At 60.1% G+C, this 113324-nt stretch carries 110 protein-coding genes and 2 pseudogenes (1 of these 112 cut by a window edge); 55 read left to right on the top strand and 57 right to left on the bottom strand.

Going from position 1 to position 113324, the window contains the following annotated elements; genetic code table 11:
• Nucleotides 1-53 precede the first annotated feature (53 nt).
• The gene (gene yihA, locus KDX39_RS11075; RefSeq protein ID WP_073170442.1) at nt 54-689 is read right to left on the bottom strand and encodes a ribosome biogenesis GTP-binding protein YihA/YsxC; all 636 of its coding nucleotides are present in this window, start codon (nt 687-689) and stop codon (nt 54-56) included.
• 351 nt (nt 690-1040) lie between these two features.
• Between yihA and KDX39_RS11080 the strand changes: the two genes are divergently transcribed.
• From KDX39_RS11080 to KDX39_RS11105, 7 genes and pseudogenes are all read left to right on the top strand, one after another.
• Nucleotides 1041-1661, top strand: a complete 621-nt coding sequence (locus KDX39_RS11080; protein ID WP_231660405.1) for a c-type cytochrome — start codon at nt 1041-1043, stop codon at nt 1659-1661.
• A 175-nt stretch (nt 1662-1836) separates the two neighbouring features.
• Nucleotides 1837-2481 carry a thiol:disulfide interchange protein DsbA/DsbL gene (locus KDX39_RS11085; protein ID WP_231660406.1) on the top strand — a complete coding sequence of 215 codons (645 nt, stop codon included), beginning with the start codon at nt 1837-1839 and terminating at the stop codon, nt 2479-2481.
• Between the two features lie 9 nt (nt 2482-2490).
• Entirely contained in the window at nt 2491-3366 is an 876-nt protein-coding gene (locus KDX39_RS11090; protein WP_099230937.1) for an endonuclease/exonuclease/phosphatase family protein, read from the top strand.
• Nucleotides 3363-3903 (top strand): annotated as a pseudogene (locus tag KDX39_RS26590) (hypothetical protein); the annotation flags it as partial. The gene KDX39_RS11090 and the pseudogene KDX39_RS26590, both read left to right, overlap by 4 nt.
• Nucleotides 3904-4109: 206 nt before the next feature.
• A pseudogene (locus tag KDX39_RS26595) lies at nt 4110-5435 on the top strand (GGDEF domain-containing protein); the annotation flags it as partial.
• A 94-nt stretch (nt 5436-5529) separates the two neighbouring features.
• On the top strand, nt 5530-6309 hold the full coding sequence (locus tag KDX39_RS11100; protein ID WP_231660408.1) for an N-acetylmuramoyl-L-alanine amidase: 780 nt from the start codon (nt 5530-5532) through the stop codon (nt 6307-6309).
• Between the two features lie 83 nt (nt 6310-6392).
• Nucleotides 6393-8009 (top strand): EAL domain-containing protein, encoded by a 1617-nt coding sequence (locus tag KDX39_RS11105; RefSeq protein ID WP_231660530.1) that lies wholly within the window; start codon nt 6393-6395, stop codon nt 8007-8009.
• 95 nt (nt 8010-8104) lie between these two features.
• Here KDX39_RS11105 and KDX39_RS11110 read toward each other — a convergent pair whose 3' ends face one another.
• Together KDX39_RS11110 and algB are read right to left on the bottom strand one after the other, a co-directional pair.
• The gene (locus tag KDX39_RS11110) at nt 8105-9892 is read right to left on the bottom strand and encodes a KinB sensor domain-containing domain (RefSeq protein ID WP_231660409.1); all 1788 of its coding nucleotides are present in this window, start codon (nt 9890-9892) and stop codon (nt 8105-8107) included.
• A 10-nt stretch (nt 9893-9902) separates the two neighbouring features.
• The gene (gene algB, locus KDX39_RS11115) at nt 9903-11249 is read right to left on the bottom strand and encodes a sigma-54-dependent response regulator transcription factor AlgB (protein WP_025996454.1); all 1347 of its coding nucleotides are present in this window, start codon (nt 11247-11249) and stop codon (nt 9903-9905) included.
• A gap of 197 nt (nt 11250-11446) precedes the next feature.
• Here algB and KDX39_RS11120 point away from each other — a divergent pair, with 197 nt between their 5' ends.
• From KDX39_RS11120 to KDX39_RS11145, 6 genes are all read left to right on the top strand, one after another.
• Nucleotides 11447-12292: a BON domain-containing protein gene (locus KDX39_RS11120; RefSeq protein ID WP_231660410.1), complete on the top strand. Its 846-nt coding sequence runs from the start codon at nt 11447-11449 to the stop codon at nt 12290-12292.
• Between the two features lie 231 nt (nt 12293-12523).
• Nucleotides 12524-12808, top strand: coding sequence for a hypothetical protein (locus tag KDX39_RS11125; RefSeq protein ID WP_231660411.1), 285 nt, complete (start codon nt 12524-12526; stop codon nt 12806-12808).
• 59 nt (nt 12809-12867) lie between these two features.
• A complete protein-coding gene (locus KDX39_RS11130; RefSeq protein WP_002555679.1) occupies nt 12868-13032 on the top strand; it encodes a DUF1328 domain-containing protein in 165 nt (54 codons plus the stop codon).
• Between the two features lie 2 nt (nt 13033-13034).
• On the top strand, nt 13035-13499 hold the full coding sequence (locus tag KDX39_RS11135; protein WP_231660412.1) for an inhibitor of vertebrate lysozyme family protein: 465 nt from the start codon (nt 13035-13037) through the stop codon (nt 13497-13499).
• Nucleotides 13500-14132: 633 nt separating this feature from the next.
• Nucleotides 14133-15464, top strand: a complete 1332-nt coding sequence (gene gltP, locus KDX39_RS11140; protein WP_231660413.1) for a glutamate/aspartate:proton symporter GltP — start codon at nt 14133-14135, stop codon at nt 15462-15464.
• Nucleotides 15465-15664: 200 nt separating this feature from the next.
• Nucleotides 15665-16906: a nucleoside recognition domain-containing protein gene (locus tag KDX39_RS11145; protein WP_231660414.1), complete on the top strand. Its 1242-nt coding sequence runs from the start codon at nt 15665-15667 to the stop codon at nt 16904-16906.
• Nucleotides 16907-16910: 4 nt separating this feature from the next.
• On the opposite strand, the gene KDX39_RS11150 is transcribed toward KDX39_RS11145, so the two are convergent.
• From KDX39_RS11150 to KDX39_RS11170, 5 genes are all read right to left on the bottom strand, one after another.
• Complete coding sequence (locus KDX39_RS11150; RefSeq protein WP_231660415.1) at nt 16911-18092, bottom strand: DUF5924 family protein; 1182 nt, start codon at nt 18090-18092, stop codon at nt 16911-16913.
• A gap of 99 nt (nt 18093-18191) precedes the next feature.
• On the bottom strand, nt 18192-19571 hold the full coding sequence (locus tag KDX39_RS11155; RefSeq protein WP_231660416.1) for a M16 family metallopeptidase: 1380 nt from the start codon (nt 19569-19571) through the stop codon (nt 18192-18194).
• Nucleotides 19572-19628: 57 nt separating this feature from the next.
• Nucleotides 19629-21281: a Na/Pi cotransporter family protein gene (locus KDX39_RS11160; RefSeq protein WP_058430465.1), complete on the bottom strand. Its 1653-nt coding sequence runs from the start codon at nt 21279-21281 to the stop codon at nt 19629-19631.
• A 215-nt stretch (nt 21282-21496) separates the two neighbouring features.
• Entirely contained in the window at nt 21497-22216 is a 720-nt protein-coding gene (locus KDX39_RS11165) for a TerC family protein (protein ID WP_231660417.1), read from the bottom strand.
• A 70-nt stretch (nt 22217-22286) separates the two neighbouring features.
• Nucleotides 22287-23594, bottom strand: coding sequence for a CitMHS family transporter (locus tag KDX39_RS11170; protein ID WP_099230908.1), 1308 nt, complete (start codon nt 23592-23594; stop codon nt 22287-22289).
• Nucleotides 23595-23916: 322 nt separating this feature from the next.
• Between KDX39_RS11170 and KDX39_RS11175 the strand changes: the two genes are divergently transcribed.
• Nucleotides 23917-24318 (top strand): GFA family protein, encoded by a 402-nt coding sequence (locus KDX39_RS11175; protein WP_231660418.1) that lies wholly within the window; start codon nt 23917-23919, stop codon nt 24316-24318.
• A 153-nt stretch (nt 24319-24471) separates the two neighbouring features.
• Here KDX39_RS11175 and KDX39_RS11180 read toward each other — a convergent pair whose 3' ends face one another.
• The 6 genes from KDX39_RS11180 to exbB all read right to left on the bottom strand — a co-directional run bounded on the left by KDX39_RS11180 (nt 24472) and on the right by exbB (nt 31178).
• Nucleotides 24472-25869 carry an aminoacyl-tRNA deacylase and HDOD domain-containing protein gene (locus KDX39_RS11180; protein ID WP_231660419.1) on the bottom strand — a complete coding sequence of 466 codons (1398 nt, stop codon included), beginning with the start codon at nt 25867-25869 and terminating at the stop codon, nt 24472-24474.
• A gap of 86 nt (nt 25870-25955) precedes the next feature.
• The gene (gene recG, locus KDX39_RS11185; protein WP_231660420.1) at nt 25956-28031 is read right to left on the bottom strand and encodes an ATP-dependent DNA helicase RecG; all 2076 of its coding nucleotides are present in this window, start codon (nt 28029-28031) and stop codon (nt 25956-25958) included.
• An 11-nt stretch (nt 28032-28042) separates the two neighbouring features.
• Nucleotides 28043-28966: a hydrogen peroxide-inducible genes activator gene (locus KDX39_RS11190; protein ID WP_004887197.1), complete on the bottom strand. Its 924-nt coding sequence runs from the start codon at nt 28964-28966 to the stop codon at nt 28043-28045.
• 92 nt (nt 28967-29058) lie between these two features.
• Nucleotides 29059-29811 carry an energy transducer TonB gene (locus KDX39_RS11195; protein WP_099230900.1) on the bottom strand — a complete coding sequence of 251 codons (753 nt, stop codon included), beginning with the start codon at nt 29809-29811 and terminating at the stop codon, nt 29059-29061.
• Nucleotides 29808-30233 carry a TonB system transport protein ExbD gene (exbD, locus tag KDX39_RS11200; RefSeq protein WP_231660421.1) on the bottom strand — a complete coding sequence of 142 codons (426 nt, stop codon included), beginning with the start codon at nt 30231-30233 and terminating at the stop codon, nt 29808-29810. Before exbD ends, KDX39_RS11195 begins: the two co-directional genes overlap by 4 nt.
• 3 nt (nt 30234-30236) lie before the next feature.
• Nucleotides 30237-31178 (bottom strand): tonB-system energizer ExbB, encoded by a 942-nt coding sequence (exbB, locus tag KDX39_RS11205; RefSeq protein ID WP_231660422.1) that lies wholly within the window; start codon nt 31176-31178, stop codon nt 30237-30239.
• Between the two features lie 207 nt (nt 31179-31385).
• Here exbB and KDX39_RS11210 point away from each other — a divergent pair, with 207 nt between their 5' ends.
• Nucleotides 31386-32234: an SDR family oxidoreductase gene (locus KDX39_RS11210; protein WP_231660423.1), complete on the top strand. Its 849-nt coding sequence runs from the start codon at nt 31386-31388 to the stop codon at nt 32232-32234.
• Nucleotides 32235-32260: 26 nt separating this feature from the next.
• On the opposite strand, the gene KDX39_RS11215 is transcribed toward KDX39_RS11210, so the two are convergent.
• From KDX39_RS11215 to KDX39_RS11250, 8 genes are all read right to left on the bottom strand, one after another.
• A complete protein-coding gene (locus KDX39_RS11215) occupies nt 32261-32680 on the bottom strand; it encodes a YeeE/YedE family protein (RefSeq protein ID WP_231660424.1) in 420 nt (139 codons plus the stop codon).
• A gap of 2 nt (nt 32681-32682) precedes the next feature.
• Nucleotides 32683-33117, bottom strand: a complete 435-nt coding sequence (locus KDX39_RS11220; RefSeq protein WP_231660425.1) for a YeeE/YedE family protein — start codon at nt 33115-33117, stop codon at nt 32683-32685.
• Between the two features lie 137 nt (nt 33118-33254).
• Nucleotides 33255-33992 (bottom strand): hypothetical protein, encoded by a 738-nt coding sequence (locus tag KDX39_RS11225; RefSeq protein WP_231660426.1) that lies wholly within the window; start codon nt 33990-33992, stop codon nt 33255-33257.
• A gap of 54 nt (nt 33993-34046) precedes the next feature.
• Nucleotides 34047-34427: a RidA family protein gene (locus KDX39_RS11230; RefSeq protein ID WP_231660427.1), complete on the bottom strand. Its 381-nt coding sequence runs from the start codon at nt 34425-34427 to the stop codon at nt 34047-34049.
• 25 nt (nt 34428-34452) lie between these two features.
• Nucleotides 34453-36558, bottom strand: a complete 2106-nt coding sequence (spoT, locus tag KDX39_RS11235) for a bifunctional GTP diphosphokinase/guanosine-3',5'-bis pyrophosphate 3'-pyrophosphohydrolase (RefSeq protein ID WP_231660428.1) — start codon at nt 36556-36558, stop codon at nt 34453-34455.
• 60 nt (nt 36559-36618) lie between these two features.
• On the bottom strand, nt 36619-36882 hold the full coding sequence (gene rpoZ / locus KDX39_RS11240; protein ID WP_004887180.1) for a DNA-directed RNA polymerase subunit omega: 264 nt from the start codon (nt 36880-36882) through the stop codon (nt 36619-36621).
• Between the two features lie 147 nt (nt 36883-37029).
• Entirely contained in the window at nt 37030-37650 is a 621-nt protein-coding gene (gene gmk, locus KDX39_RS11245; RefSeq protein WP_231660429.1) for a guanylate kinase, read from the bottom strand.
• A gap of 13 nt (nt 37651-37663) precedes the next feature.
• Nucleotides 37664-38527: a YicC/YloC family endoribonuclease gene (locus KDX39_RS11250; RefSeq protein ID WP_099230890.1), complete on the bottom strand. Its 864-nt coding sequence runs from the start codon at nt 38525-38527 to the stop codon at nt 37664-37666.
• Between the two features lie 306 nt (nt 38528-38833).
• Here KDX39_RS11250 and rph point away from each other — a divergent pair, with 306 nt between their 5' ends.
• Nucleotides 38834-39556: a ribonuclease PH gene (gene rph, locus KDX39_RS11255; RefSeq protein WP_058416131.1), complete on the top strand. Its 723-nt coding sequence runs from the start codon at nt 38834-38836 to the stop codon at nt 39554-39556.
• Between the two features lie 17 nt (nt 39557-39573).
• Nucleotides 39574-39942, top strand: coding sequence for a DUF4870 domain-containing protein (locus tag KDX39_RS11260; RefSeq protein WP_231660430.1), 369 nt, complete (start codon nt 39574-39576; stop codon nt 39940-39942).
• A 69-nt stretch (nt 39943-40011) separates the two neighbouring features.
• Here KDX39_RS11260 and KDX39_RS11265 read toward each other — a convergent pair whose 3' ends face one another.
• A complete protein-coding gene (locus tag KDX39_RS11265; RefSeq protein ID WP_002551505.1) occupies nt 40012-40791 on the bottom strand; it encodes an exodeoxyribonuclease III in 780 nt (259 codons plus the stop codon).
• 81 nt (nt 40792-40872) lie between these two features.
• On the opposite strand from KDX39_RS11265, the gene pyrE reads away from it, so the two are divergent.
• Together pyrE and KDX39_RS11275 are read left to right on the top strand one after the other, a co-directional pair.
• Complete coding sequence (gene pyrE, locus KDX39_RS11270) at nt 40873-41514, top strand: orotate phosphoribosyltransferase (protein ID WP_099230886.1); 642 nt, start codon at nt 40873-40875, stop codon at nt 41512-41514.
• Nucleotides 41515-41587: 73 nt separating this feature from the next.
• Nucleotides 41588-42169 carry a DUF4124 domain-containing protein gene (locus KDX39_RS11275; RefSeq protein WP_269439884.1) on the top strand — a complete coding sequence of 194 codons (582 nt, stop codon included), beginning with the start codon at nt 41588-41590 and terminating at the stop codon, nt 42167-42169.
• A gap of 69 nt (nt 42170-42238) precedes the next feature.
• On the opposite strand, the gene argB is transcribed toward KDX39_RS11275, so the two are convergent.
• From argB to coaBC, 4 genes are read right to left on the bottom strand one after another with little or no spacing between them, the layout of a single operon-like run.
• On the bottom strand, nt 42239-43144 hold the full coding sequence (gene argB, locus KDX39_RS11280; RefSeq protein ID WP_083185034.1) for an acetylglutamate kinase: 906 nt from the start codon (nt 43142-43144) through the stop codon (nt 42239-42241).
• 28 nt (nt 43145-43172) lie between these two features.
• The gene (locus tag KDX39_RS26420; RefSeq protein ID WP_331462076.1) at nt 43173-45758 is read right to left on the bottom strand and encodes a phosphomannomutase/phosphoglucomutase; all 2586 of its coding nucleotides are present in this window, start codon (nt 45756-45758) and stop codon (nt 43173-43175) included.
• 53 nt (nt 45759-45811) lie between these two features.
• A complete protein-coding gene (gene dut, locus KDX39_RS11290; RefSeq protein ID WP_231660432.1) occupies nt 45812-46267 on the bottom strand; it encodes a dUTP diphosphatase in 456 nt (151 codons plus the stop codon).
• A 6-nt stretch (nt 46268-46273) separates the two neighbouring features.
• Nucleotides 46274-47482 (bottom strand): bifunctional phosphopantothenoylcysteine decarboxylase/phosphopantothenate--cysteine ligase CoaBC, encoded by a 1209-nt coding sequence (gene coaBC, locus KDX39_RS11295; protein WP_231660433.1) that lies wholly within the window; start codon nt 47480-47482, stop codon nt 46274-46276.
• A 133-nt stretch (nt 47483-47615) separates the two neighbouring features.
• Here coaBC and radC point away from each other — a divergent pair, with 133 nt between their 5' ends.
• Nucleotides 47616-48290: a RadC family protein gene (radC, locus tag KDX39_RS11300; protein WP_099230880.1), complete on the top strand. Its 675-nt coding sequence runs from the start codon at nt 47616-47618 to the stop codon at nt 48288-48290.
• A gap of 240 nt (nt 48291-48530) precedes the next feature.
• Here the strand turns inward: radC and KDX39_RS11305 are convergent, their stop codons facing one another.
• Nucleotides 48531-50117, bottom strand: a complete 1587-nt coding sequence (locus KDX39_RS11305; protein WP_231660434.1) for an ABC transporter substrate-binding protein — start codon at nt 50115-50117, stop codon at nt 48531-48533.
• Nucleotides 50118-50480: 363 nt separating this feature from the next.
• Here KDX39_RS11305 and rpmB point away from each other — a divergent pair, with 363 nt between their 5' ends.
• Nucleotides 50481-50714 carry a 50S ribosomal protein L28 gene (gene rpmB / locus KDX39_RS11310; protein WP_002551514.1) on the top strand — a complete coding sequence of 78 codons (234 nt, stop codon included), beginning with the start codon at nt 50481-50483 and terminating at the stop codon, nt 50712-50714.
• 11 nt (nt 50715-50725) lie between these two features.
• The gene (gene rpmG / locus KDX39_RS11315; protein ID WP_004887154.1) at nt 50726-50881 is read left to right on the top strand and encodes a 50S ribosomal protein L33; all 156 of its coding nucleotides are present in this window, start codon (nt 50726-50728) and stop codon (nt 50879-50881) included.
• A gap of 146 nt (nt 50882-51027) precedes the next feature.
• Here the strand turns inward: rpmG and KDX39_RS11320 are convergent, their stop codons facing one another.
• Nucleotides 51028-51231: a hypothetical protein gene (locus KDX39_RS11320; protein WP_099230876.1), complete on the bottom strand. Its 204-nt coding sequence runs from the start codon at nt 51229-51231 to the stop codon at nt 51028-51030.
• A gap of 73 nt (nt 51232-51304) precedes the next feature.
• Nucleotides 51305-51676 (bottom strand): cupin domain-containing protein, encoded by a 372-nt coding sequence (locus KDX39_RS11325; RefSeq protein ID WP_231660532.1) that lies wholly within the window; start codon nt 51674-51676, stop codon nt 51305-51307.
• A gap of 238 nt (nt 51677-51914) precedes the next feature.
• Here KDX39_RS11325 and KDX39_RS11330 point away from each other — a divergent pair, with 238 nt between their 5' ends.
• Both KDX39_RS11330 and KDX39_RS11335 read left to right on the top strand, forming a co-directional pair.
• On the top strand, nt 51915-53408 hold the full coding sequence (locus tag KDX39_RS11330) for an aldehyde dehydrogenase (RefSeq protein WP_231660435.1): 1494 nt from the start codon (nt 51915-51917) through the stop codon (nt 53406-53408).
• 171 nt (nt 53409-53579) lie between these two features.
• Complete coding sequence (locus KDX39_RS11335; RefSeq protein WP_231660436.1) at nt 53580-54725, top strand: MFS transporter; 1146 nt, start codon at nt 53580-53582, stop codon at nt 54723-54725.
• Here the strand turns inward: KDX39_RS11335 and KDX39_RS11340 are convergent.
• Together KDX39_RS11340 and KDX39_RS11345 are read right to left on the bottom strand one after the other, a co-directional pair.
• A complete protein-coding gene (locus tag KDX39_RS11340; protein ID WP_231660437.1) occupies nt 54722-56302 on the bottom strand; it encodes a phospholipase D family protein in 1581 nt (526 codons plus the stop codon). The genes KDX39_RS11335 and KDX39_RS11340 overlap by 4 nt on opposite strands.
• 71 nt (nt 56303-56373) lie before the next feature.
• Nucleotides 56374-57795 carry an aminotransferase-like domain-containing protein gene (locus tag KDX39_RS11345; protein WP_231660438.1) on the bottom strand — a complete coding sequence of 474 codons (1422 nt, stop codon included), beginning with the start codon at nt 57793-57795 and terminating at the stop codon, nt 56374-56376.
• Nucleotides 57796-58228: 433 nt separating this feature from the next.
• Between KDX39_RS11345 and KDX39_RS11350 the strand changes: the two genes are divergently transcribed.
• Entirely contained in the window at nt 58229-58480 is a 252-nt protein-coding gene (locus KDX39_RS11350) for a DUF1127 domain-containing protein (protein WP_231660533.1), read from the top strand.
• Between the two features lie 6 nt (nt 58481-58486).
• Here the strand turns inward: KDX39_RS11350 and KDX39_RS11355 are convergent, their stop codons facing one another.
• Nucleotides 58487-59800: an NAD(P)/FAD-dependent oxidoreductase gene (locus tag KDX39_RS11355; RefSeq protein WP_231660439.1), complete on the bottom strand. Its 1314-nt coding sequence runs from the start codon at nt 59798-59800 to the stop codon at nt 58487-58489.
• 106 nt (nt 59801-59906) lie between these two features.
• Here KDX39_RS11355 and KDX39_RS11360 point away from each other — a divergent pair, with 106 nt between their 5' ends.
• Entirely contained in the window at nt 59907-60260 is a 354-nt protein-coding gene (locus tag KDX39_RS11360) for a YkgJ family cysteine cluster protein (RefSeq protein ID WP_231660534.1), read from the top strand.
• A 9-nt stretch (nt 60261-60269) separates the two neighbouring features.
• Here the strand turns inward: KDX39_RS11360 and dadR are convergent, their stop codons facing one another.
• Complete coding sequence (gene dadR, locus KDX39_RS11365) at nt 60270-60758, bottom strand: transcriptional regulator DadR (protein ID WP_004887134.1); 489 nt, start codon at nt 60756-60758, stop codon at nt 60270-60272.
• 157 nt (nt 60759-60915) lie between these two features.
• On the opposite strand from dadR, the gene dadA reads away from it, so the two are divergent.
• From dadA to KDX39_RS11395, 6 genes are all read left to right on the top strand, one after another.
• The gene (gene dadA, locus KDX39_RS11370) at nt 60916-62217 is read left to right on the top strand and encodes a D-amino acid dehydrogenase (protein ID WP_210041913.1); all 1302 of its coding nucleotides are present in this window, start codon (nt 60916-60918) and stop codon (nt 62215-62217) included.
• Complete coding sequence (locus KDX39_RS11375; protein WP_004887130.1) at nt 62189-62542, top strand: RidA family protein; 354 nt, start codon at nt 62189-62191, stop codon at nt 62540-62542. Before dadA ends, KDX39_RS11375 begins: the two co-directional genes overlap by 29 nt.
• Before the next feature lie 72 nt (nt 62543-62614).
• A complete protein-coding gene (alr, locus tag KDX39_RS11380) occupies nt 62615-63688 on the top strand; it encodes an alanine racemase (RefSeq protein ID WP_231660440.1) in 1074 nt (357 codons plus the stop codon).
• A 135-nt stretch (nt 63689-63823) separates the two neighbouring features.
• On the top strand, nt 63824-64372 hold the full coding sequence (locus tag KDX39_RS11385; RefSeq protein ID WP_099230856.1) for a cupin domain-containing protein: 549 nt from the start codon (nt 63824-63826) through the stop codon (nt 64370-64372).
• Between the two features lie 184 nt (nt 64373-64556).
• Complete coding sequence (locus KDX39_RS11390; RefSeq protein WP_231660441.1) at nt 64557-64979, top strand: c-type cytochrome; 423 nt, start codon at nt 64557-64559, stop codon at nt 64977-64979.
• A gap of 236 nt (nt 64980-65215) precedes the next feature.
• Nucleotides 65216-67141, top strand: coding sequence for an acetyl-CoA hydrolase/transferase C-terminal domain-containing protein (locus KDX39_RS11395; protein ID WP_231660442.1), 1926 nt, complete (start codon nt 65216-65218; stop codon nt 67139-67141).
• A gap of 57 nt (nt 67142-67198) precedes the next feature.
• Here KDX39_RS11395 and KDX39_RS11400 read toward each other — a convergent pair whose 3' ends face one another.
• The 3 genes from KDX39_RS11400 to KDX39_RS11410 are packed head-to-tail and all read right to left on the bottom strand — an operon-like array spanning nt 67199 to nt 70174.
• Nucleotides 67199-68017, bottom strand: a complete 819-nt coding sequence (locus tag KDX39_RS11400; RefSeq protein ID WP_231660443.1) for a sulfite exporter TauE/SafE family protein — start codon at nt 68015-68017, stop codon at nt 67199-67201.
• Nucleotides 68010-69263 carry an NAD(P)/FAD-dependent oxidoreductase gene (locus KDX39_RS11405; protein WP_231660444.1) on the bottom strand — a complete coding sequence of 418 codons (1254 nt, stop codon included), beginning with the start codon at nt 69261-69263 and terminating at the stop codon, nt 68010-68012. Before KDX39_RS11405 ends, KDX39_RS11400 begins: the two co-directional genes overlap by 8 nt.
• A 26-nt stretch (nt 69264-69289) precedes the next feature.
• Nucleotides 69290-70174: an MBL fold metallo-hydrolase gene (locus KDX39_RS11410; protein WP_099230846.1), complete on the bottom strand. Its 885-nt coding sequence runs from the start codon at nt 70172-70174 to the stop codon at nt 69290-69292.
• Between the two features lie 297 nt (nt 70175-70471).
• Between KDX39_RS11410 and KDX39_RS11415 the strand changes: the two genes are divergently transcribed.
• Entirely contained in the window at nt 70472-71791 is a 1320-nt protein-coding gene (locus tag KDX39_RS11415) for a sigma-54 interaction domain-containing protein (RefSeq protein WP_231660445.1), read from the top strand.
• Nucleotides 71792-71797: 6 nt separating this feature from the next.
• On the opposite strand, the gene KDX39_RS11420 is transcribed toward KDX39_RS11415, so the two are convergent.
• Together KDX39_RS11420 and rep are read right to left on the bottom strand one after the other, a co-directional pair.
• Complete coding sequence (locus tag KDX39_RS11420) at nt 71798-72367, bottom strand: xanthine phosphoribosyltransferase (RefSeq protein ID WP_004887429.1); 570 nt, start codon at nt 72365-72367, stop codon at nt 71798-71800.
• Nucleotides 72368-72419: 52 nt separating this feature from the next.
• Nucleotides 72420-74429 carry a DNA helicase Rep gene (gene rep, locus KDX39_RS11425; protein ID WP_004887427.1) on the bottom strand — a complete coding sequence of 670 codons (2010 nt, stop codon included), beginning with the start codon at nt 74427-74429 and terminating at the stop codon, nt 72420-72422.
• Between the two features lie 205 nt (nt 74430-74634).
• On the opposite strand from rep, the gene KDX39_RS11430 reads away from it, so the two are divergent.
• Nucleotides 74635-76308 (top strand): putative bifunctional diguanylate cyclase/phosphodiesterase, encoded by a 1674-nt coding sequence (locus KDX39_RS11430; RefSeq protein WP_231660446.1) that lies wholly within the window; start codon nt 74635-74637, stop codon nt 76306-76308.
• Between the two features lie 4 nt (nt 76309-76312).
• Here the strand turns inward: KDX39_RS11430 and KDX39_RS11435 are convergent, their stop codons facing one another.
• Nucleotides 76313-77695, bottom strand: coding sequence for a NorM family multidrug efflux MATE transporter (locus tag KDX39_RS11435; protein WP_231660447.1), 1383 nt, complete (start codon nt 77693-77695; stop codon nt 76313-76315).
• A 155-nt stretch (nt 77696-77850) separates the two neighbouring features.
• Between KDX39_RS11435 and KDX39_RS11440 the strand changes: the two genes are divergently transcribed.
• A complete protein-coding gene (locus KDX39_RS11440) occupies nt 77851-78771 on the top strand; it encodes a LysR substrate-binding domain-containing protein (RefSeq protein WP_231660448.1) in 921 nt (306 codons plus the stop codon).
• Between the two features lie 182 nt (nt 78772-78953).
• Nucleotides 78954-80930: a methyl-accepting chemotaxis protein gene (locus KDX39_RS11445; protein WP_231660449.1), complete on the top strand. Its 1977-nt coding sequence runs from the start codon at nt 78954-78956 to the stop codon at nt 80928-80930.
• Between the two features lie 187 nt (nt 80931-81117).
• Here the strand turns inward: KDX39_RS11445 and KDX39_RS11450 are convergent, their stop codons facing one another.
• The 4 genes from KDX39_RS11450 to KDX39_RS11465 all read right to left on the bottom strand — a co-directional run bounded on the left by KDX39_RS11450 (nt 81118) and on the right by KDX39_RS11465 (nt 85525).
• A complete protein-coding gene (locus tag KDX39_RS11450; RefSeq protein ID WP_210073719.1) occupies nt 81118-82611 on the bottom strand; it encodes a YifB family Mg chelatase-like AAA ATPase in 1494 nt (497 codons plus the stop codon).
• Between the two features lie 153 nt (nt 82612-82764).
• Nucleotides 82765-83283, bottom strand: coding sequence for a BRO-N domain-containing protein (locus KDX39_RS11455; protein ID WP_231660450.1), 519 nt, complete (start codon nt 83281-83283; stop codon nt 82765-82767).
• A gap of 321 nt (nt 83284-83604) precedes the next feature.
• A complete protein-coding gene (locus KDX39_RS11460; protein ID WP_231660535.1) occupies nt 83605-84228 on the bottom strand; it encodes a hypothetical protein in 624 nt (207 codons plus the stop codon).
• 313 nt (nt 84229-84541) lie between these two features.
• Nucleotides 84542-85525, bottom strand: coding sequence for an aldo/keto reductase (locus KDX39_RS11465; protein WP_099228924.1), 984 nt, complete (start codon nt 85523-85525; stop codon nt 84542-84544).
• A 363-nt stretch (nt 85526-85888) separates the two neighbouring features.
• On the opposite strand from KDX39_RS11465, the gene KDX39_RS11470 reads away from it, so the two are divergent.
• Nucleotides 85889-86830, top strand: coding sequence for an AraC family transcriptional regulator (locus KDX39_RS11470; RefSeq protein WP_257107837.1), 942 nt, complete (start codon nt 85889-85891; stop codon nt 86828-86830).
• 10 nt (nt 86831-86840) lie between these two features.
• Here the strand turns inward: KDX39_RS11470 and KDX39_RS11475 are convergent, their stop codons facing one another.
• The gene (locus KDX39_RS11475; RefSeq protein WP_231660451.1) at nt 86841-87107 is read right to left on the bottom strand and encodes an accessory factor UbiK family protein; all 267 of its coding nucleotides are present in this window, start codon (nt 87105-87107) and stop codon (nt 86841-86843) included.
• Between the two features lie 419 nt (nt 87108-87526).
• Between KDX39_RS11475 and glnK the strand changes: the two genes are divergently transcribed.
• The 4 genes from glnK to sutA all read left to right on the top strand — a co-directional run bounded on the left by glnK (nt 87527) and on the right by sutA (nt 90334).
• Complete coding sequence (gene glnK, locus KDX39_RS11480) at nt 87527-87865, top strand: P-II family nitrogen regulator (RefSeq protein WP_002555808.1); 339 nt, start codon at nt 87527-87529, stop codon at nt 87863-87865.
• A gap of 34 nt (nt 87866-87899) precedes the next feature.
• Nucleotides 87900-89237, top strand: a complete 1338-nt coding sequence (locus KDX39_RS11485) for an ammonium transporter (RefSeq protein ID WP_004887406.1) — start codon at nt 87900-87902, stop codon at nt 89235-89237.
• Between the two features lie 242 nt (nt 89238-89479).
• Nucleotides 89480-89905 (top strand): secondary thiamine-phosphate synthase enzyme YjbQ, encoded by a 426-nt coding sequence (locus KDX39_RS11490; RefSeq protein ID WP_025993253.1) that lies wholly within the window; start codon nt 89480-89482, stop codon nt 89903-89905.
• Between the two features lie 99 nt (nt 89906-90004).
• Entirely contained in the window at nt 90005-90334 is a 330-nt protein-coding gene (gene sutA, locus KDX39_RS11495) for a transcriptional regulator SutA (protein WP_004887402.1), read from the top strand.
• A gap of 78 nt (nt 90335-90412) precedes the next feature.
• Here sutA and KDX39_RS11500 read toward each other — a convergent pair whose 3' ends face one another.
• The 6 genes from KDX39_RS11500 to lptM are packed head-to-tail and all read right to left on the bottom strand — an operon-like array spanning nt 90413 to nt 94989.
• The gene (locus KDX39_RS11500; RefSeq protein WP_231660452.1) at nt 90413-91105 is read right to left on the bottom strand and encodes an HAD family hydrolase; all 693 of its coding nucleotides are present in this window, start codon (nt 91103-91105) and stop codon (nt 90413-90415) included.
• Complete coding sequence (gene xerC, locus KDX39_RS11505; protein ID WP_184322385.1) at nt 91098-91997, bottom strand: tyrosine recombinase XerC; 900 nt, start codon at nt 91995-91997, stop codon at nt 91098-91100. Before xerC ends, KDX39_RS11500 begins: the two co-directional genes overlap by 8 nt.
• Nucleotides 91998-91999: 2 nt before the next feature.
• On the bottom strand, nt 92000-92734 hold the full coding sequence (locus KDX39_RS11510; protein WP_099228885.1) for a DUF484 family protein: 735 nt from the start codon (nt 92732-92734) through the stop codon (nt 92000-92002).
• Nucleotides 92735-92747: 13 nt separating this feature from the next.
• Nucleotides 92748-93578: a diaminopimelate epimerase gene (gene dapF, locus KDX39_RS11515; protein ID WP_184322384.1), complete on the bottom strand. Its 831-nt coding sequence runs from the start codon at nt 93576-93578 to the stop codon at nt 92748-92750.
• 4 nt (nt 93579-93582) lie between these two features.
• Nucleotides 93583-94830 (bottom strand): diaminopimelate decarboxylase, encoded by a 1248-nt coding sequence (lysA, locus tag KDX39_RS11520; protein WP_210041932.1) that lies wholly within the window; start codon nt 94828-94830, stop codon nt 93583-93585.
• Nucleotides 94831-94839: 9 nt separating this feature from the next.
• Nucleotides 94840-94989, bottom strand: coding sequence for an LPS translocon maturation chaperone LptM (lptM, locus tag KDX39_RS11525; RefSeq protein ID WP_004887391.1), 150 nt, complete (start codon nt 94987-94989; stop codon nt 94840-94842).
• 238 nt (nt 94990-95227) lie between these two features.
• On the opposite strand from lptM, the gene cyaY reads away from it, so the two are divergent.
• The 3 genes from cyaY to rnk all read left to right on the top strand — a co-directional run bounded on the left by cyaY (nt 95228) and on the right by rnk (nt 96357).
• Entirely contained in the window at nt 95228-95560 is a 333-nt protein-coding gene (gene cyaY, locus KDX39_RS11530) for an iron donor protein CyaY (RefSeq protein ID WP_004887389.1), read from the top strand.
• Nucleotides 95560-95811 carry a DUF1289 domain-containing protein gene (locus KDX39_RS11535; RefSeq protein ID WP_442964536.1) on the top strand — a complete coding sequence of 84 codons (252 nt, stop codon included), beginning with the start codon at nt 95560-95562 and terminating at the stop codon, nt 95809-95811. Before cyaY ends, KDX39_RS11535 begins: the two co-directional genes overlap by 1 nt.
• A gap of 138 nt (nt 95812-95949) precedes the next feature.
• The gene (gene rnk, locus KDX39_RS11540) at nt 95950-96357 is read left to right on the top strand and encodes a nucleoside diphosphate kinase regulator (protein ID WP_231660454.1); all 408 of its coding nucleotides are present in this window, start codon (nt 95950-95952) and stop codon (nt 96355-96357) included.
• A gap of 133 nt (nt 96358-96490) precedes the next feature.
• On the opposite strand, the gene KDX39_RS11545 is transcribed toward rnk, so the two are convergent.
• The 3 genes from KDX39_RS11545 to KDX39_RS11555 form a co-directional block, all read right to left on the bottom strand.
• The gene (locus KDX39_RS11545; RefSeq protein ID WP_231660455.1) at nt 96491-99337 is read right to left on the bottom strand and encodes a class I adenylate cyclase; all 2847 of its coding nucleotides are present in this window, start codon (nt 99335-99337) and stop codon (nt 96491-96493) included.
• 186 nt (nt 99338-99523) lie between these two features.
• Nucleotides 99524-99772 carry a TIGR02647 family protein gene (locus tag KDX39_RS11550; protein ID WP_004887382.1) on the bottom strand — a complete coding sequence of 83 codons (249 nt, stop codon included), beginning with the start codon at nt 99770-99772 and terminating at the stop codon, nt 99524-99526.
• A gap of 217 nt (nt 99773-99989) precedes the next feature.
• Nucleotides 99990-100265: a hypothetical protein gene (locus KDX39_RS11555; protein WP_099228923.1), complete on the bottom strand. Its 276-nt coding sequence runs from the start codon at nt 100263-100265 to the stop codon at nt 99990-99992.
• 188 nt (nt 100266-100453) lie between these two features.
• Between KDX39_RS11555 and KDX39_RS11560 the strand changes: the two genes are divergently transcribed.
• Complete coding sequence (locus tag KDX39_RS11560) at nt 100454-101128, top strand: glutathione S-transferase family protein (RefSeq protein ID WP_210070516.1); 675 nt, start codon at nt 100454-100456, stop codon at nt 101126-101128.
• 218 nt (nt 101129-101346) lie between these two features.
• Here KDX39_RS11560 and argH read toward each other — a convergent pair whose 3' ends face one another.
• The gene (gene argH, locus KDX39_RS11565; protein WP_099228878.1) at nt 101347-102741 is read right to left on the bottom strand and encodes an argininosuccinate lyase; all 1395 of its coding nucleotides are present in this window, start codon (nt 102739-102741) and stop codon (nt 101347-101349) included.
• A gap of 134 nt (nt 102742-102875) precedes the next feature.
• Between argH and KDX39_RS11570 the strand changes: the two genes are divergently transcribed.
• The 8 genes from KDX39_RS11570 to rsd all read left to right on the top strand — a co-directional run bounded on the left by KDX39_RS11570 (nt 102876) and on the right by rsd (nt 110459).
• The gene (locus KDX39_RS11570; protein ID WP_231660456.1) at nt 102876-103958 is read left to right on the top strand and encodes a sensor histidine kinase; all 1083 of its coding nucleotides are present in this window, start codon (nt 102876-102878) and stop codon (nt 103956-103958) included.
• A complete protein-coding gene (locus tag KDX39_RS11575; RefSeq protein WP_231660457.1) occupies nt 103955-104701 on the top strand; it encodes a LytR/AlgR family response regulator transcription factor in 747 nt (248 codons plus the stop codon). The genes KDX39_RS11570 and KDX39_RS11575 overlap by 4 nt, the downstream gene beginning before the upstream one ends.
• 227 nt (nt 104702-104928) lie before the next feature.
• Nucleotides 104929-105870, top strand: a complete 942-nt coding sequence (hemC, locus tag KDX39_RS11580) for a hydroxymethylbilane synthase (RefSeq protein ID WP_231660458.1) — start codon at nt 104929-104931, stop codon at nt 105868-105870.
• Entirely contained in the window at nt 105867-106643 is a 777-nt protein-coding gene (locus KDX39_RS11585; RefSeq protein ID WP_231660459.1) for a uroporphyrinogen-III synthase, read from the top strand. Before hemC ends, KDX39_RS11585 begins: the two co-directional genes overlap by 4 nt.
• A 51-nt stretch (nt 106644-106694) precedes the next feature.
• On the top strand, nt 106695-107816 hold the full coding sequence (locus KDX39_RS11590; protein ID WP_231660460.1) for a uroporphyrinogen-III C-methyltransferase: 1122 nt from the start codon (nt 106695-106697) through the stop codon (nt 107814-107816).
• Nucleotides 107813-109057 carry a heme biosynthesis protein HemY gene (locus KDX39_RS11595; RefSeq protein ID WP_231660461.1) on the top strand — a complete coding sequence of 415 codons (1245 nt, stop codon included), beginning with the start codon at nt 107813-107815 and terminating at the stop codon, nt 109055-109057. The genes KDX39_RS11590 and KDX39_RS11595 overlap by 4 nt, the downstream gene beginning before the upstream one ends.
• Before the next feature lie 226 nt (nt 109058-109283).
• On the top strand, nt 109284-109811 hold the full coding sequence (locus KDX39_RS11600) for a disulfide bond formation protein B (RefSeq protein WP_231660462.1): 528 nt from the start codon (nt 109284-109286) through the stop codon (nt 109809-109811).
• A gap of 174 nt (nt 109812-109985) precedes the next feature.
• On the top strand, nt 109986-110459 hold the full coding sequence (rsd, locus tag KDX39_RS11605) for a sigma D regulator (RefSeq protein WP_099228922.1): 474 nt from the start codon (nt 109986-109988) through the stop codon (nt 110457-110459).
• Nucleotides 110460-110534: 75 nt separating this feature from the next.
• Here rsd and KDX39_RS11610 read toward each other — a convergent pair whose 3' ends face one another.
• Nucleotides 110535-111209, bottom strand: a complete 675-nt coding sequence (locus KDX39_RS11610) for an FKBP-type peptidyl-prolyl cis-trans isomerase (protein WP_099228870.1) — start codon at nt 111207-111209, stop codon at nt 110535-110537.
• A 216-nt stretch (nt 111210-111425) separates the two neighbouring features.
• Here KDX39_RS11610 and KDX39_RS11615 point away from each other — a divergent pair, with 216 nt between their 5' ends.
• Nucleotides 111426-112409, top strand: a complete 984-nt coding sequence (locus KDX39_RS11615) for an AlgP family protein (RefSeq protein ID WP_231660463.1) — start codon at nt 111426-111428, stop codon at nt 112407-112409.
• On the opposite strand, the gene KDX39_RS11620 is transcribed toward KDX39_RS11615, so the two are convergent.
• Nucleotides 112406-112876, bottom strand: coding sequence for a TIGR02444 family protein (locus KDX39_RS11620; RefSeq protein WP_231660464.1), 471 nt, complete (start codon nt 112874-112876; stop codon nt 112406-112408). The two genes, KDX39_RS11615 and KDX39_RS11620, sit on opposite strands and share 4 nt — an antisense overlap.
• Nucleotides 112877-112922: 46 nt before the next feature.
• Here KDX39_RS11620 and KDX39_RS11625 point away from each other — a divergent pair, with 46 nt between their 5' ends.
• A protein-coding gene (locus tag KDX39_RS11625; protein ID WP_099228921.1) for an ATP-binding cassette domain-containing protein crosses the window boundary here: on the top strand, nt 112923-113324 show its start. Its footprint extends 1509 nt past the window's final position; 402 of the gene's 1911 nt are visible here — the first part of the coding sequence; the start codon lies at nt 112923-112925; the stop codon falls past the right edge of the window.

Here is a 113324-nt window from a genome sequence, read left to right on the forward strand (position 1 = left end):
CCCCGGAACTTCCCCCTCCCCATTCGAAGTCCGGGGTTTTTTTTGCCCATCGTTTACTCGGCGGGTGCCTTGTCTTCCAGTTCCATCCAGTCGGCCAGCACGGTGTAGGCTTCTTCCAGGCCCATGCGCTTGGGGGCCGAGAACAGCTGAATGGTGACGGCTTCACCCCAGCCCTTGCGGATTTCCGACTGAACCTTGAGCAGCGTGTTCTTGGCTGCGCCGTAGGTTAGCTTGTCGGCCTTGGTCAGCAGAATGTGCATCGGCATCTTGCTCGCCACTGCCCAGTCCAGCATCAGCAGGTCGAAGTCGGTCATTGGATGACGGATGTCCATCATCAGAATCAGGCCCTTCAGGCTTTCGCGGCTGCCCAGATAGGCTTCCAGGTGGCGCTGCCAGTGCTGCTTGAGCGGGATGGGCACTTTGGCGTAGCCGTAACCCGGCAGGTCGACCAGACGGCGATCCTCGTCCAGGCCGAAGAAGTTCAGCAACTGGGTACGCCCCGGCGTCTTGGAGGTGCGCGCCAGACTGGCGTGGGTCAGGGTGTTCAGCGCGCTGGACTTGCCGGCGTTGGAACGACCGGCGAACGCGACTTCAAAACCCTCGTCGTCGGGGCACTGGTCGACCTTGGCGGCGCTGAGCATGAAGGTGGCCTGTTGGCACAGACCGAGGATGGGGTTCTTGAGTTGCATGTGATTTCCGGTGAGGCCCTGCCTGCAAGGCGTGCGGCAAGGGTGTCGTTTCCGTTTGGGTAGCGCGAGTATATAATGCCGCAAATTTTGTGTGTGCTTTCGTCTCCCGGTGGGAGCGGGCACAGTTAAGCGAAATCAATATGCGCATTAGAACGCAGTCCGCTTTCAACCTGAAAGGTTTTTGCTGAGTCATCGGGCTTAAGGGCAGTTGTTGCAGGGTCAAAGGCGATGCCGCTGCGCTGTGTGGAAGGTGAAAGGACAGCAGTGGCCAGGATTTGCCGACTATCCTTCTGGGTACGCAAGTCACGGGCTACCCGACTCTTCACCCCCCTTGGCTGACCGGATGACCTGATGAACACATTATTCGTAAGTCTGCTGCTGGCGCTGGGCATCTGCGCCTCTTTCCAGGCCCAGGCTGCCGACCCTGTCGGCGACGCTTCCGCCGGACAGGCAAAGATCGCTGTATGTGGCGCCTGCCACGGCCCCGATGGCAACAGCCTGGCGCCCAACTTCCCCAAACTGGCGGGCCAGGGAGAGCGCTATCTGCTCAAACAACTGCGCGAGATCAAGAGTGGCACGCGCGTGGTCGTGGAAATGACCGGCATGCTGAACAACCTCACCGAGCAAGACCTTGCGGATATCTCCGCTTATTACGCACGTCAGAAAGGCAGTGTCGGCGCTGCGTCCCCGGACCTGGTGGCGCAGGGCGAAGCGTTGTTCCGAGGCGGCAGGCTGGCTCAAGGCCTGCCCGCCTGCACCGGCTGTCATTCGCCGGATGGCACCGGCAATGCTCAGGCAGGTTTCCCTCATCTTGGCGGCCAACATGCCGATTACATCAGGAAGCAGCTGACGGCATTTCGTGAAGGTGACCGAACCAATGATGGCGACACCCTGGTCATGCGCACCATTGCTGCCAAACTGAGCACCAAGGACATCGAGGCGCTGGCGCACTATATTCAGGGCTTGCACTGAGCCGAGCAGGTTTCAGGCCCTCGTCTGCCGTGACAGGCTTCATGGCATCTGCAAAAAGGGCCACTACGGCTGCCCTTTTTTGTGGTCGCCAGCGTTACACTAACGAACTCAGGCTTTCACGACCGGTCGAAAACACCGTCGCTTGAAGGCGATTCAATCTGCCCAGGAGTAAAGCATGCGTAATCTGATCATCAGCGCCGCACTGGTTGCCGCCAGTCTTTTCGGTATGTCCGCTCAAGCTGCCGAGCCTGCCCAGGCAGGCAAGCAATACGTCGAGCTGAGCAGCGCTGTGCCTGTTGCAGTACCAGGCAAGATCGAAGTCGTGGAGCTGTTCTGGTATGGCTGCCCGCATTGCTACGCGTTCGAGCCGACCATCAATCCATGGGTTGAAAAACTGCCGTCCGACGTGAATTTTGTCCGTATTCCTGCCATGTTCGGCGGCGCTTGGGATGCTCACGGCCAACTGTTCATCACTCTGGACACGCTAGGGGTAGAGCACAAGGTTCACGCTGCAGTATTCGATGCAATCCAGAAAGGTGGCAAGCGCCTGACCGACAAGAACGACATGGCTGACTTCGTCGCCACTCAAGGTGTCGACAAAGAGAAATTCCTGAGCACGTTCGATTCCTTTGCTGTGAAAGGCAAGATCGCGCAGTACAAGGAACTGGCCAAGAAGTACGAAGTGACCGGCGTTCCAACGATGATCGTCAATGGCAAGTATCGCTTCGATCTGGGCACCTCCGGTGGTCCGGAAGCCACTCTGCAGGTGGCCGACCAGTTGATCGCCAAAGAGCGGGCGGCCAACCAGGCGGCGAAGTAAGCGCCGGTCATGGGCCGCTGGGGCGAGGGCACAAAACGAGTCGTTGGCCTGCATGATCCGCGGGTCAACGAACATCATCTGAGCAAAAGTGGTCTGCCGGAAGATGGCAGGCTGCGGTTGCTCAGTTTCAATATTCAGGTCGGTATCAGCACCGAACGCTATCGGCATTACCTGACCCGCAGCTGGCAGCATTTGCTGCCGCACGTAGGTCGGGCGGGCAACCTCAAGAAGATCGGTGAGCTGCTTCACGACTTCGACCTGGTTGCCTTGCAGGAAGTCGACGGCGGCAGCATGCGCTCCGGCTTCGTCAATCAGGTGGAGCACCTCGCCCAGCTGGGTGCTTTCCCCTACTGGTATCAGCAACTCAATCGCAACCTCGGCCGTTTCGCTCAACACAGCAATGGCGTGTTGAGCCGTCTGCGCCCGGCCAAGATCGAAGATCACCCGTTGCCCGGCCCGGCAGGGCGTGGGGCGATTCTGGTGCGTTTCGGCGAAGGCGATGATGCGCTGGTGGTGGTCATGATGCATCTGGCCCTCGGCACGCGTACCCGAACGCGACAGTTGGCCTATATCCGCGAACTGATTGGCGGCTATCGTCATCAGGTCCTGATGGGCGACATGAACACCCACGCCAATGATCTGCTGGAGCATTCGCCGTTGCGGGATCTGGGCTTGCTGGCCCCGCAGATCGAAGCAACCTTCCCCAGTTGGCGGCCGCAACGCTGCCTTGATCATATTTTGCTCAGCCCGACCCTGACACTCGAGCGCGTCCAGGTGCTGGCTCAACCTATTTCCGATCACCTGCCGGTTGCTGTCGAGATTCGCCTGCCTGCTTCACTGTGTGGGGACTCGCTGCCTGTGCCCTCTGGTGGAAGCCTTGCATGAGCGACGACGCGGAGCGTTGGAGAGAGAAGTACCTCAAGGGAATCGAACAACAGGACAAGCTTGAAAAGCGCTGGGATGCGCGACTCGACCTGTTGCGGCGAGGTCTGGTACGAAGCAGTCTTGCAGCTGAAGGCTCTGACCGGGCTGTCGACGAATGCATGAAGGAAATGCGCGAAATCGTGCGCAAGGACGACATGGATGCGGGCCTTGCGGCCTTGATTCCACGTCTTGAAAAAGCCGTGCTGGACTCCGAGCACCGGCGCGAGGTGCGTGTCGGTCAGATCAGCTCCGCCCTGGCCGCGCTGGTGACGCAACTGCAAGCTCTGCCGTTGCCGCGCGATGTGCGCAAGCCGCTCAAGCGTTTTGCCAAGAACCTGGAAGAACGCGCCTCCCAGGCTCGCGAATTGCCTTTACTGCTCAGTGAGCTGAGCAGCCTGCAAGGCAAGGCACTGACCCAACTGGAGAAGCCTGAGGAAGGCCATCGGCCCGGCCTGCTGGAGCGTCTGTTCGGCTCACGGGACGAGCATGGCGAGGCCAACCCCGATACCTCAACGCCCGCAGAAGTACCGTCTTCTTCAGATCATGAGCGCGACGCTCCCCACACAGAACAGTACGCGCACGAAGATCCAGAGCCCGGCATGCCTGTTGATCGTTCAGTCGAGCCTTCGGAAGCCGTCGTTGTCTTACCCGTTGCGTCGGCAGTTGCTGCCGTGCCTGAACCTGTTGCGGGTATTCCTTCCGAGCCGCCAGCGCCTGCGCTTGACGTTGAAGAGCCTGTAATCGGTCAGGTTGCCGAGCCGGTTCTTCCACCAATGGATCCATCATCCGCCCCGACGATCGTCGAGCCCGAGCCCATACTCGACAGTGATATCGAGGCCATGCTGACGCCGACGCCCAGCGTGCCTTTTCAGCAGATACCCGTGCCAGTCAGCGAGCATGTGATGCCGGAGGATGATGCTGACAGCGATGCCGATGATTCGACCGAAGACGATGGATACGCCCTGCCCTCGGCGCCCGAACCGAGTTACAGCTCGGTTGCCGCACACATCGAAGAAACCTTGCTGGGGCTGCTTGCCGACCTGACCCTGTCCGAGCACTACCGGCCGCAGGTCGAGGCCATGCAGTTGCGGCTCAGGCACGGGCTCAACTGGTACGAGCTATTGCCGATCCTGGATGATCTGGCCGTGCTGATGCTGGCGATCAACAACGGTGGCCAGCAGGAATTCGGTATCTACCTCAAGCAACTGAACGAGCGGCTCGAGTCCTTCCAGAGCCATCTGCAGGCGGCCAGCGAGGACCATGCGCAGGGCGAGTCTTCGGTTCGCGATCTCAACGAGCAATTGCGCGAACAGGTAGGCGGCTTGCAAAGCAGCGTTCAGGACGCCTCCGACCTGCCCAGCCTCAAGCTGGTGCTGGACAATCGTCTGGAAGGCCTGCTCAGCACCATGGACGACTACCAGCGCAAACGTGATGCGCGCGAGCAGGAAGTCGCATCCCGCCTGCAAAGTCTGGCCGCCCGCGTGGCAAGTATGGAGCAGGAGGCGCTGGCCTTTCGCACCAACCTTGAGGAACAGCGCCAGAAGGCTTTGATCGACCCGCTCACAGGGCTTGCCAACCGTGCGGCCTGGGCCGAGCGGCTCGAACAGGAAACGATCCTCTGGCAACAACACAAAGACAGTCTGCTGGTCGGGATTCTGGATCTGGACCACTTCAAGCGGATCAATGACGGCTACGGACATCTGGCGGGCGACAAGGTCTTGAAGATCGTCGCCGGTGTTCTGAAGAAACGTCTGCGCCCGGGTGATTTCCTGGCACGTTTCGGCGGCGAGGAGTTTGTGGTTCTGATGCCGGCCACGCCCGTCACCACAGGTCTGCAGTTGCTGGACGAGCTGCGGAAAACAGTCGAACTCTGCCCGTTTCATTTCAAGGGCGAGCGCGTGACCATCACGGTGTCCATGGGCGTGACAGCCTTTCGCTCGGGTGAGCGCAGTGAAGTTGCCCTCAAGCGTGCCGATCAGGCGCTGTACCGGGCCAAGGAAAATGGCCGGAACAAGGTCGAACAGGGCTGACACTTTGGTCCGGATGAACAGCTCACGCGACGCATGAGCTATTCGCGCGCCTTTTGTTATGATGTTGCATTAATCGCGGACGTAGTTTGAACCCATGAAGTTGTACCTAGCTGCTTTTCTCCTGCTTGGCCTGACCGCCTGCTCCAGCGGTCCAAGACTGGACACCAGTCACCCCTCGGCAAATTTTGACGGACGTATCCAGTACGTTGTCATGCATTACACCTCTGCTTCCCTTGAGCGGTCCCTGCAATTGCTGACCCATGGCGAGGTCAGCAGCCATTACCTGATTGGCGATGATTCGTCTGCAACCATCTACAAACTCGTCGATGAAAGCGCCCGCGCCTGGCATGCAGGCGAGAGCGAGTGGGATGGCCGCACCTGGCTGAACTCCAGTTCCATCGGGATCGAGATCGTCAATCCCGGCTACACCGAAACGCCGACAGGCCGTCTGTGGTATCCGTACACCGAAGCGCAGTACCAGTCGATCAAGGTGCTGCTCAAGGACATCGTCAAACGCAACAGGATCGAGCCGAAACACATCATCGGCCACAGTGACATCGCACCTTCGCGCAAGATGGATCCGGGTCCGCTGTTTCCCTGGAAGCGCCTGGCCGCAGACGGCCTTGGCGTCTGGCCCGACGAACGGCAGGTGGCACAGCGTCAGGCATTGATGCTGAACAACTTGCCAGCAATCGGCTGGTTTCAGCAGCAACTGGCACGCCTGGGTTACATGACCCCTCAGACCGGTGAGCTGGACACCGCTACACGACAGGTTCTGGCTGCTTTTCAGATGCATTACCGGCCCGAGCGTTTCGACGGCGAACCAGATGCGCAGAGCGCCGCCATCCTGCAGGTGCTCAACGACACGAAGTGAGTGCAACTGCGGCCCGTTTTTTCGACGGGCCAACTCTGCGCTTATTGCTATAACTGATGGGTACTCTCTCTGAGTATCCATCGATGCTGATTGCGTCAACGCGTCTTCGAACCACTCTTTCCCGACCCTGGCTGCTGGCATTGCTCGCAGCCTTGCTGAGCGCGACCATGTTGTTGACCGGTAGTCTGGCGCTGGTATTGCAGCAGGCGCGACAGACCGAGAGTCAGCAGATGAACGCTCAGGGTGAGCGCTTTCTGGTCAGGCTCGAACAGCTTTTCAGCCAGTTGCGGTCGGGGCTGGATCAGCTTGAGCATCAACCGTTGCGGCGTTGCAGTCCGGAGATGCTGGGACGTCTGCGAGAGGTCATTTCCAGCAACCGCTTCATCTATGAAGCCGCTTATGTCGGTGATGCCCGATCCTGCTCGAGCTGGCCACGAAGAAGACTGCTGGCCGAAACCAGAACACCCGACATTCGCGGCCCCATGTATGACTACTGGCTGAACACTTCGGGGCAGCCGGACGACAACCTGGCGGCGCTGGTGATGGGTCGTGGCGATTTTCGGGTGTTCACGTCCCGTGGTCATCTGACCGACGTGGTCGACCTCCCTCCGGGCCGCAGCCTGCTTGTGGTGCTGGATAACGCAACTCGCGCAATACCGGTACTCGGTCCCGCACAGATCTGGCCTGTTCCGGGTTGGGATACGGGTGGCAGCGAACCGTTGATCATCACTGAAACGCAATTGATCTACCGCATGGCGACCCAGAGTCCCGAGTACCAACTGGTCCTGATAACGCCGCGTAACGGTCTGCTCGGCGATATGACCGGCGCGTGGTGGCTGCTGGTTCCTGCCAGCCTGCTGGTGTCGTTGTGCGTAGGGGCGCTGACGTTTCAGATGCTTCGTCAGCGCAAATCGCTGGGCGCCGAGCTGACGGGTGCGTTGCGCCGCGCTGAGTTGAAGGTGCTTTATCAGCCGATTTTCAACCTGGGTACGCGACAGTGTGTCGGTGCCGAGGCGCTGGTGAGGTGGCATCGGCCGGACGGCACATTGACCAGCCCGGACCTGTTCATTCCGCTGGCAGAAAATACCGGTCAGATCCGCCAGATCACCGACTTCGTTCTGCAACAGACTCTGGAGCAATTGGGGCCTTTGTTGCGTGCCAATCCGCAGCTGTACATCTCGGTCAATCTGTCCGCCTGCGATGTCATGTCGGCCCGCATCGGTCGGTTCACCGCGCGGCTGCTGGCGCTGCACAAGGTGTCGGCACGGCAGATAGCGTTCGAGGTCACGGAGCGGGGTCTGATCGATGTCGTGGTGGCGCGCAATCATTTACAGACGTTGCGTGATCGCGGCCATCAGGTGCTGATCGATGACTTTGGCACCGGTTATTGCAGTCTGGCCTACTTGCAGACATTGCCAGTGGACTGCCTGAAGATCGACAAGGCGTTCATTGACGCGCTGGGCCACGATGCGGCCAGCAGCGGTGTTGCGCCGCATATCATCCGCATGGCCCATGCCCTGCAGCTCAAGGTGATCGCCGAGGGCATCGAGTTCGAATCCCAGGCTGCATTGCTCAAGAGTGAGGGCGTGATCTACGGGCAGGGCTGGCTGTTCGCCCGGCCACTGACCGCTGCCAGATTTGTCGAACGAGTGACCGGCGGCCGTCGCAGCGCGACACGGCGCAGGAATGATGTGGCGTGAGGCTTTCCCACCTGGCGTGATCGTATAGCGAACACCGGATTGCGGCAGGGCTGGTTCAGGACATCGCGGTGTCAGGCGGTGTGTGGATTTTGCCGTTAAAGCGGCAGCGCCATGTAAAACTGTGTGACCTGCCCCGGTCTGGAATAAACACCCATTCGTCCGCCATGCAGCTGGACGATTTCCTTGCACAATGCCAGCCCGAGCCCGGCTCCGCCTTTCTTGCGTCCGACCTGCACGAAGGGCTCGAAGATCCTTGCTTGCTGGCCGTAGGCAATGCCTTCGCCGTTGTCTTCCACGCTGATGACCGCACGCTCGCCATGACGTCTGGCCTGCAGGCGGATCAGGCCGTTTTCCGGCGTGTGACGCAGGGCGTTGTCGAGGAGGTTATCCAGTACCCGCTCCAGCTGGGCCTGATCGGCGTGCAAGCGCGGCAGCGTTTCGTGAATATCCAGCATCAGCATGATGCCCTGCTCTTGAGCCTGCTCTTCAAACCGTGCCTTGGCCTCTTCCAGCAGCGCTTCGATCGAGCAAGGCGCCAGCTTGAGTTTCTGCAGGCCGTTCTGGTAGCGCGAGAAGTTGAGCAGGTCGTTGATCAGTTGCATCAGGCGCTGCATTTCTTCGGTGACCGTATTGAGCAGATCCGCTTCACGGGATTCGGGCGCGAAATGCAGCCTTTCCTGCAGCAGACCAAACGCCATGTGCATGCCCGTGACCGGCGTACGCAGCTCGTGCGAAGCGCGCAGCACGAATTCACTGCGCACGCGCTCGAAGGCGCGCTGCTCGGTGACGTCGTGCAGGACCATCACCGCGCCAAGGATATGTCCTTTGGTGTGGCTTACCGGCGTCATGCTGTAGGTCAGCAGGCGCGATTCACTGTCGATCTCGATGGCGAGGTCTTCCGGGGCGCGCTCCAGACTGCCGCCACGCAGAATCAGGTGCAGCTGCCCGTCCAGCTCGGGATGGCCCAACGCTTCACCGAGGCCTTGTCCCAGTCGACTCTCGTCCCAGCCAAGCTGACGCTGAGCCACGGGGTTCAGGTGTTCGAGGCGGCCCTGCCGGTCGATCATCAGCAGGCCGTCATCGATGCTGTCCAGTACCGCCTGCAAGCGCTGTTGGCCGGCCAGCAGCTCATCGACATTGGTCGCCTGATGTTGGCGCAACGCCTCGGCCATGATGCCGAAGCGTCGGGTCAGCAGATTCATCTCAGCCGCGGAAGAGATGGGCAGCGTGACCTCATAGTTGCCCTGCCCGATGTTATCGGCGGCTTTGGCCAGTGCTTCGATGGGCGCGCCGAAACGCCGGGCGATGCCGTGTGCCGTCACGAAACCGATGCAGAGCACGGCCAGCCCGACCAGCCCCAGAAGGCCCGCTATCCAGAGCGCGCGTTCCCGTGAGTTGATCTCGGCATTGCTGATGCTTTCCAGCGCCTGCCGATGAATGGCCAGCAAGCCATTGCGCAATTTGTCGAAGCTGGCGCTGAGCTCGGGGTTGCCGCGTATGCCACGCGGGTCATCGCCAAGGCGTTTCCAGTCATCGATGAACCGCTGATAGTCGTCCCGGGTGCTTTCGAATGTGCCCAGGGTCGTCGACCGGTTGTCACTGGCCGCGCTTTGATTCAACAGATGCTTGAACGCTTCCTGGGCTCTCTCCAGCTCAGCGTCGTCATGCCGCGAGCCAGTCATCAATGCCAACTGGTCGCCCAGATTTTGCCGCAGTTTCAGCCCGGTATCGAGAATGGCGAAGTTGTGCTGGATCAGCGATTCCTGAGTTCTGGCCATCTGCATGACGCTGACCAGACCCAGCAACAAACCCAGCAGAGCCACGGTGATGAGGGCCGAAATACTCAGGAACAGTCGAGTGCGCAACTTCATGGCCAGTTTCATATGCGCTCAATCACAGGTTGTACTGTTTGCGTTTTCGATACAGCGTCGAGGCATCGATACCCAATGTCTTCGCTGCTTGATCAAGTGTGTCGCTGGTCGCCAGTACGGCGCCGATGTGGGCTTTTTCCAGCTCATCCAGGCTCAACGCCGCACCGACGCGAGGCGCGTTGTTGGCAGGCTGCTCGGCCATGCCCAGATGGCTGATTTCAACCCGTTCCTGGGGACAGATGATGCTGGCTCGTTCAATGACGTTGCGCAGTTCGCGGATGTTGCCTGGCCAGCGGTAATTGAGCAGTGCCGCCCGCGCCTCTTCGCTGAAACCGCGTGCCGGGCGCGCGTATTCCTTGACGAAGCGGGCCAGAAAACGGTCCGCCAGGGTCAAGATATCCTCGCTGCGCTCGCGCAAGGCGGGCAGATGCAGGGTGATGACGTTCAAGCGATAGAGCAGGTCTTCACGGAAACGGCCGCTGCGTACCATGTCTTCCAGGTTCAGGTTGGTGGCGGCGAGGATGCGCACGTCGGCACGACGAGTGACTGGATCGCCAACGCGTTCGTATTCCTTGTCCTGAATGAATCGCAGCAACTTGGGTTGCAACGTCAACGGAAAATCGCCGATCTCGTCAAGAAACAGAGTACCGCCATCCGCCTGGTTGACACGGCCGAGCGTGCTCTCACTGGCGCCGGTAAAGGCCCCGCGGCTGTGGCCGAACAATTCGCTCTCCATCAGCTCGGCAGTGAGCGACGGGCAGTTGATGGTCACGCAGGACTTCTTGGCTCGCTTGCTCCAGCCGTGAATCGCGCGTGCCAGTTCACCCTTACCGGTGCCTGATTCGCCCAGGATCAGAATGTTGGCGTCGGTCACGGCCACCTGACGGGCTGTTTCCAGAATCGCCATCATCGAAGGGCTGTGGGAATCCAGGCCGTCCTTGGGTTTGCGGATCTCCCCTTCCAGCGCTTCCAGTCGGGCCGACAACTGCCGGACCTCCAACTGTTTGGCGGTCGCCAGTCGCAACTGGTCAGGGCTGCAGGGTTTGACCAGGTAATCGGCTGCGCCGGCCTGAATGGCATCGACCGCCGTGTCCACCGCAGAATGGGCAGTCACAATGACCACGCGCATCCACGGAGCCTGAACCCGCATCTGTGCCAGCACGTCCAGGCCATTGTCTTCGCCCAGGCGCAAATCGAGAAAGCACAGGTCAAATACCTGGCGTTGCATCAACGTGTCCGCCTGTGCTGCGCTGTTGGCAGTGGCAACACTGTAGCCTTCGTCTTCCAGACAGTACCGGAAAGTGCGGAGGATGGCGGACTCATCGTCCACGAGCAGAATACGGCCCTGATTCTCAGTGGCTGCTTCCATTTTTCCTACGCTCCTTAGTGAATTGTCTTGGTTAGTCTCGGAATCATCGGGCAAGTTGCATGGTCAATTCTGATTGATTCTGCCGCATGCATGCTAGCGGTCTGTTCATTTAATGGCGAACAGACTGATTAATCCGTGTTTATGTCGCTAAAACCGTCTGTTCAAAGACCAAACGCCAACCTCAGAAGGAGAACGCCATGCACTCACTGAAAAAGATCGCGTTGATTACGGCGACCGCTGCGGTTCTGGGCAGCGGCCCATTGCTCGCGCATGCTCAAGGCGACCTGCCCACCCAGTTGGCTGAAGCGCGCCAGGAAGGTTCGATCTGGACCGCCTTTGCGTTGAACAAACACCTGAGCCCTTTCAAGATCGATGTGGATGTGGCGCAAGGCACGGCGACTCTCAAGGGCAAGGTCGAGAACGAAGTCGACCGCGAACTGGCCGAGCGTATTGCGCTGGACATCAAAGGTATCGACAAGGTTGATAACCAGCTGGAAATCGACGCAGCCGTTGCCAGTGAACCCGGCACCAAAGCCAACATGGCTCAGCGCTTCGAAGACGCCACACTGGTGGCAACCGTGAAGTCCAAGCTGCTGTGGAGCAGCGTGACCGAGGCTTTGAACATCGACGTGGACAGCAAGGATGGTGTGGTCACGCTCAAGGGGCGTGCGCAGAGCCCGGAAGCCAAGGAGCTTGCAGGCAGCCTCGCCAGCAATACGGATGGCGTGGTCAGCGTCAATAACCTCATCAGTCTGAGTGCGGCGGATTCCATCGCAGCCAAGACTCAGCCGCAGAACCTCAACCCTGTAGAGCAGCTGAGCGATGCCTGGGTCACCAGCAAGGTTAAATCCAGCCTCATCTACAGCCGCAACCTCGACGGCCTGAACATCAAGGTCGATACCAAGGACGGTTTGGTAACGCTCAACGGCGTGGTTGCCAACTTCGCGGAAAAGGAACTCGCGGTTGAGATTGCACGCAACATTCGAGGCGTGAAAGGCGTAAACGCCGATGCCTTGAAAGTCATGGCGCGTAGCGCAGGTTGATAATCAGCGACGCAGCAGTCGCTGCGCTTCGTGCAGAACGCACGATTGCGAAGGTGCAATCGTGCAGCTTGCTCGCAGACCCTCTTTCGGTAATCTTTTAAGTTGTTGATTTTACTGAATTTATTTTGATTCTGAAAACTGGCATGCAGTCTGCAATATCCCTTTCAACGAAGGTCGGCACAGCGGCCCACACGATTGATCGAATGCCCAAGGGGCGGAGGGAGTTTGCGGATGAACAGCCAGCGTATCGCACAGTTGCGTATATCCCCTCTGCACGTACAGCAAGGCCTGTTTCTGCTTCTTGCTCTGCTCGTCACCCTCATTGCCATTCAGCAGTTCCAGCGTTGGTCTCAGGCCAACGAAGCGACTGAAACCAGACAGCAAATCATTCACAGCAGTGTTGCTTACCGGAGCGTCAGTGCTCCGGCCGCTCAGGACGCTGCGCTGAGCCTGCGCCCTGTAGAGGGTGTGATCTCTTCGAATGACGTAGCGCCGCAGCAAAAATGGGTCTTCTGACCCGACCTGAAATGACTGCACTCATTACATTTAAACAGTTGTAAAAAAGGAGTATCACCATGTTGAGTTGGGCTATCACGTTTCTGATCATCGCCATTGTCGCCGCAGTACTTGGCTTCGGTGGTATCGCCGGCACCGCTACAGGCATCGCCAAGATCCTGTTCGTCGTCTTCCTGGTGATGTTCGTTGTTTCGTTCTTCTTCGGTCGTCGCGGTCGAGGCTAACGATGCATACGTCGCTCCGTACGCTGGCTGCCGCCCTGTTGATGGGCGGCAGTGCTGTGGTAATGGCCGCCAATGACGGTCAGGCGCGTGTAAACGAGTTGCTGTCTTCGGCACCCGAATACCGTCAGACCTGGGCGAAGGTCGTGAAGAAGGAAGAGAGGCTGCCCGACTGGGTGATCAATCTTTCTGGCACGTCCGAGCAGATGACGGCAGTCACCGAGAATGGTGATCCGTATCTGGTGGGTCCGCTCTGCGAGACCGCCGATACGTGCAAGAGCAAGCGCCTGATCGTGGCTTTCAGTCTCGATAAGGAAAATGCGTACGCAATGTTGGTTGAGGTGCCCGCCGGTCTGCCAGCGGACAAGTCGCCAACGCGTCATGCCACCTACCGGTATCTGGGCAAGCCTGACGAAGGCATGCAGCAGCTGCTCAACGAGCAATTGCGCAAGGATCCAAACTGGTATTGATCCAGAGGGGAAGAGCTTGATGGCTCTTCCTTATTGCGCGACCTGAGGAAGGTACGCGCATGACCAGGGGGCCGGGTTGTGTTGATTGAGATGATCGGCGCGACCTAGGGGTACAGGGAGTACCTCCGTTCAGGGCCGGGTCAGGCAGGCTGCCGCACAGTGGACGGTTCCATGCATCGATTTCGTCGGGCGGGAACTGCCTTACTCGTGCGGCGCTTTACGTATTTTCCGTTTAGTTCAATCTCAGACAACCGTATATCTGTTAAATCTGTAACAACATCGTTCCAGCCCCGCAAAACGCCCTTCCCGATGGTTCGACCCTCTTTACAACGTAGGCGACGTTTTAGCCACCTTTGCGCCAAATAGCGGCATCCGTAATGTCGTAAATCAACCCTTTTTGTCGTTTTCGTATGCCGATTGCGCATGAGGTAGTCGCTTACGGCATTAGACGTGGATCCATGTCGTGGGAATAGTTGCGACTTTTTTCGCCTGCTATAGAGCCGGGATGCTCGACTGCGGTGACCTTCTGTGGACAGTCCAAAGGTATCCGCCCCTTGAAAAGGCTGAGGAAAAAGCCCTTTTCAGCGTGTCGGTTTTGGAGTTGCCCAAGCCACTTTCAACAAGGGTAATAATATGAAGAAGGCAAAGCTGAGTCTGGCCTGGCAGATCCTGATCGGTCTGGCGCTGGGTATCGCTGTTGGCGCACTGCTCAATCACTTCAGCGCCGAGAAGGCCTGGTGGATCACCAATATCCTGCAGCCGGCGGGCGATATCTTCATTCGCCTGATCAAGATGATCGTCATCCCTATCGTCGTCGCCTCGCTCGTCGTGGGCATTGCAGGCGTAGGCGATGCCAAGAAGCTGGGACGCATCGGCCTCAAGACCATTATTTATTTCGAGGTGGTCACAACCATCGCGATTCTGGTGGGTCTGGTCCTGGCCAACGTCTTCCACCCCGGCACGGGCATCGACATGAGTACGCTGGGCACGGTCGATATCTCCAAATATCAGCAGACCACCGCCGAGGTTCAGCACGATCACGCGTTCATCGCGACGATCCTCAATCTGATTCCATCCAACATCTTTGCTGCCATGGCGCGTGGCGAAATGCTGCCGATCATTTTCTTCTCGGTGCTGTTCGGTCTGGGTCTTTCCAGCCTGCAGGCTGATGTGCGTGATCCACTGGTCAAGATGTTCCAGGGCGTGTCGGAAACCATGTTCAAGGTCACGCACATGATCATGAACTACGCGCCGATCGGCGTTTTCGCACTGATCGCCGTGACTGTCGCCAACTTCGGTTTTGCGTCGCTACTGCCGCTGGCCAAACTGGTGATTCTGGTTTACGTGGCCATCGCCTTCTTCGCCTTCGTGGTACTGGGTCTGATCGCCCGCGCTTTCGGCTTCTCGGTCATCAAACTGATGCGTATTTTCAAGGATGAACTGATCCTGGCCTATTCCACCGCCAGTTCCGAGACCGTATTGCCACGTGTCATCCAGAAGATGGAAGCCTACGGCGCGCCAAAAGCGATCTGCAGCTTCGTGGTACCGACCGGCTACTCCTTCAACCTCGACGGCTCGACGCTGTATCAGAGCATCGCGGCAATCTTCATTGCACAGCTTTACGGCATCGACCTTTCGGTCGGCGCGCAACTGATGTTGGTCCTGACCCTGATGGTGACGTCCAAGGGTATTGCCGGCGTGCCGGGCGTGTCCTTCGTGGTGCTGCTTGCCACGCTGGGCAGCGCAGGCATTCCGCTGGAAGGCCTGGCGTTCATTGCCGGTGTCGACCGCATCATGGACATGGCGCGCACCGCTCTTAACGTGATCGGCAACGCTTTGGCCGTGCTGGTCATCTCGCGCTGGGAAGGCATGTACGACGACGCCAAGGGGCAGGCCTACTGGAATTCCCTGCCGCACTGGCGCAGCAAGGAACCGGTCCCGCTGGGCAATCCTGCTGCCGAGTGATTGCTGAGTCGCACAACACAAAACCCCGGATTTCCGGGGTTTTGTGTTTCTACCGATGGTTGATGATCGTTCCCAGCGTTGCGTGGTAACGCCGCCCGGAAGGCCCCGCGTGTGACGCGTAGCGCCATGGATACAACCTCCGATTTCCCTCCAGTCCACCCCGCCGTTATTATCCCCGCATCTTGTGAGGGACTTATTCAATGCTCAATGGCCTGTGGCTTGGTTTTTTTGTCGTGGCGGCGATTTCCGCGATGGCGCAGTGGCTGGTTGGCGGCAACGCAGGCATCTTTGCGGCGATGGTCGAAAGCATCTTTGCCATGGCCAAGCTGTCGGTGGAGGTCATGGTGCTGTTGTTCGGCACCCTCACCCTCTGGCTGGGCTTTCTGCGCATTGCCGAGAAGGCCGGGATCGTTGACTGGCTGGCAAAAGTCCTCGGGCCGTTGTTTCTGCGGCTGATGCCGGAAGTGCCGCCCGGCCATCCTGCGCTGGGTCTGATTACCCTCAATTTCGCTGCCAATGCACTCGGGCTGGATAACGCCGCCACGCCCATCGGCCTCAAGGCCATGCGTTCCTTGCAGGAGCTCAACCCCAGCAAGGACACCGCCAGCAACGCGCAGATTCTGTTTCTGGTATTGAACGCCTCGTCCCTGACCCTGCTGCCGGTGACGATCTTCATGTACCGCGCCCAGCAAGGCGCTGCCGACCCTACGCTGGTGTTCCTGCCGATCCTGCTGGCCACCAGCGCCTCTACGATCGTTGGCCTGCTGTCGGTTGCCTTCATGCAGCGTCTGCGTCTGTGGGATCCGGTGGTACTGGCCTATCTGATTCCCGGTGCGCTGTTGCTCGGTGGCTTCATGGCCTTTCTGGCGACGCTGTCGGCCACTGCGCTGGCAGGTCTTTCATCGATTTTGGGTAATCTCACGCTGTTTGGCCTGATTATGATGTTTCTGATCATCGGCTCGTTGCGCAAGGTGCAGGTGTATGAGGCCTTTGTCGAAGGCGCGAAGGAAGGCTTCGACGTCGCCAAGAGCCTGCTTCCATATTTGGTGGCAATGCTTTGCGCCGTCGGTGTGTTGCGTGCCTCAGGTGCGCTGGACTTCGGTCTGGAAGGCATCAGGCACATGGTCGAGTGGCTGGGCTGGGACACCCGCTTCGTCGATGCGCTGCCGACCGCAATGGTCAAACCCTTCTCCGGCAGTGCCGCGCGGGCCTTGCTGATCGAGACGATGCAGACTCAGGGTGTGGACAGTTTCGCCGCGCTCGCCGCTGCGACGATTCAGGGCAGTACCGAAACCACGTTCTACGTGCTGGCGGTGTACTTTGGCGCTGTCGGTATTCAGCGCGCCCGTCATGCCGTGGGTTGTGCGCTGTTCGCCGAGTTCGCAGGTGTGGTGGCGGCCATCTTCGTCTGCTACTGGTTCTTCGGCGCCACCGCCACCTGAAGGGTTATTGAGCGGGCGCCTCTGGCGCCGCTTCAGCCGCTGGCGCCTCCTGTTCCGGCTGAGCGGGTTCGGACTTTTCAGGTGTCGATTCCGGTGCGGCCTCTTCGCCCGTATCGCCACCCGGCTTGAGTTTGATGATCCTGCCTGTCGGACGTTTGACGGCAGGCTCGTCGGCTTCGGTTACGTTGAAACGCAGCACACCGATCATCTGACCGTCTTCTGTGAGCACCCTTACCTGCCAGCGCCCGACCACGTCCTGCGGGAAGTTCTGCTTATGAGTCCAGGCGCGGTAGCCCTCCTTGCGTCCGCCATGGATGTCCAGGGCGATCCGGTCCATCTCTTTACCGTTATGTCGCCACACGTGATAAATGCGCTCCTCAAGACCCCGTGGCGCGTTGATCGCGGTGTACGCATACAGGCCGCCGCTGCGCAGTTGACTGGCACTGATCTGGCGGATGCTGTCACCCGGCGTGCGGTTTTTGTTATCGAAGTCAGGACTGACGGCCACTTCGGTCAGCCACAGGGTCGCAGGCGGTACCCAGGAGCGCAGCAGCCAGCCCGCGCCGCCTGCCACAACGATCATCGTGATAACCATCAACGCATTGCGCCAGTTGGTCAGCGGGAAGCTCGACGCCAGGCTTGGAAACGACAGCAGCATCGCGACGCCCAGCGCCAGTTTGTAACTCTCGGCGGTGGTCAGGTGCACAATGATGGGCAGTGCTGTGAGCAGCGCCGCGAACAGCGTCAGGGTGTGCAGGGCCATGAACAGCCAGCGGCGTGGCGCGAGCCATTTGTAGTACAGCGGATCGATGATCGAGATCAGCCCTGCGGCGCCAAGCAGGGCCGTGAACACGGCCTGACCGCTGTTCCATGTCGTGGTGATGAAAAAGAATGGCAGGACAAAGAACAGGCTTTCCTGGTGGATCATCTGCGTGCCGTAACGCAGCAATCCCTGGGGAATCTCCCGACCGATCGCCTTGTTGAGCATCCCGACCATGGTGTTCTCGACCATCAGCCACAGCCAGCTGATCAGCATGACCACTGCGATCCAGGTGGCCAGACCTTCCTGGCGATCCACCAAAATGAAACTGGCAATACCGGAGACAAAACCAAAAGCCGCAATAAGCCCCGGATAGCGTTGCATCAGGTTGAGCACGGGTGTCACAAAGCGGTTCAGGTCAGGCATCTGGGCGGTTCACTCGGTTCAAAGCGATCAAAAACCCGCGCAGCATAACAATGCAGCGCGGGTCCCTGTGGAAAGAGGTGCAGTGCACCGGTTCAGCTCTTATTTGCGCCGCGCCCGCCAGCGCCAGAGCGCCAGCAGGAGAACGATCAAGCCCAGCAATGCGGCAATCACCCAGTACAGGCCGTCGTAGCTGAGCAGCGGTTTTTCGATGCGCATATAGCCCGGCTGGGCCAACAATTGGCGCATGGCTCTATTGGCGGTTTCCAGGCTCACAGCTTTGATGCGTTTGGCAGGGTCGACAAAGCGTCCGTCCTCATAATCGTTGATCGCGCCCCAGTAATAATCAGCCAGCGCGCTATTACCCTGAACGGCCCAGGCCTGACGCGCGACGGCGGCGTCCTGCAGGCGCGCAAAGGTTTCAGCCTGCATGCCGTCCTTCTGCAGCCGCTCGACCAGCGCACGCATTTCCCGCTCGGCTTCATCGGCGTCTTCGCGTTCGACGTCAGCATTCAGACTGAGAAAACCAACGTCGCCGAACACTTCGCGCTCGGCCGAAGGGCCGTAGGACAGGCCGTGCTTGAGGCGCAGCTCGGTGTAGAGCGACCAGTCGAGGTAGGCCTTGACCAGATCCCAGGTCTCATCGTGCTGATCGTCGAGTTCGGGTTCGGTGTAGAACAGATGCAGCCTGGCGTTATCCCCAAGTCCGCCACGCTCCAGTTCGCGCCGCGGCTCGGCAGAACCGTTGCTCTCGGCCAGTGGCGGGTGATCGATAGGATCGGTCGGGGCCAGCTTGCCGTACGTCCGTTCAAGGTAGGCAGGCAGTAGCTTGTCGAGATCGCCGACGACGATCAGCGTCATGTTGTTGGGCGCGTACCAGTTGGAGAAAACGTCTTCGATGTGTTCCAGCCCGATATTGTCCACCTCGGGACGTTCAGCGCATTTGAGCCCCAGCTCTGTTGCCAGTTGGCTACTGGCTCCGCGGCTTGAACCTCGATGGTCAAGCAGGCGTTGCAAGTGGGAGAAATGCCCGCCGTCCTCACGCTCGACGATGCGTTTCACATTGTCCAGCCGATCCTGAGTCAGCTCGGTCTTGGTCATGATGTCCAGCAACAGGTCCAGCACCTTGCGCTGATTGCGTGCGGGCGCTTCGAGCACGAAGGTTGTGTCGGTGTTGCTGGTGAATGCATTCCACTCGCCTCCGAGCGCCTGCATGCGCTCTTCAAGACCACCTTCGCCAGTGTCGTCGATACCGCTGAACAGCAGATGTTCCAGCAGGTGCGGCAGTTCCTTGTCCTGGCACTGAAAGTCGTCGAAGCCGATGCCCACCACCAGACGGATAGCGACGTGGCCCTTTTCGTAGCCGGGTTTCAGAAGAACTTGCAGACCATTGGGCAGCAGATAGCCCTCGACCTTGAGGCGGTCAAGGGCGAACGAAGGGAGTGTGACGAGAAACAGACATGCGAACAGCAGGCAACGCATAAAGCAGCTTTCCTTGCGGGCCGGTATGTTTAACAGACTTCGACACTCCCCTTACGTTCATAACGATTGTTCCACCGCGGTCTCGCTGGCAAGCGCGCCGGTATCGGAGGTTTCCAGTACCGCGTAGGCGCTGCTGCAGAACAGTGAATTGAGGCGCTTCATGTCGGCGATCAGCTCCAGGTGCAGCGAGCTGGTCTCGATGCTTTGCACGACTTTACGCTGCAAACGACTGACATGAGCATGCGCCAGGCGCCGTTCCTGCGCCCGAAAACGCCGCTTTTCACGCAACAGTTGGCGAGCGCTTTCTTCGTCGCCGCTGAGAAATACCGACAGCCCCAGGCGCAGGTTCGACTGCAGCTGGATATGCAGGTCGGCCAACTCTTCCAACCCGACTTCCGAGAACGAGCGACGCTGCGAGGTCTTCTGTTGCTGGATCTTGCGCAGCATACGCTCGATCAGACCGGCGGCCAGTTCCAGGTTGATTGTCAGCTCGATGATCTCTGCCCAGCGACGATTATCGTGCTCGCCCAGCTCTTCGCGCGGCATTTGCGCCAGATAAAGTTTGATCGCGTTGTAGAGCGCTTCCACATCATCGTTGAGACGCCGCACTTCCTGCGTGACGGCAGTCTGTGTCCCGCGCAGCACGGCCAGCATCGAGCCAAGCATGCTTTCAATCAGATCACCCATGCGCAGGGTTTCACGTACGGCATTGGCCAGCGCAAGGCTGGGTGTTGCCAGTGCCGTAAGGTCCAGATGGCGCGGTTTGGCCAGGCCGCCGACTTCGTTCTGCTGTGGCAGCAACGCGGTGCACAGGCGTGCCATCGGGCCGACGGTGGGCAGCATGATCAGGCAGCGCGCGGTGTTGTAGATCAGGTGGAAGCCAATGACCAGTTCCTGAGGGCTGAAGCCCAGCGTGTCGATCCAGGCGACCAGAGGATCGAGCACCGGAATGATCAGCAGCAGGCCCAGCAGCTTGTACAGCAGACTGCCCAGCGCAACCTGTCGACCTGCCACGTTCTGCATGCTGGTGCTCAGGAACGCCAACAGGCCGCTGCCGATGTTGGCACCGATCACCAGCCCGATGGCCACGGGCAACCCGATGATTTCTGCGCCCGCCAGGGTGGCGGTCAGCAGTACGGCCGCAAGGCTTGAGTACGAGATCAGGGCAAACATCGCACCGACCAGCGCATCCAGGAGCAGGTCGCCCGTCAATGAAGCGAACAACACCTTCACGCCGGCCGCCTGAGTGATCGGTGCGGCCGCCTCGACAATCAATTGCAGCGCCAGCACGATCAGGCCCAGGCCGATACCGACGCGACCCAGTTGCCCCGCTCGGGTCTGCTTGCGCGATAGAAAGAACACCACGCCGAGGAAAATCAGCAGCGGCGACAGCCAGGATAGATCGAAGGTCAGCACCCGCGACATAAGCGCCGTACCCACATCGGCACCGAGCATGATGACCAGCGCGGGTGTCAGCGTCATCAGACCCTGGCCCACGAACGAGGTCACCAGCATTGCCGTGGCATTGCTGCTCTGCACCATGGCGGTCACGAGAATACCGGCGATGAAGGCCAGCGGACGTTTGGACATGTTCTGGCTGAGTACGCGCCGCAATTGCGCGCCATAAACACGAAGGATGCCAGTGCGCACGATGTGCGTGCCCCAGATCAGCAGGGCTACGGCGGATAGCAAATCGAGCAGGGTCAGCATACTGATAGCCCCTGAGGTTTGCCCATACAGGCATTGGATTGAAAGGTGCAGCGTGTAGCGAGCGGGGAAGTGTTTTGTAACGCTCTACTAAGCTTTAGTCGGCCTTGGGCCTTGGCGCCAGCATCGCACAGGCTTGGTTTCATTGAAATAAAAGTGTCATAAATCACATCCTTACTGGTCGTTCATCACGATCAGGCATCGCGTACCCAGCGGAATCACTTCTTTACCGCCCGTGCCATACGCATTCTGATGTTGATGGTCTCCACCACCAGCGAAAACGCCATCGCGAAGTACACATAGCCCTTGGGCACGTGCACGTCGAACGCGTCTGCGATCAGGACAGTGCCGACCAGGATCAGAAAGGACAGTGCGAGCATCTTCAACGACGGATGTCGGTTGATGAAGTCGCTGATGGCACCGGAGCACAGCATCATGATCAGTACTGCCGTTACGATGGCCGCAATCATGACCGGGATATCGGACACCATGCCTACGGCGGTGATGACCGAGTCCAGTGAGAAAACGATGTCGAGAATGGCGATCTGAATGATGGTGTAGAAGAACTGCCCGTTGCCGCCCTTTGGCTGTGCGCTCTCTTCTTCACCTTCCAGCCCGTGATAGATCTCCTGCGAGCTTTTCCAGAGCAGGAACAGCCCGCCGAAAAACAGAATCAGATCACGCCCGGAAAAGCCTTTGCCCATCACCGAAAACAGATCGCTGGTCAGGCGCATGACCCAGGTGATGGAGAGCAACAGCAGGATCCGCGTCACCATCGCCAGCGCCAGCCCGACGATCCGGGTGCGTGGCTGCATCGCCTCGGGCATGTGCCCGACGAGGATGGAAATCATGATGATGTTGTCGATGCCCAGAACGATTTCCAGGGCAGTGAGGGTAAAAAATGCAGCCCAGATCTCGGGGTTGGTCAGCCATTCCATAGAGGGTCTCAAACATGAAAAAGCCCGCCATCAACCCTCGGGTCGATGGCGGGCCGATGACAGCCTGAGGTTATAGACTGCTGTAGAGCGGGAAAATCCCCATGGCCAGTGCTGCAACCAAAATGCACATGCACACCAGAATCGCCCACTTCAGGGTGAAACGCTGGTGGTCGCCGAACTCGATACCGGCCAGTGCCACCAGCAGGTAAGTCGAAGGCACCAGCGGGCTGAGCAGGTGAACCGGCTGGCCGACGATGGAGGCACGAGCCATTTCCACCGGGCTGATGCCGTAGTGGGCGGCGGCTTCCGACAGCACTGGCAGTACGCCGTAGTAGAACGCATCGTTGGACATGAAGAAGGTGAACGGCATGCTCACCAGCGCAGTGATGACCGCCAGGTACGGGCCCAGTGCGTCCGGGATAACAGCCAGCAGGCTCTTGGACATGGCATCGACCATACCGGTGCCCGACAGGATACCGGTGAAGATACCGGCAGCGAAGATCAGGCCGACCACGGCCAGGACGCTACCGGCGTGAGCCGAAACGCGGTCCTTCTGATCCTGCAGGTTCGGGTAGTTGATGATCATGGCGATACTGAACGCAATCATGAACAGCACCGGCAGCGGCAGCAGACCCATGATCAGGGCGACCATCAATACCAGCGTCAGGCCGCCGTTGAACCAGATCAGTTTCGGGCGACGGGCATCCGGGAACTGCGACACACTGATTTCACTGTGATCGACTTCGTCGCCTTTCAGGTGCAGTTCACCCAGGCGGGCGCGCTCACGTTTGCCGTAGAAGTAGGCAATCGCCAGGATCGCCACCACGCCAGCCAGCATTGCAGGAATCATCGGGACGAAAATGTCCGACGCATCCACATGCAGGGCGCTGGCCGCACGAGCGGTCGGGCCGCCCCACGGGGTCATGTTCATCACGCCACCGGCCAGAATGATCAGGCCTGCCATGATCCGCGGGCTCATGCCGACGCGGCTGTACAGCGGCAGCATGGCGGCAACGCAGATCATGTAGGTGGTTGCACCGTCACCGTCCAGCGAGACCACCAGGGCCAGCACAGCGGTGCCGACCGAGATGCGCATCGGGTCGCCTTTCACCATTTTCAGGATCTTGCGCACGGCCGGGTCGAACAGGCCGGAGTCGATCATCAGCGCGAAGTACAAAATGGCGAACATCAGCATGACGCCGGTCGGCGCCAGTTTGGTAATACCGGCCAGCATCATCGGGCCGATCTGCGACGCGAAGCCGCCGAACAGGGCAAAGATGATCGGGACCAGAATCAGGGCGATCAGCGCGGTCAGACGCTTGCTCATGATCAGGTACATGAACGCAATGACCATGGCGAAGCCAAGGAAAGTCAGCATGGGAATACTCCAGACGTAATACGGCTACAGAACGATGGAAACGAACGAGTCAGCTCAGTCGGAGCGGTACGTGGAGAGGGGGCGCAAGAAGGGGACGGGTCGGAAAGTCAGCAAGCATTGCAATCACCATTATTGTTGTTAATTGGGCCAGGGAACGCGTGGAGCGACACCCAGGCTGGCCGGTCTTTTTGCCGGAAGTGAGGCGATGCTAATTGCGCAAGCTTTCACCGACCTTTCAATCAGCGCTTGCGGTCACATTATTAAGTGTTTGCGGTCACTTTATGGCGACACGCTTATCGATGCACAACAGGGAGATGCCCTCATGAGCCAGATTCACATCGGCGGCTGCCATTGCGGCAACCTGCGTTACCAGTTCGATGCGCCCCTGAAGGACATCGCCCATTGTCACTGCTCCATTTGCAGGAGAACGTCCGGCGGGACGGTCATGACCTGGATCACGGTACCGCTGACGTCCTTCCAGTGGCTGGCGGGCAGCCCGGCGACCTACGACTCGGGCCCGACCTGCATTCGCTACTTCTGCGGCAACTGCGGAGCTCACGCGGCCCTGTTCACCCGCAACAGCCCGCAGGAAATCGACGTGGTCATCGCCACGCTCGACCATCCGGAACTGGCGGCGCCAGCGCGGCACATCTTCATCGAAAACCGATTGCCGTGGCTGCATCTGGACGAGCATTTGCCGGGGCGGGAGGGGGAGTTAGATTAAGTTCGTGTACAGCTACTGACCGCGGCTCGCTGCCCGTTCCCACGCGCTGCGTGGTAACGCCGCCGAGGACGCTTCGCGTCCGCTCTCTAAGGTGACGCGGAGCGTGACGGGATGCATGCCCACGCGAAGCGATGGGCACGATCAGTGTGGCGCTTACTGGCTGAACTGAGACGCCAGTTCGCGCAGCAGCACTTCGGCTTCCAGCACCTTCTTGACGGACTCGTTGGCTTTTTCGCGGGTCAGGCCAAGACGCTCGAACAGCTCGTCCGGAATCTCCTGCTGCGGGCCTGCGCCGATGCCGTTGGCGCGCAGCAGCCGTACGGCCAGAAATACCAGGTTGGCGTAGGCGTGATGCTCGCCTGCGTAATGCGGATCATGCTGGAAGCGCAGCGCAGTGGCGAGTTCGTCCGGCATGTCCCAGTAGCGCATCAGCCAGGCACCGATCTGCTCACGGCTGATACCGAGCAGATGGTGCTCGATGTAGCTGTGGTGCAGGTGCGTGTTCACTTCCAACTGACGGCAGATCAGCGTGAAATGCGGCGGAAACACGTGGGCGAGCAGCAAGTAGCCGAAATTGTGCAGCAGGCCGGCCAGATAGGTCAGGCCGCCTTCAGGTCTTTTTGCGCGCGGGATAGCGCGGGTCAGGCCTTCGATGACGGCTGCAGTGTAGATCGACTGCTGCCAGTAAGGGGTGGTCTGCTGCGGTTGATCCTTGGGCAGGCTCAGGGTCTTGCCCAGCGCGAGGCCCAGTGCCAGGTTGATCACCAGGTCGAAACCCAGCACGCGCACTATGGCGTCTTCCACCGAGCGAATCCTGCCGGTCGAAGCGTAGTAAGGCGACGCAGCCCAGCTGACGACCTGCGCCGCCAGCGCAGGATCTGTTTCGACCACGCCGGTGATGTCGTCAATGGTCGCGTCGGGATCGACCCGCAGCTTGATGATCTTTTGCGCAGTGCCTGCCAGCGGCGGAATTTCCAGTGTCGCTTCCAGGCGTTGCTGGATGCGGCGCGCCGTGAAGTGAGTCATGGCTGTGGTGATTTCTTTCCGGTCATCGTCAGGACGATCAAGGTTGGGATGAATCGCGCTGACAGGCTGCCCGAAAACGGCGGCGCTGGCTTTGCTGAGCATACCTTTGAAGTCTTCGCTGGTGATTTCCAGTAACACCCCGGGTTCGCCCGAACCGACCAACAGTGAGGGCTCCTGCAGCAGGCGCTCATCGTAAAGGCAGGGTGAACTGGTGAGCGCGGGCAGGCCCGGCAGTACATGCAGGCTGTGTTTGGCCAGCATGCGCAACAGCCGCTCGTGTGGGACGGCGGTCAATTGTCGACCCGTCAGCTCGGTAATCCGGCTGAGGTCCAACAGCTGACTTTGCGGAAACAGGATGAGAAGAGCACCTACGGCGTCTTCAACCAGGACGGCTTGAACTTTTCGCGCCGGTTGCAGGTTTTTGTCATCGACGACTTCGTTGTAGCTGATCGCCAATTTTTCAAGCAACTGCCGGATAACCGACGGGGCGTGATGCGAATCATCGACGTGAGCAACTTCTGTCATGGTCTTTGTCCAAATTCCTACAGTGGCCGAAGTATAACCACCTTATTCAATTTGGGTCGCATGCGGTTTCCAAAGCGTAGCCTGCATCACACCTGGCCATACTGCTGGCCATGACGCAGCCAGCGCTCCAGTAACGGACTCACATGTTGGGGCCAACGCTCAAGCAGCGCTTGGGCTGCGTCGCGGACGGCGGGTAGCAGATCGGCGTCGCGCATCAGGTCGGCGACCTTGAATTGCAGCAGGCCCGTTTGTCGGGTTCCAAGCATTTCGCCTGGGCCGCGCAGCTCCAGATCCTTTTCGGCGATCACAAAACCGTCGTTGGTTTCGCGCATGATCGCCAGTCGCTGGCGACCGATTTGCGACAGCGGCGGATGGTAAAGCAGCACGCAGTGACTGACAGCGCTGCCCCGGCCGACTCGACCGCGTAGCTGGTGAAGCTGGGCAAGCCCCAGGCGCTCGGGGTTCTCGATGATCATCAGACTGGAATTGGGCACATCGACGCCCACCTCGATCACCGTGGTCGCCACCAGCAATTGCAAGGCACCCTGTTTGAACTCGGCCATGATCGCGGCTTTCTCGACAGGCTTCATGCGCCCGTGGATAAGCCCTACCCGCAACTCGCCCAGCGCGCTGCTCAATTCTTCGAACGACGTTTCGGCAGCTTTGCAGGTCAGTTCTTCCGACTCTTCGATCAGCGTGCACACCCAATAGGCCTGCCGTCCCTCCGCACAGGCGGACCGCACCCGCTCGATCACTTCCATCCGGCGACTGTCGGCGACCAGCACGGTGTTGACCGGTGTGCGGCCTGGTGGCAGCTCGTCGAGAATGGAAGTGTCCAGGTCTGCATAGGCACTCATGGCCAGTGTGCGGGGAATCGGTGTGGCCGTCATGATCAACTGGTGAGGACACATCAGGCCGCCCACGCCTTTCTTGCGCAGCGCCAGACGCTGCTGAACGCCGAAGCGGTGTTGCTCATCGATGATGACCAGCGCCAGATTCTTGAACTGCACTTCGTCCTGAAACAGCGCATGCGTGCCGACCACCATGGGTGTGCCGCTGGCGATCTGTTCAAGCGAGGTCACACGGGCTTTGCCCTTGAGCTTGCCCGCCAGCCACGCCACACCGATGCCCAGCGGTTCAAGCCAGCGCTGAAAGTTGATGTAGTGCTGCTCGGCGAGAATCTCGGTCGGCGCCATCAATGCCACCTGATAACCGGCTTCCAGCGCCTGCAAGGCCGCGAGCGCCGCGACGACGGTCTTGCCCGAGCCAACATCGCCCTGAATCAGGCGCAGCATGGGTTCGGGCTGACTGAGGTCGTAGGCCACTTCTTTACCGACCCGCTGCTGCGCGCCGGTGGGCGGAAAGCCGAGGTTGGCAAGAAACTGCTTTGGCAGTTTCTTTGCCAGCGGCAGGGCCGGGGCGCGTTGCGAGCGCAGGCTTTCGCGCAGCCTTTGTTGAGAGAGCTGGTGAGTCAGCAGTTCCTCAAACGCCAGACGATGCTGGGCCCAGTGATGCCCCAAAGCCAGTTCGTCGACATCGGCGTCGGCCGGCGGGTGATGCAGGTAGCGAATCGCATCGTCCAGCGGGGCCAGTTGATAATCACGGGCCAGCTCATCCGGCAGCCAGTCCGGCAGGCTTTTGGGGCCTAGCATCGCCAGGCTCTGCTGACAGAGCTGGCGCAGACGCTGTTGCGTCAGGCCTTCGGTCGAGGGATAGATCGGCGTAAGGGTCTGTTCGACAGGCGCAGGCTCGTCGCCCGTGATTGCACGGTATTCGGGATGATAGATTTCAAGGCCGGACGCGCCAGGGCGTGCTTCGCCGAAACAGCGCAGGTGGGTGCCGCGCTTCATGCCGTCTTTCTGGGCATTGCTGAAGTGATAGAAGCGAAGGCTGACGACACCCGTGCCGTCGCCCAGACGCACCAGCAGGCTGCGACGTTTGCCCATCACGACGTCGGCGCCGCTGACGACACCTTCGATCACCGCGTCCTGGCCTGGCCGCAGCGCGCCGATAGGCACGACGCGAGTCCGATCCTGATAACGCAACGGCAGATGAAACAGCACATCCTGCAGGTTTTCCAGACCGACCTTTGCCAGCTTTTCAGCCATGGCCTCGCCGACGCCCTTGAGCGCGGTGACCGAGACTTTGGAAAGCTCGCTCATGTTCTTCCTGCCTAGCTCGCTTCTGTCTTGGGACGTGCCACTGAACACAGGCGCACGGAGTCCGCGAGAATCTCGATAGCCTTGGGCCTCGGGAAGCTTGCACGCCAGGCGATGGCAACCGTGCGGAATGGTACGGGTGGCGTCAGCGGGCGTACTTCGATCACGCCGGGCGCGTAGTGGTGACTGTCGACTGCCGACAACGGCAGGATCGAAATCCCCAGTCCTGACGCGACCATGTGGCGGATGGTCTCCAGCGAACTGGATTCCACGGTGGTGTGCCTGGCACCCTCGCTGCCTTTGGTCAGTGTAGGGCACGCTTCCAGAACCTGATCACGGAAACAGTGGCCTTCACCCAGCAACAGCAGGCTCTTGTCATTCAGGGCCGAGGCGTCAATGGTCTCTTTCTGAGTCCATGGGTGGTCGGCGGGCATCAGGACAGAGAAAGGCTCGTCATACAGAGGCAGCGTCAGTACGTCGGCTTCGTTGAACGGCAGCGCGATGATGACCGCATCCAGCTCACCGTTGCGCAGCTTGTCGCGCAGCACGTGAGTGAAGTTTTCCTCGATGTACAACGGCATCTGCGGGGCAACGCGATGCAATTGCGGAATCAGGTGGGGAAACAGGTACGGACCGACGGTGTAGATGGCGCCGACTTTCAGCGGTGCGGTCAGCTGATTCTTGCCGGCCTGGGCCAGTTCGCGAATGCCTTGCGCCTGTTCAAGCACCTTTTGCGCCTGAGCGACGATGCCTTCGCCGACCGGCGTCAGGCGCACGGCACTCTTGCTGCGCTCGAAAATCAGCACACCGAGTTCGTCTTCGAGTTTTTTGACACCCACTGACAGCGTAGGCTGGCTGACATGACAGCGTTCTGCGGCATGACCGAAGTGCTGTTCCTGAGCGAGCGTAACGATGTAGCGCAATTCTGTAAGAGTCATAACGTGCGTCCATGAAGTTGCGGCCCCAGCATAGCGGGTGCAATCGATAGACGCACGTTATCAGAGGCACTCTTGAGTAACAAAAGTGCGATTCAGCGTTTATCCAGCGAATAAACGAACGGTGCGAGGATTTCAATGGTGCCGTTGTTGAGGATTTCCGCAGGCGGCTTCGGCAAAGGCTGCGCACGACGGATCATCTCCATGGTTGCCCGATCAAGCGCCGGACTGCCCGAGCTGCTGGCAATCTCGTAGGACGAGACATTGCCCTGCGCATCCACGACGAAGCGCAGACGAGCCACCCCCTGCATACCGCGACGACGAGCATCTTCAGGGTACTTCTTGTATTTCCCCAGGTGACGCAGCAGGTCGCCCTGCCAACTTGGCAACGCGTTGCTCGGCGGTGCAGCAGGTGCCGGCGGTGTCGGAGCGGCCGATTTCTCGGGTTTGGCCGTGGTCGGGGGCGTATCCACCGGTTTGTCTTCGGCAGGTTTTTCCTCGGGCTTTGGCGGCTCAGGCTTCTTTTGCGGCTTTGGCGGCTGCGGTTTGGGCTTGGGCTTTTCCACCTTCTTGGGCACGACGATTTCCGGCTTCGGCGCTTCCACGACCTCTGGCACCTGCACCTGTTCTTCCGGTGCGGGCGGCTGAGGCGGCTGAACGACCTGAGGCGGTGGCGGCGGTGCGGGTTCCGGCAAAGGCGCCAGCTCGACCATCATGGCTGCCGGAGGCAGTTCGATGGCTTGAGAGGCCGGCCAGCGAAGAGCGACGATGATCGCAATCGCGTGTACGGCCAGCACCAACAACAGACTACCGCTATAGCGCGTCAGTTTTTGGCGCGTAGTGATCATTTCTTACCAGCCGTCTCAAGGCCTACCAGACCGACTTTCAGGTAACCCGCACCCCGAAGCGAGTTCATGACGTCCATCAGATCGCCGTAATCCACGCCCTTGTCGGCCTGGAAGAAGATCGTGGTGTCTTTCTTGCCTTTGGTGCGCGCATCCAGCACCTGGCCGATCTGTTCGCGCGAGACTTTCTCTTCGCCCAGGTACAGGCTCTTGTCAGTCTTGACGCTGAGGAAGATCGGCTTCTCGGGCCTGGGTTGCGGCGTCGCGGTAGACGCAGGCAGATCGACCTTGATGTCTACCGTGGCCAGAGGGGCCGCGACCATGAAGATGATCAGCAGCACCAGCATGACGTCGATGAACGGTGTGACGTTGATTTCGTGGTTTTCGGCGAGATCGTCGTCGCCTTCCTTCAGATGCATGCCCAAGGTTCAGCCCACCTTGACCATGTGTGGTGATTGGCTGCGTTCGGCAGATGGCTGGTGATCCAGATCACGGCTGACCAGCAGCAATACCTGCGCCGAGGCATCGGCGACCTGGGCCTTGTAACCGGCGATGGAGCGAGCGAAAACGTTATAGATGACCACCGCAGGAATCGCGGCAACCAGACCCAGCGCGGTTGCCAGCAAGGCTTCGGCGATGCCTGGCGCGACGACGGCGAGGTTGGTGGTCTGGGTCTTGGCGATGCCGATGAAGCTGTTCATGATGCCCCATACCGTGCCGAACAGGCCTACGAATGGCGCGGTGGAGCCGATGGTTGCCAGCACGCCGGTGCCGGAGCTCATGTTGCGGCCGCAGGCCGCGACCAGACGCTCCAGACGGAAGCTGACGCGTTCCTTGATGCCTTCGCGTTCACGGCTGTTGGTCGACAGGCGCATTTCTTCCATCGCGTCATGGACCAGCAGATTGGCCAGCGTGCCTTCCTTCGCAGCGGTTTCACCGGCTTCGGACAGGGTGCGGGCCTTCTTCAGGTTGGCGATTTCGATGCGCAGGCGGCGCTTGGCACCCAGCAGCTCGAAGCCCTTGGCGATCCAGATGGTCCAGGTGATGATCGAGGCGATGGCCAGACCGATCATGACCGCTTTCACCACCACGTCGGCGTTCTGATACATACCCCATGGCGACAGGTCGTGAGACATGCCCAGGCTATTGTCTTCGGCGGCAGGCTCAAGCGTCTCCACAGGCGCTGCGGTGTCAGCCTGAATCGGTGCTGATGCTGCGTTGGTCGCGGCAGGCGGCGTCGCAGGTGCCGACTGGTCGGCGATTGCAACGGGTGCGAGCATCAGGCTCAGGACGAGAGCCGCGATACCGCGCCATGCGCGAGGCACGCTGAATAGCTTGGTTGGCGAAGCGATTGATTGGATACGTGTCATGCTGGCCTGACCTGGGAGAATAAAAAGTGATCGTTCCAGTCGCCGTGCGTTACGTTCGGCGTTCCAGGGGAACAAATGGGCTGCCATTATTGCAAATCGTTCTTGTTAACAAAAGTAATACTGTATCTTTTTTACATATTGGTCTGAATATTTGACGTTTTCTGATGACTTACACGGTGTCTGATCACCGTCATGTGGAGATATGCAATGTCCGCCCCATCCGTTTTGATCGCTGGTTGCGGCGATATCGGCTCTCGACTGGCCACGCGCCTGCTGGCTCGTGACTGGTCCGTCCATGGGCTGCGGCGCACAGTTTCCGGGCTGCCCGAGGGTGTCTTGCCGGTACAGGGCGATCTGTTCGCGACCGCGAGACCTTCTGACTGGCCGGCTGGCCGGATCGACTACGTGGTGTATTGCGCAACGCCATCGCAACGCGACGAGGCCGGTTATCGAGACGCCTATGTCAACGGGTTGCGCCATGTACTGGGCTGGCTCGAAGAACAGGGCCAGCGGCCCAAACGTCTGTTTTTCGTGTCCAGCAGCGGTGTTTACGGCCAGCAGGAGGGCGAATGGGTCGACGAGACGTCCGTCACTGAGCCTGTCGGTTTTACCGGCACGGTCATGCTTGACGCCGAGCAACTCGCCCTGAACAGCGGCCTTCCTGCCACGGCTGTGAGATTGACCGGTATCTACGGGCCGGGCCGTGCAGATCTGTCCAACCGTGTGCGCCAGGGCCACAGCGTCAGGATCGATCCGCCGGTCTACGCCAATCGCATTCACGCCGACGATGCCGCGGGTCTGCTGGCGCACTTGCTTGAGGCCGATGATCGTGGCGTCGCCCTGGAGAACTGCTATCTGGGCGTGGACGACGACCCGGCTGCATTGGCTGATGTGGTGTCGTGGATTCGTGAGTATCTGGGCGTGACCGAATGGTCCGACGATGTCAGCGTGCAGCGGGTCGGCAGCAAGCGGTGCAGCAATGCGCGGGCAAGGGCATTGGGCTGGGCGCCGATGTATCCGGACTACAAAGCGGGTTACGCAGCCTTGCTCGGCTAAGGGTCGATCAAGGTCCGGTCGGCCCCTCACATCGTTCGGCGTGATTCGAAAAGGGCGTGGATCAGCATACCGACCACCATCGCGAGCGTGAACGCGATGGGCTGCCAACTGCCACTCAGCAGCAACGCCAGTGCCGGGCCAGGGCAAAGACCCGCCAAGGCCCAGCCAGCGCCGAACAACAGGCTGCCCAGAACGAGTCGTCGGTCGATCACCTTGAGGGTCGGTATCTGCATCGGTGCACCAAGCAGTGATTTCTGGCGACGCTGTGCAACCTGGAACGCGACGCTGGCTGGCAAGAGCGCTCCGGCCATAACCAGGGCCAATGACGGATCCCAGTCGCCTGCAATGTCCAGGAATGCGAGCACCTTCGCAGGGTCGGTCATGCCACTAAAGTAGAGCCCCAGACCGAAGAGCAGTCCGGCGATAAGTGCAGTCAGTTTGCGCATGCTTACACCCCGGCCACGTGACGAATCAGATACACGCAGGCGAAGCTGCTGCCCATGAAGCAGCAGACGGCAACGATTGATCGTGGCGACAGCCGTGACAGTCCGCATACGCCATGTCCACTGGTACATCCGGCACCATAGCGAGTGCCGATTCCGACCATCAGCCCCGCAACCAGCAGGGTGAAGACCTCGGTAGTGAATGAGGCCTCAGGCAGCCTTGCGCCCATTGACCAGATCAGTGGCGAGGCCAGCAAGCCGGTGAGGAACAGCAGTTTTTCGCCACGTCCTTCGCCTGCGCCTGACAGAACGCTGCCGAGCAATCCACTGATGCCGGCAATTCTGCCGTTGAACAAAATGAACAGGCTGGCTGCAAGGCCGATCAGCACGCCTCCGGCCAGCGACGTCCAAGGGGTGAAGTGGCTTGAAAGGCTTATCATGTCTCACCTGACAGCAGGATCATCGGATGGCAGCCGAAGCAGGTTGCTCAGTTGCTGGTGGACGGGCGCTGAAACTATTGCACAAAAAAGCGCCCATGAAGGGCGCTCTTTGTTGATCGGGCTTTACTAAACCACGGTTACTGCTGCTCAAGCAACCAGCGGCGAGTACCCGGGCGCAGTTCGGGCATCTGGTCGGCACCCGCGTTGTTCACCGCCTGGAAGATCTCCAGCTGCTTGCCTTTGCGGGCGAAGATCCACGGGTTGCCTTGCTCGGCCTTCTCCAGCCACATGCTGTCGTATTCGCCGCTCATGGCTGCACAATCGCCAGCCAGGCAGAGCGCGAAGCGATCGTTTTCCGGGAGACCCTGCACGCTGCCGTCCGGCATGAACTGCACGGTGCTGCCCTTGCCGTCGCCTTCGACGATGGTCCATTTGCCGCCCATGTAGGCCGCATACAGTGCTTTTTCAAAGCTGCTGCCTGGCTGCGCGCCTTCGGGTACGGTGTTTTTCGGTTTTTCGAAGTGTTGCTCAGGACCGGATTCGCTGGCGGCCTGAACCAGTTCGTCACCCTTGACGCTCAGGTCTTCGAAGAAATTACCGTAGAAGTCGATATGCAGCTTGCCTTCGGCGGCGCTGACGATCTTGCCTTCACCCAGCTCGAAGCCGTTGGAGTACACCGCCTGATTGGTCTTGGAGTTGATCTGCCACTCAAGATTGGGGCCGTTGGCGAGCAGCGCCTGACGCAGGTTGCCCTGCTTGACTGCGGCATCGATGGCGGTCTGGTTGATCCAGGTGCCGTCCGGATTGCGGTCGGCGATGCTGGAGCAGCCGCCGAGAACAACGGCCAGCAGTGAAATGGCGAGCGCGGAACGCATAACAGATTCCTTCCTTCAGGGAGAGCGGAGCGCAGCAACGCTCCGCTGGGGGATTTATTCGATGACGAGAATCGCGTCCATCTCGACCTGCGCGCCACGCGGCAGTGCAGCAACACCGATGGCTGCACGCGCCGGATAAGGCTGCGCGAAGTAGGTGCCCATGATCTCGTTGACCTTGGCGAAATGGCCCAGGTCGGTCAGGAAGATGTTCAGCTTCACGATGTCCTTGAACGAGCCGCCAGAGGCTTCGGCAACGGACTTCAGGTTCTCGAAGACCTGGGTGATCTGGGCTTCGATGCCGTCGACCAGTTCCATGGTTTTCGGGTCCAGAGGGATCTGGCCGGACATGTAGACGGTATTGCCAGCCTTGATCGCCTGCGAGTAAGGGCCGATGGCCGCCGGGGCTTTTTCGCTGGTGATGACAGTCTTGGTCATGAAGAACTCCTGAAAATGGGATTGCCTACGAGCGCATCCGGGTGATGCGTGTGACCCCGGTCAGTGCGCGTAGTTTCTTGATCACGCGGGCCAGATGCACTCGGTCGTGCACACTGACCACGAGCTGGACCACACTGATGCGGCCGTCGCGCTCGTCCATGCTGATTTTTTCGATGTTGCCGTCAGCGGCGTTGACGCTGCTGGCCAGCAGGGCGATCAGGCCGCGCTGATGCTCCAGCTCGACGCGCAGCTCGACATTGAATTCGCCGGTCACATCCTTGGCCCACGAGAGCTGGATGCACTTTTCCGGGTTGTGGCGGATTTCGCTGATGTTGCGGCAGTTGTCCAGGTGCACGACCATGCCCTTGCCGGCAGACAGGTGGCCCACAATCGGATCGCCCGGGATCGGCGTGCAGCACTTGGCGTAGCTGAGCACCAGGCCTTCGGTGCCGCGAATCGCCAGCGGACCTTCCGGACTTGGCAACTGATCGCCTTCGCCCAACAGGCGGCGGGCGACAACGTAAGCCATGCGATTGCCAAGACCGATGTCTTCGAGCAGGTCTTCCAGCACTTCGACACGGTATTCGTTCAAGGCCAGTTGCACGCGCTCGGCAGGAATCCTGTCCAGGCTGCTTTCGAAGCCATTGAGGACCTTGTTCAACAGGCGCTCGCCCAGACTGATGGATTCGGAGCGGCGTTGCAGCTTGAGGGCGTGACGAATGTGGGTGCGCGCCTTGCCAGTGACAACGAAGTTCAGCCATGCCGGGTTGGGGCGTGCGCCGGGTGCGCTGACGATTTCGACGGTCGAACCGCTCTGCAATGGTTCCGAGAGCGGCGCCAGTCGACGATTGATCCGGCAGGCGATGCAACTGTTGCCGACATCGGTGTGAACCGCATAAGCGAAGTCCACCGCCGTGGAGCCTTTGGGCAGCTCCATGATCCGGCCCTTGGGCGTGAAGACGTAGACCTCGTCCGGGAACAGGTCGATCTTGACGCTCTCGATGAATTCCAGCGAGTTGCCGGCACGCTGCTGCATTTCCAGCACGCCCTTGACCCACTGGCGGGCGCGAGCATGCGTGCCCTTGGGTTGTTCGTCGTCGCTGGATTTGTAGAGCCAGTGTGCGGCGATTCCGTTGTTGGCCATCTCTTCCATTTCACGAGTGCGGATCTGGATTTCGATGGGCACGCCGTGCATCCCGAACAGGGTGGTGTGCAGCGACTGGTAGCCGTTGGCCTTGGGAATTGCGATGTAATCCTTGAAGCGGCCGGGCAACGGTTTGTACAGATTATGCACAGCACCCAGCACGCGATAGCAGGTGTCGACCTTGTCGACGATGATGCGGAACGCGTAGACGTCCATGATCTCGTTGAAGGCCCGACGCTTGCCCCGCATCTTCTTGTAGATGCCGTACAGGTGCTTCTGTCGTCCGCTGACATCGCCTTCGATGCCGTCGACGGCAAGGCAATGGCTCAGGGATTCTTCGATTTTGTTGACCAGTTCCTTGCGGTTGCCACGGGCACGCTTGACCGCCTGATTGATCCGCGAGGACCGCATCGGGTACATGGCCTTGAAACCCAGATCCTCGAATTCGATCCGCACGCTGTGCATGCCCAGGCGGTTGGCGATGGGGGCATAGATTTCGAGGGTTTCTTTCGCGATGCGACGGCGCTTTTCACCGGACAGGACTTCCAGGGTGCGCATGTTGTGCAGGCGGTCGGCGAGCTTGACCAGAATCACGCGAATATCGCGGGCCATGGCCATGGCCATTTTCTGAAAGTTCTCGGCCTGTGCCTCGGCCTTGGTCTCGAAGTTCATCTGGGTCAGTTTGCTGACCCCATCGACCAGTTCGGCCACGGTTTCGCCAAACTGTGCGCTGAGCGCTTCCTTGGCAATCCCGGTGTCTTCGATCACGTCATGCAGCATCGCCGCCATCAGGCTCTGATGGTCCATGTGCATGTCGGCAAGAATATTCGCCACCGCGAGAGGGTGCGTGACGTAGGCTTCGCCGCTTCGACGGCGCTGGCCATCGTGGGCTTGTTCGGCGTAGAAATACGCTCGGCGGACCAGATTGACCTGGTCCTTGCCGAGGTAGGCCGACAGTCTGTCGGCGAGGGCGTCTATGCTCGGCAAGGCGCTACCCCCTGCCGATGGCTTTTACCCTGCGCCGTAACACGTCGACCCGGCATAGGCTTAGACGGCCTCGTTGGACTCGTCCTCGAACGCTGCGAACAATGGTTCATCTTCAACGATTTCGGCTTCTGCAATAACGGCATAATCCATAAGGCCGGCCGCGATTTCACGCAGGGCCACAACGGTAGGCTTGTCGTTTTCCCACGCCAGCTTCGGCTCTTTGCCGCCGGTGGCGAGTTGACGCGAACGCTTGGTAGCGAGCATGACCAGCTCGAAGCGGTTATCGACGTGTTCTAGGCAGTCTTCAACGGTCACGCGGGCCATGGGTATTCCTCGTAGCAAATGCGTATGCGCGATGCCCGGATGGGCGAGCGGACTCGGTAGTTTACAAGCGGACTACCGCAAGCAGCAAGCGGCATGCCACAAACGGTCTGTATATGACCTGCAGTCTGCCGCGTAGAAACAGCCTGATCAAGCCAGCAATTGCTGAAAAAGCTCGCTGTATTGCTCTTGCTGATGCTGCTGGGTCAGGCGATTGGCGCGGAAAATGGACTTCAGGTCTTCCAGCGCGCCGGCGAAATCATCGTTGACCACGATGTATTCGTACTCGTTGTAATGGCTCATCTCGCTGACGGCCTCACGCATCCGGTTTTCGATGATCTCGTCGCTGTCCTGGCCACGGTTGGTCAGACGCTGGCGCAGTGCCTGCTGGCTTGGCGGCAGGATGAAGATCGAACGGGTGTGAGGCATCTTGGCGCGAACCTGCTGGGCGCCCTGCCAGTCGATTTCCAGAATCAGGTCATGACCTTCATCCAGCGTCTGTTGCAGATGGCTTTGCGAGGTGCCGTACAGGTTGCCGAAGACTTCGGCCTGCTCGAGGAAATCGCCATGGTCGACCATGCGGGTAAATTCTGCGCGGTCAACGAAGTGGTAGTTCACCCCGTCTGCTTCGCCCGGGCGCATGGCGCGGGTGGTGTGCGACACCGAAACGCGGATCTGCGGCTGAGCCTGGATCAGGGCATTGACCAGGCTGGTCTTGCCTGCGCCGGATGGCGCGGAAATGATGTACAGGGTGCCGGATTTGTGGGTCATGTCAGGTTCAGCCTTACTCAATATTCTGCACTTGTTCACGCATCTGCTCGATCAACACTTTCAGGTTGACGGCCGCTTGCGTGCTGCGTGGGTCGAAGGCTTTGGAGCCCAGTGTGTTGGCTTCGCGATTCAGTTCCTGCATCAGGAAGTCCAGGCGGCGACCCGCCTGGCCGCCGGTCTTGAGTACGCGGCGTACTTCGGTGACGTGAGTGCTCAGACGATCCAGTTCTTCGGCGACGTCGCTTTTCTGCGCCAGCAGGACCATTTCCTGTTCCAGGCGCTGCGGATCCAGCTCGGCCTTCATGTCCGCGAAGCGATCCAGAACTTTCTGACGCTGGGTAGCGAGCATCTGCGGCACGAGCGTGCGCAGGGTGACGACTTCTTCAGTGATGGAGGTCAGTCGTTCGTCGAGCAGTTTCGCCAGATCAGCGCCTTCGCGGCCGCGGCCGTTCTTCAATTCGGTGAGTGCTTCGTTGAACAGCGTCAGTGCTTCGTTGTTGAGCGCCTGCGGGTCGTTGGCGTCGGCCACCAGAACACCAGGCCAGGCCAGCACTTCGAGTGGATTGAGCGGGGCGGGCTGCTTGATCAGGCCGGCAACGGATTCCGCTGCGGCGATCAACTGGCTGGCGCGCTCGCGATCCACCTGCAGGGGCTTGCCTGCAGTTTCTTCGACAAAGCGTAATGTGCATTCGATCTTGCCACGCGACAGCCCCTGACGCAGCGCTTCGCGAATCCCGCCTTCCAGGTCCCGGAATGACTCGGGCAGGCGCAGATGCGGTTCAAGGTAGCGATGATTGACCGAGCGCAGTTCCCAGCTCAGTGTGCCCTGGGCACCGGCCCGTTCTACTCGGGCGAAGGCAGTCATGCTGTGCACCATGGGAATACCTCTTGATTCAGTCCGGGCGGTCGAGTCCGCACATGCGTTGAGCGGCTGCCGTGGATGTCGTGAAAGCGGACAGGCTGCAAAGGCGCAGGATTGTAGCGCAGTGCGGCGCAGGCTCCCAATCCGGCAGTGTGACAAACCGTGCAAGACTTTTTTTGCCTGCACGGATAATGGCTCAAAGCCCCGTTTCAGAGCCTTTCAGTCTTGGCGGTCGGTCGGCGGCGACTTTAAGAGATGCCCTGTCCGGACGATGGCCTCTATAATGCTCGGCAGTTTTCCGTCTCAGTACAGGTATCCCAGATGAAACGTCCAAGTGGTCGCGCCGCCGATCAGCTCCGCTCGATCCGCATCACCCGCAACTACACCAAACACGCCGAGGGTTCTGTGCTGGTCGAGTTCGGTGACACCAAGGTGATCTGCACCGTCAGCGTCGAGAATGGCGTGCCGCGCTTCCTGAAAGGTCAGGGCCAGGGCTGGTTGACGGCTGAATATGGCATGCTGCCACGTGCCACTGGCGAGCGTAACCAGCGTGAAGCCAGCCGCGGCAAGCAGGGCGGTCGTACCCTGGAAATCCAGCGCCTGATCGGTCGTTCGCTGCGTGCTGCGCTGGACATGTCCAAGCTGGGCGATGTCACTCTGTACGTCGATTGCGATGTCATTCAGGCGGACGGCGGCACACGTACCGCGTCCATCACCGGCGCGATGGTTGCGCTCGCCGACGCCTTGAAAATGATCAAGAAGCGTGGCGGTCTGAAAGGCGGCGATCCACTCAAGCAGATGATTGCTGCGGTGTCGGTCGGCATGTATCAGGGCGAGCCAGTGCTTGATCTGGACTATCTGGAAGACTCCGCTGCCGAGACCGACCTGAACGTGGTCATGACCAGCGCAGGTGGTTTCATCGAAGTGCAGGGCACTGCCGAAGGCGCGCCGTTCCAGCCTGAAGAGCTGAACGCAATGCTGGCGCTGGCGCAGAAGGGTATGACCGAATTGTTCGAATTGCAGCGCGCCGCACTGGCCGACTGATAGTCCTGGAGCATGCCATGAGTGACAGCCAGCATCCGTTGCAGAAACCGGCTCAAAGCGCCCGTCAGTGGGCGATGCTCTGTCACTTGTCTGCATTCCTGGGGGTTGTGTTTCCGTTCGGCAATCTGCTGGGACCATTGATTCTCTGGCAGATGAAGAAGGACAGTGATCCGTTTATCGATGCGCAGGGCAGGGAAGCGCTGAATTTTCAGATCACGGTTGCGATTGCAGCCACGGTCAGCATCCTTCTGATGCTCGTGGTCATCGGCTTTGCGTTGTTCATGCTGGTGGGGCTCGGCGCTCTGGTGCTGACGATCATTGCTGGCGTGAAGGCCAACGAAGGGGTGGATTACCGCTACCCGTTCACTTGGCGGCTGCTGAAGTAACCACAATCGCAAGCAGCACAAAAAGCCGACATCAAGTCGGCTTTTTCGTGTTCGGGTGTCGCGTGGCAATCAGATCGTCAGGGTCCAGTCGTAGTCCACGATCAGCGGCGCGTGTTGCGAGAAGCGCGGCTGGCGGGGCAGACGGGCGCTACGCACGAAGCGGCGCAGACCAGGCGTCAGGATCTGGTAGTCGAAACGCCAGCCCAGATTCAGCATCTCGGCCTGCTCGTTGTCCGGCCACCAGCTGTACTGATCGCCTTCACGACTGACTTCGCGCAGGGCATCGACATAGCCCATGGTGCCAACGATCTCGTCCATCCAGGCGCGTTCCGGCGCCAGGAAGCCAGGAGATTGCTGGCTGTCGCGCCAGTTCTTGATGTCGAGCTTCTGCTGCGCCACATAGAGCGAACCGCAGTAAATGTATTCGCGACGCTTGCGGCGCTGCTTGTCCATGTACTTGCCGAAGTCGTCCATGAGCTTGAATTTCTGATTCAGGTCTTCATCCCCGTTCATCCCGGAAGGGAAGAGCAGGGTTGCAATACTGACTTTGTCGAAATCGGCTTGCAGGTAACGCCCGTAGCGGTCGGCTGTCTCGAAGCCGAGGCCGCTGATCACCGCCTTCGGTTGCAACCGCGAATAAAGCGCCACGCCACCCTGAGCGGGGACTTCGGCTTCGCAGGCATAGAGGAAGTAACCATCCAGCTGAAAAGCTGGATCATCCAGTTCAAAGGTGGAGGCGCGGGTGTCCTGTAAGCAGATGACGTCGGCATTCTGAGCTTGCAGCCAGCTGAGCAACCCGCGCTCGACCGCAGCCTGAATGCCATTTACGTTCACACTGATGATCCGCATAAATGGCCCCAAAAATCACGTGCGTGTATGATACCCGAGCTCTACCCAATTAGCTAAATCCGTGCTTTCGAGGCTTTTTTTATGCAGGCGTATCAACGCGATTTCATTCGTTTTGCCATAGATCGCGGCGTGCTGCGCTTCGGTGAGTTCACGCTCAAGTCTGGACGCACCAGCCCCTACTTCTTCAATGCCGGCCTGTTCAACAGTGGATCGGCCCTTGCGCAGCTCGGACGCTTCTACGCGGCAGCGGTAGTCGAAAGCGGCATTTCCTTTGATGTCCTGTTCGGGCCGGCCTACAAGGGCATTCCGCTGGCGGCCGCTACGGCTGTCGCACTGGCCGAGCATCATGACCGTGATCTGCCCTGGTGTTTCAACCGCAAGGAGGCCAAGGCGCACGGCGAAGGCGGCAGTCTGGTCGGCGCACCACTGACCGGTGATGTGTTGATTATCGACGACGTGATCACGGCCGGCACTGCCATTCGTGAAGTGATGCAGATCATCAGTGCCCAGGAAGCCAGGGCTGCGGGTGTTCTGATCGCATTGAACCGTCAGGAGCGTGGCAATGGTGAGTTGTCGGCGATTCAGGAAGTCGAGCGCGACTTCGGCATTCCAGTCGTGAGCATCGTTTCGTTGAATCAGGTGCTGGAATTTCTGGCGGATGATCCTCAGCTCAAGCAACACCTGCCTGCTGTAGAGGCTTACCGCTCGCAGTACGGTATCTGATATGCCGTTCCGGCGGGCGCACAGGCAATGCCCGTCAGGCGCTTTGCAGAGGCTTGTACGCGAATCGGGCACATTGACGCTGTGGCTGTGGCTCACTGTGCTTGCGTCCGCCTTCGTGCAGGCTGCCGAGTCTCCCGAGGTGCGGCTATACCGGTACATCGACAGTCGCGGTGTCACGGTCATCGACCGCCTGGGTGTGCCGGCCGAATACGTCGCCAATGGCTATGAAGTACTCAATGCCCGGGGTCGTGTGGTGCAGGTGATCCCGCCAGCGCCCACTACCGAGCAGATTCGTCAGGCCGAAGTCGCCAGGGTTCAGGCCGAGGCCGATGCAAAACTCCTCAGCCTGTACGGCAGCGTCGAAGAAGTGGACCGGGTAAAAACCCGCAAGCTGGCCGAGCTGGATACGCTGATCGACGTCGCTCAGGGCAACGTTCAGGGGCTCGCCACGCAACAGCGCAGCCTTCAAGGGCAGGCTGCCGATCAGGAGCGGGCAGGGCGTCCGGTTCCGCAATCGATCATCGAGCAATTGGATGACCTGCGCAGCCAACAGCAAAAGCTGCAGGCCGACATTGCAGGCTATCAGGCCTCACGCGCCAAGGCCGAGGCGGACTTTGCAGCCGACAGGGTGCGTGTACAGCAACTGACCCGCTGAGGTGAATGGAAAAACAAAGGCCCCGTCAGTGTCTGCTGGCGGGGCCTTTTTGTCGCTGAGGCGATGTGATCAGTAGCGCTTGCGGTTACTGATCAGCGTGCCTACGCCTGTGTCTGTGAAGATTTCCAGCAGCACGGCGTTCGGAACGCGCCCGTCGATGATGTGTGAAGTGGTCACGCCACCTTGCACGGCTTCCAGCGCACATTTGATCTTTGGCAGCATGCCGCCGTAGATCGTGCCGTCGGCAATCAAGGTATTCACTTGCTCGGTGGTCAGGCCGGTCAGGACCTGGCCCTGTTTGTCCATCAGGCCGGCAATATTGGTCAGCAGCATCAGCTTCTCGGCCTTGAGGGCCTCGGCAACCTTGCCTGCGACCAGGTCGGCGTTGATGTTGTAGGACTCACCATCCGCGCCCACGCCGATAGGCGCGATGACCGGGATGAAATCACCTTTGACCAGCATGTTGAGCAGGTCGGTATTGATGCCGACCACTTCGCCCACATGGCCGATGTCGATGATTTCAGGCTTGGTCATTTCCGGCGTCTGGCGCGTGACGGTCAGCTTCTTCGCACGAATCAGCTCCGCGTCTTTACCGGTCAGGCCGATGGCGCTGCCGCCATGACGGTTGATCAGGTTGACGATGTCCTTGTTGACCTGGCCACCCAGCACCATTTCCACAACGTCCATGGTCTGGGCGTCGGTGACGCGCATGCCATCGATGAAGTGGCTTTCGATCGACAGGCGCTTAAGCAGATCACCGATCTGAGGCCCCCCGCCATGGACGACCACCGGGTTGATGCCCACTGCTTTCATCAACACGATGTCGCGAGCGAAGCCGGTTTTCAGCTCTTCGCTTTCCATGGCGTTGCCGCCGTACTTGATAACCAGCGTCTTGCCGACAAAGCGGCGAATGTAAGGCAGCGCTTCGGAAAGGACCTTGGCTACATTAGAGGCGGCATCACGTTCGAGGGTCATTCAGGGCTCCAGTCAAAAGGGAAAGCAATCAAAAAGGAAGATCGAGGTCCGGCGCAACTTTCTTGAGCTCGGCGTGGAACACATCCTTGATGCGCTGCAACTCGGCCTCTGTTTCGGCTTCGAAGCGCAGCACCAGAACAGGCGTCGTGTTGGACGCGCGAACCAGGCCCCAGCCTTTCGGATAGTCTACGCGGACTCCGTCGATACTGGTCAGTTTGGCGTCGCCCCACTGGGCGTCTTTTTCAAGGGCTTCGATGATGCTGAACTTCGTGACGTCCGTCACCTTGATGTTGATCTCGGGCGTCGAAATGTCGTTCGGGAAGGTCTCGAACAGGTCTTCGGCAGAGGTCGACTCCTGGCTGAGGATTTCCAGCAGGCGTGCGGCGCTGTAGATGCCGTCGTCGAAACCGAACCAGCGCTCCTTGAAGAAGATATGGCCGCTCATTTCACCAGCGAGCAGGGCACCGCTTTTCTTCATTTCCTTCTTGATCAGCGAGTGACCGGTTTTCCACATGACCGGACGGCCACCGTGTTCGCTGATCAGCGGCGTCAGGCGGCGTGTGCATTTGACGTCGAAAATGATGTCGGCACCCGGATTGCGCTTCAGCACATCCAGCGCGAACAGCATCAGCAGGCGATCCGGATAAACCACGTTGCCCTTGTTGGTCACGACGCCGACACGGTCGCCGTCGCCGTCAAAGGCCAGACCCAGATCGGCGCCGGTCTCGTTGACCTTGGCAATCAGGTCCTGAAGGTTTTCCAGCTTGCCCGGATCCGGGTGGTGATTCGGGAAGTTGCCGTCGACTTCGGCGAACAGGGAAATCACTTCACAGCCCAGCGCTTCGATCAGTTGCGGAGCGATGACGCCTGCTGCGCCATTACCGCAATCGACCACGACCTTGAGCTTGCGAGCCATGACGATGTCGTCCTTGATCTGCTTGAAGTAGCGATCGAGGATGTTGACCCTGGTGATACTGCCTTTCTGCGACGTCAGGTTGTTGGTCTTGATGCGCTCGTGCAGCGCCTGGATCTGTTCGTTGGCCAGCGTGTCGCCAGCGATCACGATCTTGAAGCCGTTGTAATCCTTCGGGTTGTGGCTGCCTGTCAGCATGACGCCGGTCTTGCCTGCCAGCACGTTGGCTGCGTAATACAGCGCAGGCGTCGGCACCAGGCCTACATCGCTGACGTGGCAGCCGCTGTCGTGCAGGCCCTGAATCAGTTGTTCAACCAGCTCGGGGCCGGAAAGGCGGCCATCGCGGCCAACGCTGACGTTGGGTTCGTTCTGCGCCAGGCTCTCGGAGCCAATGGCGCGGCCGATCCAGTAGGCGGTCTCAGCGCTGAGGGTGTCCCCGACCACGCCACGGATGTCATAGGCGCGGAAAATGGTATCAGGGAGTTTGGGTGCCACGGATGCTGGGCTGTTCATAGCGATGGGATGCTCCGATCTCAGGAAGTCCTGGTTTTCGTCGAGAAGGTCGATATCGAGAATATCGGTATCTTGAAACAGCGGGTCCGTCCAATCGGTGCCGGGAGCAGCGACGGGGGGCGACTCGCTGCCTGTCGTCATGTGTGCGCCGGTTTCCCTGTTCGTGACCAGAGCGTGTGATGCCTGGGGTTGGCCACGAAGCGAAACACGAGCCAGAGCCTGAGCCAGACCGCCAAGGGCCGGGAGGCTCAAACCGAACGGTTTGACGGCTTTTCCGCTCGAGAGTTCTTGAAGCAACTGATCCAACTGACGAGCGTCATCGCAAATGAGGCGCTGCAAAGCCCTCTCGTTTCTATACATCCCAAGTATTACGCCTGCTGCGGCAATGATTGCAGCCAGTAACAGAAACAGAATCGGGGACGAACCTTTTGAAGCGGGACCCGGTGTGAATTCAACCTTCCAGCCTGGATACCCAGTGTCGAAAGTCTGCGGTTTGCCGCCGTCTGCCTGACCTCGCTCAAGGAAAATCTGTGCCGGCCCGTTGCCAAACTGCTGGCTCAGCACGACCCGCCCGGCACCCTCTTCAATGGTCGGCAGCGCGTTGATCAGGCGTTGCGGATCGAAGGCCAGCAGCAAGGTTCCACTGACTGGCTGGCCAGGGGCGGAGCGCACAGGTGCTGCGCTGTAGATCAGCCAGCGCTCGCCGGTCTTGCGTGCCTCGGGAGCAACCGTTTCACCTCGCGCTGCCTTGTTCAGCATGTCGAGTGTGGCATAGGTCACAGGCAACGGGCCGCCAGGGTCTACGTCGGCGAGACCCTTGGGATTGAGGCGCGCGCCAGCCAGACCATCCCAGCGCGTCAGGTGATCCTGCGCCGCGATCAACGCAGCGGCGTCGTTGCCTTGCAGGGCCTGTACCAGAAGCGGACCAGAGGCAGCCGCCTGGGTGTCGGCGCTGATCTGCCGGAGGGCCAGGTTGACCGCCTGCGCCTGACTACTGCCCCAGGCCTGGGTGACACGGTCTTGCTCCTGCGGACTGTTCGAGACGCCCAGCCATGCGACGACCAGCGCGATAACCAGCCCCGCAGCAGCGGGAATCAGGCCTGGGGAAAGCGACTGCATGCTCGCGGCGGGCAGTGGGTAGGCGGCCGATACGGGTTGTTTTGACGGATTATTCTGAGTGTCTTTCAACGACCTCTCCCCACGCTTCATCCCTTGAGCCGGTGCGATGTTTCAGCGGGCGATCAGTGGCTGCCGGAGTGCCCGAAACCGCCTGCGCCACGCTGGCTTTCATCGAACTCTTCAACCAGTTCGAAGTGCGCCTGTACCACAGGCACCAGCACCAGTTGCGCAATACGCTCGCCAATCGAAATGGTGAATGCAGTCTGGCCACGGTTCCAGCAGGACACCATCAGTTCGCCCTGATAATCGGAGTCGATCAGACCCACCAGGTTGCCCAGCACAATGCCGTGTTTGTGGCCAAGGCCCGAGCGCGGCAGGATCATCGCGGCAAGGCCGGGATCGCCAATGTAGATCGACAGGCCGGTGGGGATCAGCAAGGTCTGGCCCGGTTCGAGGACGGTGTCCTTCTTGAGCATGGCGCGCAGGTCCAGGCCGGCGGAGCCGACAGTGGCGTAGGCCGGAAGCGGAAATTCGTTGCCAATGCGAGGGTCGAGGATCTTGGCTTGTAGAGCGTGCATTCGTAGTTAAACCTGATTCATGCGGTCGGCGATAAAAGTGATCAGCTGGCGGGCAATCTTGGCCTTGCTGGTCTGGGCGAAAAGCGTTGCGTGCAACGCTCGGTCGATCACGCTGCAGGCGTTCTCTTCACTGTTGAAGCCAATGCTGGGGTTGGCCACGTCATTGGCGACGATCAGGTCGAGGTTCTTGCCCTTGAGCTTGCGTGCAGCATAGTCGAGAAGATGCTCGGTCTCGGCGGCAAAACCGACACTGAACGGGCGATCCGGGCGGGTGGCGATAGTGGCCAGAATGTCCGGGTTGCGGACCATCTGCAGCAACAGGCCGTCACCGTTCGTGGGATCTTTCTTGAGTTTGTGAGGCGCGATGACTTCCGGGCGGTAATCCGCAACCGCAGCCGAGGCGATGAACAGGTCGCAAGGAATCGCCGCTTCGCAGGCTGCCAGCATGTCGCGGGCGCTCACTACGTCGATGCGCGAGACGCGATCCGGTGTCGGCAGGTTCACGGGGCCGGTGATCAGCGTGACGCGCGCGCCCGCTTCCACAGCCGCTTCGGCGAGGGCGAACCCCATTTTGCCGGAGCTGTGGTTGGTGATGTAGCGCACCGGATCGATGTTTTCCTGAGTCGGGCCTGCGGTGATCACCACATGCTTGCCGGTCAGGCTCAGGCGCTGAAAGCAATCGGCCGCGCACTGCGCCAGATCGTTGGGTTCAAGCATGCGCCCGAAGCCCACGTCGCCGCAGGCCTGGCTGCCTGAGGCCGGGCCGAATACACGGAAATCACGGTCTTCCAGCAAGCGGGTATTGGCCTGCACCGACGCATCGCGCCACATGGCCTGGTTCATCGCAGGGGCGATGGCCACGGTGGCATCCGTCGCAAGCACGATGGTGGTCAGCAGGTCGTTGGCGATGCCCTGTGCCAACCGTGCGATCAGGTCGGCTGTCGCCGGGGCGATGAGGATCAGGTCTGCCCATTTGGCCAGTTCGATATGCCCCATCGCCGCTTCAGCGGCAGGGTCCAGAAGGTCCAGGTGTACGGGGTGGCCGGAAAGGGCCTGCATGGTCAGGGGTGTTATGAACTCGGCCCCGCCCCGGGTCATGACGACCCGGACTTCCGCACCCTGGTCGCGCAACCGGCGAACCAGTTCGGCGCTCTTGTACGCGGCAATGCCGCCGCCGACGCCCAGAACGATGCGTTTTCGATACAGCCGCTGCATAGGCCTGCCTTTTTGGTCAAGTGTTGACGCGACGGCCAGGACACCTCCCCAGGCCAGATCGTCGCGTAAAAAAGATGGGCTAAGATAGCACAGCGACCGCACCGGAACAGGTGCTCAACCACAGGGAAGTGCTATGAGTATTCGCAGTTGGCCCACGGCCGAACGCCCACGGGAACGTTTGCTGGAACTGGGGGCAGGCAGCCTGTCAGACGCCGAGTTGCTGGCGATCTTTCTGCGCACGGGAGTGGCCGGAAAAAGCGCTGTAGACCTGGCCCGTCATTTGTTGAATCAGTTTGGCGGACTGAGACCGTTACTGGATGCAAGTCTGGACGAATTCACCGGGCAACTGGGGCTGGGACCTGCAAAGTTCGCTCAGTTACAGGCGGTCATGGAAATGGCGCGTCGGCACATGGCCGAATCGTTGCGTCGTGATTCGGTGCTGGAAAGTCCTCTTCAGGTTCGCAGTTACCTGAAGGCGTTGCTGCGCCATGAGCCGCATGAAGTGTTTGGCTGCCTGTTTCTGGATAACAAGCATCGGGTCATGACCTTCGAAGTGCTGTTTCGCGGCACGATCAACTCGGCGTACGTGCACCCGCGGCAGGTGGTGAAGCGCGCCATGGCCCACAACGCCGCCAGTCTGATCCTGTGCCACAACCACCCTTCGGGCATTACCGACCCCAGTCGGTCCGACATCGACCTGACAAGGCGTCTCAAGGAAGCCTTGTTGCTGGTGGATGTTCAGGTGCTCGACCACGTGATTGTGGGTGATGGCGAGCCGCTGTCGATGGTGGAGCGGGGGTTGATGTAGCGAACACGTTCGTTCCCGTGCCGTGCGGGTTTATGCCGGTCTTTGACGTTGCGCCAACGGGCAATTGTTCACACCGTTGTGGGAGGCGGCTTGCCGGCGATAGCTTGAGCGCAGTCCCGGATATGGCGCTGCAGAAACCGCAGCGCCGGCAAGCCGACTCCCGCCGGAAACGGCGTTCATGCCGCGTTGAGCGTGGCCCACGCAGAGCATGGGCACGATCAAACGATTAGCTTGAGAGCCTTACTTCACCTGCACCTTGTAGAAGTCCTGCCGGCCGAACGGGCTGACCTGATAGCCCGTCACGTCCTTGCGCACCAGTGCGGCGGCGGTCGGGTGGGCGAGGGGGATCCACAGGGCCTGTTGCTGGATCTGCGTCTGTGCCTGGTGGTAGAGCTTGCTGCGTGCGGCCTGATCGCTGATGGACTTGCCGTCGCTGATCAGTTTGTCCAGCGTCTTGTCGCAGTAGCGGGCGAAGTTGGTGCCCGACTGCACGGCCGCGCAGGAGAACTGAGGCGTCAGGAAGTTATCCGGGTCGCCATTGTCGCCCGCCCAGCCCATGAACAGCAGATCGTGCTCACCCGCCTTGGCGCGGCGAATCAGCTCGCCCCACTCGATGACCCTGATTTCTGCATCAATGCCGATCTGCTTCAGATCGGCCTGAAGCATTTGTGCGCCCAGGCTCGGGTTCGGGTTCAGCAGACTCCCGGACGGACGTGTCCAGAGTGTGGTCTTGAAGCCATCTTTCAAACCGGCCTTGGCCAACAGCGCCTTGGCTTTGGCGACGTCATGAGGATAACCGGGCAGGTCCCTGGCGAAGCTCCAGGTGTTGGGCGGATAAGGCCCAATGGCGGTTTCGGCGGTGCCCTCGAACACAGCCTTCAGGTAGCTGGCCTTGTCGAAGGCCAGGTTAACCGCCTGACGGACTTCCGGTTTGTCGAACGGTGGATGCTGACTGTTGATCGCCACAAACGCGGTCATGAACGCCTCGGTCTTTTCAACCTTCAACGAAGCGTCCTTGCTGGCGGCCTGAATATCGAGGGGCTTGGGCGAAAGGGCGATCTGGCATTCGTTCTGGCGGATCTTCTGCAGGCGCACGTTGGCGTCCGGGGTGATGGCGTACACCAGCGTGTCGATGCCGGACTTGCCTGCAAAGTAATCGTCGAACGCCTCATAACGTACCACGGCGTCTTTCTGGAAGCGTTTGAACACGAACGGTCCCGTGCCGATGGGCTGGCTGTTCAGTTTCTCTGGCGTGCCCGCCTTCAGCAGTTGCGCGGTGTATTCGGCCGAATAGATCGAGGCGAAGCCCATGCTCAGCGTGGCGAGGAAGGTCGAATCGGCACGGTTGAGGGTGAATTTCACCGTGTGGATGTCAGGCGCATCGAGGGTCTTGATCAGTGCAGGCAACTGCATGGACTGCGCGTGCGGGAAGCCGCTCTGGGCGACCTTGTGCCACGGGTTTTGCGGATCGAGCATACGTTGGAAGCTGAACAGAACATCGTCGGCCGTCAGTTCACGGGTGGGTTTGAAGTAATCAGTGGTGTGGAACTTCACACCCGGGCGCAGCTTGAAGGTGTAGGTCAGGCCGTCCTCGGAAACGGTCCAGCTCTCCGCCAGGCCAGGCACCAGCTTGCCGCTTTTGGCATCGAAATCCACAAGGCGGTTCATCAGCACGTCGGCCGAAGCATTGGTGGTGGTCAGCGAGTTGTACTGCACCACGTCGAAGCCCTCGGGGCTGGCTTCGGTGCAGACCGCAAGGCTCGCGGCCTGAGAGGCAATCGGGAGCAGCAGCGGGACAAGCAAAAAGGGAAGTGCAGCAAGGCGCATGGCGAAATTCCTGTTCAGAAAGGGCCCCATCTGCCGGCGCAGTCTGGTGAGGGACTAACCCTAGACCATGTGCTGGCGCAGAACAATCGCCACGGAGCGACGAGCGGTCTTTTGCCAGCGCGCCCCGCATCGCTTGATTCAAGCGCCGCGCAAGGCCTGCCCGATTGCTGTAGAGTGCATTGCCTGTTGTTGCGCGCAAGGCTTTCTGGTATAAAGCAGCGCTCTTTTCTAGGGGCCCGGTTCCTTCACTGTAGGTGTAGCCGGTAAGACCCTTAAAGAAACGCGGCGCCTGGCGCCAAATGACTGAGAGATTAAGCGGCCAACCCATGCCGGGTTGGGCATGTGGTTTTAGAGGGCTGAGGCATGTCGAGAGTCTGTCAAGTTACCGGTAAGGGTCCGGTAACCGGGAATAACATTTCCCACGCAAACAACAAAACCCGTCGTCGTTTCCTGCCAAACCTGCAGCATCACCGCTTCTGGGTTGAAGGCGAGAAGCGTTTTGTTCGTCTGCGCGTATCTGCTAAAGGCATGCGTATCATCGACAAGCGTGGCATTGAAGTTGTGCTCGCTGAACTGCGTCGCGACGGCAAAATTTAAGGGAGAGAATCATGCGTGAATTGATCCGTTTGGTGTCGAGCGCTGGTACAGGCCATTTCTACACCACCGACAAGAACAAACGTACTACCCCGGATAAAATCGAAATCAAAAAATTCGATCCGGTTGTACGCAAGCACGTGATGTACAAGGAAGGCAAAATCAAGTAATTGATTCTGTCCCCTGCAAGAAAGCCCGCTTATGGCGGGCTTTTTTGTGCCTGTCATTCGGTTGGTTCTGCTAGAGGCAGTCAGCCACTGCCCTGAAAACGCAAACGCCCGGTGAGTGGCACCGGGCGTTCGCGGGCAGGCATTTATCAGTAGTATTTGAAGTCCGAAATCAGGCCCGCCGTGTCGACGGTGATGTGGATTCGGTTGTTATCGCGCATTCGGTCGCTGCGATCCATCGGGCCGACGATTCGGGTTCGGCCGGTCAGTTCGCCAATATAGGCCTTGACGGTGGGGACGTAACGGCTGCCGATCAGGTAGTGAAGGGCCTGGGTGATTTCTTCGTTGGTCATTTTTCATAATCCCTTATGAATGATGTCCGGATTGGACGTGCCTAGGGTCGTCCAATCACCCACGCGTCTGGCGTTACTTGCTTATATCTTTGGCCTCGAACACCACGTAAATCTTGCGGCAGGCTTCCAGCACTTCCCACGTGCCCTTGAAGCCTGCCGGGATGACGAACCGGTCTCCGGCCCGCAGCGTTTTGGCGCGGCCCTGATCGTCGCGCAGCACCGACACGCCCTGCACGATCTCGCAGTACTCATGCTCTGTGTAATTGACCTGCCATTGCCCGATCTCTCCCTGCCAGGCGCCAGCATTCATTTGCCCGCAGGGGCTGTTGTAGTGGTTGTAGACGGTTTGTTGCGGATCGCCTTTGAACACCTTTTCCGGTGCTGGCCGGTAGTGCTCGGCGGCGGTGTTGGCTTCGCTGAAGTCGACAATGCTTTCGATGCTCATGATGGCGGGTTCCTCAGGCTGAAATGATGGAGATTTGAGCGGCGTGACGGGCAATAGTGCCCGTTTTAGAGCGTTGTGGCCGTTTAATAAAATCAACAAACAAGCGCGTTTAGCGTTACGGGTGTCAAATATATTGGTTTTACCAGGCGGCTGGTTTAGGGTGGCGGTCACCCCGAAATTGCGAAATGTGTCTTTAATCAATCATGACACACGCCTGTTCAACAAGGAGGACATCCGCATGATCGCTCTGACCCGCGCCGACTGGGAAAAGCGTGCCCAGAACCTGAAGATCGAAGGTCGTGCCTTCATTCAGGGTGAGTACACGCACGCTGCGTCCGGCGAGACCTTTGACTGCATCAGTCCGGTGGATGGTCGCGTGCTTGCCAGCATCGCCAGTTGCGATGCCGCCGATGCCGAACGTGCCATCGCCAGTGCTCGCAGCACCTTCAACTCCGGCGTCTGGTCGCGTCTGGCACCGTCCAGGCGCAAGGCGGCCATGATCCGTTTCGCCGGTCTGCTCAAGCAGAATGCCGACGAGCTGGCGCTGCTTGAGACGCTGGATATGGGCAAGCCGATCAGCGATTCGCTGGGCGTCGATATTCCGGGTGCCGCCAATGCGCTGAGCTGGAGTGGCGAGGCCATCGACAAACTGTATGACGAGGTCGCCGCGACGCCTCATGACCAACTGGGTCTCGTCACACGCGAGCCGGTCGGTGTAGTCGCTGCCATCGTGCCGTGGAACTTCCCGCTGATGATGGCTTGCTGGAAGCTCGGTCCGGCGCTGTCGACCGGCAACTCCGTGGTCCTCAAGCCTTCGGAAAAATCGCCACTGACGGCCATTCGTATTGCGCAACTGGCCATCGAAGCGGGCATTCCCGCAGGTGTGCTCAACGTGCTGCCGGGCTACGGCCATACCGTTGGCAAGGCGCTGGCGCTGCACATGGACGTGGACACCGTGGTGTTTACCGGTTCGACGAAGATCGCCAAGCAGTTGCTGGTCTACTCCGGCGAATCGAACATGAAGCGTGTCTGGCTGGAAGCGGGCGGCAAGAGCCCGAATATTGTGTTTGCCGATGCGCCTGATCTGGAAGCGGCTGCGCACGCCGCCGCCAGTGCGATTGCTTTCAATCAGGGCGAGGTGTGCACGGCAGGATCGCGTCTGCTGGTCGAACGCTCCGTCAAGGACCGCTTCCTGCCGCTGGTCATCGAAGCGCTCAAGGGCTGGAAGCCGGGCAACCCGCTGGACCCCGCCACCAATGTCGGTGCGCTGGTCGATACCCAGCAGATGGACACCGTGCTCTCCTACATCGAGGCCGGTCATGCCGATGGCGCAAAACTGGTCGCGGGCGGCAAGCGCATCATGGAAGAAACCGGCGGCACTTATGTGGAGCCGACGATCTTCGATGGCGTGAATAACGCCATGAGAATCGCTCAGGAAGAAATCTTCGGGCCTGTGCTGTCGGTGTTGACCTTCGACACTGCCGAAGAGGCCATCCAGATCGCCAACGACACGCAGTACGGGCTTGCCGCTGCTGTCTGGACTTCCAACATCTCCAAGGCGCACCTGACCGCCAAGGCCCTGCGTGCCGGTAGTGTCTGGATCAATCAGTATGACGGTGGCGACATGACCGCACCGTTCGGTGGCTTCAAGCAGTCGGGTAACGGCCGTGACAAGTCGCTGCATGCGTTCGACAAATACACCGAGCTGAAAGCCACCTGGATCAAGCTGTAAGGCGGTTGCTCTCCTGAGGCGCCCCCTGCGTTTCAGCGCGGGGCGCATGATCGTTCCCATTCCTGTGTGCTAACGCCGCTCAGGACGCTCCGCGTCCGCGCGCGAATATGACGCGGGGCGATGGGCACGATCAGCTTTTGGCTTTGAATCTTCACCCGCAGGAACACGGAAATGCGTTGGGGTACTTATTTTGCCGTTCTGGCCTCGATCCTGAGTGTCGGTCTGGCCATCGGCGTCAGCATGCCGCTGGTTTCGCTGAGGCTCGCAGACTGGGGTTACGGCACATTCGCCATTGGCGTGATGGCGGCGATGCCTGCGGTCGGTGTGTTGGTCGGAGCAGGCGTGGCCAGTGCGCTGGCATCGCGGTTCGGGACTGCCAACCTGATGCGGTTGTGTCTATGGAGCGGGGCGGTTTCGGTCGGGGCTCTGGCGTTGCTGCCCTATTATCCGGTCTGGCTGGTCCTGCGCCTGATGCTAGGCATGATCCTGACCATTGTTTTCGTGCTGGGTGAAAGCTGGATCAACCAGTTGGTGATCGAGCGCCTGCGCGGAAGACTGGTCGCGCTGTACGGCAGTACTTACGCGCTGAGCCAGCTGGCAGGACCGCTGTTGCTGGGCGTCATCGGCACCGAGGCCGACTACGGCTTCTGGATCGGCGTGCTGCTCATGACGTGTTCCCCACTGCTATTACTGGGGCGAACCGGTGCACCCTCGACTGAGTCAGCCAGCGTGACCTTTGCTGACCTGCTCGGTTTCTGCCGCGGCATGCCAGCTATCGCGGGCGCTGTTGCGCTGTTCGCAGCGTTCGAGGCGCTGATCCTGACGCTGCTGCCGATCTACTGCATCCGGCATGGCTTCACGCCTGAAATCGCATTGATGATGGTCAGTGCGGTAGTGGTCGGCGACGCGGTGCTGCAATTGCCGATTGGCCTGCTGGCTGACCGGATCTCGCGCCGCACGCTGTTCACTGGCTGCGCGAGCGCGCTGATGCTGTCCAGTCTGGCCATTCCGTTACTGGTCAATACGGTGGTGATCTGGCCGTTGTGGGTGCTGTTCGGTGCCAGCGCTGGAGGCCTGTTCACGCTGTCATTGATTCTGATCGGCGAACGCTATCGCGACGATGCGCTGGTACGGGCCAACGCGCATGTCGCTCAGCTCTGGGGGATCGGCTGTCTGCTCGGGCCTCTGGCCGCAGGCGCCGGCAGCCAGTGGATCAGCATCGATGCCTTGCCGCTGTTGATGGCGGCGGGAGCCTTTGGCCTGCTGGTCCTGACCACGAGGCGCGAAGCGTTTGGCGTAAACGCCGCACAGGCCTAGAGCATCCGCTCCAGGCCGATCGCCTTGCTCATCCAGGCATTGAAGCGTCGCCACCAGTCGCCCGGCTCAGTGTGCAGTGTGTGGATGACGCCGTTGTCCTCGGTCACCCAGACCACCTTGCCGTCTTCCAGCTTTGCCTGGTAAGTGAGTGAAGGCGCCATGCCCTGCAGTGTGAGCTCCCGCAGCTCTTCGGCCAGTTCAGGGCTGTCGACCAGTACACCGACTTCAGTGTTCCACAGCACCGAGCGCGGGTCGAAATTGAACGAGCCGACAAATACTTTGCGGCGATCAAAAATCATCGCCTTGCTGTGCAGACTGGATTCAGAGCTGACCAGCGAATGGCTTTTCCTGAACAGGTGTGGGCCGCTGCCGCGCATGGTTTCGACATCGCCCGGCTGGCGGCGCAGTTCGAACAGCTTGACGCCATGTTCCAGCAGCGCCTTGCGATAGGGCGCATACCCTCCGTGTACGGCGGGCACATCGGTGGCTTCCAGCGAGTTTGTCAGCAGGCTGACGTCCACGCCCGCATCGGCGCGGCCGGTGAGGTACAGCAGACCTTCCTGGCCCGGCACGAAGTAGGCCGAGATCAGCATCAGTTCCTTGCGAGTATTGAGCAGTTCGGGGGCCAGTTGTGTGGTCAGCAGCAGATGCGGGTCGGGCTCGCCCTGCGCCAGCACCTTGGTCGGCGCGTCCCACAGCGCCTGGTTCCAGGCCCAGACCAGTTCGTTGAGCCAGGTCTTCATGCGCGGTTCGGTCTTGTAGGCCATCAGACGCTCATACAACGCCTTGTGTTGTTGATGGGCCTGTTCCAGCGAGGTCGCAAGTCGCTTTCTGGCCGCCGCCAGGTCTTTGGTGTCTGGCAGGAAGTACATGAAGTCATCGATCGGCTTGCTCAGCGTGCTGTTCCAGTACTGATCGAAGCTGTGTCCGAGCTGTTCGGCGACCGGCCCGACGCTGAGCATGTCGATGTCAGTGAAATTCAGATTGGGCTCGGCGTCGAAATACTCGTCACCCAGGTTGCGCCCGCCGACGATGGCCACGCTGTTGTCCGCCAGCCACAGTTTGTTGTGCATGCGTCGATGCTGGCGCGACAGATTCATCAGTCTGCCGAGGCTGCGGGTGATGCCGGTCTCGCGCCCCAGGTTCTGCGGGTTGAACAGACGAATCTGAATGTTCGGATGGGCTGCGAGGGTGGCGATGGCCTGATCCAGTCCGTCACTGGTGGTGTCGTCCAGCAGGATGCGCACGCGCACGCCACGGTCGGCGGCCTTGAGCAGCTCATCGATCAGTGCCCGTGTGCTCAGGCCATCATGGACGATGTAGTACTGCAGATCGAGGCTGCTCTTGGCATTGCGGATCAGCTCGGCGCGGGCCTTGAAGGCGTCGCTGCTGTCAGGCAACAGGCGAAAGCCCGAGCGCCCTTCATGGGGTTGCGCCATCGCCTGGATCGACCGGCCAAAGGCTGAGTCTGAAGACGCAATGGCCTGGCTTGGTTCACCGAGCGGGGCTTGATGTGCGCAGCCGCTGACGCACAGCGCAACCAGCAGGGAAAAGGGCAAGGCCCATGAGTTCTTCAAATTGATATCCACAACCAGGCTTGGCTCGACTTGGCGATAAGACCGGCAAAAGCGGAAAAAATTTGCCAACGTCAGTCATTTTGCGCAATCAGCTGCGAGATGGTCTCGCCAACGATACGTACTGCGCTCTCGATTTTCGGTGTCGGCTTGGCAGCGTAGTTCATGCGCAGGCAATTGCGGTACTTGCCCGATGCGGAAAAGATACTGCCTACGGCGATCTGCACGTCCTTGCTCAACAGCGCGCGATTGAGGCGCACGGTGTCGAAATCCTCGGCCAGTTCCACCCACAGCATGAAGCTGCCCTGCGGACGGCTGGCTCGGGTGCCCTGCGGAAAATAGCGCATGACCCAATCAATCATCACGTCGCGGCTGCGCTGGTACTGCGTGCGCATGCGGCGCAGGTGGGGTTCGTAATGCCCGCCTTCGATGAAGTCGGCAATCGCCAGTTGCGGTTGCGGTGCGGTCGAGCCGGTGCCGATGTATTTCATGTGCAGCACCCGCTCAAGGTAGCGGCCCGGCGCTACCCAGCCGATGCGCAGGCCCGGCGCGAGGGTCTTGGAAAACGAACTGCACAGCAGCACGCGACCGTCTTCGTCGAAAGACTTGATGGTGCGTGGACGCGGATAGGTGAAGGCCAGATCGCCGTACACATCGTCTTCGATGATCGCCACGTCGAAGCGCTGCGCCAGCATCAGCAGGGCTCGCTTGCGCTCTTCCGGCATCACGTAGCCCAGTGGGTTGTTGCAACTGGGCGTCAACTGGATGGCCTTGATCGGCCATTGCTCCAGCGCCAGTTCCAGCGCCTCCAGGCTGATGCCGGTCAACGGGTCGGTGGGGATTTCCAGCGCCTTCATGCCCAGGCCCTTGAGGGTCTGCATGGCGCCGAAAAAGCTCGGTGAATCCACCGCCACGATATCGCCGGGCGAGCAGACGGCACGGATGCTCGCCGACAGTGCTTCGTGGCAGCCGGAAGTGATGATCAGGTCATTGGCGGTCAGGTTGCAGCCGGAGTCCAGCAGCAGGCGGGCGATCTGTTCGCGAAGTGTATGCACGCCATGGATGTTGTCGTAATACAGACCGGGCATGTCCTGATGACGGCTCAATTGGCCCAGCGCACGCATCAACGGTTTCAGGGTCGGGCTGGACACATCCGGCATCCCGCGCCCCAGCTGGGTGACTGCCTCCCGGGGCGATACCCGAATCAGGTCCAACACCTGATCCCACTGCGAGATATCCACAGGCCGCTGCACCGGACGCCCTACGACCGGAAGCGCCGGAGCCTGGCGGGAGGCCGAAACGAAGTAGCCCGATTTGGGCTTCGGGGTCGCCAGCCCGCTGTCTTCCAGCACCCGGTAGGCCTGTTGTACGGTGCTGAGACTGACGCCATGTTCAACGCTGAGGGCGCGAACCGAAGGCAGGCGGTCGCCGGGGCGGTAGAAGCCCTTTTCGATCCGCGAGCCGAGCATTTCGGCAAGGTTGACGTACAGCGTCATGGCGTACTCTCAAAGTGAATTTGGCAGTGAAGCAATACAGATGGCGCGAAAATACAGCATTCAGCGGCTGTTTTGAATCTTCTGTATGGAAAATATAAGTCGTTTTTGAATCTGTAATGGTTTGGCAATCCGCTTCATCATGGATTCACGCTCACCACTCAGCGTCTTGCACAGCCTTGCTGCAACCAACGCCTTGTGGGAGGCGGCTTGCCGGCGATGGAGTCAGTTCAGTCGCTGATTTATCGCTTCGCAAAACACATCGCGACAAGCCGCCTTCCACGGGGTATCGATGTAGTCAGGCTCTTTCGTTCTGGCCTCGTTTTGCGTGTCTTTTCGACGTATACATGACGTTGAGCGCGCAGCGTCGGAAACGATCTGTGTGGGGACTGGCGTGTGTTGAGCATGGACACCCACCCCGATGGAGGAACCGGAAATAAACGGGTTCAGCGACGTACGATTAGCGTTTCACAGCCAGGAACTGAACGAGAGCCGGCCAGTGGTGTTCAAGGCCATTCAGAGCAATCGGACCTGCGTGCCGACAGGCATGAGCCGCTGGGCGCTTTACCGACATCGCTGGACATCCCGCCGCGCATTGCTGGAACTGACGGACGAACAGCTTCGTGACATAGGCATCGATTTTCAGCAGGCCAGAGTCGAGGCGATGAAGTCTTTCTGGAGGGAGTAGGGCGGGTCAACGCAACTCTTTCAGGCGGTGCCAGAGCATGCCGAGCGCCAGCAGCGGCGAGCGCAGATGTTTACCGCCGGGAAAGGTCATGTGCGGGATTTTCGCGAACAGTTCGAAACCATCGCTGTGCTGTCCGGCGATGGCTTCTGCCAGCAGGCGGCCTGCCAGGTGCGTGGCATTGAGCCCGTGACCCGAATAAGCCTGGGCGTAGTAAGCGTTTGGTTGATCCTTGAGCCGCCCGATCTGCGGCAGGCGGTTGGCGCCGATGCCGATCATGCCACCCCACTGATAATCGATCTTCACGCCAGCCAGTTGCGGGAACACATCCAGCATCTTGGGCCTCATGTAAGCGGCGATGTCTTGCGGGTCGCGCCCCGAGTAATGACAGGCACCGCCGAACAGCAGGCGCCGGTTGGCTGAAAGCCGGTAGTAATCCACCGTCACGCGCTGGTCGCAGACTGCCATGTCCTGCGGCAGCAGTTCACTGGCTTGCGACGGGCTCAAGGGTTCGGTCGCAATGATGTAGCTGCCCGCGGGCAGTACCTTGCCGCTGATCTCCGGGTTGAGGTCCTTCAAGTAAGCGTTGCAACCCAGCACCAGCGTTTTCGCCAGCACCGAGCCCTGCGCGGTATGCACCTTGACTTGCGGGCCGTAGTCGATGCGCGTCACCTCGGAGTGTTCGAACAGTTGCACGCCCAGCGACTGCGCCACAGCGGCTTCGCCCAACGCCAGATTCAAGGGGTGCAAATGCCCGGAACCCATGTCGATCAGGCCACCCACGTAACGATCCGACCCCACCACGCTGCGCATCTGGTCGGGCGGCACCAGTTTCAGCTCATGCCGATAACCCAGGCTGCGCAGTTCTTCCGCGTCTTCGGCCAGATGAGTCATGTCACGCGGCTTGTTGGCCAGGTCGCAATAACCCCACTTCAGTGCGCAATCGATGCCATGCTTTTCAACCCGCTGGCGCACGATCTCGACCGCCTCGATGCCCATCAGCTTGAGCTGGCGGACGCCGTCGTTGCCGATGACATTGGCGAACTGCTCGACGCCATGCCCGACGCCGCGAATCAACTGGCCGCCATTGCGCCCGCTGGCACCCCAGCCGATTCTGCGTGCTTCCAGCAGCGCCACGCTCAAACCGCGCTCGGCCAGTTCGATGGCCGTGTTGAGCCCGGAGAACCCGCCGCCGACCACGCACACATCGACCTTCACCTCGCCTTGCAACGCTGGATGATCCGGCTGCGGATGGCTGCTGGCGGCGTAGTACGAAGCGGTGTGCGAATCTTGATGGGTCGGGTGCTGAACGCGGGCGTTCATGGACATGTCCTGTTGGCGGCGCTGGAAAGTCTCATGAGGATAAGCTGCTGTCATGAGCCTGCCAACTGAGGCAAAATCCCTGCATTGTGTCCGGGTGATCGTTTTAATGAGCTGCAACCTTCAGAAAGTCCGCGAGCTGCGTCGCCAGATTCCCTCGTTCGAGTGCGTGCCCGGCTGTCATGACTGCTGCGGTCCGGTCACCACCTCGTCCGAAGAAATGGCGCGTCTGCCACGCAAGTCTGCAGCCGAGCAGGAAGCGGCATTGAACGAGCTGAACTGTGTGCACCTGGGGCCTAAGGGCTGTACGGTGTACGACGAACGTCCGCTGATCTGCCGCCTGTTCGGTACCACTGAAACCCTGCCCTGCCCCAACGGCCGCCGTCCGGTCGAGCTGATCCATCCACGGGTCGAAAAACAGGTCCACGCCTACATTGCTTCCACCCGACAGGTGCTGGTGTAGCGGGTCGCTTCAGTCGGCAATCGGCAGGTTCAGGCTCTCTTTTACTTCTTCCATCACGATGTAGCTCTTGGACTCGCGTACATGCGGCAGCTTGAGCAGGATGTCGCCCAGCAGTTTGCGGTAAGACGCCATCTCGGAAATACGCGCTTTCACCAGATAGTCGAAGTCGCCTGACACCAGGTGACACTCCAGCACATGCGGCAATTTCAGCACCGCGCGGCGGAACTCCTCAAACGTGTCTCCGGACTTGTAATCCAGGCTGATCTCCACAAACACCAGCAGGCTGGCCTTGAGGCTTTGCGGGTTCAGCCGGGCGTTGTAGCCCATGATGATGCCTTCGCGCTCCAGCCTGCGGACCCGCTCGGTGCAGGGTGTCGTCGACAGGCCGACCCGCTCGCCCAGCTCGGTGAACGAGATGCGTCCGTCCGCCTGCAGGATTCGCAGGATATTGCGATCGATCTTGTCCAGCTCACGTTTTGACTGGTGTTGGGTGCGCAAGGTTGATATCCCCTCTACGAAAGCGATCTTTGCCGTGTATTAACACCGAATATAGGCATTTATACAGTTAAAAGCACTGCTCGATGCTCAATATACTGGCCACATCCTTGCTTAAAACTTCAAAACGTCAGCGGATATCCGCGATGAGGTCATCGATATGCGCGTTCTGGTCCTTGGTAGTGGTGTGATCGGTATAACCAGTGCCTACTATCTGGCGCGGTCCGGCTTTCAGGTCACGGTGGTCGACCGTCAGCCTGCTGCAGCCATGGAAACCAGCTTTGCCAACGCCGGTCAGGTCTCGCCGGGCTATGCCTCGCCTTGGGCTGCGCCGGGTGTGCCGCTCAAGGCGATCAAGTGGCTGCTGCAACGCCACGCACCGCTGGCAATCAAGGCCACGGCCGATATCGATCAATACCTGTGGATGGCGCAGATGCTGCGCAACTGCACGGCCAGCCGTTACGCCGTGAACAAGGAGCGCATGGTGCGGCTGTCCGAGTACAGCCGCGACTGTCTCGACGAGCTGCGTCTGGAGACCGGCATCGCTTACGAGGGCCGCAGCCTGGGCACCACTCAGTTGTTCCGCACCCAGGCGCAGCTGGATAACGCCGCCAAGGATATCGCCGTGCTCGAGCAGTCCGGCGTGCCTTACGAGTTGCTCGACCGCGAGGGCATCGCCCGCGTCGAACCCGCTCTGGCGGGCGTGACCGGGATCTTGAGCGGTGCGCTGCGCCTGCCCAACGACCAGACCGGCGACTGCCAGCTGTTCACCACGCGTCTGGCCGAAATGGCCGAGAAACTGGGCGTCGAGTTCCGTTACGGGCAAAGCATCGAGCGTCTGGATTTTGCCGGTGACCGCATCAACGGCGTGTGGATCGACGGCAAGCTGGAAACCGCTGACCGTTACGTGCTGGCGCTGGGCAGCTACTCGCCGAAGCTGCTCAAGCCGCTGGGCATCAAAGCCCCGGTCTATCCGCTGAAAGGCTATTCGCTGACCATCCCGATCACCGATCCGGCCATGGCACCGACCTCGACCATTCTTGACGAGACCTACAAGGTCGCGATCACTCGTTTCGACAACCGCATCCGCGTCGGCGGCATGGCCGAAATCGCCGGTTTTGACCTGTCGCTCAATCCGCGTCGACGCGAAACACTGGAGATGATCGTCGGTGACCTCTATCCTCACGGCGGCGACCTGACCCAGGCCAGTTTCTGGACCGGGCTGCGTCCCACCACGCCGGATGGCACGCCGATCGTGGGTGCCACGCCGTTCCGCAACCTGTTCCTCAACACCGGTCACGGCACGTTGGGCTGGACGATGGCGTGCGGTTCCGGCCGTTTGCTCGCCGACCTCATGGCTCGCAAGACACCCCAGATCAGTGCCGAAGGCCTTGATATCTCTCGCTATGGCAGTACCCAGGAGAACGCAAAGCATGTCAATCCAGCGCCAGCTCACCAATGAGCGCATGAGTCAGATCGTCGTCCACAACGGCACCGTCTATTTGTCGGGCCAGGTGGGCGATGACATGACCGCCGGTGTCGAGAAACAGACCCAGGAAACGCTGGACAGCATCGAGCGTCTGCTCGATCTGGCAGGTACCGACAAGACCCGTATCCTGTCCGTGACGATTTACCTGAAAGACATCGATGCCGACTTCGCAGGCATGAACAGCGTGTGGGACAAATGGCTGCCAAAAGGCGTCGCCCCGGCTCGCGCTACTGTCGAAGCCAAGCTGTGCGAACCGGAAATTCTGGTCGAGCTGTCGGTGGTCGCTGCACTGCCGTAACGTGTTTCCCGGCCCGGCGACGCACCCTCGGCGTCGGGCTTTTTTACAACCTCTTCAGGCAATACCTTTCTCATGCGTCCAGCCCGCGCCCTCGTCGATCTTCAAGCCCTTCGTCACAACTACCAGTTGGCCCGCGAAAGCGCCGGTGCGAAAGCGCTCGCCGTGATCAAGGCCGACGCCTATGGCCATGGGGCCGTGCGTGTCGCGCAGGCGCTGGAGGCGATGGCGGACGGGTTTGCAGTGGCCTGCATCGAAGAGGCGCTGGAGCTGCGTGCCGCCGGTATCACCGCGCCTATTCTGTTACTTGAAGGCTTTTTCGAGGCCGACGAGCTGGCGCTGATCGCCCTGCATGACTTGTGGACGGTCGTCCATTCGATATGGCAACTGGAAGCGATCGAGCAGGCACGTCTTGCCAGGCCCGTCACGGTTTGGCTCAAGCTGGACACCGGCATGCATCGGGTAGGCCTGGATCCGTCGGAGTACCGCAGCGCATATCAACGTCTGCTGGCAACCGGCAAGGTGGCCAGGATTGTGCTGATGAGCCACTTTTCGCGTGCGGACGAATTGAACTGTTCGACCAGCGATGATCAGGTCGCGGTGTTCGATGCGGCCCGTCAGGGTCTCGCTGCCGAGACCAGTCTGAAAAATTCGCCCGCCGTGCTGGGCTGGCCGACGATTCACAGCGACTGGGTACGGCCCGGCATCATGCTCTATGGCGCCACGCCGTTTGGTGAGTCGCAGCCGCTGGCGGATCGCCTGCAGCCGGTCATGACCCTGGAGTCGAAGATCATCAGTGTTCGCGAACTGGCCGCAGGTGAGCCTGTGGGTTATGGCGCCACCTTCGTGACGGATCGTCCTTCACGCATCGGCGTCGTGGCCATGGGTTACGCCGACGGTTACCCGCGTCAGGCGCCGACCGGAACACCGGTATTCATCGAGGGTCAGCCCTCAAGACTCGTAGGCCGGGTGTCCATGGACATGCTCGGCGTCGACCTGACGGGTCTGCCTCAGGCAGGTCTGGGCAGCCGCGTCGAACTCTGGGGCAAGAACGTGCTGGCCAGTGATGTAGCCGCACACGCGGGCACCATTCCCTATCAGATATTCTGCAATCTGCGCCGAGTGCCACGGGTCTATTCCGAAAGCTGAGACGTTGTCTTGACGTCTGCCCATCGCCGATAACACCAAAGTTCCGGTCGCCGGTCGAGTGTTGTAAATATCGAACGCTGTGCCATCATGGCGTTCATAACAACTTGACCTGACTGAATCCGGGGGAATACCGCATTGGACGTGGGTGAACGACTGCAATCGATCCGCAAGCTCAAGGGCCTGTCCCAGCGTGAACTCGCCAAGCGTGCAGGCGTGACCAACAGCACCATTTCCATGATCGAGAAAAACAGCGTCAGCCCGTCGATCAGTTCCCTGCGCAAGGTGCTGGGCGGTATTCCCATGTCGATGGTCGAATTCTTCTCCGAAGAGATCGAAGCCGAGAACCCGACTCAGGTGGTTTACAAAGCCAGCGAATTGATCGATATCTCGGACGGTGCCGTGACCATGAAACTGGTCGGCAAATCGCACCAGGGCCGCGCCATCGCCTTTCTCACGGAGACCTATCCGCCGGGTGCCGACACGGGCGAGGAAATGCTGGTTCATGAGGGTGAAGAAACCGGGATCGTCGTCGAAGGACGACTGGAACTGGTGGTCGGGCTGGACACTTACGTCCTTGAAGTCGGCGACAGCTATTACTTTGAAAGCACCCGTCCGCACCGTTTTCGCAATCCGTTCGACGCCCCGGCGCGACTGATCAGCGCAGCCACCCCTGCCAACTTCTGACCACCGTTGATCCGCAGATGCCTGTTTCAGGCGCTTTGCGGCGTTCTGGCGGTGGATCATGTTCGTCGCCGAAGGCACCTTTCCGACTGCGTGCGCATTTCAGCCCCGTCAGCTGGCCGCTATACTTTTTCAGCCTGCCAGCCTGTTCCCGCAGGTGTGACCCAGTCTCCTCGAGGGCGTTCGCGTGAACCTGACAAACAAGCTTCTGGCCGTCGCTGCGGCGCTGGCGTTCTGGGCACTCAACGCGCAGGCGGCGAGCAATGAAGAGATCGCCAGGCGACTCGAGCCGGTCGGGCAGGTCTGTATTCAGGGCAAGGAGTGTCCCGGAGTGCAGGTCGCAGGTTCTGCCAGCGCGGGCGGTCCCAGATCAGCGGACGATGTGATCGCCAAACACTGCACCGTCTGCCACAGCGGCGTCATGCCCAATGCGCCGAAAATGGGCGACACCGCCGCCTGGACCGAGCGAGCCGGGAAAGAAGGTGGCCTGGACGGCCTGCTGGCCAAGGCCATCACCGGCATCAACGCCATGCCGCCCAAGGGCACGTGTGGTGATTGTTCTGATGCAGACCTCAAGGCTGCCATTCAGAAAATGTCGGGGCTGAAGTAATTATTTTTGGCTGCTGATCGAGCCGATGTTCCGGGCTCGTCGGTTAACACAGGTTTCGCAGTAGATGCCGCCTCCCACAGGGTGTCTATTCAGTCAGCCATTGTGGTTCTGGTTCTGGTTCTGGTTCTGGTTCTGGAGCGGGCGCAGAGTAAGAAACGATCACATCACACGCCACGCAGCACTTTCCCGCCCGCACCTGTCCAAGCTGCAACCAATAACAAATCAGGAGAGCTGGGATGCCGCAGTCCTGTTCCATCGAGCAAGCCGTTGATCACGTTCTTTCGCAGTTGCCCGAGCACATTCACCTCGGCATGCCGCTTGGGCTGGGCAAGCCCAATCGTTTCGTCAACGCGCTGTATCAACGGATCAGTGAATTGCCCGAGCGGCGGCTGACGATCTACACCGCGTTGAGCCTGGGCCGGCCGACACCCGGTGAAGGTTTGCAGGCGCGCTTTCTCGAGCCGTTTCTGGAGCGCACTTTCGGTGATTATCCCGAACTCGATTTTCTGGCTGCACTGCGCCGCGACAACCTGCCGGGCAACATCCGTGTTCAGCAGTTCTTCATGCAGCCAGGCAGCCTGCTCAACAGCGAGTCCGCCCAGCAGGACTATGTCAGCAGCAATTACAGCCACGCCGCCCGCGACATCAATGCCTGTGGTCTGAACCTCATCGCGCAACTGGTGGCGCGTGACGATCAACGGCCCGGCAAGCTGAGCCTCAGTTGCAACCCGGACGTAACCCTCGACCTGCTGCCGATGATCGCCAAGCGCCGTGCTGCCGGCGAAACCATTCTGATACTTGGACAGGTACACAGGGACTTGCCCTACATGCCCGGCGATTCGGAACTGGATAGCGTGGCGTTCGACCTGCTGCTGGATGAAGAAGAACACAGCACGTTGTTCTCCACGCCGAACATGCCGGTGGGCTATCAGGATCATTTGATCGGCCTGCATGCCAGTACCCTCGTGCGTGACGGCGGCACGCTGCAGATCGGCATCGGCTCGATGGGCGATGCGTTGACCGGCGCATTGCTGGCCCGTCAGGCGGATAACGAAACCTGGCGCGCCTTGCTGGCCGAGTTGAACATGAGCAACTGGCAGACCCTGATTGACCGTGAAGGCGGGATGCAACCCTTTGCCAGCGGTCTGTACGGTTGCAGCGAAATGTTCGTCAACGGTCTGCTGGTGCTGGCCGATGCCGGGATCATTCGGCGTAAGGTGTACCCTGACGCCGAGCTGCAGCGGCTGGCCAACATGGGCACGCTGGATGAAAACGCTCATCCCGATGGCGTGGTGGTGCACGGTGGATTTTTCCTCGGCCCGACCAGCTTCTACGAGCGACTGCGCGAGTTGCCCGCCGAGCGCCTGGCGCAATTCAACATGACCGCCATCAGCTACATCAACGAACTGTACGGCCACGAAGAACTCAAGCGCTTGCAGCGTCGTGATGCGCGGTTCATCAACAGTGCCTTCACCGTCACGCTGATGGGCGCTGCAGTGGCCGATCAGCTGGAAGATGGACGTGTCATCAGTGGTGTAGGCGGGCAGTACAACTTTGTGGCCCAGGCCCACGCTCTGGAGGACGCCCGTTCGATCCTGATGCTGCGCAGCTGGCGGGAGTCGGGCGGCGAGACCACGTCCAATATCGTCTGGGTATACGGCCACACGACCATTCCCCGACACCTGCGTGACATCGTCGTGACCGAATATGGCATCGCCGATTTGCGTGGCCAGACCGATGCGACCGTTATCGAACGTCTGTTGAACATCAGCGACTCGCGCTTCCAGAGCGGCCTGATAGAGCAGGCGCAAAAGGCCGGAAAGCTGCCGAAGAACTTCAGCCTGGATCCGCGCTTCACACAGAATACGCCTGAGCGTCTGCAGGACATTGCTTCACGCTATCCGGCGCTGTTCACCGAATACCCGCTGGGCTCCGACTTCACCGCACAGGAGCGCGACCTGCTGAGAGCGCTGAACTGGCTCAAGGGCAAATTCAAGATCACCGAGATTCTGGAGCTGGGCAAAGCCACCCTCGATGCGCCGGAGCCGGATGCCTATAGGGAACATCTGCAACGCATGCAGCTTGATCAGCCGCAGGGATTGCGCGAAGAGCTGTATCAAAGGCTCCTGCTGGCCGGATTGCAGAATACGGCCACCTCATGATCGTCGTTCCCACTCCGGCGTGGTAACGCCACCCACGCAGAGCGACGCGCACGATCATCAGCCGCGCAGCGCTGAGACCGCCAGCATGCCTGCCGCAATGATCCCGCTGGCAGCAAACAATTGCTGCAACCTGGGGCCTGCCAGGTAGTGTGAGATCTGCCTGCCCGCCAGCAGGCCGATCATCGCGCCCAGTGCAAACGGCAGTCCGACGTCCCAGTGCATCACCCCGCTCAGCGAGGCCGTAACGACGCTGCCGGTCGATACCAGAGCAATCACCGCCAGCGATGTGGCCATGACACTTTTCATATCCAGATCGGTATAGCGCGTCAGTGCAGGCACAATCACGAAACCGCCGCCCACGCCGAGCAGGCCGGACAGCAGCCCCGAGCCGATGCCGGTCAGCGTCAACGCCCGCAGGCATGGCATGGTCCAGCGCAATCGTCCTTGCAGTGGATTGAGTACACAGGGCAGCACGTCGGCACGCAGGGCGGGTTTACCGTCGCGCAGTTCGCGTTGGGCCCTGAGCAGCATGCGCGTGCAGGCATACAGCAATACGGCCGAAAAAATCAGCGCCAGCGGTGCATTGGGCAGACGATGGGCCAGCCACAACCCCAGCGGTGCCAGCACGACGCCGATCCCCGCGATATAAGCCGCAGCGCGATAACGCACGATGCCCTGACGCAAACCCAACACTGCCCCCACACCGGCCGCCATGCCCACGGCCAGTAAACCGACCGGTGCCGCCTCGACAATTGACAGCCCCAGCCCGAACACCAGCAACGGCACGGCGAGAATACCGCCGCCCGCGCCAGTCAGCGCCAGTACTGCACCGATGATCGCGCCGAGCGCCGTGCCCAATAGCTGATGTTCATCCATGTTCGGCAGCGGCCTTTTTCGGTTTCGCCAGCCACTCGCGACCCTTGAGCATGCCGTGCCAATACAGCGGTGGCAGCACGCGCTCCTTCATCCACCAGGCCAGACGGCTGGGCTGGCGTCCGTTGAGCAGCCATTGCGGAAAACTCGGCGCGACTTTCCCGCCATACAGGAATTCGGCGAGCACGATCCTGCCTTTCTCGACCGTCAGCGGGCATGAGCCATAACCGTCGTAGACAACCGGGTCCGCCAGGCGCCCCATCGCCACCAGCACGTTATGGGCAACCACGGGCGCCTGCTTTCGGGCCGCCGCTGCGGTCTTGGCGTTGCTGGTGTTAGTGGCATCACCCAGGCCGTGCACATTTGCGAACTGCTTATGGCGAAGCGTGGCCGGATCCACGTCCACCCAACCTGCTGCATCCGCCAACGGGCTGGTGCGAATGAAATCCGGAGCGGTCTGTGGCGGCACGACGTGCAGCATCTCGAAGCCCTGCTCGACGCGTTCACTGACCCCGTCAGGCCCGGTACGGACAAAGGTTGCGCGTTTGCCGGGGCCATCGACCGCGACCAGCCTGTGGCTGAACTGGAGGTCGATGGCATAGCGATCGACATACTTCATGAGGGCTGGAATGTAGTCCGCCACACCAAACAGCGCGGCGCCTGCGTTGAAGAGCTGTGTCTTTATCTGCTCCTGACGACCCGCCTTGCGCCAGTGATCGCAGGACAGGTACATGGCTTTTTGCGGCGCACCCGCACATTTGATAGGCATCGGTGGCTGGGTGAACAGTGCGCGGCCTTGCTTCAGGTTCTGAACCAGCTTCCAGGTGTAGGGCGCCAGATCGTAACGGTAGTTGGAGGTCACACCGTTGCTGCCCAGCGTTGCGACCAGCCCGTCGATGGCGGCCCAGTCCAGCTTGAGCCCAGGGCAGACCACCAATTGCTGATAACCGAGCGTACGGCCGTCCTGCAGCGTCAGGCTGTTGAGCTGCGGTTCGAAACTCGCCACAGCGGCCTTGATCCATTGCACGCCATCGGGCATCAGCGACGCCATGCTGCGGGCGGTGGCTTCGGGCGAGAAGATGCCTGCGCCGACCAGGGTCCAGCCAGGCTGGTAATAGTGCGTGTCGGCCGGGTCGACGAGCGTGATGTTCAATGTCTTGTCGCGGGCGAGCAGGCTCGCTGCCGTCGAGATACCGGCAGCGCCGGCCCCGACGATCAGGATCTGGCAGGAAACGTTTGAGGCAGTCATTACAGAAGTCCGGAAGCTGGCTGGGTTCAGAGGGAGTTGAGCGGGATTTTCAGGTAGCGCACGCCATTGTCTTCAGGTTCGGGAAGGTGACCGCAGCGCATGTTGACCTGCACCGAGGGCAGCATGAGGACTGGCATTTCCAGCGTTGCATCACGGGCTTCGCGCATGCTGACGAAGGCGTCCTCATCGATGCCGTCACGTACATGAATGTTGCTGGCGCGTTGTTCGGCCACGGTGGTCATGTACTTGAGTTCCCGGCCTCCCGGCAGGTAGTCGTGGCACATGAACAGCAGGGTCTGCGGCGGCAGGTCCAGAAGCCTGCGGATCGAGCGGTACAGCGTGCGTGCACTGGCTCCGGGGAAGTCGCAGCGGGCGGTGCCGTAGTCGGGCATGAACAGCGTATCGCCGACGAAGGCTACCGTCTGACCGCCGATCTCGACCAGGTAGCTCATGCACGCCGGGGTGTGACCCGGTGTGTGCAGCGCGCGGGCTTGCAGCGAACCAATGGAGAATGTCGCGCCATCGTCCAGCAGGACGTCGAACTGGCTGCCATTGCGGGCAAAGTCGGCCGGGGCGTTGAACAGCGCGCCGAAGGTTTCCTGAACCTGGGTAATGTGCCGACCGATTGCGATCTGCCCGGTCAGGTGTTCCTTCAGGTAGGCCGCCGCGGACATGTGATCGGCGTGCACATGAGTTTCCAGAATCCACTGCACCGAGGCCTGCAAGGCCCGTACGCGGCCGATCATCCGGTCAGCAGAGGCGGTGTGAGTACGTCCGGATTTGGGATCGTAATCGAGCACGCTGTCGATGATTGCGCACTGTTTGCCAGGCAGGTCCATCACCAGATAACTGACGGTACAGGTCTGGCTGTCGAACAGCGCTTCGACATAGAGCGTTTCACCGATGATCATCTTCAAATCTCCTGACTGTAAATCGCGCGTACCCGCAGTGGCAGGCAAGGCGGTTGGCAGTTTCGTTAGCTATTACAAGTAGCATGCCAACCGCAGCGAGCAGTCTTGGATCCTTTATTTGAGGTGCTTTCATCCGATTGAGGCAGAGAGTTGTATGGGGCTGGCGTCGACGTCACTGCCACTTTCTGGCAGTGAAGTGGCAGTGAAGTGGCAGTGAAGTGGCAGTGATTGGCAGCATCTGGCAGCCTGATGGGATAAGCTTCAGCACGCTCACCTGCGTCCAGAATCGGAAACCTCATGTCCCTCATCGCCACTGACTCACCTGGCAGCCGCATGCGGTCACTGGTGTCCTACCTTGAACACGATGCGCGTCCTACCATCGTGCTCGACACCGACTACAACATCATCGCAGCCAACACCGCCTACCAGCGTCAATTCGGGGTCGAGGGCGTGCCGCATGTGGGCGAAAAGTGCTATCGGGTGTCGCATCAATACGCGGTGCCCTGCGATCAGGCCGGGGAGCACTGCCCCATGCGCAAGGCGCATGAAACCAGGCTGCCGGAGCGCCTTCTGCATATTCATCACACCCCGCGTGGCCCGGAGCATGTGGATGTCGAGTTGCGTCCGATCCTGGGCGATCAGGGCGAGGTGATTGCCTATGTAGAGCGACTGAGTTCGGTAGCCGTGGCGTCGGTTCAACCCCAGCGGCACGGGCTGGTCGGTCGTTGCGCCGCGTTCAAGGAGGTTCTGGCGGCACTGCAACGCGCCGCGCCCGCGCAGATTCCGGTATTGCTGCAGGGTGAGTCCGGCACTGGCAAGGAGCTGTTCGCTCGCGCTCTGCACGCCAGCAGCTCGCGCTCCGCCGGACCGCTGGTGGTCGTGGACTGCACCGGGCTGACCGAAACGCTGCTGGAGAGCGAGCTGTTCGGCTATGAAAAGGGCGCGTTCACCGGAGCCCTGCAACGCAAGACCGGCCTGGCCGAAGCGGCCCACGGCGGCACATTGTTTCTCGACGAGATCGGTGAGGTGCCATTGGCCATGCAAGTCAAGCTGCTGAGGCTGATCGAGTCAGGCAGCTTCCGGCCGGTAGGTAGTCTGAGAACGGTGCATTCGGACTTCCGGCTGGTGACCGCAACCCACAAACCGCTCAAGGACATGGTGGCTGAGGGTACTTTCAGGCAGGACCTGTTCTATCGCATCAGTGCTTTCCCGATCCGCCTGCCCGCTCTGCGCGAGCGTACCGATGATTTGGCGCTGCTGATCGACAGCCTGTTGCAGCGCGGCTCGCAAGGGGCGGTGCCGCGTATCGATCCCGAAGCCATGAAGCGGCTGCGGCTTTACAGCTACCCTGGCAATATCCGCGAGCTGCGCAATATTCTCGAGCGCGCCCGGTTGTTCACCGACGACGGGGTGATTCGCGTGCAGGACCTGCCCGACGAAGTCCGTGGGCACAGCGACGCGGTTCGTGTTCTGCATCGCCGTCAGGACGACGGGCTGGAAAAGCTTGCGCACGCCCTCAGTGTATTTCAGGGCTCACGCAGCGAGCTGGCAAAAGAGCTGGGGTTGAGCGAGCGCACCCTGTATCGACGGTTGCGCGCGCTCGGCGTGCTGAACTGAACCCTGTTATTTGAAGGTAACGACACCGTCAGCCAGCGATTCGACCCGCGCCAGCGACTCGACGCGATAACCCTGCGCGTCCAGCTCGGCGCGGCCGCCCTGAAAGGACTTCTCGATCACGATGCCCAGTCCGGCAACGGTGGCGCCTGCCTGCTTGATGATTGAAATCAGCGCCTGCGAGGCTTTGCCGTTGGCCAGAAAGTCATCAATGATGAGCACATGGTCGTCGCTGCTCAAGTGACGCGGCGAGATCGCGACAGTGCTTTCGACCTGTTTGGTGAACGAGTACACCGTGGCCGACAGCAGGTTTTCAGTCAGGGTCAGCGACTGATGCTTGCGCGCGAAGATCACGGGCACACCCATGTTCAGGCCCGCCATGACCGCTGGCGCGATGCCCGACGCTTCGATGGTGACGATCTTGGTGACGCCCGAGTCTGCGAACAGCCGGGCGAACTCATCGCCAATGGCCTTCATCAACGCAGGGTCGATCTGATGGTTGAGGAACGCATCGACCTTCAGGACCTGGTCGGACAGTACGATGCCTTCTTCGCGAATCTTCTTGTGCAGTGCTTCCACTTCGGTTCCTTGGGCGCGCCATTGCGCAATAAATGATCGATTCTTGTGCCGGTCAGCGTTTCAGCATGGCGCGGATATCCGCCAGAGCCGTGTTGCCGCGTACCGCCTTGACCTCAGTCGGGGTGTCGTCGTTACCTTCCCAGGCCAGGTCGTCAGGCGGTAATTCATCGAGAAAACGGCTGGGTGCGCAGTCGATGATCTCGCCGTACTGCTTGCGCTTGGCGGCGAAGGTGAAGGCCAGGGTCTGGCGCGCGCGGGTGATGCCCACGTAGGCCAGGCGACGCTCTTCTTCGATGGTGTCGGCTTCGATGCTGGAACGGTGAGGCAGAATTTCTTCTTCCATGCCCATGATGAACACATAGGGAAACTCAAGTCCCTTGGACGCGTGCAAGGTCATCATCTGCACACCTTCGGCACCGTCTTCCTCTTCCTGCTGACGTTCGAGCATGTCGCGCAGGACCAGCTTGCCGATGGCTTCCTCGATGGTCATGCCGCCTTCTTCGTCCTTCTCCAGCGTGTTCTTCAACGCTTCGATCAGAAACCAGACGTTACTCATGCGGTAATCGGCGGCTTTCTCGCTGGAGCTGTTCTGACGCAGCCAGTTTTCGTAATCGATGTCCATCACCATGCTGCGTAGCGCGGCGATAGGGTCGTTCTGCGCACATTGCTGGCGCACGCCATCCATCCAGCGCTTGAAGCGTTGCAGGCGGTCGGTGAAACGGCTGTCCAGATGCTCGCCCAGACCAATTTCGTCGGTGGCGGCGTACATCGAAATCTTGCGCTCGGTGGCGTAGTTGCCGAGTTTTTCCAGCGTGGTCGAGCCGATTTCCCGACGCGGCACGTTGATGACCCGCAAAAAGGCGTTGTCATCGTCCGGGTTCACAAGCAGGCGGAAATAGGCCATCAGGTCTTTCACTTCCTGACGGCCGAAGAAGCTGTTGCCACCTGACAGGCGATACGGAATCTGATGGTGCTGAAGTTTCAGCTCGATCAACTTGGCCTGGTAGTTACCGCGGTACAGGATCGCAAAGTCGCTGTAAGGCCGGTCGGTGCGCAGATGCAGGGTGAGAATTTCCACGGCGACGCGCTCGGCCTCGGCGTCTTCGTTGCGGCAGCGGATAACCCGGATCTCGTCGCCGTGGCCCATCTCGGACCAGAGCTGTTTCTCGAATTCGTGCGGGTTGTTGGAAATCAGTACGTTGGCGCAGCGCAGGATACGGCTGGTGGAGCGGTAGTTCTGCTCCAGCATCACCACTTTCAACGACGGGTAATCGTCCTTGAGCAGCATCAGGTTTTCCGGCCGTGCGCCGCGCCAGGCATAGATCGACTGGTCATCGTCGCCCACCACAGTGAACTGATGCCGCGTGCCGATCAGCAGCTTGACCAGCAGGTACTGGCTGGCGTTAGTGTCCTGATATTCGTCCACCAGCAGGTAGCGGACCTTGTTCTGCCACTTTTCCAGAATGTCGGCGTGTTCCTGGAACAGCTTCACCGGCAGCAGGATCAGGTCGTCGAAGTCCACCGCGTTGTACGCCTTGAGCGTGCGCTGATAGTGGGTGTAGACAATGGCGGCGGTCTGCTCCTTGGGGTTGCGCGAGTTTTCCAGCGCTTCGGCGGGCAGGATCAAGTCGTTTTTCCAGGCGCCGATCATGTTCTTGATTTCGTCGACGCCGTCGTCGCCCGAATACTCTTTCTGCATGATGTCGGTCATCAACGCCTTGACGTCGGTCTCGTCAAAGATCGAGAAGCCCGGCTTGTAACCCAGCCGCGTGTGCTCCTTGCGGATGACATTGAGGCCCAGGTTGTGGAACGTCGAGACGGTCAGGCCGCGTCCTTCACCCGCCCTGAGCAGCGTGCCGACCCGCTCCTTCATCTCGCGTGCGGCCTTGTTGGTAAAGGTCATGGCGACGATGTACTGGGCCTTGATGCCGCAGTTCTGGATCAGGTGCGCGATCTTGCGCGTGATCACGCTGGTTTTGCCGGAGCCTGCACCGGCGAGCACCAAAAGAGGGCCGCCGACGTAGTTCACCGCTTCCTGTTGCCGGGGATTGAGTCGGGACATGACGGTCTGAGAGGTCGCTTTCGAAAAGGTCGGGCATTTTAGCAGGCCCGCAGGTTTCATGCGGCGGTCATCGTAGAAAGGTCGTAACGGCTATCTAATTTCTGCTTTTTTGTTACATTTGCGCCGCAGCGCGAAGAGAAGTGTATTCGTCGCGTTCCCGAGGGAGCGTGATCATCGTTTTTTCCTTTGAACTTAGGAAGTTAGATTGCCTACGCCTGTCGAACCCCTGCGGTTGCTTTTGCTGACGCAAGAGCCATCCTGGCAGACGCTGTTGAGCGGTTGTCTGACCGACCCGGGCAATGCCGTCACGTTATTGCACGCTTGCGACTGGCAGGCGTTCAGTGCCCGGTACGGCAACGAGCGCAATACGGTGCTGTTCACCACCCCCGGTCTGCAGCCGCCCACCGGCAGTTGCACCTTGCCAATGGTGGTGCTGCTCGACGAAGCGCCTGTGGTCGACCCGACCGGCGTCAATGACTGGCTGGTACGCGATGCGCTGACGGACGATACCCTTCGTCGCTGCCTTCGGCACGTTCGTGAGCGTAGCCGTCTTGAAGAAAACCTGCAGCGTCTGGCCGGACAGGACACGCTGACCGGGATTGCCAACCGGCAGGGGTTTCAGGCGATGCTGGCCGCGCGTCTTGCCGGTGGCAGCCAGCTGGCGCTCGGCCATCTGGATCTGGACGACTTTCGCCGCGCCAATGACGCCTTGGGTTATCAGGCTGGCGACCGGCTGATTCTGCAGGTCGTGGCGCGGGTGAAGAACCAGCTGCAGGCCGGTGACCAGGTCGCTCGGCTGGGAGGCGACGAATTCGCTCTGCTGATCGACACCCATCAAGACGCCAGACGGGCGACGCAAGTGGCCGAGCGCATTACCGATGCGTTGGCCGAGCCCTACTGGATCGGCGGTGAAAGTCTGCTGCTGGGCTGCAGTCTTGGCATCGCTCATTCGCAGGCCGAAGCGGGCGCCGACTCGCTGATGTGGCACGCGCACATCGCCATGCGCCAGGCCAAGAGCCTCAATGGCTGCACGTTTCACGTGTTCGACGACAGCATCAATCGCAACGCCCGCAGCCTGACGGACCTGGAAGGTGAGTTACGCCGTGGTCTGCGCCGCGACGAGCTGGAGCTGCATTACCAGCCCCGGCTGTGTCTGGGTACTGGCCGGATTGTCGGCCTGGAAGCGCTGGTGCGCTGGCGGCATCCCGAGCGGGGGCTGCTGTCTCCCGACGAGTTCGTACCGCTGGCCGAGCAAAGCGGACTGATCGTGCCGCTGGGTTACTGGGTTATCTTCCGCGCCCTGAGCGACATGCAAGTGCTCCGCGAACAGGGTTTCGCGCCACTGCACATGGCGATCAACCTTTCGTTTCGGCAGTTTCAGGACAGCCAGTTACTGGCAACCCTGAGCCGGCTGATCGCTCAGCACAACATCGACGCTCACTGGCTGGAATTCGAACTGACCGAAACCGCCGTCATGCGCCGCAGCGATCAGGTCCGGCAGACCATGGACGCCCTCGGACGTCTTGGCGTGCGTTTCTCGCTGGATGACTTCGGTACCGGTTACTCGTCTTTCATGCACCTCAACAGCCTGCCGATCACGCTGCTGAAGATCGACAAGAGCTTTGTGGGTGAAATGGAAACCCGTGAGGAAAACCGCAAGCTGGTGCACGCGATGATCAATCTGGCGCACAACCTGAGTCTGGAGGTGGTTGCCGAAGGCGTCGAAACGCCGGGCCAACTGGCGCTGTTGCGCGGTTTTGCCTGTGATCAGTTGCAGGGATACCTGATCAGCAGACCATTGCCGATGCCACAACTGGTGGAATGGCTGAAATCGGACGCGAGTCGCTGCGAAGCGTCCCGCCAGCCGGCGTCTTCCTGACGCGTCAGCCCATCACGGTCTCGCCGACCGGGTGTTTGCGCAGCAGCCTTGCGGTTTTCCATTCGAACGCCCCGGTGAGCGCGACCGCCGAGCAGAGCAGGCCCAGCGCCAGACCCCACCACACGCCCGGAGCTCCGCCGTCGGCGGAAAAACCCAGCAGCCACGCCGCAGGTGCCGCGATCAGCCAATAGCAGAGCAGGCCGACCAGAAAGGTCGTGCGCGCATCCTTGAGTCCACGAATCGCACCCATCGCAATGGTCTGCGTACCGTCGAAAAACTCGAACCAGGCCGCGATGGCCAGCAAATGCACGGCCATGACCACAATGTCGGCGAACGCCGGGTCGTTGATGTCCAGAAACAATCCGATGATCTGATGCGGCGCCAGCCAGAACAACAGGCCGAACAACAGCATCACCGTGCCGCCGAAACCAATTCCGAGACGTCCTGCGGTGCGGGCCATGAGCATGTTGCCCGCGCCGTAATGCTGGCCGATGCGCATGGTCACGGCGTAGGAAATGCCGACCGGCACCATAAAGGCCATGGACACTGTCTGCAGCGCAATCTGGTGCGCCGCCATCTGGGTGCTGCCCATCGCGCCCATGCAGAACGCCGCAAAAGTGAACAGCCCGACTTCGACCGCATAGGTTCCGCCGATTGGCAGACCCAGACGCCACAGTTCGGCCAGATGGCTGCGTGACAGCTTCGACAGGCCTTTGCGAATCGGATACGCCGCATAGGCCGGGTGCCGACCAATGTGCAACGCCAGTGCAAGCGCCATGCAGTTGGTCACGATGGCCGTGACCAAACCGATGCCCATCAGGCCCAGGTTGGGCAGGCCGAACCATTGATGGATCAGCACGTAGTTGAGCGCGTAATTGGCGACAGCCCCGATCAGGCTGATGGTCATCACCGGACGCGCTCGTCCCAGCGCGCTGGTGAAGCCGCGCAGGGCCATGAAACTGAGCAGTCCGGGCAGGGCCAGCGGCAGGGTGATCAAAAATTGAGCGGCCATGTGCACGTTGGCTTCGGCCTGGCCGAACTGCAGCAGGATGGGTTCCAGATTCCACAGAATCAGCGCCGCGACCAGAGCCATGCCCCAGGCCAGCCAGAGCCCGGCTTGCGTCAACCGGGCCGCGCCTTCGGTGTCGCCTGCGCCGTGGCGAATGGAAACCAGCGTGCCGACAGCAGCCATCACGCCCACGCAGAAAAACGAGATGAAGTTGTAAGTGGCCGCGCCGAGACCACCGCCCGCCAAGGCTTCAGGGCCGATCTTGCCCATCATCACCGTATCGGTGAACACCATCAGCATGTGCGCCATCTGCGAAGCGATCAGCGGCCCGGCCAAGCGCAGGATGATCCAGAGTTCTTTGAGGGCAGGCTGTTGCATGGACGATGCTCGACGGCGAAAGGACTGATGAGCGGCTTATTGTCAGCATTCGAGGTAAAAAGCACAAAGCGATAAATCCGATGCTCAGCATGATTAAAACTCATGCGAATAACATTTACAGTAAAGTGGTTGTCCGGCCTATCTGGAAAGCCCGCATGTCTCGTCGTCTCCCTCCTCTTTATGCGTTGCGTGCATTCGAAGCAGCGGCCCGGCATACCTCGTTCACTCGCGCAGCTGAAGAGCTGTCCATTACCCAGAGTGCGGTCAGTCGGCACATCCGCACGCTGGAGGAGCACTTTGCCTGCCGATTGTTTCAGCGCAACGGGCGCAACCTGCAACTGACCGAATCGGCGCGTGCATTGTTGCCGGGTGTGCGGGACGGCTTCCTGGCCCTTGAACGGGCCTGCAGTACCTTGCAGGCGGAAGAGGGAATCCTGCGCATGAAGGCACCGTCGACCCTGACCATGCGCTGGCTGCTGGCGCGGCTCAGTCGTTTTCGTCATCTTCAGGTCGGGAATGAAGTGCAGTTGACCAGCGCCTGGATGGACATCGACGCGGTGGATTTCGCGCAGGAACCGTTCGACTGCGCGATCCTGCTCAGTCATGGTCATTTTCCAGCAGACTGGGAAGCCACTCTGCTGTTCCCGGAATGGCTGATACCGGTCGGCGCGCCGACTTTGTTGCAGGATCCGCCGTGGAATGTCGAGCGGCTGGCCAAGGCCGAACTGCTGCACCCGACGCCGGATCGGCGTGACTGGCGCACCTGGCTTAACCGAATGGGATTGGCAGACAAGGTGTCGCTCAAGGGCGGTCAGGTGTTCGATACGCTTGAGTTGGGGATGATTGCAGCAGCACGCGGTTATGGCGTGTCGATGGGCGATTTGTTGATGGTCGCGGAAGACGTTGCGCAGGCCAGACTCAGCCTGCCGTGGCGAACTGCGGTGGCCAGTGGCGAAAATTATTATCTGGTCTGGCCGCGTACAAGGCCCGGAGTAGAACGCTTGAGGCGTCTGAGCGACTTTTTGCAGGCAGAAGTCAAGGCAATGGAATTGCCCTTAGTTGAAATTTTGCACTAACGCGCCTCGCGTAATGCAAAAATGCCATCTTTACTAATGCCTGCGCAAGACACTCAAGTATCGTTCTTGCTGGCCGAAGCATTGCCTAAGAACCGCTTATTCAAAACGGTACAACATCTAACTAACGTTTGCTGAACGATAGAGCCAAGGATCTGGCGATAATCATTCGGTCTGGAGCCTTTATGTCCAAGCCCCGCACCCGGATTGCTACGCAGCTCGGTATCGCCCTGGCAGTGATCCTGGCAGTCGTCATCAGTGGCAGTACGCTTTTTGCGTTGAGATCCCTGGATGCATCCAACCTGGTCATCCGTGAGGAGCACATGTCCAGTGAGGCACGCCTGCTCGCCGATCAGCTCAACACCTTCCACAGCACTTTGCGTGACAGCACTCAGCGCCTGAGCGGGTTGTTCGAGAAGCGCTTTGCGGTCGGCCTGACCCTGCAGGCCGACAAACCGGTGACCGTGGCAGGCACTCAAACGCCCGGCCTGTTCCTGCGTGACACGGCGCTGAATAATGACTTCACCGAAGTGGACGAGTTCCGTCGGCTGACAGCCGGTGTGGCAACGATTTTCGTGCGCAGCGGCGATGACTTCATTCGCATCAGCACCTCGCTGAGCAAGCAGGACGGCACGCGCGCCATTGGTACGCTGCTGGACCGCAAGGCGCCTGCCTATGATCGCCTGATGGCCGGTCAGGGCTACGTGGGCAAGGCGGTGTTGTTCGATCGTTATTACATGACCCAGTACAGCCCGGTTCGCGACAGCAGTGGCAAGATCATCGCAGCGTTGTTCGTAGGCTTCGATTACACCGATGCCCAGAAAACCCAGTTCGACGACCTGAAAAACTTCCGCATCGGCGCCACCGGTTCACTGGCACTGCTGGACGACAAAGGTACCTGGCTCGTCCCGCCTGCTGGCATCCAGTCGCCTGAAAGCGCTGCCAAAGCCGTCGCCGATCTGGCCAGCAAACCGGGCAAGGCCCAGTTCTGGAATGACGGCAAACAGGACTTCTACAGCGTCGGCCAGCCATTCGCAGGCGGCCCATGGACCGTCATTGCCAGCATGCCCGGCGATGAAATCAGCGCTGTGACCTGGGACGTCGGCACGCAACTGGCCATCGGCAGCCTGCTGGCGATGCTCATTGCCGTCATCAGCGCCATCTGGCTGCTGCGCAGCAAACTGCGTCCACTTTCCGAGCTGGTTCGCCAGGCCGATGAGTTGGGTGCGGGCAATCTGAGCGTGCGCCTGAATATCACCAGCAACGACGAAATCGGTCAGTTGTCGGGCAGCTTCAACAAGATGAGTGAAGCGCTTTCTTCGATGGTGTCGCACATCCGCACCGCCGCGCAGGAAGTCAGCACCCGTGCTCACGCCTTGTCCGGCCTGTCCGGCGGCGCTTACGAAGGCATGGAGCAGCAGTCCGGCGAAATCACCAGCATGGCGGGCGCGGTTGAAGAGTTCAGCGCAACATCGATGAACATCGCCGACAACATGAGCAACACCGAACGGCTGGCACAGGACAACGCGCAACAGACGCGTATTGGTCGCACCTCCATGGAAGAAGCCTCCTCGTCGCTGCAACAGATCGCCACCTCGCTGAGCAGTACCGCGACCGTGATCGACACCCTGGGCCAGCGCTCTCAGGAAATCGGCAGCATCGTCGGCGTGATCACCTCGATTGCCGACCAGACCAACCTGCTGGCTCTCAACGCCGCCATTGAAGCCGCTCGTGCCGGTGAGCAGGGGCGCGGTTTTGCCGTGGTTGCCGATGAAGTCCGCAGCCTGGCCTCGCGCACTCGCAAGGCCACCGACGAAATCTCCGGCATGATCGCCAGCATCCAGCAGGAAACCGGCAACGCCATCAACACCATGCAACAAGGCAATGCGCTGATGCAGGAAGGCCTTTCGCTCAACGCCAAGGTCGCTTCGGCACTGGCCCAGATCGACGAACAAAGCCGCTCCGCCGGTCATCAGTTCGCCGCGATCACCACCGCAACTCAAGAGCAGAGCAGCACCGCCACTATGCTGAGCAGCAACCTGCAAAGCATCGCCATGGCCAACAGTGAACAGCGCGAAGTGGTTTCCAATCTGGCCATCACCGCCGAAGAGCTGAATTCGCTGGCAGGTGAGTTGCGCAAAGAGGTTGATCGGTTTCGGTGAGAGGTAGCTTGCGTCAATCCTGATGCGATCATGCCGGTGCTGTTTACCGGCATGGTCTTTTCGGGTTTGAAAGAGTGTAGTGGTCAACTGATCCCGGACACGACGTTAAGTTTTTCTCGGCCTGAGCCAGTGGCAGCCCACCATTAGATGGGTGCAGTCGGATCCAGTTGTACCGGTGCATGCCCTCTCACCCACTCGCAGGTCGATACTGCAACGCCTCCGCCAGATGACCGCGATTGATCGCCTCCACCTGCTCCAGATCCGCCAGGGTCCGCGCCACTTTCAGCAGCCGATGCGCCGAACGCAGTGATAGCGTCAAGCGTTCGCATGCCGTTTCCAGCCAGTTCTCATCAGCACTCGACAGCGCGCAATGCTGGCGCAGGGCCGGAAGGTCGAGGAAAGCATTGGCGCAGCCTTGGCGCCGATTCTGTCGGTCGCGGGCCTGCGCAACGATGGCGGCTGCACTGGCAGTCGTGTCGCCAGTCTGCGGGCCGGGATTGAGCGAGGTGGTTTCACGCGCAACGGTCAAGTGCAGGTCGATACGATCCAGCAGCGGGCCGGACAGTTTGTTGCGGTAGCGCTGCACCTGCTCGGTGGAGCAACGGCAACGGCCTGTCGGTTCACCCAGATAACCGCATGGGCATGGATTCATCGCCGCGACCAACTGAAAACGTGCCGGAAAGCGCACCCGATCCCGCGCGCGGGAAATCACGATATGGCCGGACTCCAGCGGCTCGCGCAACACCTCCAGCACGCGCCGGTCGAACTCCGGCAACTCATCCAGAAACAGAACGCCATGATGCGCCAACGTAATTTCGCCCGGTTGCGGACGACTGCCACCACCGACCAGCGCCGGCCCGGATGCGGAGTGGTGCGGTTGCCTGAAAGGTCGCTGCGGCCAGCTGGTCAGCGGGACCTGGCTGGCGACCGATTGAATCGCCGCCACTTCCAGCGCTTCGTACTCATCCAGCGGCGGCAACAAACCGGGCAGTCGGCTGGCCAGCAGCGTTTTACCTGTGCCGGGCGGGCCGCTGAAAAGCAGGTTGTGCGCGCCTGCCGCAGCGACCACCAACGCACGTTTTGCAGCCGTCTGTCCCTGCACTTCGCTGAGGTCCGGGTAGGGCTTGGACTGATGCAGCAAGCCACTGGATTGATAGGGCGTAATCGGCGTGCGCCCGTTGAAATGCGCCACCAGCTCCAGCAGATGATTCACCGCGATCACCCGCAAGCCCGACGCCAGGCACGCCTCCTCGGCATTAACGGCTGGCACGATCAACGTCCGCTCCGCCGCACGCGCCGCCAACGCTGCGGGCAGCACACCCTGAATCGGCCGAATACCACCCGACAGCGCCAATTCCCCCAGGCACTCGACATCCTGCAACGCCGTCAACGGCACCTGCCCACTGGCTGCCAGCAAACCCAGCGCGATCGCCAGATCAAACCGGCCGCCATCCTTGGGCAAATCGGCAGGAGCCAGATTGAGCGTGATACGCCGCGCCGGAAAATCCAGCCCTGAATTGAGAATGGCACTGCGCACCCGGTCCTTGCTCTCCTTGACCGCCCCCTCAGGCAACCCGACCAGCGTCAGGGTCGGCAGGCCGTTGGCCAGATGCGCTTCGACAGTAACCGCCGGGGCTTCAACCCCGACCTGGGCACGGCTATGAACAATGGCCAGCGACATGGATCATTCCTTGATATGAGCGACGGGGCGTTATCGTGCGTCATTCGAGGACGAAGGGCAGGTGGGGAATGGATACAGGGTGTTAATGAGGGCTACGGACAGGCTGAAGGCGTGAGCTCAACGTGCGTAATTGCTGTTGAGCTCAGCACCGCGTCAGAACGCCCGCAGCCGCCGCCACCACGAAGCCGTCTTTCCACCGCCTTGGCGCGATTGCTCCAACAGAATCTCCGGCATGTCCCGCACGCGAATCCATGACTCGTCCTGCCAGTTCAGCAAACTCAACGACATGCCCGGCCACTGCAGCAAGCCCAGCGTAGGACGCTGCGATTCACGTGTCTGCTGCATGTCGCGCAAGGTCGACACAACGTGATGCTCCAGCCACTCACGCAACGGGCCGTTATGCGGAGCATGATGGTAGACCAGCAAGGCGTAAGCGCCCGACTCACTCACCATCAACGTTTCCTGCGCTTTGCCATAACGCTCCAGCCACAAGGTCTTGCGCTGATCGGGCGCGAGCTTGCGTGCCCGGAACTCGTCGAGAAACATCCCCATTAGAATGCCCAGATCGCGGGCGCAGAACCAGGTCTGGTCTTGCAGGCGAATGGCGTGCAGGTGGGCTTTGTGGCGGGTGAAGAGGGTGGGGATGTGGGGCGTATTTGTGCTGGTATTCAAAGAAAGCTTCTCCTAGTTCGGAGCTGCCACTTCCCGTCGCCAAACGAATAAGGTGACAGCTGCATGCAGGTTGGCGAACCGGTAGGAGACACCGGCAGACCCTAAGGTCTCCCGCATACAGCTGCCATAACAAAACACAGGCGTAAATATGCCTGCTTTCTATGGTCAACGGTATGCCTCCTAGCCAGATCGCCAAATCCGGTAGCTGGGTATTCAGCTGGGAAGGAGGTTAGACGGTTGATCGAATTGGGGCTGTCAGCCCTCTTTGCGAAGTGTCTGGAGACCCATCCGATAAAGGTGTAGGCAGCGTCCGAGGCCGTTTCAGCCCCCAGGCACCTTCACCCGAGCATATTGATCCTGGCCGATCCAGCCCGTGAATGATCGCCCCTTGTCGTTGATGAACTCGACTTTCGCTGCCCCATTCTTGAATGCCAATACGCCAACCACATCATCTTCGACGATATAGGCGCCATGGGTGGAATGGGCTTCCGGTGTTTTCTGCAGCCAGGCCTTGTCGGCTGCAATGGTGACCAGGCTGATCCACTTCTTGCTCTCGGTCTTGCTCAGGTCGAGTCCTGTCGAGATGTCCGGTATGAGCACGTTCATACAGCCTGGATGTTGCTGGCCTTTTTCGATCGTCAGAACCACACCGCCAATCGAGGGTTCTACGGTTCCCGGATACACCTCATCCAGCCAGGTGGATACAGCGCTGGCCTTTCCGGCTTCAGTCTTGCCTTGCAGGTAAAAGGCGCAACTGAAGTTGGTGCCTACGCCGCGTTCTTCTGAATAGAACCCTTCGATCTGACCTTCTGGCGTCACAGCCAGCATCAGTTGCTCGTACTTGCCGGAGTGGAGTGTCAGGCCCTCGGCGAATGTGGGGGGGACGATGCAAAGCGAAAGTGCTGCCGCGGTGAGGCTACGGCAAATGAATGGTCGGGATGTCATGCTTACTTCCGTTGCCAGTAAAAGGGATTCCGTTCCTTCGATGGATTTGAGGTTCATCGAATCCGGGCTCCAAAGGCAGTTTGAATGTCAGGACTTATTACGTAATCCAAAGCCCGACACGTGCCTTTGAATGACGGGCAAGTGTAATCCTTCACAAGATAGATGAAACAGGTTGTCCGTAGGCGCCGTGCGAAGTTCGTCGATGCAGTTGTGATTCGTCGTCATGAAAGTGCCAGGAAAGCGCGTCTTGGCAGGTGATACCAGGCGCGCATTGATCTGAGCTGGCTTGATGTGTTGCTGGTGCTCGGTGCTGTCAGGCGGGAACCGGCGCGTTTTCAGCGATCACCCGTTCACGTTTGGCCTCGGACCAGAACTCTGCCGGGATGGCGACTTTCATGGACTGGGCATTGCTGGCGATTTGTCCCGGTACGCGGGAGCCGGGGATGATGGCTGAAACCAGTGGGTGGGCGGCAGCAAACTGCAGGGCAGCGGTGCGCATGTCGATGCCGTGACGTGCTGCGATGGCCGCCAGTTTGGCTCGTCGTTCGACGGCAAAGCTCGGTAATTCGGGTGAGAAGTTGAAGCGCTTGCCGCCACCGAGGAAACCGTCATTGAGTGGTGTGCCGACCACGACGCTGGTGCCTTTTTTTGCCAACGCGGGCAGCGTTCGCTTGAGCGCCTGGTCGTGATCGATGATTGAGTATTGGCACGCCAGCAGGACGATGTCCGGCGTCGGATCGTCGCTTTCCACGGCGCGGACGGCGGCATCGGGCCGATTGATGCCGAAGCCCCATGCCTTGATCAGACCCTCGTCGCGCATCTTCTCCAACTCGCGCATGGCGCCCGTACGAGCAATCTCGTAGGCCGCTTCCCATCCGCCTTGCAGTTCGGTGTTGTCTGGCGAGAGATCGTGAATGTAAACCACGTCCAGCCGTGCGAGTCCGAGCCGTTGCAGGCTGTCCTCTACAGAACGTCTGGCGCCTTCGGCGGTGTAGTCATAGCGGTACTCGAAAGGCGCCGGAGAGGTCCAGATCGAACTGTCGCCGACAGGTTTTCCTGCTGCCTTGAGCAAGCGTCCGACTTTGGTGGATATCACGTAATCATCAGGGTTTCGGTTGTGCAGGAAACGCCCAAGACGGTATTCGCTAAGGCCGAAGCCATAGAAAGGCGATGTATCGAACAGACGCACCCCCGAATCCCAGGCCGACTGCAAAACGGCTGCGGCCTGTTCGTCGCTGATGGGGGCGAAGATATTACCGATCTGCGTGCCGCCCATACCGAGTCGGTAAGGTGTCATGTAGCGAAGCGTGTGCTGGGCCGGGTTTGTCGGCAGGGCAGAACGCGTCACTTTTCCTTTGGTCGGAAGTACGCTGCCGCGCTCGCCGGGTGGTGCACTGCTCAATGTCTGCGCTTGGGCAGCCATCGGCAGGATTGTCGCTGCCAGCGCACTGCTCGCCGAGAGCCTGAGAAAGTCGCGTCGATCCATTGCAGGCTCCTTGCTTGAGGGGTTTTGGGAATAAGAAAGATCTTCAAGATAGATGAGAGCTTTTGGGCAACGTGATCACAATCCGATTGTCTTTTTGCACAATCCTGCCGAGGCACTTGAGCGGATGACGTGTTCTGCGCACACTGCGGTTTTCGTCTTCGCAGAGTCGTCTTCATGAACCCATCCTTGACGTTTTCTGCACCCGGTTTCGAGCGGGAAGGCGAGGGACTGAGGCGGCTCACTGAGCGGCTGACGGCAATAACCGCAGGTAAGGAGGTCTGCCCCAGCGTGATCAAGGGCCTGACTTTCTATCGTATGGAGGCGCCGGGCCTGCCGGATTACTGCGTCTACGAACCCTGCGTGGCGTTGATCGTCCAGGGCACCAAACACACGGTTTTCGGGACTGAGGAAGTGGTGTCCGAGCCGGGCAGCTTTTTCGTGACATCCATTGATATTCCCACCACGGCCAAGGTAATACGTGCCAGCGCCGAACATCCCTATTTCTCGATCGTCCTGAAGCTCGATATGGCGTTGCTCCACGACATTGTTCAAAGCGTGCCGGAGGTCGACAGCCGTATCCCGACGCGTTGTTACGCTGCGGGAGAAGCATCGGATGAGCTGATCGATGTGTTCGGCCGTCTTGTCGCCTTGCTGGATCGGCCGCAGGAAATTGCGCTCATGGCGGATTTGATCAAGCGGGAAGTGTGTCTTCGGCTGTTGCTGAGCGATGCGGGCTACTGGCTGCGCTGGATCGTCAGAGAAGGGTATCGCTCGCGAGGTATTGTGCGAGCCATCGACTGGCTCAAGCGCAACTACGCCGAGCCCTTGCGGATTGCCGACCTTGCGCAGATGGCAGGTATGGCCAGTTCGACCTTGCACCACAATTTTCGGCAACTCACCGGCACCAGTCCGTTGCAGTATCAGAAGACGCTGCGCCTGCATGCCGCCCGTAGCCTGATGCTCACCGAGCGGCTTGACGCGAATACGGCAGGATTGCGGGTCGGCTATGAAAGTGTTTCGCAGTTCAGTCGCGAGTACGCCCGGCGTTTCGGGGCGCCGCCCTCACGCGATATAAGGCAGGCGCGGCAGTTTGGCGATCAGCCAGCACCTGCGTGAGGCGGGTGAATCACTCAGCCTTTTCAACCGGCCCTATTTTCTCTTCAAGCTCGGCCATCCTGGCCTCCAGCGCTTCCAGGCGGGCGCGGGTGCGGGCGAGGACGGCCATTTGGCTGTCGAACTCTTCGCGGCTGACCAGATCCAGTTTGCTGAAGCCGCTTTGCAGCAGGGCCTTGAACTGGGTTTCGAATTCGCTGCGAGGCACGGGGGTTTCGCCGTTGAACAGGCGCGATGCGTGGCCGCTGAGGGCGTCGAGGAAAGCTTTGGGCGCGAGCATGATGGTTTTCCTGAATCAGATGCACGGCAGTGTAGCACGCAGTATCTATAGTCATTTGACAGGGGCGGGAGTGCGCGCTTATGGAGCAGTCAGGCGTGCACGTATGCACCACGTTTGTGCGTTCTTATTCGCTATGCCGGGTCTGGACAGCATCAAGGCGGCCCAAGGACCTGTATTTGATGAATATTCGTGAGATGGCAAGCTTTCTGCTTAGAGGCTTGTGACCCATGCACTGATGCAGTCGCTGTGACGAATGCAGTGCGGCAGGCGGAGCGGGGAAGTGTTTCGTCAGAAGCGGTTTTCTGGCGTTGGTCTGGCCCGATCAGGCGACCGACGCGTTACAAAGCCAGACACTGCGCTTAGACTTGAGTCGGGTTTGTTTTCCTGGGGCAAGTCCACCAATTCGGGAGAAAGTTTTCATGAAGCTAGTCACTGCCATCATCAAGCCGTTCAAACTGGATGACGTCCGCGAGTCGTTGTCGGAAATCGGCGTGCAGGGCATCACCGTCACTGAAGTCAAAGGCTTCGGGCGTCAGAAGGGTCACACTGAGCTGTACCGCGGTGCTGAATACGTTGTCGACTTCCTTCCAAAAGTGAAGATCGATGTTGCCATCGATGACAAGGATCTGGATCGCGTCATCGAGGCCATAACCAAGGCCGCCAACACCGGCAAGATCGGTGACGGCAAGATTTTCGTGGTCAATCTGGAACAGGCCATCCGCATCCGTACCGGCGAAACCGATACCGACGCAATTTAAGCCGCCAAACCCCAACGCCCCAGGAGAAAACAATATGACTCTGCGTCAATTCGCAGGGCTAGGAGCCCTGTTGTCCCTTGCAGTACCTGGTCTGGCCCTGGCGGCTGACCCGGTGGCCGAGCCCGTGCTCAATTCCGGCGACACGGCCTGGATGTTGACGGCGACCGCTCTGGTCCTGTTCATGACCATCCCCGGCCTCGCCCTGTTCTACGGCGGCATGGTTCGTTCGAAAAACATCCTGTCCGTGATGATGCAGTGTTTTGCCATCACCGGCCTGATCAGCATCCTGTGGGTTGTTTACGGCTACAGCATCGCGTTTGACACCACCGGTATGGAAGCCGGCGTCGTCAACTTCAATTCCTTCTTCGGCGGCATGGGTAAAGCGTTCCTGGCGGGTATCACGCCATCGAGCATTACCGGCGCTGCGGCATTGTTCCCTGAGGCGGTGTTCGTCACCTTCCAGATGACCTTTGCAATCATCACACCTGCCCTGATCGTGGGTGCCTTCGCAGAACGCATGAAGTTCTCCGCGATGCTGATCTTCATGGGCATCTGGTTCACCCTGGTCTACGCGCCAATCGCCCACATGGTCTGGGGCGGCGTCGGTGGCCTGATGTGGGACTGGGGCGTTCTGGACTTCGCTGGCGGCACCGTTGTGCACATCAACGCCGGTGTAGCCGGTCTGGTCGCCTGTCTGGTACTGGGCAAGCGTAAAGGCTTCCCTACCACCCCGATGGCTCCGCACAATCTGGGTTACACCCTGATCGGCGCAGCAATGCTGTGGGTAGGCTGGTTCGGCTTCAACGCAGGTTCTGCTGCAGCTGCCAACGGCACTGCGGGCATGGCGATGCTGGTCACTCAGATCGCGACCGCCGCTGCTGCATTGGGCTGGATGTTCGCTGAGTGGCTGACCCACGGCAAGCCAAGCGCTCTGGGCATCGCCTCGGGTGTGGTTGCAGGTCTGGTGGCTATTACGCCAGCAGCCGGCACTGTCGGCCCGATGGGCGCACTGATCATCGGTCTGGCGGCAGGCGTGATCTGCTTCTTCTGCGCCACCAGCCTGAAACGCAAACTCGGCTACGACGACTCCCTGGACGCATTTGGCGTGCACGGTATCGGCGGTATCGTCGGCGCGATCCTGACCGGCGTTTTCGCAGCGCCTGCACTGGGCGGCTTCGGCACTGTGACCGACATCGGCGCTCAGGTCTGGATTCAGTTCAAAGGTGTCGCGTTCACTGTCGTTTACACGGCCATCGTGACCTTCATCATCCTCAAGGTGCTGGACGCGGTGATGGGTCTGCGTGTCACCGAAGAAGAAGAGTCTGTCGGTCTGGACCTTGCGCAACACAACGAGCGTGGCTACAACTTGTAAAAGCCGCTGCGCTGAAAAAAAGAATGCCCGGTTTGCCGGGCATTTTTTTGTCTGACGTTTGCGGATAAACCGCGAATTTCTGCTGTCACTGATGTGCCCGCGTCAATGATTTCGGCAGCATGGCGCAGTGCTTGTAACGTTGTCACGACAGTCTTCGTTAACTTGCAGGGAAGCCGGTTTATTGCGCGCTTTGCTTTTTTCTCAGGCGAGTTAGAATGCGCGCCGAAGGTGCGGAGAACGGTATGTGGCATCAATCCGGAATTACCTTGCGGGCCAGGCCTCGCGGGTTCCATCTGGTTACTGACGAGATACTGGCAGGCTTGCCTCAGCTGCGGGATTGTCGAGTCGGTCTGCTGCACTTGTGGCTGCAACATACCTCGGCCTCGTTGACCGTCAACGAGAATGCCGATCCGGCGGTACGTCGTGACTTCGAACGTTTTTTCAACCGGCTGGTGCCCCAGGGCGTGGCCGGACATGAACATAACGATGAAGGGCCTGATGACTTGCCCGCGCACTTCAAGTCCAGTCTGCTGGGCTGCCAGTTGCTGTTGCCGGTTACGGCAGGGCGACTGGCGCTGGGCACCTGGCAAGGCGTTTACCTGGGCGAACATCGAGATGCAGGTGGTTCTCGTAACGTCCTGGCCACTCTTCAGGGTGAATGGATATAACCGCTGGGGTCAGTGGTTATTGAATTTTTTCCGGCAGCTTTAAACTCTTGGGGCTGCTGGGCTATAACTAATCTGCTTTCGCAAGTCATGAGGTACAACATGAGCGACGACGACAACGACAACGACGATCTGGTAGACGACCTGGAAGGCGAGGACGACGGTGAGGAACTTGCCGCTGCTCCCGAAGACGACGTTGCCGAGGTAGATGATGCCGAGCCTTCGGCACCGGCTGCCAAAGGCAAGGCCAAGGCTGCAGTTTCGGTCGACGAGCTGCCCAGCGTAGAAGCCAAGAACAAGGAGCGTGATGCTCTTGCGCGTGCCATGGAGGAATTCCTGGCGCGTGGTGGCAAGGTGCAGGAAGTGGAGGCCAACGTGGTCGCCGATCCGCCCAAGAAGCCTGACAACAAATACGGCAGCCGCCCTATCTAAGGCAGCAGATGTCGTATGAGAAAAAGCCCGCCGTCGCTGCGGGCTTTTTCTTGGCTGCGTTTTGAGGAGCTTCTGATTTCAGGCCCAGCGGGCCAGCACTTCGGGCAATTGCGACAGGTTGTGAATTTCCGCGTCCGGCAGCTGATCGGCATCCCAGGCCTTGCCTTGCGGGTTGTACCAGATGGCCCGCATGCCTGCGCGCTGAGCGCCGGCGATGTCGTCATTGGGGTGATCGCCGACATGCACGGCGGCACTGGCGTCCACATTGCCGCGCCTCAAAGCCTCCAGGAACGGGGCCGGATCCGGTTTGCCGATGCCCAGGTCTTCTGCGCACAGTGCGAAGGAAAAGTAGTCCGCCAGCCCCAGTCGGCGCACGTCGGCATTGCCGTTGGTGATCACGCCGAGCGTGAAGGTTTTGGCGAGGATTTCCAGGGTCGGCTGCACCTCCGGGAATATCTGTACCTGATGACGTCCTTTCAGGAAAACCTCGAAGCTCTGGTCGGCCAGGTCCTGTGCTTCGTCCTCTTCATAACCGGCGTCTTCCAGCGCGTGAAAAAGCACCCGGCGACGCAGGGCGCTGATCCTGTGCCTGAATGACGGATCGGCCTCGACCAGTCGCGAGCGGATTTCCCACAGATGCTCCACCGGCACAGACCCAAGCCTGGGCGCGTGTTCGGCCAGCCAGTCGCGCAACGAAGCTTCGGCGCCAGCGATGGCGGGCGCGCAGTCCCAGAGTGTGTCGTCGAGGTCGAACGTCACCAGCTTAATCATCTACAGATCCTTTGCGTTTGGCGCGGGGGTGAGCGCTGTCATAAACAGTAGCCAAGTGCTGGAAATCCAGGTGGGTATATATCTGCGTGGTCTTGATGTCGGCATGGCCCAGCAGTTCCTGCACGGCGCGCAGGTCCTGCGAGGATTCAAGCAAATGGCTGGCGAAGGAGTGACGCAGCATGTGCGGGTGCAGGTTCTGCCCCAGTTCGCGCTCGCCGAAGGCCTTGACCCGGTTTTGCACGGCACGAGGTCCCAGGCGTGTGCCTCGGTGGCTGATGAACACGGCGTCGTCCTGCGGATTGGCCAGTGCACGTAGCGGCAGCCAGGCTTCCAGCGCCTGACGGGCCTTGCTGCCGACAGGCAGCACGCGGGTCTTGCTGCCCTTGCCGAGTACTTGCACCAGACCGTCACGAAGGTCGAGCTGATCCAGGTTCAGTCCCGTCAGTTCCGATAGACGCAGGCCCGAGGAATACAGCAACTCCAGAATGGCCTGATCGCGGCGTGCCAGAAAGTCATCTTCGACCGCCCCGTCCAGCAGTTGCGAGGTTCGGTCGGTGTCCAGCGTCTTGGGCAGGCGACGCTCCCCCTTGGGGGGCGACAGGCCGTTTGCCGGGTCGTGCTGGCATACGCCTTCGCGGTTCAGGTACTTATAAAAACCACGCACTGCGGAAAGCATGCGTGCGAGGCTGCGTGAAGACTGACCCTGCTGGTGCTGGCGGGCCGTGAAGCTGCGCAAGTGCTGAATGTCCAGCGAGGTCCAGCTGGACAGCTGGTTTTTTTTGCAGAACGCCAGCACCTTGTCCAGATCTCGTCGATAGGCTTCCAGCGTGTGGGGTGACACCTGCCGCTCACTGCGCAGGTGCATGCAGTAGGCGTCCAGATGCTGTTCCATGGCTAGCGGACCGAACGCAGCGAGTGGGCGAAGCGGGGCAGCAGGCGGCTCAACACGTCGGCAATGTAGCTGAGGAACAGGGTGCCGACCGAGCTTTTGTAATGCTGCGGGTCGCGGCTGCCGATGGCCAGCACGCCATGCAGGCCCAGATGATTCAGGCTGGCGATGGCGGTCGAGCCGACTTCCTTGCCCTGCTCTGCACCGAACAGAAACGCCAGCTCGTGCTCACGCAGAGCACCGCATACGACCTTTTCGCCGATCAGCCCGCCGATGGTCTTCTGCGCTTCGGCACTGCTGACCCAGCGACCAACCGGCATGGGGGTGTCACTGAACAGGATCAGGCTGACATAGGGCACCTGAAAGTCCTGACGCAGGCTGTCTTCCACGGCGATGACAATTTCATCCAGGCTGGTGGCATCCATCAGCGCCAGATTCAGGCGACGGGTTTTCTCGAACAGCCGGTCGTTGTCCCGCGCCACGTCCATCAGCTGCGAAAGGCGATGGCGCATCTCGATGTTGCGCTCGCGCAGCAGCTTGAGTTGTCGCTCGACCAGCGACACCGTGTCACCACGCTGGTGCGGAATGCGCATCGACACCAGCAGTTCGTCGTGCTCGGCGAAGAAATCCGGATGCTGCAGCAGAAAGGCGATGACCGCCTCTGCTTCAAGGTTTGGCGCTGCGCTATCGGCAGGCGATTCGCTGGGGGTGCCGGTTGAAGCCGGAGGCTGATCGGTCATCACATATGCTCACTCAAAGACGAACCTGGCCTTCGTAAACCCTGACGGCCGGGCCAGTCATCATCACAGGATGCCCCGGGCCTGCCCATTCAATGGACAGCCGCCCGCCGGGCAAGTCGATCAGCAATGGCGACATCATCCAGCCCTGGGTGATGGCGGCCACTGCCGCTGCGCAAGCGCCGGTACCGCACGCCTGTGTTTCCCCGGCACCGCGTTCCCAGACGCGCAATTGCGCGCGCTGGCGATCCACAATGTGCAGGAACCCGACATTGACCCGTGCCGGAAAGCGCGGGTGATGCTCAATTTTCGGGCCCAGCGCGTGAACCGGGGCGTTGTTGATGTCATCCACCCGCAGTACCGCATGCGGATTGCCCATCGAAACGGCGGCCAGTTCAACGCTCTGTCCGTCCACATCGAGGGTGTAGCTCGTGGCCTGCGCTGGAGCCTGAAACGGAATCTCGTCCGGGATCAGGCGTGGCGGACCCATGTTGACGCTGATCTGGCCGTCGCTGCGGATATCCAGTTCAATAATGCCGCTTTTCGTCTCGACGCGGATCTGCTTCTTGGCAGTCAGACGCTTGTCTAGCACGAAACGGGCGAAGCAGCGCGCGCCGTTGCCGCATTGTTCGACTTCCGAACCGTCGGAATTGAAGATGCGGTAGCGAAAGTCCACGTCCGGGTTGTTCGGCGCCTCGACCAGCAACAGCTGATCGAAGCCGACACCGGTGTGCCTGTCGCCCCACTGTTTGGCGTGCTTGGGCAGAATATGCGCGTGCTGACTCACCAGGTCCAGGACCATGAAGTCGTTACCCAGCCCGTGCATTTTGGTAAAACGCAGCAGCATGGGGTTACTCCGGCAGCAGGCTTTCGCCAGCGAACAGCTCGGCCACGGTTTCGCGACGACGCACTTCAAAGGCCTGCGTATCGTCCACCAGTACCTCGGCAGCACGACCGCGCGTGTTGTAATTCGAACTCATGACGAAACCATACGCGCCGGCCGAATGCACAGCCAGCAGATCAGCTTCGGCCAGCGTCAGTTCGCGGCCCTTGGCCAGGAAGTCACCGGTTTCGCAGATCGGTCCGACGATGTCATACGGGCGTGCAACGCCTTCGCGCGGGCGCACTGCCGTGACGTCCATCCAGGCTTGATACAGCGCCGGACGGATCAGGTCGTTCATGGCCGCATCGACGATGGCGAAATCCTTGTGCTCGGTATGCTTGAGGTATTCGACACGGGTCAGCAGCACGCCCGCGTTGGCGACAATGAAGCGCCCCGGCTCGAACATCAGGCCCAGATCACGCCCGGCCAGACGCTCGCGCACAGCTTTGATGTAATCCGCCACCAACGGTGGCTCTTCATCGCGATAGCGAACGCCCACACCGCCACCCAGATCGATGTGGTGCAGATGAATGCCGCAGTCGCCCAGGCGATCGACCAGATCCAGCAGGCGATCCAGTGCGTCGATGAAAGGCTCGAGCGTGGTCAGCTGCGAGCCGATGTGGCAATCGACGCCGATCACTTCAAGGTTCGGCAACTGCGAGGCGCGTACGTAAACGTCTTCAGCGTCTGCAATGGCGATACCGAATTTGTTTTCTTTAAGGCCGGTGGAAATGTACGGGTGGGTGCCTGCGTCGACATCCGGGTTCACACGCAGCGAAATCGGCGCACGGACATTGAGTTCGGCCGCAACGCTCTGCAGACGCTCAAGCTCATCGGTGGACTCGACGTTGAAACAGTGCACGCCGACTTCCAGGGCGCGACGCATGTCTTCACGGGTCTTGCCGACGCCGGAAAACACGATTTTCTCGGCCTTGCCGCCTGCCGCCAGAACGCGCTCCAGTTCGCCACGCGAGACGATGTCGAAGCCTGCGCCGAGGCGGGCCAGAACATTTAGCACGCCCAGGTTGGAGTTGGCCTTGACCGCGAAGCAGACCAGATGCGGCATGCCGTCCAGAGCGTCGGTGTAGGCGCGATACTGCGCTTCGATGTGAGCGCGTGAGTAGACATAGGTCGGTGTGCCAAAGCGTTCGGCAATGGCAGACAAAGCTACACCTTCCGCGAACAGCTCACCGTCGCGGTAGTTGAAGGCGTCCATGGGATTCCCTTAAAGATGCTTGTGCGACGAGTGCGATTTGGCTTGTTCATCGGGAGACTTGGTGTCATCCGGCAGGTACAGCGGGCCTTTTTGGCCACAGGCTGTAACAAGACAAGCAACCGCGACGAGCGCAGCAAGCGAAGAGATCAGGCGCTTCATGGCGAAATCCTTTGTAAAAGCATTAATTGCGCCCGAGTATACCCACCCCCCGGCGGCTTGCCTATGTGATGCTCCTCCCGTCCGGCGGGGTTTTGACGCGATTGTGCAGGCAATGGCCGGTTACGCCGGATTATTGCGTCAGCCCGGTGTCAATGAAGGGTATGCTTTGCATTTGGCGGGTGGCGTCCGTATCGTGCCTTCACTGCGCTTTCAGTAGACATTTTCCGAGGTTCCCGCAATGAGTTTGACCGAAGCCCGCTTCCATGATCTGGTCGATGCCACCCAGCAAAATCTGGAAGATGTGTTCGATGAGAGTGGCCTGGACGTGGACCTTGAAAACTCGGCCGGCGTGTTGACCGTCAAGTTCGAAAACGGCTCCCAACTGATCTTCAGTCGCCAGGAGCCGCTTCGTCAGCTGTGGCTGGCCGCCCGCTCCGGCGGTTTTCACTTCGATTACGACGAAGTCGAGAGCCGATGGGTCTGCGACACGAGCGATGAGCTGCTGAGCGAGATGCTTGCCCGTATGACGCTTGAACAGGCCGGCACCGAGCTGGACTTCGACGAGATCTGATTGTGAGCCAGAATTCTCAGCCTGCCACCGTAAGACCGCCCAAGCCGTTGTTCAGCAATGTCAGCCCGGCCGTGCCATCGCCGTGCATCAGCACGTGTCGGCTGGATGAGCAAAAGGTCTGTCTGGGGTGCTTTCGCCATGTCGAAGACATCCGTGAGTGGCGCTCGGCCGATGATGACCGCCGCCGCCAGATCCGTCATCAGGCCGATCAGCGCCGGGCGCATGCCGAGTCGGGCAAGATTGCGGGCTGACGCCTCGTCGGGTTGTGTATTTATTAGGCTGTGTTAGTGTCAGAACCTGCTTCTCTTGAAGAGAGGCCCACCAAAACCCCGCCCAGCCCGGCGGGGTTTTGCTTTTATCACGCGTGGAAAAAGGAGTCTGCCCAGATCATGAACACTGCCCCTTCACTCATCCTCACCCGGCTCGACGTACAGCGTCTTGAAAGCCTGATCGACAGTCAGGACGACTCCACGCCAGGTGTCCAGGCGCTACAGGCCGAGCTGGATCGTGCCGAGCAGGTGGTCGGTCACGATGAAGTTCCAGACGGCGTGGTGACCATGAATTCCCGCGTGCACTGCCGCGAAGAGAGCAGCGGCAAGGACTATCACCTCACGCTGGTCTATCCGAAGGATGCGGGTGTCGAAGGGACGGTTTCGGTATTGGCCCCGATGGGCTCGGCATTGCTCGGCCTGCAGGTCGGCCAGCACATCGACTGGCCCGCGCCGGGCGGCAAGACCCTGAAACTTAACCTGCTTGCGGTCGAGTATCAGCCGGAAGCGGCGGGCAAATACCAGTAAGCTTTGGTGAAGAACGATCAATGTATCTGATCGTGCCGATGCTCCGCTTTGGCGTGCAGTCCGGGACGCTCTGCGTCCCATTGGGTCGGTTTACGCTGAGCGTGACGACTGATCGGGTTGAATCACCTGCGCCTCAAGCCTCATCCATCGCCTCATTGAGCAGTTTTTCCAGCTCGGCCTTGTGGCGCAGGAACAGGATGCTCTGACCGTGCCCGTCATCCAGCAGGCCTGACAGGTCCAGGTCAGTGATGTAGCAGCGGTAGCGCTTGGGCTCCAGGCGCTTGCCCAGAATCTGCCTCGCGACGGCTTCGTAAAGCTGATCACCGTATTCCAGCTCGGAAAACTCGCGGTTGTCGCAGTACAGCGTGACGTTGATCTGTCCCGGTGAGGTCTCTTCGATGATCGCCTGCACGTCGTAAAACGGCTTGTCCGCCGCAGTGGGGGCCGGACGCGGTTCGATGCGGCGGGCACGGGAGTTGCCCGACGGCATGACCTGGTAATAGAGCGTGTCGAGCATGACCGGCTCGCTGGGATCGTCCAGTGGCAACGACGCGCCCCGGCGGTAGACCAGCGAGTGAAAAAAGCGCTGCAGCGGCATCAGCAGGCTTTGGTCATCGTGATAGGGCAGGCGCTGATGCCAGAGTGAGTTGTGTTCGTCCAGCACGTACAGATCCGCTTCTGTCTCGTTGACGCGATAAAACACCTGAATGCATTCCGGTTGCCCGAACGGCAGAATCAGCGCCAGGTCGTGCTCGTCCAGCGCATGCGGGTCCAGATGCAGTGGACTGTAACGCGGCAGTTCTTCGCCCAGGTACTTGAACAACCCTGGCAGGCTGTTGACCACCACATGGCCAACCCGGCCCGGCACCATTTCCAGTACGTGATATTGCTGCTGCACCTGAATCAGGTAGCGGTGGTTGAGCTGCCGGGCGAGCAACAGGCGTGCAGTACTGACCAGTTCTTCAACACGCTGCGCGATGGCCGGCGCTCGGTTGTGGCAGAAGCAGCGCACATGAATTGTCGGCTGACTTGCGCCTTGCGGCAGGCTGCCCAGCAATTCGCTCAGGCAGTCGAGCAATGCGTGAGGACCGTCGTAGCGGCTGACCAGCGTTTCATTCCAGGTATTGAGCGTGATCTGATCCAGGGTCAGCACGAGATTTTCCCGCACGCCCGCGTAACTGAGCGAGTCGGTGCGCTCGGTCGTCATGAGGATGTTCAGGTCGCGGTGATGCCTGAGCGGATCGACACCCACATTGACCAGCAGCAGTATTTCCCTAGGCTCGCTGGGCTGCAGCAGGGCTTCATCGCTGACGTCGGGCAGCGGCAACTCGATGGTCTGTTGCAGGGCGCCAAGCAGGTTGAACAGCTCGAATTCGCTCAGGTCACTGGTGCCGGGATGCAGCGCCAGGCGGGTGGAGGTGTCGATCACGTTGTTGCGGTGACACCATGCCAGCAGCTCGAGCAGCTCGCGGCTGCGTTTGATCGGCGAGAAGTTGGTGACTTCATGAATGCCAAGATTGCCGTTATACAGCGCCCATTGGTGTTTGCCGGGTTCGCGTTTATCGGGCGAGTGCACCAGCGTCAGTGTGTCCTCGGCCAGGTCCGGCGCGATTCCCGGATTGATGAACTCGACCTTGCCCGCCTTGCGTTCGAAGGCGGCGTACAGGCGACGGCCCAGAATCGTCAGGTCGCGTGCATCCAGAGCCTCGACCGTGCTCTGCAGTCGGGCGAACTGGGTCTGGAAGCGGTAGCTGTAATTCAGCTCGTTGACCAGCGCACGCCGTTCATGTGCTACCTGACGCACCTTCCACTGGCTGCGGCTGTCGAGCAGCGCCAGTTGCCGATCATCCCAACCCCATTCGCGGGTCAGGCGTTCCATCAATTGCCGCTGCCAGCTGTTGCTGCGCTGGCGGGTTGGACCTGTGAGCTTCTTGTTGACCTTCAGATATAAACTGCGCCGGACCAGCTCCAGGCGTTCGGTTTCCTTGCGCGCCAGCAAATGCTCTTCGATGCGGCGATACACGACCATGTAAGGGTCGAGTTCGTCCAGGTCCAGTTGATTGGCAAACACGGCCTGCTTGAAGCGCAGGCTCAGGCACTGAACGTCAGGGTGTTCGCTGGAATACACCTCGATCAACAGCAGCTTGAGCACTGACTTGTAAGGTGATTCGATGCCCTTGAACAGCTGCCAGAGACCTGCGCCGACGAACTCCGCAGGCGGAATCTGTGCCATCGGGCCAAGGTCGATGACCTCGTCTGCACGGATGAAACGCTTGGACAGCAACGTGTGGGTGTAGTCCTCATAACCTTGCTCTTCATAGACAGGCACCAGCCACCACATCGGTGTGCGCCCGGCGAGCCAGATGGCAGTGCGATAGAACTCGTCGAGCAGCAGGTAGTGCTGGGTCGTGCCGCAATCGTCTGAACTGAGCTGCGTGTCGCGATCCCCGACTCTGAAGCGCTGCGGGTCGATCAGAAAGAAGTGAGCTTCAGCGCCCATGGTCGCGGCCCAGGCTTCAAGTGCCAGACATTTTTTGCGCAGTTCGGCGATGGCGTCTTCATCAAGTGTGCTGTCATGACAGACCCACACGTCCATGTCGCTCTGTTCGGCCTGTGCCAGCGTGCCGAGACTGCCCATCAGAAACAGGCCGTGAATGGGCTGCGGCGGATTGCCGTGACGGACTTTGTAGGAAAACGAGCGTGTGAGTCGCTGCGCTTCGGCCAGCGCCAGTGCATCGGGCTCGTAATGCGACACACCGGCAGGCGTGCTGCTGGAGACGTATCCCGGCAACAACGGATGGTTCACATGAAAGAACAGCGGCAGCAGGGTCAGCACGGTCTGCTGGCGGGTCGACATTCCTTCCATGGCACGGGCATACCGCCCGTCATTGAGAGTCAGGAAGCGGTTACGCAGCTGGCTGAGGACCTTGCGGTCTATCCCCTCATCCAGGTCGGGGCGGATTTCAAGATTACGCGTCATCGCAACTCAAGGCATCTGGCCTGTGACAGGCGTGGATTTACTGAGCAAGATGGCGAAGAAGGTTTGCAGCCGAAAGAATGCAGGTTCGGTCGGGTTGTTATTCTGGCGCCAATTTTCTATATCGACCTTTACCGCAATAAATAAAGGGCTTGTCGCGCAGTTTTTGCGCGCAAGCCCTCAGGGTGCTCAGGCCGCTTCTCGGGATACGTTCAGAATGGTCAGCAACGATTGAGCGTGCTCGGCAGCTTCCAGGCCCAGGCTCGTGAGATAGCCGCCATCGACCTGAGTCGTCAGTCCTTTTTCAAAGAGTCTTTTTGCAGCTGCAATGGCTGTCGGGGCCGCCACGTGGTGGACTTTGAGGCCTTCCTGGGTATTGCCCAGGTTGAACAGTGCAAGGATTTCCAGTTCGGCAACCAGCTCAGGGGTATACGACATAGGTGCTCCAGACTTTTTGTAGTAGTACGACCTCGCAGGCTGCGGGTGTGTTCTGGAATCGACGTGTCCGTGCTGCGCTCGTCGGTTCTGGATGACCGCTAAAGCATGCGTGGCGTGAGAGCCCCGGAGAATTTAACGGCAGCGGGGCTTTTGCAGTGTAGTCCAGCGTCTGGAAACTTTGCAGCATATATCTGACGGGTTTGATCCGGCTGGCCGGTTATTTCTCTGGCGGCAATTCAGGCAGCGCGCGCAGGGCGGCTTCGTACCATTCGGTATCGAATGGACGGTCCTGTTCCAGCAGGGCGTCGATCTCGATGGCCAGTACATGGGCCATCATCTCGAGAATGTCATCACGCTCATAACCGACCAGCGTCAGCTTGTTGAACGTGGCTTTGGCCGCCGGCGGATTGTCGGCCTCGATCTGGTTTTCGATGGCTTCGATCAAGGTCGAAGCAGCGAATTCTTCTTCATCATTGTCGATGGCGTCGGTCATGGTCATTCCTCAGGTAAGGCGCGCAGTCTAACCGGATTCTTTCGACGAGGCATTCGTGAGACCGAGGGAGGCTGCGTGTAGGAAAGGTCTTTGAATTTTCAATATTTGATACAAATCATTGATTCATATAGCTAAATCTATAGGGTTCCGGTCATCCGCAATGGAGAGTCAGGTCAAGGAGGCCAACGATGCTGAAACTTTACGGATTTGCCTCGAGCAATTATTTCAATATGGTCAAGCTGGCGTTGCTGGAGAAGCAGTTGCCGTTTCAGGAGGTGCCGCTGTTCGGCTGCCAGAGCCCTGAAGTGCTCGCCGTCAGCGCACGCGGCAAGGTTCCCGTGCTGGGAACGCCCGGGGGCTTTATCAGCGAAACGGATGTCATCCTGCGTTACATCGAAGAGACCTGCCCGGACAGGCCGTTGCTACCTGCCGACCCCTTCTCGCGGGCTCAGGTCTTGACCATCGCCAAGGAGATCGAGCTCTACATCGAGTTGCCTGCGCGGGTCTGCTATGCCGAGGTGATATTCGGCGGCAGACCGACACCGCCCGACCTCAAGGCCAAGGCGCGTCGCGATCTGATCAAGGGTATTGCCGCACTGGCCCAGCGTGCCCGCTTCGCGCCTTATGTAGCAGGTGAGCAGTTCAGCGTGGCGGATGTGTATTTTCTGTACAGCATCGACCTGGCTCAGCAGGTGGGCGAGCGATTGTTCGATCTGGACTTTCTGGGCGACATGCCCAAAGCCCAGGCCTTGCTGGAGCGGCTGGCATTGAATCCGAATGTGCAGCGAGTCGCCGCAGACAAAGAGGCCGACTGGCCGACGTTCATGGCGCGGGTGAGACCGGCGGGGCTTCAGGCAGGGTAGGCGGCGCCTGCTTCCAGGGCTTATCGCTCCCAGGCTACGCGCGAGCGTTATCCACATAGACCTCGCAATAGATATCGAACCGTGGGGGGGCGGCTTGCCGGCGATGGCGTCAGTCTATTCACTGACAGGGCGCTGCAAAAATCGCATCGCCGGCAAGCCGCCTCCCACAGAATGTGCATGTATTCAGTGAGACTTTGTTGCGCAGAGTCTGTGCACGATCAGCGAGTCGCCAGCAGCTCCTGCCCGCGAACCACCGCAGCGCGAACCTGCCCTGGAGCAGTGCCGCCGATGTGGTCGCGTGCATTCACCGAGCCTTCCAATGTCAGCACGGCAAACACATCCTGCTCGATCTGATCGCTGAACTGGCGCAGTTCCTCCAGGCTCATTTCAGCCAGGTCCTTGCCGGTCTCGACGCCATACTTCACAGCGTGGCCAACAATCTCGTGGCAATCACGGAACGGCAGGCCACGACGCACCAGGTAGTCGGCCAGGTCGGTTGCGGTCGAGAAGCCACGCAGGGCCGCTTCGCGCATGATGGCGTGCTTTGGCTTGATGGCGGGGATCATGTCGGCAAACGCACGCAGCGAGTCACGCAAGGTGTCGGCTGCGTCGAACAGCGGCTCCTTGTCTTCCTGATTGTCCTTGTTGTAGGCCAGCGGCTGGCCTTTCATCAAGGTCAGCAGACCCATCAGGGCGCCAAATACACGCCCGCTCTTGCCGCGTACCAGTTCTGGAACATCCGGGTTCTTCTTCTGCGGCATGATCGAGCTGCCAGTGCAGAAACGATCCGGCAAGTCGATGAACTGGAATTGCGCGCTGGTCCATAGCACCAGTTCTTCGGAGAAGCGCGACAGGTGCATCATCGCCACGGAGGCTGCAGCACAGAATTCGATGGCGAAGTCACGATCCGAAACGCCGTCCAGCGAGTTGCCGCCAACAGCGTCGAAACCCAGCAGCTTGCAGGTCAGTTCACGGTCGATCGGGTATGTGGTGCCTGCCAGCGCAGCGCTGCCCAGCGGCATACGATTCAGGCGCTTGCGGCAGTCGACGAGACGTTCGTAGTCACGGCTGAGCATTTCGAACCAGGCCAGCATATGGTGACCAAACGTTACTGGTTGCGCGGTCTGCAAATGGGTGAAGCCCGGCATGATGGTGTCGGCTTCACGCTCGGCCTGACCCAGCAAACCCTGCTGCAAGCGGGTGATCTCGCTCAGGATCAGGTCGATTTCGTCACGCAGCCACAGGCGAATGTCTGTGGCCACCTGGTCGTTGCGGCTTCGACCGGTGTGCAACTTCTTGCCAGTGATGCCAATGCGGTCGGTCAGGCGCGCTTCGATGTTCATGTGCACGTCTTCCAGATCGACGCGCCATTCGAAAGTACCTGCCTCGATCTCGGTCTGAATGGTCTTCAGGCCATCGATGATCGTGTCGCGCTCGGCGTCAGTCAGAACGCCCACCTTGGCCAGCATCGTGGCGTGGGCGATGGAGCCCATGATGTCGTGGCGATACAGGCGTTGATCGAAGGTGACGGAGGCAGTGAAGCGCGCGACGAACGCGTCGACGGGTTCACTGAAGCGGCCGCCCCAGGACTGATTGGTCTTGTCGGTGCTCATGGATTCGCTCGTTGCTCTACGGAAAGTGGCGTGCCCGATACGTGGCACAAAGGCGGTTGCGATGATAACAGGGTTGACACTTTTTTATTTCCGGATGGCTTGCCGCTGGCCCTGCCAGAGCCGAGACTGAGCCGATGCGAGATCATCCTGTAAAGCGTGACGCCGGGCGTACTCCCGGCAAAGAATTCTTCCTCCCCGAACTGTGCCTGCCGCAGGCGTTGCTCGTGCTCGTGGTGCTGGCCGAGTTGCTGGTGCTGGTTCTGGTGCTGGTCGAGCCGATGCGCGCGGGGTTCGATTGGGTGCGGCTGGCACTGATGTCGCTGTTCGTGCAGTGGATCGTGCTGCTGTCCGCCGCATTGCTGTGCAGCCTGAGACCCTGGCTGGCACGTCTCTCGCCCGGGCTGGCGGGTCTGCTCGGCTGTCTGCTGGTGGTCGGTCTGACGCTGCTGTGCACGGCGGTCACTGACGTATGCCAGCTGACCGGCAGGATCACGGTGGGCGGCATGGTGGATCGGTATATTCGCTATTCGATGATTGCGCTGATCATGTCGGCCCTGATGCTGCGCTACTTTTATCTGCAGAGTCAGTGGCGTAAGCAGCAGCAGGGCGAGCTTCAGGCCAGGATCGAATCGTTACAGGCGCGTATCCGGCCGCATTTCCTGTTCAACACGCTCAACAGCATCGCGAGCCTGGTAGCCAGCAATCCGGCCAAGGCCGAGCAGGCGGTACTGGATCTTTCCGACCTTTTTCGCGCCAGTCTGGCCAAACCCGGCAGCCTGGTGACATGGAGCGAGGAGCTGGCTTTGGCGAAACGATATTTATCGATTGAGCAATATCGTCTCGGCGAGCGTCTACAGTTGGACTGGAGGGTAAGTGCAATTCCTGATGACTTGCCGATTCCCCAGCTAACCTTGCAGCCATTACTTGAAAACGCTTTGATCTATGGCATTGCCCCGCGAGTCGAAGGGGGTGTAGTAACAGTCGAAGCAGACTATAGAGGGGGAGAGTTTATATTGCGTGTCATCAATCCCTATGAAGAAGTTGCCAATCGGCAGACTTCCAACGGTACTCAACAGGCCCTGGCGAATATCGGTGCTCGTATTACGGCACTTTTTGGGCCGTACGCCAGTCTGAGCGTGGAGCGCCGTGACGGTCGTCACTACACCTGTCTACGCTATCCTTGTGCGAGACTCACGCAGGAAGCCAGAGCTATATGAATGTCCTGATCGTTGATGACGAACCCCTGGCCCGCGAGCGACTGAGCCGATTGGTCAGCGAACTCGAGGGTTACCGGGTACTAGAACCCAGCGCCACAAATGGTGATGAAGCATTGGCGCTGATTGATAATCTCAAGCCCGATGTCGTGCTGCTGGACATCCGTATGCCGGGTATGGACGGCTTGCAGGTCGCGGCCAGGTTGTGCGAACGCGAAGCGCCGCCTGCGGTGGTCTTCTGTACCGCGCATGACGAATTTGCCCTGGATGCCTTTCAGGTCAGCGCTGTCGGCTATCTGGTCAAGCCGGTGCGTCCCGAGCATCTGATAGAGGCACTGAGGAAGGCCGAACGACCAAATCGCGTTCAGTTGGCCGCCATGACCCGGCCTGCAGCCGAAAGTGGAAATGGCCCGCGGACCCACATCAGCGCGCGTACCCGTAAAGGCATCGAACTGATCCCGCTGGACCAGGTGATCTATTTCATCGCTGACCACAAGTACGTGACCCTGCGTCACGAGGGTGGCGAAGTTCTTCTGGATGAGCCACTCAAGGCGCTGGAAGACGAATTCGGTGATCGATTCGTGCGTATCCATCGCAATGCACTGGTGGCACGTGATCGGATCGAACGCTTGCAGCGCACGCCGCTGGGGCACTTTCAGTTGTTCCTCAGAGGGCTGGGTGGTGATGCCCTGATTGTCAGCCGTCGTCATGTGGCAGGCGTGCGCAAGATGATGCAAACGTTGTAGAAACACCGTTGCACGGGTTTGCTCGCGAAAACCGAGCCATGGTCCCGGGATTGGATTCCAGACCCTGGGTTTTCCGGTTCTCCGCGAACAATCCACCTTCCATGTTCATTGAGCCCAGTCTGTGGTCCTGATACCTGCAGGCGGGCCGGTGTCGGTTTTCGGTCAACGCTGAAGCTGTCCGGCTGAGCTGTTATTATCCGTCGCATCTACCCAGTACGGATCGTTCAATGTCTTCTCGCGAAATCCGCATCGCTACCCGCAAGAGCGCGTTGGCCCTCTGGCAGGCCGAATATGTCAAAGCACGTCTGGAAAAAGCCCACCCCGGCCTGGTCGTGACGCTGGTGCCGATGGTCAGTCGTGGCGACAAGCTGCTGGACTCGCCATTGTCGAAAATCGGCGGCAAGGGGCTGTTCGTCAAAGAGCTCGAAACAGCGCTTCTTGAAAATGAAGCGGACATCGCCGTGCACTCGATGAAAGACGTGCCGATGGATTTCCCTGATGGCCTCGGGCTGTTCTGCATCTGCGAGCGTGAAGACGCCCGCGATGCGTTCGTGTCCAACACCTTTGCCAGCCTGGAAGCACTCCCCGCCGGGAGCATCGTCGGGACGTCCAGTCTGCGTCGCCAGTCCCAGTTGCTGGCGCGTCGTCCCGACCTGAAAATCCACTTCCTGCGCGGTAATGTCAACACGCGCCTGGCCAAGCTGGACTCGGGGGAATACGACGCGATCATTCTGGCTGCGGCCGGTCTGATCCGCCTCGGGTTCGAAGACCGCATCACCTCGGCGATCAGCGTGGAAGACAGTCTTCCTGCCGGTGGACAGGGCGCGGTAGGCATCGAATGCCGCAGCGTCGATGCGCAGATTCATGCCCTGCTTGCGCCCTTGCATCATGAGGACACCGCGGTGCGTGTGATTGCCGAGCGGGCAATGAACAAGCACCTCAATGGTGGCTGTCAGGTGCCGATTGCCTGCTACGCCGTGCTTGAGGAGGATCAAGTCTGGTTGCGCGGCATGGTCGGAGACCCCTCCGGGAGCCTGTTGCTGCGCGCAGAAGCCCGAGCCTCGCAGACTGCCGCACAGGCTCTGGGTGTCGAGGTTGCCGAAGCGCTGCTGGCTCAGGGGGCCGCCAAAATTCTCAAGGCCGTCTACGGCGAGGCTGACGACAAATGAGCAACTGGCGTCTGCTGCTGACCCGTCCTGCCGAGGAATCGGCGGCGCTGGCCAGGACTCTGGCCGACGCCGGTATCTTCAGCAGCAGCCTGCCCCTGCTTGAAACCGAGCCGCTGAGTTTGACGCCAGCTCAGCACTCGATCATTTTCGAGCTGCTCAATTACTGCGCTGTCATTGTCGTGAGCAAGCCAGCTGCCCGCCTCGCCATCGAACTGGTCGACGAAGTCTGGCCCCAGCCGCCGATCCAGCCCTGGTTCAGTGTCGGCGCGGCGACCGGGCAGATACTGATCGACTATGGTCTGGATGTCAGTTGGCCCGAGCAGGGCGATGACAGCGAAGCCCTGCTTGATCTGCCGCGATTGCAGGCCGCGATTGCCGTGCCGGGAAGTCGTGTGCTGATCATGCGTGGCGACGAGGGGCGCGAGCTGCTGGCCGAGCGTTTGCGCGAACAGGGTGTGACAGTCGATTACCTGCCGTTGTACCGTCGCTATCTGCCACAGTACCCGGCATCGGTACTTCCGCAGCGTGTCGAGTTGGAACGCTTGAACGGGCTGGTGGTCAGCAGTGGGCAGGGTTTTGAACATCTGCTCGCGCTCGCAGGTGAGCGCTGGTCGAGTCTGGCAGGTCTGCCGTTGTTTGTACCCAGTCCCCGAGTGGCCGAGATGGCTCGTGCTGCGGGGGCTCTGAATGTGATTGATTGCCATGGCGCGAGCGCCGGGGCACTGCTGGCAGCGTTGCGGGATCGACCTCAGCCTGCCGTCGAGGCGTATTGATCGACTTTTTGTCGTTTACGCTATTACGCCAACATGCAAAGGATGGGATACGTGAGCGAAACTGCCTTGCCTAAAGACGATGAATCGGTAGTCAAAACACCGGCCTCCACCCCTGATCCCGTGCGCCCCGAGCGTTCGGGCAATCGCAGCAGCGGCCTGGTGATCCTTGCCCTGTTGCTGGGAATCGCAGGCGTGGCCGTTGCAGGCTGGGGCGTTTGGCAACTGCGCATGTTGCAGGCCGGGCATCAGCAGCAGCGTGGTGAGGTTCAGGACATCGCTGAACAGACCCTGGCGCTGGCGCAGAGTGACCAGCAACTGACGGCTCGTCTTGCGCAGTTTCCGCCTGCCGATCAGCTTGAAGACAGCCGTCGTCTTGTGGCGCAACTGCAGGGCGACCAGCAGCGTCTGAGCCAGCGTCTGGAAACGGTCCTTGGTGCCAGCCGCAAGGACTGGCGTCTGGCCGAGGCCGAGCACTTGCTGCGTCTGGCCAGCCTGCGTCTCTCCGCACTGCAGGACATCAACAGCGCCGAGGCGCTGGTGCAGGGTGCCGACGAGATCCTGCGCGAGCAGGACGACCCGGGCTCGTTTGCCGCACGTGAACAACTCGCCAAAAGCCTTGGCGCCCTGCGCAGTATCGAGCAGCCGGACCGTACCGGACTGTTCCTGCAACTGGCCGCGTTGCGTGATCAGGCCGTACAGCTCAACAAGCTGGCGCCTGAATATGAAGACAAGGGCGACACCCTGCCGGGTCTGACCGCCGATGCCAGCGACGACAACACATGGTCGCGCTGGTGGGAGCAGCTTTCCCATTACTTCCGTGTCGATTTCAACGCCGACAAAGATATCCGCCCGGTTCTGGCGGGACAGAGTCTTTCCCAGGTACGTCTGGCCCTGAGCCTGGCGCTTGAGCAGGCGCAGTGGGCGGCGCTCAATGGCGAGCCCGAGGTGTATTCTCATGCGCTGGCCGAGGCCAAAAGCGTTCTGCTGTCCAACTTCAATCAGGACGATCCGCAAGGCAAACTGCTGGGCGCGCGCCTTGATGCTGTTGCCGCTCAGCCAGTGGCTGTCAAAACACCCGATCTGGCGCAGAGCCTGAGCGCCGTTCAGGCCTATCTGGAACGTCGTCACGCGTCGAGTCAGCCTGCCGAGACGATGCGAGGGACCAGCCCATGAAGCGATTTTATGTACTGCTGTTCATCGCCATCGCTGCTGCTGCGCTGATCGGTGTAGCCATCGCCGAGCACTCCGGGTACGTACTGATCGCCTATCAGAACTTCCGCTACGAATCGAGCCTGTGGGCGACGCTGGCGCTGCTGGTCGCCTTTCTGCTGGTGATCCTGCTCATCCGTCTGGTTATCAATCTGCTGACCACCTCGGGCGGGGTGGTCAACCCGTGGTCGCGTCGCAATCGTCGTCGCCGTGTGCAGATTGCGATCGAGCAGGGCCAGATGGACCTCGCCGAAGGTCGCTGGTCCAGCGCGCAACGCCATCTGCATCGTGCTGCGGAAGCCGACGCTCATCCGTTGCTCTATTACATCGGTGCTGCACGAGCGGCCAACGAGCAGGGCCGTTACGAGGATTGTGACAACCTGCTTGAGCGCGCTCTGACCCGGCAGCCGCAGGCGGAACTGGCGATTGCGCTGAATCACGCGCAGCTGCAACAGGATCGTGGCGACACCGATGGTGCATTGATCACGCTTCAGGCCATGCACGAGCGTCATCCGCATAATCCTCAGGTGCTGCGTCAGTTGCAGCGCCTGTACCAACAGCGCGGCGACTGGTCGGCGTTGATCCGTCTGATGCCGGAGCTTCGCAAGGACAAGGTGCTGCCACCTCGTGAACTTGCCGAACTGGAGCGTCGTGCCTGGGGTGAAAACCTGACGCTGGCGGCTTATCGGGAGGAAGGTGAGGGCGCGTTGACCGGTCTGCCATCTCTTGAAAAAGCCTGGCAGGGCCTGTCCTCCGCACAGCGTCAGGAGCCACAACTGATACTGGCGTATGCCGACCAGTTGCGTCGTCTCGATGCCGAGGCGCAGGCTGAAGAAGTGCTGCGCTCCGCGCTCAAACGTGATTACAACAGTCACCTGGCCCGCTTGTACGGGCTGGTGCGTGGTGGTGATCCTTCGAAACAGCTGCAAACCGCTGAAGGCTGGCTCAAGCACCATCCGGGAGATCCGAGCCTTTTGCTGAGCCTGGGCCGCATCTGTCTGCAAAGTCGGCTCTGGGGCAAGGCGCGTGACTATCTGGAAAGCAGCCTGCGTCTGGAGCGTAACCCTGAGACCTGCGCCGAGTTGGCGCGGCTACTTGCTCAACTGGGTGAAACCGATCGCAGCAATCAGCTCTTTCAGGAAGGCCTGGGCCTGCTCGACGAGCGTCTGCTGACCCGCCCGTTACCCGCACTTTCCGGCGTCTGACAGTGTGACTGCATGAGCCCTGACAACAGGGCTCATGTTATGAAACACGCATGTTTAAAGTCTGCTCGAGTGAGGTGGGAATATTCCTACTCCAATTCGTTAAGAAGCCCTATCGTCACGTGTGTTGTTTCCACATTTTGCAGCGACGTATCTGTACGGCGTCACCTTGAAAGCGTCCGGCCCTTTCCTCTACCGTTAACGCCTCGTCTTTTGTTACGGATTTGCCATGCATCTGGCTCGCACACGTTCGTTGTTCTTTCTGGCATTCCTGACCTGTGCGCTGATCATTGCCGCTGTTCTTTATCTGCAACACGCTGTCGGCCTTGACCCTTGCCTGCTCTGCCTGTCGCAGCGGGCGGCCATGGTCAGTTGCGGTGTGCTGACGCTGGCAGCAGCCTGTCACTCACCTGGCGCAACCGGCTGGCACCGTTACTGTGTGGCCTTGCTGGTGATTGCGCTCGCTGGCGCGTCCATGGCGGGGGTTCAGGTATGGCTGCAGACCGCTTCGGCGGATGAGCTGATCCCGGTGCTCGCCGCTGTGGAACATGCGCTCGACAGCATCGCGCTGGGCGGGTGGAATGACAGCCTTCGGGGCAACGCCGCGTTCTGTGCACAGATTACCTGGTCACTGTTCGGGCTCAGTCTCCCGGAGTGGAGCCTGCTGGCATTCGTCGGGCTTGCGATATTGCCGCTGTATCCGCTGCTCAGCGAACTGAGCCTGTGGATATCTACCGGAAGTCGGACAGACTATTAAACGCTTGTATGAACTTTATCTCCTGCGTACCTTGATGGCCTCGTCGAGCGGGCATAATCTGAGCCGCACGCGTCATTGGAAGTATGCTGTCCTGACGCTTTTATCAGGCCATGCCCTTAAAATCGATTAGGGCTGGCACAGGACCGCATGCCCCTGAAGGGAAGAGAGAACATCATGCTGGAAAGTTGTCAGAATGCTCAGGAACGCTGGGGTGGTGTCAATCTGTTGATTGACCGCTGGTTGGAATGCCGCCGTGAACTGATCAATGCCTACGATGCGCTGGGCGACACGCCCGAGGCGCTCGCAGCCGATCGTGCGGCACTGCAGAACTTTTGCGGAATTCTGGTCGACTACGTTTCGGCCGGTCACTTCGAAGTCTACGAACAGCTTGGCAATGAGGCCAAGGCCTTCAATGACGAGCGCGGGCTTGAGCTGGCGGATACCCTCTACCCACGCCTGAATGTCATCACCGAGCTTGCGCTGGCGTTCAACGACCGGTGTGACAAAGGTGACTGCTCGGACTGCTCAATCGTGGCAAAGGAGTTCAACAAGCTGGGCGGTCTCCTGCACGAGCGTTTCGAGCTTGAAGACTGCCTGATCGAAGTGCTGCACAACTCCCACAAGGAAGAGGCCGCAGCTCAGGCTTGACCCTTTCCTGATGTCCATGGGATCTGTCGTTGCCAAGGGTGCTTTTGCACCCTTTCGCGTTTCTGCGGGAGCGGATTACTGCGAAACAGCGATCAGCTCGATCTCGAATACCAGCGGCGTGAACGGATCGATCAGGTCACCTGCGCCCTCTGCGCCATACGCCTGATCCGATGGAATCACCAGTCGCCATTTGGCTCCGGTCGGCATGCCCTGCAGTGCGCTGGTCCAGCCGCTGATCACACTGTCGAGCCTGAACCATTGTGGCTGTGTGCTTTGATCGAAGATCGTGCCGTCCGGCAGACGACCCACATAGCGAACTTCGACCCTGCCATTCACATCCGGCTTCGGCCCGGTGCCCGGCGTGAGTTCCGTCATCAGGATGCCGTCAGCCAGTACCTTGACGCCGGGCTTGGCCTTCTCGCTTTCCATGAAACGCTTTTCGGCACCCAGCGCAGCCTCGGTCGGCGCGTCTGTTCCGGTGGTCTCGGCCTGGGCCATGGCAGCATCGTGCTCACGCAGGATCTGGTCGATGCGCTCCTGCTTGAGCGCCAGAGGCTTGCCCTGATAGGCCTGTCTCAGGCCCTCTACCAAGGCCTTCAGGTCAAGGTCCGGAACTTCCTGATGCAGGCGTTCACCCAGGCTTGCGCCCAGGCTGTAGGCAAGATCGTGGGCATCCGTGTTCGGAGGGGTTTCAGCGGCCTGAGCCAGTGGTAGCAAGAGAAACAACGACGTTAACAGGTAGCGCGACATGGATGCTCTCCGGCCTGGGAAGTCAGCGATTATGCCAGTGCAAGCGCCTGTGGTGACGTGTCTTGCAAGGTGAATTTCGCAAAGGCCTGGAAACGGGCCCGACAATCATTTTTTTCAGCATGCAACAGGGCGCCGATCATGGTGTCAAGATGCCCTAGCGGCGGTGCGAGCAGAAGTCTAGTATGAGCCGCAATTTCGTCAGCCAGGAGGTAAGTCATGTCGGCCAAAAAGAAGCCAGTAAATACTCCGTTGCATTTGCTCCAACAACTATCGGGCAGCTTGCTCGAGCATCTGGAAGACGCCTGCTCACAAGCTTTGGCTGATGCCGAGAAACTGCTCGCCAAGCTCGAAAAACAACGTGGCAAAGCGCAGGAAAAACTGCACAAGTCGCGTACCAAGTTGCAGGATGCCGCCACGGTCGGTAAGGCCAAGGCGCAGACCAAGGCCAAGAGCGCCGTGTCTGAACTGGAAGAATTGCTGGATGCACTCAAGGACCGTCAGACCGAAACCCGTACCTACATTCTGCACCTCAAGCGTGATGCGCAAGAAAGCCTGAAGCTTGCTCAGGGCATTGGTCGCGTCAAGGAAGCAGTCGGCAAGATCCTCACGACTCGCGAAGCCAAGCCTGCTGCACCGGCCAAAGCGGCCGCCGCCAAGCCTGCTGCCAAGACCGTCGCCAAGGCACCGGTAGCCAAAACGCCTGCTGCCGCCAAGGCACCGGCTAAAGCGGCTGCCAAACCTGCTGCCAAAACCGCCGCCAAGCCTGCTGCGGCCAAAGCTCCGGCCAAGGCTGCTGCGAAACCCGCCGCCAAGGCCCCTGCTGCTGCCAAGCCTGTTGCTGCGAAAACAGCAGTTGCCAAACCAGCGCCTGCAAAAACCGCAGCGGCCAAACCCGTTGCCGCCAAGGCGTCGGCCAAGCCTGCTGCTGCGAAGCCGGCAGCTTCCAAGGCTGCGGCCGCCAAAGCCCCCGCTGCTGCCAAGCCAGCCGCCAAGGCACCGGCAAAAGCACCTGCCAAGGCTCCGGTAAAAGCGGCGCCCAAGCCAGCCGCTGCCAAGCCTGCTGCAAAACCTGCAGCCGCCAAGCCAGCAGCGTCCACCACGCCTGCGGTCAAGCCGGCAGCAACGCCAGCGCCTGCCGCTGCAGCGGCCACGCCTGCTCCGGCAGCGCCCAATGGTGCAACGCCTACCAGCGCTTCCTAAGCGCCGGTGATGTCAGCCGCGATGCGCAGCACTTGCAGCGCATCGCGGCTTTTTTGTGTCCTGCTTTCGACGATTCCCGCAAGCCATCCGGCGACATCCTTCCCGTTTGCGTCTGGCCAGGCGCGGGACAGTGCCTCAAGTCGGGTCAGCAGCGTGTGTTCGGCCTCCAGTTCCAATGCCTTGACCCTGTTTCGCAGCTCGCTCAGAACGGCGTCATCCTGAGCCGCGGTCCGCCATTGGGTGCGCACTTCCCGCAGCGGCCGCACGACGTCATCGTGCCAAGGCGTCGCCAACTGTCCGATTTCAGACAATCGTTGCGCATCGCACTCAACCCCGCGCAGTCCCAGCCACACACCACACAATACCGCGCATACGTTGGCCCCGCTGGCCTGTAGCGTCAGGCAGGCCTGCTCCACACCCGGTCGGGCGTAAAAATCCAGGGTGAAACTCCAGAGGTCTGTAGGCATAGTGATCTACCTGTCCGGGACGAAGCTGGTAGACTCCGCCGCCATTATGATTCGACTTCAAAGCCTTACCTTACAGCGTGGTCCGCAACGTCTGCTAGAAGACGCCGAGCTGACCCTGCACGCCGGCCATAAAGCCGGTCTGATCGGTGCCAACGGTGCCGGTAAATCCAGTCTGTTCGCCTTGCTGCGCGGCGAGCTTACGCCCGATGCCGGTGACTGTCTGTTGCCCGCTGACTGGCGCATCGCTCACATGCGTCAGGAGGTCGACACGCTCGAGCGCCTTGGCGTGGACTACGTGCTCGACGGCGACGTGCGTCTGCGCGAGGTTCAGCGCCTGCTGGCTGAAGCCGAAGCTGCGCAGGACGGTGCCGCTCAGGCGCGTCTACACTCGGAGCTCGACAGCGCCGACGGTTATACCGCCGACGCCCGCGCTCGCAAACTGCTGGCG

Origin of the sequence: Pseudomonas sp. CDFA 610 (assembly GCF_021147865.1) — a bacterium.
Taxonomy (GTDB): domain Bacteria; phylum Pseudomonadota; class Gammaproteobacteria; order Pseudomonadales; family Pseudomonadaceae; genus Aquipseudomonas; species Aquipseudomonas alliivorans.

Coding starts and splice junctions, on each gene's coding strand:
- KDX39_RS11595 (WP_231660461.1), top strand. CDS start 107,813: ATGAAGCGATTTTATGTACTGCTGTTCATCGCCATCGCTGCTGCTGCG.
- KDX39_RS11615 (WP_231660463.1), top strand. CDS start 111,426: ATGTCGGCCAAAAAGAAGCCAGTAAATACTCCGTTGCATTTGCTCCAA.
- KDX39_RS11225 (WP_231660426.1), bottom strand. CDS start 33,992: ATGCGTTCCGCGCTCGCCATTTCACTGCTGGCCGTTGTTCTCGGCGGC.
- KDX39_RS11560 (WP_210070516.1), top strand. CDS start 100,454: ATGCTGAAACTTTACGGATTTGCCTCGAGCAATTATTTCAATATGGTC.
- coaBC (WP_231660433.1), bottom strand. CDS start 47,482: ATGCAGCGGCTGTATCGAAAACGCATCGTTCTGGGCGTCGGCGGCGGC.
- KDX39_RS11440 (WP_231660448.1), top strand. CDS start 77,851: ATGTCTCGTCGTCTCCCTCCTCTTTATGCGTTGCGTGCATTCGAAGCA.
- gmk (WP_231660429.1), bottom strand. CDS start 37,650: ATGACCCACAAATCCGGCACCCTGTACATCATTTCCGCGCCATCCGGC.
- KDX39_RS11230 (WP_231660427.1), bottom strand. CDS start 34,427: ATGACCAAGACTGTCATCACCAGCGAAAAAGCCCCGGCGGCCATCGGC.
- KDX39_RS11610 (WP_099228870.1), bottom strand. CDS start 111,209: ATGTCGCGCTACCTGTTAACGTCGTTGTTTCTCTTGCTACCACTGGCT.
- KDX39_RS11460 (WP_231660535.1), bottom strand. CDS start 84,228: ATGACATCCCGACCATTCATTTGCCGTAGCCTCACCGCGGCAGCACTT.
- KDX39_RS11320 (WP_099230876.1), bottom strand. CDS start 51,231: ATGACCAACGAAGAAATCACCCAGGCCCTTCACTACCTGATCGGCAGC.
- rep (WP_004887427.1), bottom strand. CDS start 74,429: ATGTCCCGACTCAATCCCCGGCAACAGGAAGCGGTGAACTACGTCGGC.
- KDX39_RS11265 (WP_002551505.1), bottom strand. CDS start 40,791: ATGCGGATCATCAGTGTGAACGTAAATGGCATTCAGGCTGCGGTCGAG.
- KDX39_RS11570 (WP_231660456.1), top strand. CDS start 102,876: ATGCGAGATCATCCTGTAAAGCGTGACGCCGGGCGTACTCCCGGCAAA.
- KDX39_RS11490 (WP_025993253.1), top strand. CDS start 89,480: ATGTGGCATCAATCCGGAATTACCTTGCGGGCCAGGCCTCGCGGGTTC.
- KDX39_RS11180 (WP_231660419.1), bottom strand. CDS start 25,869: ATGACAGAAGTTGCTCACGTCGATGATTCGCATCACGCCCCGTCGGTT.
- hemC (WP_231660458.1), top strand. CDS start 104,929: ATGTCTTCTCGCGAAATCCGCATCGCTACCCGCAAGAGCGCGTTGGCC.
- KDX39_RS11585 (WP_231660459.1), top strand. CDS start 105,867: ATGAGCAACTGGCGTCTGCTGCTGACCCGTCCTGCCGAGGAATCGGCG.
- recG (WP_231660420.1), bottom strand. CDS start 28,031: ATGAGCGAGCTTTCCAAAGTCTCGGTCACCGCGCTCAAGGGCGTCGGC.
- KDX39_RS11190 (WP_004887197.1), bottom strand. CDS start 28,966: ATGACTCTTACAGAATTGCGCTACATCGTTACGCTCGCTCAGGAACAG.
- KDX39_RS11080 (WP_231660405.1), top strand. CDS start 1,041: ATGAACACATTATTCGTAAGTCTGCTGCTGGCGCTGGGCATCTGCGCC.
- KDX39_RS11510 (WP_099228885.1), bottom strand. CDS start 92,734: ATGACCGATCAGCCTCCGGCTTCAACCGGCACCCCCAGCGAATCGCCT.
- KDX39_RS11120 (WP_231660410.1), top strand. CDS start 11,447: ATGCACTCACTGAAAAAGATCGCGTTGATTACGGCGACCGCTGCGGTT.
- KDX39_RS11485 (WP_004887406.1), top strand. CDS start 87,900: ATGACTCTGCGTCAATTCGCAGGGCTAGGAGCCCTGTTGTCCCTTGCA.
- KDX39_RS11215 (WP_231660424.1), bottom strand. CDS start 32,680: ATGCGCAAACTGACTGCACTTATCGCCGGACTGCTCTTCGGTCTGGGG.
- KDX39_RS11405 (WP_231660444.1), bottom strand. CDS start 69,263: ATGACTGCCTCAAACGTTTCCTGCCAGATCCTGATCGTCGGGGCCGGC.
- dadA (WP_210041913.1), top strand. CDS start 60,916: ATGCGCGTTCTGGTCCTTGGTAGTGGTGTGATCGGTATAACCAGTGCC.
- KDX39_RS11465 (WP_099228924.1), bottom strand. CDS start 85,525: ATGACACCTTACCGACTCGGTATGGGCGGCACGCAGATCGGTAATATC.
- lptM (WP_004887391.1), bottom strand. CDS start 94,989: ATGAAGCGCCTGATCTCTTCGCTTGCTGCGCTCGTCGCGGTTGCTTGT.
- KDX39_RS11355 (WP_231660439.1), bottom strand. CDS start 59,800: ATGAACGCCCGCGTTCAGCACCCGACCCATCAAGATTCGCACACCGCT.
- KDX39_RS11160 (WP_058430465.1), bottom strand. CDS start 21,281: ATGCTGACCCTGCTCGATTTGCTATCCGCCGTAGCCCTGCTGATCTGG.
- KDX39_RS11170 (WP_099230908.1), bottom strand. CDS start 23,594: ATGCTGACTTTCCTTGGCTTCGCCATGGTCATTGCGTTCATGTACCTG.
- KDX39_RS11090 (WP_099230937.1), top strand. CDS start 2,491: ATGGGCCGCTGGGGCGAGGGCACAAAACGAGTCGTTGGCCTGCATGAT.
- KDX39_RS11145 (WP_231660414.1), top strand. CDS start 15,665: ATGCTCAATGGCCTGTGGCTTGGTTTTTTTGTCGTGGCGGCGATTTCC.
- KDX39_RS11555 (WP_099228923.1), bottom strand. CDS start 100,265: ATGACCGACGCCATCGACAATGATGAAGAAGAATTCGCTGCTTCGACC.
- KDX39_RS11550 (WP_004887382.1), bottom strand. CDS start 99,772: ATGTCGTATACCCCTGAGCTGGTTGCCGAACTGGAAATCCTTGCACTG.
- rsd (WP_099228922.1), top strand. CDS start 109,986: ATGCTGGAAAGTTGTCAGAATGCTCAGGAACGCTGGGGTGGTGTCAAT.
- xerC (WP_184322385.1), bottom strand. CDS start 91,997: ATGGAACAGCATCTGGACGCCTACTGCATGCACCTGCGCAGTGAGCGG.
- KDX39_RS11260 (WP_231660430.1), top strand. CDS start 39,574: ATGAGTGACAGCCAGCATCCGTTGCAGAAACCGGCTCAAAGCGCCCGT.
- KDX39_RS11575 (WP_231660457.1), top strand. CDS start 103,955: ATGAATGTCCTGATCGTTGATGACGAACCCCTGGCCCGCGAGCGACTG.
- KDX39_RS11125 (WP_231660411.1), top strand. CDS start 12,524: ATGAACAGCCAGCGTATCGCACAGTTGCGTATATCCCCTCTGCACGTA.
- sutA (WP_004887402.1), top strand. CDS start 90,005: ATGAGCGACGACGACAACGACAACGACGATCTGGTAGACGACCTGGAA.
- KDX39_RS11210 (WP_231660423.1), top strand. CDS start 31,386: ATGTCCGCCCCATCCGTTTTGATCGCTGGTTGCGGCGATATCGGCTCT.
- KDX39_RS11165 (WP_231660417.1), bottom strand. CDS start 22,216: ATGGAATGGCTGACCAACCCCGAGATCTGGGCTGCATTTTTTACCCTC.
- KDX39_RS11085 (WP_231660406.1), top strand. CDS start 1,837: ATGCGTAATCTGATCATCAGCGCCGCACTGGTTGCCGCCAGTCTTTTC.
- radC (WP_099230880.1), top strand. CDS start 47,616: ATGAGTATTCGCAGTTGGCCCACGGCCGAACGCCCACGGGAACGTTTG.
- KDX39_RS11620 (WP_231660464.1), bottom strand. CDS start 112,876: ATGCCTACAGACCTCTGGAGTTTCACCCTGGATTTTTACGCCCGACCG.
- cyaY (WP_004887389.1), top strand. CDS start 95,228: ATGAGTTTGACCGAAGCCCGCTTCCATGATCTGGTCGATGCCACCCAG.
- KDX39_RS11500 (WP_231660452.1), bottom strand. CDS start 91,105: ATGATTAAGCTGGTGACGTTCGACCTCGACGACACACTCTGGGACTGC.
- rnk (WP_231660454.1), top strand. CDS start 95,950: ATGAACACTGCCCCTTCACTCATCCTCACCCGGCTCGACGTACAGCGT.
- KDX39_RS11375 (WP_004887130.1), top strand. CDS start 62,189: ATGTCAATCCAGCGCCAGCTCACCAATGAGCGCATGAGTCAGATCGTC.
- yihA (WP_073170442.1), bottom strand. CDS start 689: ATGCAACTCAAGAACCCCATCCTCGGTCTGTGCCAACAGGCCACCTTC.
- glnK (WP_002555808.1), top strand. CDS start 87,527: ATGAAGCTAGTCACTGCCATCATCAAGCCGTTCAAACTGGATGACGTC.
- KDX39_RS11130 (WP_002555679.1), top strand. CDS start 12,868: ATGTTGAGTTGGGCTATCACGTTTCTGATCATCGCCATTGTCGCCGCA.
- KDX39_RS11450 (WP_210073719.1), bottom strand. CDS start 82,611: ATGTCGCTGGCCATTGTTCATAGCCGTGCCCAGGTCGGGGTTGAAGCC.
- dapF (WP_184322384.1), bottom strand. CDS start 93,578: ATGCTGCTGCGTTTTACCAAAATGCACGGGCTGGGTAACGACTTCATG.
- KDX39_RS11195 (WP_099230900.1), bottom strand. CDS start 29,811: ATGATCACTACGCGCCAAAAACTGACGCGCTATAGCGGTAGTCTGTTG.
- KDX39_RS11360 (WP_231660534.1), top strand. CDS start 59,907: ATGAGCTGCAACCTTCAGAAAGTCCGCGAGCTGCGTCGCCAGATTCCC.
- KDX39_RS11135 (WP_231660412.1), top strand. CDS start 13,035: ATGCATACGTCGCTCCGTACGCTGGCTGCCGCCCTGTTGATGGGCGGC.
- KDX39_RS11150 (WP_231660415.1), bottom strand. CDS start 18,092: ATGCCTGACCTGAACCGCTTTGTGACACCCGTGCTCAACCTGATGCAA.
- KDX39_RS11110 (WP_231660409.1), bottom strand. CDS start 9,892: ATGAAACTGGCCATGAAGTTGCGCACTCGACTGTTCCTGAGTATTTCG.
- KDX39_RS11325 (WP_231660532.1), bottom strand. CDS start 51,676: ATGAGCATCGAAAGCATTGTCGACTTCAGCGAAGCCAACACCGCCGCC.
- KDX39_RS11305 (WP_231660434.1), bottom strand. CDS start 50,117: ATGCGCCTTGCTGCACTTCCCTTTTTGCTTGTCCCGCTGCTGCTCCCG.
- rpmG (WP_004887154.1), top strand. CDS start 50,726: ATGCGTGAATTGATCCGTTTGGTGTCGAGCGCTGGTACAGGCCATTTC.
- gltP (WP_231660413.1), top strand. CDS start 14,133: ATGAAGAAGGCAAAGCTGAGTCTGGCCTGGCAGATCCTGATCGGTCTG.
- lysA (WP_210041932.1), bottom strand. CDS start 94,830: ATGGACGCCTTCAACTACCGCGACGGTGAGCTGTTCGCGGAAGGTGTA.
- algB (WP_025996454.1), bottom strand. CDS start 11,249: ATGGAAGCAGCCACTGAGAATCAGGGCCGTATTCTGCTCGTGGACGAT.
- pyrE (WP_099230886.1), top strand. CDS start 40,873: ATGCAGGCGTATCAACGCGATTTCATTCGTTTTGCCATAGATCGCGGC.
- KDX39_RS11545 (WP_231660455.1), bottom strand. CDS start 99,337: ATGACGCGTAATCTTGAAATCCGCCCCGACCTGGATGAGGGGATAGAC.
- rph (WP_058416131.1), top strand. CDS start 38,834: ATGAAACGTCCAAGTGGTCGCGCCGCCGATCAGCTCCGCTCGATCCGC.
- KDX39_RS11400 (WP_231660443.1), bottom strand. CDS start 68,017: ATGGATGAACATCAGCTATTGGGCACGGCGCTCGGCGCGATCATCGGT.
- KDX39_RS11475 (WP_231660451.1), bottom strand. CDS start 87,107: ATGCTCGCGCCCAAAGCTTTCCTCGACGCCCTCAGCGGCCACGCATCG.
- argB (WP_083185034.1), bottom strand. CDS start 43,144: ATGACCCTCGAACGTGATGCCGCCTCTAATGTAGCCAAGGTCCTTTCC.
- KDX39_RS11105 (WP_231660530.1), top strand. CDS start 6,393: ATGCTGATTGCGTCAACGCGTCTTCGAACCACTCTTTCCCGACCCTGG.
- argH (WP_099228878.1), bottom strand. CDS start 102,741: ATGAGCACCGACAAGACCAATCAGTCCTGGGGCGGCCGCTTCAGTGAA.
- KDX39_RS11435 (WP_231660447.1), bottom strand. CDS start 77,695: ATGCAACAGCCTGCCCTCAAAGAACTCTGGATCATCCTGCGCTTGGCC.
- KDX39_RS11410 (WP_099230846.1), bottom strand. CDS start 70,174: ATGATCATCGGTGAAACGCTCTATGTCGAAGCGCTGTTCGACAGCCAG.
- KDX39_RS11415 (WP_231660445.1), top strand. CDS start 70,472: ATGTCCCTCATCGCCACTGACTCACCTGGCAGCCGCATGCGGTCACTG.
- KDX39_RS11220 (WP_231660425.1), bottom strand. CDS start 33,117: ATGATAAGCCTTTCAAGCCACTTCACCCCTTGGACGTCGCTGGCCGGA.
- dut (WP_231660432.1), bottom strand. CDS start 46,267: ATGCACGCTCTACAAGCCAAGATCCTCGACCCTCGCATTGGCAACGAA.
- KDX39_RS11345 (WP_231660438.1), bottom strand. CDS start 57,795: ATGACGCTGTACGTCAACCTTGCCGAAATGCTCGGCTCGCGGATCGAA.
- KDX39_RS11175 (WP_231660418.1), top strand. CDS start 23,917: ATGAGCCAGATTCACATCGGCGGCTGCCATTGCGGCAACCTGCGTTAC.
- KDX39_RS11600 (WP_231660462.1), top strand. CDS start 109,284: ATGCATCTGGCTCGCACACGTTCGTTGTTCTTTCTGGCATTCCTGACC.
- rpoZ (WP_004887180.1), bottom strand. CDS start 36,882: ATGGCCCGCGTGACCGTTGAAGACTGCCTAGAACACGTCGATAACCGC.
- exbB (WP_231660422.1), bottom strand. CDS start 31,178: ATGACACGTATCCAATCAATCGCTTCGCCAACCAAGCTATTCAGCGTG.
- rpmB (WP_002551514.1), top strand. CDS start 50,481: ATGTCGAGAGTCTGTCAAGTTACCGGTAAGGGTCCGGTAACCGGGAAT.
- KDX39_RS11100 (WP_231660408.1), top strand. CDS start 5,530: ATGAAGTTGTACCTAGCTGCTTTTCTCCTGCTTGGCCTGACCGCCTGC.
- KDX39_RS11470 (WP_257107837.1), top strand. CDS start 85,889: ATGAACCCATCCTTGACGTTTTCTGCACCCGGTTTCGAGCGGGAAGGC.
- KDX39_RS11445 (WP_231660449.1), top strand. CDS start 78,954: ATGTCCAAGCCCCGCACCCGGATTGCTACGCAGCTCGGTATCGCCCTG.
- KDX39_RS11155 (WP_231660416.1), bottom strand. CDS start 19,571: ATGCGTTGCCTGCTGTTCGCATGTCTGTTTCTCGTCACACTCCCTTCG.
- alr (WP_231660440.1), top strand. CDS start 62,615: ATGCGTCCAGCCCGCGCCCTCGTCGATCTTCAAGCCCTTCGTCACAAC.
- KDX39_RS11335 (WP_231660436.1), top strand. CDS start 53,580: ATGCGTTGGGGTACTTATTTTGCCGTTCTGGCCTCGATCCTGAGTGTC.
- KDX39_RS11395 (WP_231660442.1), top strand. CDS start 65,216: ATGCCGCAGTCCTGTTCCATCGAGCAAGCCGTTGATCACGTTCTTTCG.
- KDX39_RS11250 (WP_099230890.1), bottom strand. CDS start 38,527: ATGGTGCACAGCATGACTGCCTTCGCCCGAGTAGAACGGGCCGGTGCC.
- KDX39_RS11330 (WP_231660435.1), top strand. CDS start 51,915: ATGATCGCTCTGACCCGCGCCGACTGGGAAAAGCGTGCCCAGAACCTG.